The following is an 86,317-nucleotide window of genomic DNA, read 5'->3' on the forward strand; positions in this document are numbered from 1 at the left end:
TCACCGGTGACGCGGACGCCGTCGTCCAGGTCTTCGCCTCGGACATGCGCCACTTCGAGCGGGTCCTGGAGCGGATCGCGGGCGAGCCCTTCGTGGAGCGCACCAAGTCCGTCCTGGTGCTGTCGCCGCTCCTGCGGCGCTTCTCCTCGGGGTCGCCCGCTTAACCCCGCGTACGCGACCCCGCGGGGACGCCGGCGGTCGGGCCGGTGCGGGCCGTGGTTCCCGCACCGGCCTTCGCCCGCCCACCCCCGCGGGGCGGTCCGCTCGGTCGAGTGGCCCCGTCCACCCCGGTGGGGCGCCTACTCGGTGGGGTAGACGAACTCCCAGGGCACGACCTTGAAGTCGCCCGTCCCCTTCTCGACCTTCTCGAACGGCGCGCCGCTGAGGCACGGCGGCACCTTGTCCTTCTGCGGGTCGGCGGTCATCCAGGTGTAGCCGAGCCGGTCGCCGCCGGGGGTGTCGTGCACCGTGACGCCCACCCGCGCCTTGCGGAACTCCTTCACGTCCGTCTCGACGACGACACCCGACACGACGGCCACCTTCCCGCCCGTGGTCAGGCAGTCGACCTTCACCTTGGCGTAGCCGCCCCAGTCGCCCTTGTAGTGGCTGAAGCGGAACGTGCCGGTGGCCTTCATCGGATCCTGCCGGTCCTTCTCCGCCAGATGCGCGTCGAAGGAGAACGTGATGTCGTCCCCGGCCGGGCGGTACAGCTTCGCGGTGCCGGTCAGCGCCGCCGCCTCCGTGACGGCGGCCGGCGCCGGGGCGGGCCGGTGGCTGTCGTCCGCCGAGGCGGCGGCCACGCCCCCGGCCCCCAGGGTGAGCAGAACGGCGGCGGAGACGGCGACGATCTTCGTACGACGGTTCATGGCTACGCGGTCCTTTCGGCAGGTCGCCCGGGGTCTCCCGGACGACCACCACTCTTCCGCGGGGCCCGCCGCGCGGCGTCGGGCCGCAGGACGGTTCCCCCTCCGCCGCACGGGGGAGGGGGAACGCCACCCCGGGGGGAGCCGTACGCAACGAATCGTCGCCCCACCGGTCGATCGCGCAACGGTTCGACGGTCGGTCCGCAACGCTGCCGTCTTGTCCCGACCGAGCGCGAAACCGTACCGTTTTTGACGTCTTCCCCCTGTACTTCGACCCCCGAGGATCACGCATGCCCGCGCTGCGCACCGCCCTGCTCCAGAGCTCCGGCGAACTCGGTGACGTGGCCGCCAATCTCAAGATCCTCGACGAGGCCGCAGGCCGCGCCGCCGCCGCCGGAGCGGGCCTGCTGCTCGCCCCCGAGCTCTTCCTCACCGGATACGCCATCGGCGCCGACATCGCGCGTCTGGCCGAGCCGGCCGACGGCCCCTCCGCCCGCGCCGTCGCGGCGATCGCCGTGCGCCACGGCCTGGCCGTCGGCTACGGCTACCCGGAGCGGGACACCGAGCAGCACGGGGTCCTCTACAACTCCGCGCAGCTCATCGGCGCCGACGGCGTGCCGCTCGCGCAGTACCGCAAGACCCACCTCTTCGGTGACTTCGAGCTGACCTGGTTCACCCCCGGCGACCGGCCCGTCGTCCAGGCGGAGTTCGCCGGCCTCACCGTCGGCATGATGATCTGTTACGACGTCGAGTTCCCCGAGAACGTGCGGGCGCACGCGCTGGCCGGTACGGACCTCCTCCTCGTACCGACCGCGCTCATGCACCCCGCGGAGGTCGTCCCCCTGTCCGTGGTGCCCGTCCGCGCCTTCGAGAACCAGCTGTACATCGCGTACGCCAACCGGACCGGCCCGGAGAAGGAGTTCGAGTTCGTCGGGCTCTCCACCCTCGCGGGCCCCGACGGCACCGCCCGGGCTCGCGCCGGGCGCGGCGAGGACCTCGTCCTCGGCGACGTCGACCCGGCCTTCCTCGCGGCGTCCCGCGAGGAGAACCCCTACCTCCGCGACCGGCGCCCGGGGCTCTACGGCTCCCTCGTCTGAGCCGCCCCTCCCGCCCCGACCCGCGCAGTCGCCCAGACTCACCCTTTTTCCGTGCAAGGAGTCCGTACCCCATGACGTCCACGGTGCCCACGACCGCCGTCCCCCACAGCGACGGCCAGCCGCCGATCACCATGTTCGGTCCGGACTTCCCGTACGCCTACGACGACTTCCTGGCCCACCCGGCCGGGCTCGGCCAGATACCGGCGACCGAGCACGGCACCGAGGTCGCCGTCATCGGCGGCGGACTCTCCGGCATCATCGCCGCGTACGAGCTGATGAAGATGGGCCTCAAGCCCGTCGTCTACGAGGCCGACCAGATCGGCGGCCGGCTCCGTACCGTCGGCTTCGAGGGCACCGCCACCGAGGGCCTCACCGCCGAGATGGGCGCCATGCGGTTCCCGCCCTCCTCGACCGCGCTCCAGCACTACATCGACCTCGTCGGCCTGGAGACCACGCCGTTCCCCAACCCGCTGGCCGAGACGACCCCCTCGACCGTCGTCGACCTCAAGGGCGAGTCGCACTACGCCACCACCGTCGACGACCTCCCGCAGGTCTACCGCGACGTGATGAACGCGTGGAACGCCTGCCTCGACGAGGGCGCCGACTTCTCCGACATGAACCAGGCCATGCGCGAGCGCGACGTCCCGCGCATCCGCGAGATCTGGTCGAAGCTCGTCGAGAAGCTCGACAACCAGACCTTCTACGGCTTCCTCTGCGAGTCGGAGTCCTTCAAGTCCTTCCGGCACCGCGAGATCTTCGGCCAGGTCGGCTTCGGCACCGGCGGCTGGGACACCGACTTCCCCAACTCCATCCTGGAGATCCTCCGCGTCGTCTACACCGAGGCGGACGACCACCACCGCGGCATCGTGGGCGGCTCGCAGCAGCTGCCGCTGCGCCTGTGGGAGCGCGAGCCGGAGAAGATCGTCCACTGGGCGCAGGGCACCTCGCTCAGCACCCTGCACGACGGCACCCCGAAGCCGGCCGTGACCCGGCTGAACCGGACCGCCGGCAACCGGATCACCGTCACCGACGCCTCCGGAGACATCCGCACCTTCCAGGCGGCGATCTTCACCGCTCAGTCCTGGATGCTGCTCTCCAAGATCGCCTGTGACGACTCGCNNNNGACCACTGGACGGCGATCGAGCGCACCCACTACATGGAGTCCTCGAAGCTCTTCGTGCCGGTGGACCGGCCGTTCTGGCTGGACAAGGACGAGGAGACCGGCCGGGACGTCATGTCGATGACGCTCACCGACCGGATGACCCGCGGCACGTACCTCCTGGACGACGGCCCGGACAAGCCCGCCACCATCTGCCTCTCGTACACCTGGTGCGACGACAGTCTGAAGTGGCTGCCGCTGTCCGCGAACGAGCGGATGGAGGTCATGCTGAAGTCGCTGGGCGAGATCTACCCGAAGGTCGACATCCGGAAGCACATCATCGGCAACCCGGTGACGGTCTCCTGGGAGAACGAGCCCTACTTCATGGGCGCGTTCAAGGCGAACCTGCCCGGTCACTACCGCTACCAGCGGCGCCTGTTCACGCACTTCATGCAGGACCGGCTGCCCCAGGACAAGCGGGGCATCTTCCTCGCCGGCGACGACATCTCGTGGACGGCCGGCTGGGCCGAGGGCGCGGTGCAGACGGCGCTCAACGCGGTGTGGGGCGTGATGCACCACTTCGGCGGTGCCACCGACGGGACGAACCCCGGTCCGGGCGACGTGTACGACGAGATCGCCCCGGTCGAGCTGCCGGAGGACTGAGCCGTACGGCCGGGTCCCTACGGCCGGGGCCGCACGGACCCGGCCGGTGCGGAGCGTGCTCAGGGCATGCTCAGCGGGGTGAGGAGCATCCGCCCCACCAGCCCCACCGAGCGGTCGAGGCGTTCCGTGAACTCCCCGGCCAGCTCGGGCAGGCCGCGCAGCTGCCACAGCGAGCGCGCGGCCAGCCAGGCCCCGTCGCGGGCCCGGTCGAGGCTCCAGCAGCCGAGCAGATGCGTCAACGGGTCCGCGACCTCCAAGAGGTCCGGGCCCGGCATCAGTTCCTCCCGGATGCGCTCCTCCAGCAGGACCAGGACGTCGCCGACCCGGTCGAACTCGTCCTCCAGTTCGGCGGGAGCGCACTCCAGGTCCCGGCACGCGTCGACCACCGCGAGGGCCAGGTCGTGGCCGATGTGGGCGTTGATCCCGGCCAGCGCGAACTGCAGCGGCCGTACGCCGGGATGGCGGCGGTAGCGGAACAGCGGCCGCCAGCAGGCGGGGGAGGGGCGGCCGGTCGCGGCCGCGTCGACCGCGGTCAGGTACCGCTCGGCGAACCGCACGTCGAGGGTGGCGGCGGCCCGGCGGTCGGCGAAGCCGCCCGCCTCGATGGCGTGGCCGATCTCCTCGGTGACGGTCAGATAGACCCGGTTGAAGACGGCGACCCCGTCGGCCGGATGCCAGGCCGAGCGGAAGGCCCGCATCCGGTCCACCACGGGATCGACCGCGAGGAACGGGCCGGGCTGCCGCCCGACCCGCTGTGTCTGTTCGCTCTGCCCGATCTGCTGGGTCTGCGCCATGCGGGCAGGCTCCCAGTCGCCGGGCCCGGGAGGGAACTCCTCCGGCCCGGCTTACCCAGAACGGGCGAATCCCTCAGTTCTTCGACAGCGGCCCGTCGCCGGACGTGCTCTCGCCGGACCCGCCCTCCCCGGACGTGCCCTCGTACGAGCTGGTGCCCGAGTCGAGCAGCGGCTCCTGCTGCTTGAGGTGGGCCGGGGCGAAGGCCCGCAGCACGTGGTAGCCGGTGATGACGACGATCGTGCCGAGCGCGATGCCGCCCAGCTCGAAGGTGTCCGTGAAGGTCAGCTTCACCCCGCCGACGCCGATGATGATGCCCGCGGCGGCCGGGACCAGGTTGAGCGGGTTGCGCAGGTCGACCTTGGCGTTGATCCAGATCTGGGCGCCGAGCAGGCCGATCATGCCGTACAGGATCACGGTGATGCCGCCGAGGACGCCACCGGGGATGGCGGCGACGACCGCGCCGAACTTCGGGCAGAGGCCGAAGAGCAGGGCGAAGCCGGCGGCGGCCCAGTAGGCGGCCGTGGAGTAGACCCGGGTGGCGGCCATGACGCCGATGTTCTCCGAGTACGTGGTGTTCGGCGGGCCGCCCACGGCCGTCGACAGCATCGAGGCGGCGCCGTCGGCGGCGATCGCGGTGCCGAGCTGGTCGTCCAGCGGCTTCCCGGTCATCTCGCCGACCGCCTTGACGTGTCCGGCGTTCTCGGCGATCAGGGCGATGACGACGGGCAGCGCGACCAGGATCGCGGACCACTCGAAGCTCGGGCCGTGGAACGTGGGCAGACCGACCCAGTCGGCCTGGGAGACCCCGGAGAGGTCGAGCCGCCAGTGGTCGGTGACCTGGCCGCTCGCGGACATCGAGTGGATCTTGCCGAAGACCAGGTCGAAGATCCACGAGATGCCGTACCCGAAGATCAGGCCGAGGAAGATCGCGATACGGGACCAGAAGCCGCGCAGGCAGACGACGGCGAGGCCGGTGAACAGCATCGTGAGGAGGGCCGTCCACTGGTCCTGCGGCCAGTATGTCGCCGCGGTGACCGGGGCCAGGTTGAAGCCGATCAGCATGACGACGGCGCCGGTCACGATCGGCGGCATCGCCGCGTGGATGATCCGCGCGCCGAACCTCCTGACCGCGAGGCCGGAGAGGAAGAGCACCCCGCCGACGACGAACACCGCGCCCGTCACGGTGGCGCTGGTGCCGCCGGCGGCCCGGATCGCGGCGGCGACACCGACGAACGAGAGCGAGCAGCCGAGGTACGAGGGGACGGTTCCGCGGGTCGCGAGGAGGAAGATCGCGGTCGCGACACCGGACATCATGATTGCGAGGTTCGGGTCGAGCCCCATGAGCACCGGAGCGACGAACGAGGCCCCGAACATGGCGACCACGTGCTGGGCGCCCAGGCCGACCGTGCGGGGCCAGGAGAGCCGTTCGTCCGGGCGGACGACGGCTCCCGGAGCGGGTGTCTTCCCGTCGCCGTGCAAGGTCCAGCGCACGCCGAGGTTCATGAGGTGGCTCCCGTTCTCCGGTTCAGGCGGCCGCGTCGCGACCGTAAAAGATCAGCCACATGGTATGCGCCGCCGGAGGCCGGGGACGTGCGCCGGGGCCCGGGCCGCGCTGGGCGCCCGGGCCTCCGGCCGCTAGCCGACGTGGCCCGGGGTCTTCTCCGGGGCGGGTGCCGCCGGGGTGGACCGCCGCTCGCCGGACCTGAGGACGCCCGCGCCCACGACGAGCCCCAGGGCGAGCAGGGTGACCAGGCCGAACGAGAAGACCAGCGAGGTCGCGTCGGCGATGCCGCCGATCGCCGAGGGGGCGATCAGCCCCGAGGTGTACGTGATGGTGGCGACGCCCGCGATGGCCTGGCTCGGGTTCGGGCCGCTGCGCCCGGCCGCCGCGAAGGCGAGCGGGACGACGACCGCGACCCCGAGTCCGATGAGGCCGAATCCGGCCATGGCGACGGCGGCGTGCGGGGCGACAACGACCAGGACCCCGCCCAGGGTGGCGACGGCGCCGCCGACCCGTACGGTACGGACCGCGCCGAAGCGGTCGACGACCCGGTCGCCGGCCAGCCGCGCGACGGTCATCGTCAGCGCGAAGGCGGTCGTGGAGGCGGCCGCGAGCCCGGCGGAGCTGCCCAGCTCGTCCCGGAGGTAGACGGCCGACCAGTCGAGGCTCGCGCCCTCCGCGAAGACCGCGCAGAACCCGACCGCGCCGATGATCAGCGCGGACTTCGGCGGCAGCGAGAACCGCGGCGGCGGCTCCTCGTCCGGGGTGCTGTGCACGTCCAGGACGCCCTGGCAGAAGACCAGTCCGAGGGCGGTGAGGACCAGGGCCGCGATCAGGTGGTGGAGCCGGGCGTCGCCGCCGAGGTGGGCGGCGACCGTGCCGGCCGCGGAGCCGATGAGGGCGCCCGCGCTCCACATGCCGTGCAGGCTCGACATGATGGACTTGCCGAGCCTGTTCTCGGTCTCGACCCCGAGCGCGTTCATCGCCACGTCGGACATGCCGGCGGTCGCGCCGTACACGAACAGCGCGGCGCACAGGCCCCAGATGTTCGGGGCGAGCGAGGGCAGCGTCAGGGCGAGGGTCCAGAGGGTGAGCAGGCCGCGCAGCGCCGTGCGGGCGCCGAACCGGTGGGACACGGCCCCGGCCAGCGGCATCGCCACGGAGGCGCCGAGGGCCGGAAAGGCGAGCGCGAGTCCGAGCTGTCCCGCGCTCACGCCCGCGTGCTCCTGGATCCAGGGGATGCGGGTCGCGAAGCTGCCGGTGACGGCGCCGTGGACGCAGAACACGGCGGCGACGGCGAAGCGCGCCCGCCGCAGGCGTTCGGTGCTGGTGACGGTCTCCGCCGCCATGGTCCCTCCCTGGGTGGTGATGTGGAACGGCCGGGTGGTGCGGCCGTAAACTATCAGGAACCCTGCCTGATAAATAGACCGCGGAACGGCATCCGCACCCGGGAGCGTCTGAGAGGATCGCCGCATGGCCGCATCCCCGAGCACCGCACGAGCCATCAACGACCGGTTCGCCCTGCGACTGCTCCAGGACGAAGGCCCGTTGACGGCCACTCAGCTCAAGACCCTCACCGGACTCTCCCGGCCCACCGTCGCCGACCTCGTCGAGCGGCTCCACCGGTCCGGGCTCGTCCATGTCGTCGGGGAGTCCGGAGCCGAACGCCGGGGACCCAACGCCAAGCTGTACGGACTCGTCGCCGACCGCGCGCACCTCGCCGCCCTGGACGTACGGACCCGGTCGGTCTCCGTCACCGTCGCCGACCTGCTCGGCACCACCCTCGCCGAGGCCACCGTGCCCGTCGGCGACGACAGCGACACCGGGCCCGCCGTCGAGAAGGCGGTCGCGCTCCTGGAGCGGACCGTGAGGGAGGCGGGCGCCGACCGGCTGCACAGCGTGGCCGTCGGCGCCCCCGGCCTCATCGACCCGGCCACCGGCGAACTCCGCGACTCCTCGGGACTGCCCGCCTGGCACCGGCGGCTCGTCGGCGTCCTCCAGGAACGGCTGCCCGCGCACGTCCTCGTCGAGAACGAGACCAACCTCGCCGCCGTCGCCGAACTGCGCGAGGGGGCGGCCCGCGACCGCGAGGACTTCGTCCTGCTCTGGCTCGGCCAGGGCGTCGGCGCGGCCGTGGTCCTGGGCGGACGGCTGCGCCGCGGGGCCTCGGGCGGCGCGGGCGAGATCGGCTTCCTGCCCGTGCCCGGCACCTCGGGGCTCCCCTCGGCCACCGGCTGCGACGGCGGCTTCCACGAGCTGGCCTGCGCGGCGGCCGTCGAGTCCCTGGCCGCCGCCCACGGACTCACGGCGGCGGACGCGCTGACCTCGGGGGACGCCGGGGCGGACGGTCCGGCCGCGGGGACGGCGCCGACGCCGGATCAGGCCGCCTTCCTCGACGCGCTGGCCCGCCGTCTCGCCGTCGGCGCGGCCGCCGTCGTCTCGGTCCTCGACCCCGGCTGCGTGGTCCTCGCCGGGGAGACCGGACACCAGGGCGGCGCCGCGCTCGCCGCGCGCGTGGAGACCGAACTCGCCGCCCTCTCCCCGCTCCGTACGGAGGTCCGCGCGACGGCCCTGGGGGACGCGGCGGTCCTGCGCGGCGCCCTGCTCCTGGCCCGGGACACGGCGCAGGACGCACTGTTCGGGGCGCCGACGGCGGGGCTCTAGGGGGGCGGGCCGCCGGGGACGCCGGGGACTGCGCCAGGCTTCGGGCTTCAGGCGCCCGTCGCCGCGTCGCCCGCCCCGCCGAACCGCCGCGCCAGGAACTCGTCGAACGTCACCCGCCCCACCGCGCGGTCCGGCGCCAGGTGCTCGCCGCGCCGCAGCCCCCGGTAGACCCTGCCCGGCAGCGGCACCTCGACCAGTCGGCGCCTGCGGCCGCTCGCCCGCAGATAGGCGCGGGCCAGCTCGTCGAAGGTCCGGACCTCCGGGCCGCCCATGTCCTCCACCCGGCCCGCGGGCCGCCCCGCGGCCAGCTCGGCGAGGCGCGCGGCGGCCTCCGCCACCTCCAGCGGCTGGTCCCGCACCTCCTTGGGCACCAGCATCACGGGCGGTCTGGCCAGGCCCTGGAGCAGTTGGAGGACCAGATCGTGGAACTGGGTGGCGCGCAGCAGCGTCCAGCCGATGCCCGAGCCCTGGATCATGCGCTCCACCGCGTACTTGGTGCGGTAGTAGCCGAGCGGCACCCGGTCGACGCCGACGATCGAGATGTACAGCAGATGGGGCACCCCGGCGCGCCGGGCCGCCTCGATCAGGACGCGGGCCGCGTCCTTGTCGCCGCGGAGGATGTTGCTGCAGTGGACGACCGCGTCGGCCCCGTCGACGGCGCGGTCGAGCAGCGGCCCGCCCTGCCGGAGGTCGACCGCGTAGGGCGGCGAGTGCCTGCTGAGGACCCGCACGTCGTGGCCGTCCGCGCGCAGCCGTTCGCAGACGGGCCGGCCGAGGGTTCCGGTGCCGCCGGTGACCAGGATCGTGCTCATGTCTCCAGACTGGCCGCCCTCGGCGTCGTCCGCACACGCGGAGGCGCCGCGCCCCGGACAGGGGGGCGCGGCGCTGGGGGAGCCCGGCGGCGGCAAGGGCCGTGATGTTCCGCCGCCGGGGGTTCGGAGGGGGTGGGTCAGCAGGCCCCGAGGTCCTTCCAGACGCCCCACTCGCCGGTCGTGCCCGGCGTCTCGTTCTGGGTCCACCACTGGGCCTTGTACTTGCGGCCGTTGTGGGAGACCTCGTTGCCCGCGTTGTAGACCGTGCCGGCCACGTACGCCGGGACCGTGCCGCAGCCGGTGGGCGGCGTCGTCGGAGGCGTGGTCGGGGGAGTCGTGGGCGGGGTCGTCGGAGGCGTGGTGGGCGGGGTCGTCGGCGGGGTGGTCGGCGGGGTCGTGGTGCCGGGCTCGACCACCGTCGTGCCGCGCGCCAGGTCACCGGCGAGGGCGTACGTCGTGCCGTTGATGTTCACCGTCCAGTTGGAGGGGGTGGACACCGGCAGGTAGTAGTTGAACGCCAGGTCGACCGTGGCGCCCGGGGCCAGCGACTGCCAGGCCGGGAGCTTCAGGGAGACGCGGTGGAAGTCGCCCTTCAGGCCGCCCACGTTGCTGCCCGTGTGGTCGCTGCTGATCACCTTGGTGCCGAAGCCCGACTGGTCGGAGGCGTTCGCCGGGGCCGAGGTCCCGTAGTCGAACTGGAACTCCGTGCCGCCCGGGAGGGTGGCCGCCGTGTTGTTGGTGATCTTGATCTTCGGGGTGATCGGGTAGTTCGAGTCGCCGAGCTTGAACTCGGTGAACTGCGCGTCGATCTTCACGGCCTTGGTCGGCAGGGTCGCGTTGGACTTCTTCGCGCCGTACGGGGTGGCCGCCTTGAACTTGTCGTACATCAGCGAGGTGAGGGTGTCGCCGATCTCGTACTGGCCCTTGGTGGCGTTCCAGTCGTAGTCGCCGGCCATCTCCCAGACCATCGTGCCGCCGATGCCCTTGTTGACCACGTAGTCGGCCTTGGCGGCCACCGACTGCTCGTCCTCGGTGGAGAGGAAGACCTTCTTCTGCGCGTTCCACAGCCACGGCGCGACCAGGGTCGAGTCGTACTTGCGGGCGTAGGTGCCGGTCAGCGTGGTGTTCGCCGGGAAGCCGTACTGGGTGACGTAGTCGCCGACGATCCCCTTCTCGAGGTTCTTGGCGTGCCACATCGGGTTGGAGCCGGCGGGCGACTCGACACCGTTGGTGTCCTTGTCGTGCCACAGGTTGTCGATGCCGGTGGCGCCGTCACCGCACTTGGTCAGACCGGCGCCGGCCGGGCAGGTGGTCGCGGAGGCCTTGCCCCACAGGCCGTCGGTGCCGCCCTGGACGTTCTTGTGGCCGCGGGTGTAGTAGGGCAGGCCGATGTTGATCCGGCCGGCCGGCATCGAGCCGCGGAAGTAGTGGTAGGCCCAGTCGGTGTTGAGGTACCCGATGTTGCCGTACTGCGCGGAGCCGTAGACGTTGGCGGCGGCGAGCTCGCCGTCCTTGCCGTCGTCGAAGAGGGAGGCGTTGGGCCCGACGTACTCGTTCCAGGCGCCGTGCAGGTCGTAGGACATGATGTTGACGTAGTCCAGGTACTTCTGCACCTGGAAGGTCTCCATGCCGCGCAGCAGGTAGCCGGAGGAGGGGGCGGCGACGGTCAGCAGGTAGTGCTTGCCGTCGGCGGCGCCGGCCACGTCCAGCTTCTCGCGCAGGGACTTCATGAGGGCCGCGTAGCCCTGCACGAGTCCGGCGCGGCGCGCGTTGGCGGTCTGCCAGTCGAGCGGGTTGCCGGCGTCCTTCATGGTCGTCGGGTACTCGTAGTCGATGTCGACGCCGTTGAAGCCGTACTTGCGGATGAAGTCGACGGACGAGGCGGCGAAGGTGTCGATCCCGGCCTGGTTGACCGAACCGTCGGCGTTGGTCGCCATCGAGTAGAAGCCGCCGGAGTTGACCCGGCTCCCGTTGTCCGCGAAGTAGCCGCCGGTCTCGGCCCAGCCGCCGACCGAGATCAGCGTCTTCACGTTCGGGTGCTGCTTCTTGAACTTGTTGAGCAGGTTGAAGTGGCCCTTGTAGGCGTACGCGGGGTCCATCTCGGCGCCTGCGACACCGGGCCAGGTCATCCCGGTGGCGGCGTTGTTCGGACCGTCCGTGCCGACGGAGAGCTTGTTGTCCGAGCCGATGTGCCCGAAGGCGTAGTTGATGTGGGTGATCTTCTCCCACGGGATGTCCTTGGCCAGGTACGCGGGCTGGCCGTTCTTGCCGTCGCGCCAGCCGGTGAAGTAGCCGATGACCCGGCGCTGGTGGTCCGCGCCCATCTTCTCGCGGCCCTCGGTGTCGTAGACCGAGCAGTACGGGACGTCGACGCCGGGCGTCTTGTAGAGCCCGTCGGGGCGACAGGACTCGTTGTCGGCCGCGTACGAGACGCCGCCGGAGAGCGAGCTGAGCAGCAGTCCGGCGACGGCTGCGCCGGACGAGAGCAGCGAGGCTCTTTTCGCGGTGGGGGACAACACGATCGGTTCCTCCTGGGGAGGTGGGCAAACACAACGAACAAGGGGGTGGGTCGTGTTGGGCCCGTGGGGTGCGCACCCCGCCGGGCCGTTCCTAGGAGGTGACACGGAGATTAAGAGGACTAGACCAGTGCGTCAATAGGTCTGGACCAAAGAAGAGTTCTGTGGGACTCTGTGAGCCAGACCACAGGAATCCGGCCGCATCGCCCCGCGCGGGTCGTGGCACACTGGCCCTGTATCAGCAGCAGCGCACTCCGGGGTCGGTGTAATTCCGAACCGGCGGTATAGTCCGCGACCCGTCCGCAGCCAGCGGCCGGTTGACCAGGTGAGATTCCTGGACCGACGGTGAAAGTCCGGATGGGAGGCAGTGCGCGGCGGGCGAACCCTGTCAGGGGTGTGCCGGCCGTATGTCCGCTGGTCGCCGTATCGGCATCGATCGGCGTACCCGCGGGACAGCGGCCTCGGCGCACCCTGCGCGAGGCGTCGTTCCGCTCTCTGTCGTCATCGACAGGCCCCGGAGTCCGTGCCCGAAGAGGCAGGAGGACCCGGTGGCCCAGCAGGCCGACATCACCGCCATGCGACGCGCCGTCGAGCTCGCCGCACGCGGTCTCGGCGCCACCAGCCCCAACCCGGTCGTCGGGTGCGTCATCACCGACGCCTCAGGAGACGTCGTCGGCGAGGGCTTCCATCAGCGCGCCGGCGGCCCCCACGCCGAGGTCCACGCCCTGCGCGAGGCCGGCGGCCGCGCCCGCGGCGCAACCGCCTACGTCACCCTCGAACCCTGCAACCACACGGGCCGCACCGGCCCCTGCGCCCAGGCCCTGATCGCGGCCGGCGTCAGCCGGGTCGTGTACGCCGTCGGCGACCCGAACCCGCAGGCCACCGGCGGTGCCGACACCCTGCGCGCCGCCGGGGTCGAGGTCGGGCAGGGCCTCCTGGAGGCCGAGGCGGAGGCCGGCAACATCGCCTGGCTCACCTCCGTACGCCACGGCCGCCCCTTCGTGCGCTGGAAGTACGCCGCCACCCTCGACGGCCGGATCGCCGCCGCCGACGGCACCTCCCGCTGGATCTCCTCCGCCGAGTCCCGCGCCGACGTCCACCGGCTGCGCGCCGAGGCCGACGCCGTCGTGGTCGGCTCCGGCACCGCCCGCGCGGACGACCCCCACCTGGCCGTACGCGGCATCGACGGGGCCGTCCAGCCGCTCCGGGTCGTCGTCGACACCGAGGCGACCGCGGTGAAGCCCGGCGCCCGGGTCCTGGACGACGCGGCCCCCACCCTGATCGCCGTCGCGGACGACGCCGCGGTCTCCCTCGACGGCGCCGAGGTCGTCCGCCTCCCCAGGGCCGCGCGCGGCCTGTCCGTACCCGCCCTCCTGGACGCCCTCCACGCGCGCGGCGTCCGCTCCGTCCTCCTCGAAGGCGGCCCCACCCTCGCGGGCGCCTTCGTCGCCGCGGGCGCCGTCGACCAGGTGGTCGGCTATCTCGCCCCCGTCCTCCTCGGCGCCGGCCCGAACGCCCTCGCCGACGCAGGAATCAGCACCATCACCGAAGCGTTGCGGCTCGACGTCACCGAGACCGTGCGCGTCGGACCCGACCTCCGCGTCACCGCCGCCCCGCACCCCACCGCCACCCTCAAGGGAGCCTGACCGTGTTCACCGGAATCGTCGAAGAACTGGGCGAGGTCACCGCCGTCGAGCAGCTGGAGGACGCCTCCCGCTTCCGCCTGCGGGGCCCTCTGGTCACGGAAGGCGCCCAGCACGGCGACTCCATCGCCGTCAACGGTGTCTGTCTCACGGTCGTCGAGTTCGGCGACGGCGAGTTCACCGCCGACGTCATGGCCGAGACCCTCAAGCGGTCCAGCCTCGGCGCCCTGGAGGTCGGCTCCCGCGTCAACCTGGAGCGGCCCATGGCCGTCGGCGGCCGCCTCGGCGGCCACATCGTCCAGGGCCACGTGGACGGCACCGGCACGATCCTGGAGCGCACCCCGTCCGAGCACTGGGAACTCGTCAAGGTCGGCCTGCCCGCCCACCTCTCCCGGTACGTCGTCGAGAAGGGCTCGATCACGGTCGACGGCGTCAGCCTCACCGTCGTCGAGGTCACCGACGACTGGTTCACCATCAGCCTCATCCCCACCACCCTCGACCTGACCACGCTCGGCATCAAGCAGTCCGGCGACCCGGTCAACCTCGAAGTGGACGTCATCGCCAAGTACGTCGAGCGGCTGCTCGGCCCGAACGCCAAGGAGAGCGACAAGTGAGCTGGCTCAACTCCGAGGCGTTCAGCGCCTTCGGTCAGCACATCATGTGGTCCGACATGATCGGCAACACGATCGGACTCATAGCCCTCGCGCTCGGCTGGCGCCGCTCCATCCTCACCTGGCCCGCCCAGCTGCTCTCCGGCGTGATCCTCGTCGGCGCCTACGCCTCCGCCCACCTCTCCGGCGGCGTCGGCAAGCAGCTCCTCGTCATCGGCGTCGCCGCCTGGGGCTGGTGGCAGTGGAACCGCGGCAGGCAGCAGGCCCAGGACGGCTCCATCGCCGTCCGCTTCGCCACCTGGAAGGAGCGCGGACTGCTCCTCGCCGGGGCGGTCGTCGGCACCCTCGCCGTCGGCGGACTCTTCACCCTCTACCCGTCGCTCTCCTGGAGCCCGTGGGCCGACGCGTACATCTTCGTCGGCACCCTCGTCGCGATGATCGCCCAGGCCCGCGGCCTGGTCGAGTTCTGGTTCGCCTGGCTCCTCGTCGACCTCGTCGGCGTGCCGCTCGCCTTCAACAGCGGCCTCGCCTTCTCCGGCCTGGTCTACGTCATCTACTTCGCCCTCGTCGTCTGGGGCATGCGCGACTGGTGGCTCCGGACGCGCACCACCCCCACCGCTCTGGAAGGAGCCCACGCATGACTGCCGCCCTTCCCCTCTGGGACGCCACGGACCTCGGCCTCGACCCCGTCGAGCAGGCCATCCGCGACATCGCCGCCGGCCGGCCCGTGGTCGTCGTCGACGACGAGGACCGCGAGAACGAGGGCGACCTCGTCATCGCCGCCGAGAAGGCCACCCCCGAGGTCATCGCCTTCATGATGAGCGAGTGCCGCGGACTGATCTGCGCCCCCATGGAGGGCGAGGAGCTGGAGCGCCTCGAACTCCCGCAGATGGTCGAGCACAACACCGAGTCGATGCGCACGGCCTTCACCGTCTCCGTCGACGCGGCCCCCGCCCACGGCGTCACCACCGGCATCTCCGCCGCCGACCGCGCCACCACCCTGCGGATGCTCGCGAGCGGCAACCACGAGCCCTCCGACTTCGTGCGGCCCGGCCACATCTTCCCGCTCCGCGCCAAGCCCGGCGGCGTCCTGGCCCGCAACGGCCACACCGAGGCCGCCGTCGACCTCGCCCGCCTCGCCGGACTCCGGCCGGCCGGCGCGATCGTCGAGATCGCCGGCGAGGACGGCGTCATGCTGCGGCTGCCCGAGCTGGTCCCCTTCGCCCGCAAGCACGGCCTCACGATCATCTCCATCGAGGACCTGATCGCCTACCGGCGCTCCGCCGAGCCGACCGTCCGCCGCGAGGCCGAGGTGCAGCTCCCCACCGCGCACGGCGACTTCACCGCGTACGGCTACCGCTCCACCGTGGACGGCGTCGAGCACGTCGCCCTCGTCCACGGCGAGATCGGGGACGGCGAGGACGTCCTGGTCCGGGTCCACTCCGAGTGCCTGACCGGCGACATCTTCCACTCGCTGCGCTGCGACTGCGGCCCCCAGCTGCAGGCCTCCATGGACCGCGTCACCGAGGCCGGCCGCGGCGTCGTCGTCTACCTCCGGGGCCACGAGGGCCGCGGCATCGGCCTGCTCTCCAAGCTCCGCGCGTACGAGCTCCAGGAGCGCGGCCGCGACACCCTCGACGCCAACCTGGAACTCGGGCTGCCCGCCGACGCCCGCGACTACGCGGCCGGCGCGCAGATCCTCGTGGACCTCGGCGTCCGGAGCCTGCGTCTGATGACCAACAACCCCGACAAGATCGACGCCCTGACCCGGCACGGCCTCACGGTCGAGGGCCGCGAGCCCATGCCCGTCACGGCCGGCGAGCACAACCTCCGCTACCTGCGCACCAAGCGGGACCGGATGGGCCACGACCTGCCCTGGCTGGACGGCTCCCCGGCCTCCACCTGCGCCAACCAGTAATCCCGTACGTATCCACCGGCAAGGAGAATCATGAGCGGCAAGGGCGCACCCGTCCTCAGCGTGAAGAACTGCGGCGACCTGCGGGTCGCGGTCATCGCGGCGCAGTGGCACGAGAAGATCATGGACGGTCTCGTCGACGGCGCCCTCCGCGCGCTGAGCGAGCTGGGCATCGACGAGCCGACCCTCCTCCGCGTCCCCGGCAGCTTCGAGCTCCCGGTCGTGGCGAAGGTCCTCGCGGGGCGCGGCTACGATGCCATCGTGGCGCTCGGCGTCGTCATCCGCGGCGGAACGCCGCACTTCGAGTACGTGTGCCAGGGCGTCACCCACGGCCTCACCCAGGTCTCGATCGACACCGGCGTACCCGTCGGATTCGGTGTCCTCACCGTCGACACCGAAGAGCAGGCCCTCGACCGCGCCGGCCTCGAAGGATCCACCGAGGACAAGGGCCACGAGGCCGTCACCGCCGCCGTCGCCACCGCGACCACGCTGCGCACGGTGAGCGAACCCTGGCGCTGATGGCACGACCCTTACCCCGTACTCTTAGGACCATCATGGCGAACGGAACCCCCAAAACCTTCGAAGAGCTCTTCGCCGAGCTCAAGCTCAAGGCCGAGACCGGCGACCCGGCCACCTCCCGCACCGCGGAGCTGGTGGACAAGGGCGTCCATGCCATCGGCAAGAAGGTCGTCGAAGAGGCAGCCGAGGTCTGGATGGCCGCGGAGTACGAGGGCAAGGAAGCCGCCGCCGAGGAGATCTCGCAGCTGCTGTACCACGTCCAGGTGATGATGGTCGCCCGCGGGATCTCGCTCGACGACGTCTACGCCCACCTCTGAGCACACCCCTCCGGGCGCGTACCGCCCGGACTCCCCACCACTCCCAGGCAAAGGAAGCCCACCCCATGCTGCGCATCGCCGTTCCCAACAAGGGTTCCCTCTCCGGACCTGCGTCGGCAATGCTCCATGAGGCCGGCTACCGCCAGCGCAAGGAGTCCAAGGAGCTCGTCGTCATCGACCCCGACAACGAGGTCGAGTTCTTCTACCTGCGCCCGAAGGACATCGCGATCTACGTCGCCTCCGGGAAGCTGGACATCGGCATCACCGGCCGTGACCTGCTCCTGGACTCCGGCGCCAGCGCCGAGGAGATCCTCGCGCTGAACTTCGGCCGCTCCACCTTCCGGTACGCCACCCGCCCGGGCACCGCGAACGGTCCCGAGGACTTCGGCGGCATGACGATCGCCACCTCCTACGAGGGCATCGTCGCTAAGCACCTCGCCGACCAGGGCATCGACGCCTCCGTCGTGCACCTGGACGGCGCCGTCGAGACCGCGATCCAGCTGGGCGTCGCCCAGATCATCGCGGACGTCGTCGAGACCGGCACCAGCCTGCGCAACGCCGGACTCGAGGTCATCGGCGAGCCGATCCTCACCTCCGAGGCCGTCGTGGTCCGCCGCCACGGCGCCACCGACGACAACCCGCAGGTCCAGCAGTTCATGCGCCGCCTCCAGGGCGTCCTCGTCGCCCGCTCGTACGTGATGATGGACTACGACTGCCGCGCCGAGCACCTGGAGCAGGCCGTCGCCCTCACCCCGGGCCTGGAGTCGCCGACCGTCTCCCCGCTGCACAACGAGGGCTGGGTCGCCGTCCGCGCCATGGTCCCCGCCAAGGAGGCGCAGCGGATCATGGACGACCTGTACGAGATCGGTGCCCGCGCCATCCTCACCACCGCCATCCACGCCTGCCGCCTCTGACGGCACGGACCGCCCGCACCGAAGGCACCGAGGAACCACCGATGTCCCACGCAGAGACGCCCGCCCTCCCGGTCACGTTCCGCCCCGGGCGCACCCGGGTCGTCCTGATCACGATGAGCGTCGCGATCTTCGTCGTGATCAGCGTCGTCGCGGCGATGCTGGAGCGGCTCGGCCCGGGGGAGCGCGCCAGCTTCTTCTTCACGGCCGCGCTGCTCTCCGGCTGCCTGCTGCTGCTGAGCCGTCCCAAGGTCGTCGCCGACGACGAGGGCGTCACGGTCGTCAACATCACCCGGACCCGGCGGCTGGCCTGGGCGGAGATCCTCAAGGTCAACCTGCGCCCGGGCGACCCCTGGGTGTTCCTCGACCTGAGCGACGGCACCAGCCTGCCGGCGCTGGGCATCCAGCCCGGGATCGCCAAGGAGTCGGCCATCCGGGACGCCCGCGCCCTGCGGGCCCTGGCCGACAGCCGCGGCACGGGCGCGGAGCAGACGGCCTGACGACCGATGTGCCAGGCGCACGGTCCGACCGCCCGCGGGGCGTGATGTCCCCCATCCGGGGCCGACCCCCTGCCCCTCCGGCCCTTCGCGTGACTACTCTGGAGGCGGTGGTGCCGAGCGGCACCACCGCCTCGCGTGTGCAGGGCCGCGGTTCCGCGGCCTGCGGGGCCACCCTTCGACCCGAGGAGTGACTCCCTCCAGCAATGGACGGATCGTCCGGTAGTACCTGCGCCGCCCCCTCCCAGGAGGCGGCGGCATGATCATCTCCCTTCTGCTGCTTTTCGCGGCCTTTGTCCTGATCCTCGCCAACGGCTTCTTCGTCGCCGCCGAGTTCGGCCTCGTGACCGTCGAGCGCGCCGAGGCCGAGCGGGCCGCGGCCGCCGGCGACCGGCGCGCCCGCACCGTCGTCACCGCCCTGCGCGAGCTGTCCTTCCAGCTCTCCGGCACCCAGCTGGGCATCACCATCACCTCCCTCGTCGTCGGCATGCTCGCCGAGCCCGCGCTCGCCGGACTGCTGCACGGACCGCTCACCGCGACCGGACTCCCCGCCGGGGCCGTCTCCGGCATCGCGGTGGTGATCGGGATGCTGCTCGCCTCCGCCGTCCAGATGGTGGTCGGCGAGCTCGTACCGAAGAACTGGGCGGTCTCCCGGCCGCTCCAGGTGGCCCGCTTCGTCGCCACCCCGCAGCGGTACTTCTCCGCCCTCTTCCGGCCGGTGATCTCCCTGCTCAACCGGGTCGCGAACCGGCTCGTACGGCTCCTGGGCGTCGAGCCCACCGAGGAGCTGGACTCCGTCCGCACCCCCGGCGAACTCGTCTCCCTCGCCCGGCACTCCGCCCTGGCCGGTGCCCTCGAACAGGACACCGCCGACCTCTTCGTACGGACCCTGTCCCTCGGCGGCCTCACCGCCGAGCAGGTCATGACCCCGCGCGTGAAGGTCAGCGCCCTCCAGTGGGACGCCACCGCGGCCGACGTCCTCAACCTCACCCGGGCCACCGGCCTCTCGCGCTTCCCCGTCTACCGCGACCGCATCGACGAGATCGTCGGGATGGTCCACCTCAAGGACGCGCTCGCCGTCTCGCCGCACGCCCGGCTGCGCACCCCCGTCGGCCGGATCGCGGTCCCGCCGCTCCTCGTGCCCGGGACGCTGCCCGCCCAGACCCTTCTGGAGCGGCTGCGCCGCGAGCAGCCGATCGCCGTGGTCGTGGACGAGTACGGCGGCACGGCCGGTGTCGTCACCCTGGAGGACATCGTCGAGGAACTCGTCGGCGAGGTCCGCGACGAGCACGACACGGTGGCCGACGGGCGGCCCGAGCTGGCCGCCGCTCCCGCCGAGGACGGCCGCCCCGCCTGGGAGGCCGACGGCTCCTGCCGGGTCCACACCCTGCGCCGGATAGGCCTCGACGTGCCCGACGGGCCGTACGAGACCGTCGCCGGGCTCGTCGCCGACCTCCTGGGACGCATCCCCGCCGCCGGCGACCGGGCCGAACTGCCCGGCTGGCGGCTGTCGGTGCGCCAGGTCGACCGCTACCGCGCCGAGCGCGTACGGATCGTCCGGACGGACCCGGCGTCGGACCCGGCCCTCGATACGGCGACCGACCCGGCGAGCGCCCTTGCGGCCGACCCGGCACCGGACCGGGCGAGCGCCCCCGCGGCCGACCAGACACCGGACCCGGCGTCCCGTGCGGTCCCCGGCGCGGCGTCCGCCCCGGTCCCCGGCGCGGTGCCCGATCCGGTCCCTGGCCACCTGGACGCACCCGTTCCGGTGGCGGCGGAGGCGGTCCGATGAGCACCCTTCCGCTTCTCTTCGCCGTCCTCCTCGTCCTGGCCAACGGCTTCTTCGTCGGAGCCGAGTTCGCGCTCGTCTCCGTCCGCCGCAGCCAGATCGAGCCGCTCGGCGGCGCCCGTGCCAAGCAGGTCCTGCACGGTCTGGAGAACCTGCCGCAGATGATGGCCGCCGCGCAGTTCGGCATCACCGTCTGCTCGCTGACGCTCGGCGCCGTCGCCGAGCCGACCGTGGCCCGTCTCCTCGAACCCGTCTTCCACACGGTCGGGGTGCCGGAGGGCCTCATCCATCCGCTCGGCTACGTCATCGCCCTCGCCGCGGTCGTCTTCCTCCACCTCGTCATCGGCGAGATGGTCCCGAAGAACCTGGCGATGGCCGCGCCCGAGCGGACCGCGCTCTGGCTCGCCCCCGGCCTGGTCGGCTTCGCCCGGCTCTGCCGGCCCGTGACGGCCGCGCTCGGCGCCTGCGCCCGGCTGGTCCTGCGGGCCTTCAAGGTCGAGCCGAAGGACGAGGTGGAGGCGGTCTTCACCAGCGTCCAGCTCGGCCGTCTCGTCGAGGACGCCGGCCAGGCCGGACTCCTCGACCCGGCCGAGCAGGAGCGCCTGGAGGACGCCCTCGAACTGGGCACCCGCCCGGTGACGGACGTCCTCATCGCCTCCCCCTCCCTGGTCACGGTCCCGCCCGCGGTCACCCCGCGCGAGATCGAGGAGCTGACCGTGCGCACCGGGTACTCGCGCTTCCCGGTCCGCGCCGAGGCGGGCACCGCCTTCATGGGCTTCGTGCACGTGAAGGACGTCCTCGACCTGGACGAACGGGAGCGGGCGGTGCCCCAGCGGCTGTGGCGGCCGATGGCCACGCTCCGCCCCGAACTGCCCCTCGACGACGCGCTCACCGTGATGCGCCGCGCCGCGACCCATCTGGCGCAGGTCGCCGACGGCTCGGGCCGGGTGCTCGGCCTGGTGGCCCTGGAGGACGTCCTGGAGATGCTGGTGGGCGAGGTCCGCGACCCCGCGCACCGGGTCGCCTCCGACCGGGTGCCCACCGGGTAGCGGGGGCGGCGCACCGCGCGGACTCCGCGCGCACGGCGGGGCGGGCCCTCAGGGCCCGCCCCGCCGGTCGTCGTGGCCCTCCGCTCCGGAGTCCTGGCCCTTCGCTCCGGCGGCGGGGCCCGGGTGTCAGTAGCCCGGGGGCTCCTGCTGGGGGCCGCGGTCGATCGGGCCGCGGCCCGACAGGACCTCGCCGTACGCCTGCATCAGGTCCGCCAGCCGGAGGGTCGCCAGGTCCTCTCGGGTCGGGGTGCTGGCGTAGCCGGAGAGCCGCAGGTCGCGGTAGGCGCAGGACTTCTCGTACAGGGTGCGCAGGAAGCGGCCGTTGCCCAGCTCGTCGATCCAGCCCTGGTCGACGACGTGCCCGCTGATCGAGCGCAGCTCCTCGCGGGCCTCGTCGTCCCAGCCGTCGCCGTTGGCCGCCGCGAGGACCTCGCCGATGGCGGTGAGCTCCAGCGGCCGGTACGAGGGGAAGTCCACCCGGGTGGTGAACCGGGAGGAGAGTCCGGGGTTGGTGTTGAGCAGCCGGTCCATGCCCTCCGGGTAGCCGGCCAGGATGACCACGAGGTGGTCGCGGTTGTCCTCGGCTCGCTTGAGGAGCACCTGGAGTGCCTCGTCCCCGTAGGCGTCGCCCTTGCTGTAGCCGGTGTTGGAGAGCGCGTACGCCTCGTCAACGAAGAGCACCCCGCCGACGGCCGAGTCGATCAGCTCATTGGCCTTGACCGCCGTCTGTCCGAGGAACTCGCCGACGAGATCGGCCCGTTGGGCCTCCACGAGATGGTCGCCGCCGAGCAGCCCGAGGGCGTAGAAGACCCGGCCGAGGATCCGTGCGACGGTGGTCTTCCCGGTGCCCGAGGGGCCGGAGAAGACGAAGTGGCGTTTGGGCGGCTGCACCGGGAGGCCCTGACCGGCGCGGAGCCGCGCCATCTCCAGCTGCGCCGACAACGCCTTGACCTGCCGTTTCACCGGTTCCAGGCCGACCATGCCCTCCAGCTCGGCGAGCGCCTCCGCGAGCCGCACGGGATCGGTGGGGCCCGCGGGGAAGCGCGGCGGCACCGGCTGGTTCGGCAGCGGGGCCTTCTGGCGTACGGTCTCCGGCGGCGTCACCGGTGCCACCGGCGGTACGGGGTCGGGCGCCAGCCGCACCCCGTCGCCCAGCGGGCCGGCCGACGGGTCGGGCTCGGTGCCCGGCGCGGTGTCCACGGCGTCCTGGCCGAGACCGCCGCCGGCGGTGCCCAGGGCGACCGTCGCGAGCCCGGCCGGGTCGTCGACGCCGTCGTACCCCTCGAAGCCGTCGTACTCGGCGATCGCCGCGAGCCGGGCGGCCGTGTCCATGAAGGTCGGGTCGATCCGGTGCACGGCCCGGTAGAGGGGCAGGGCGGCGGCGCTGCGCCCGGTCCCCTCGTGCGCCCGGGCCAGCCAGTACCGCAGTTCCTTGCGCTGGGGCTGCTCGCTGCGGCAGCGCATCAGCGAGGCCGACAGCAGCGGCTCGGCCTGCCCGTACATCTCCAGCCGCACCCGGGCCATGCCGCCGAAGAGCCCGGCCTCGATGCCGAGCAGCGGGTCGTCGACGAGGGTCTCGGTGTGCCGGACGAGCTGGTCCCAGTCCTTGACGAGATAGGCCCGGCAGGCGTGCAGGAAGCGGACCTGCGGGTCGGTGTCGACCGGCGGGAGACCGGCGAGGGCCCGGTCCAGCTCCGGCACATGGCGCCCGTCGAGCCAGTGGGAGGCGTGCGCGAGCAGCAGGTCGCGCGGGCTCTCCAGGACCGGCTGCACCCACCAGCCGAGCCAGTACCAGGAGTTGAGGGTGCGCCGGTACCGGGTCCGCTGCTCGCCGAAGCGGTCGCGGTTGCGGTACATGCGCAGCAGCGCGGTCGTGGTGTCGACCCTGAGCGCGTGCAGCCCGAGCCAGGCGTCCGCCATCCCGGGGTCGATCCTTACCGCCGTCCGGAACTCGTCCTCCGCCTGCGGATACGCGCCCATCGTGTAGGCGTCGATTCCGCGCAGCCAGGCGAGCTCGGCCGGGGCCTGCGCGCCCTGCGTGCCGATGTCCATCGGGTCCCCCACAACCGTCTTCGCATGGACGGGATTTGACCGCACCTGGGGGCATCGTACCTGCGCAGGGGGTGCGTACTTAAGGAGAAGCGCATGATCCGCAAGCGGTGACCCTGGGTGAGCGTCAGGGCCCGCGAAGGGCCCTCAAGGGGGCCGTCAGGGGCAGAACGAAGCCCCCGATCACGGGGGAACAATCGGGGGCTTCGCGTCTGCGGCGGCTCCGAAAAGCCGCACATTCAGAACGTAAGACCTGTACGCCCCTTGGGTCAAGCGGAGTTGAGGCACTTGCGAAAGCGGACTTTCGGCCCCTCAGTTCACGGACATGAAGCCGTCACGGTACGTGATGATCTGGTCCGCGCCCGCTGTCACACCCGGCCCGGAGAGCCAGTCGTACCCCTCGTGGCACTCGCGTACCAGGGTGTCGGCGAAGGGCCGGGAGGGGTCCCCGGCGAAGTGGCGAGTCTCCGCCACGGTCCATCCGTCCCAGAACGCGGCCTGGTCCGGGCCGTCCCGGTGGCGGCCCCGCACCCACGACTCCTCGGGGCCGCGCTCCATCCACAGCAGCCACGCGAGGAACGGCCGTACCGCCGCCCGGCCCGCGCCGACCCCCTCGACGAGGACGACCGGGGCCGGCGGGAGCTCGCGCGCCCCGCCGAAGCGGCGGAGGTTCCAGTCGTACGGGCGGTACGAGGCGCTCTCGCCCCGCGCGAGGGGATCGAGCACCTGCTCGCGCAGCCGCCCGGTCCACCCGAAGAGCTGCTCGTGCGTGGCGAGGTCGTCGAGGTGGAGGACGGGGGCGTCGCCCAGGGCGCCGGCGAGGCGGGCGGCGAGCGTGGACTTGCCGGAGCCCGCGTGGCCGTCGACCGCGATCAGCCGGACCGGTCCGCAGGAGGGTGGCAGCCGGAGCAGCGCGTGCGCCGCGCGATCGAGGTCGTCCATGGGCCCAGGGTAGGGGAGCGGGGGACCGCCGCAGGTCAGCGAGGTACCACCATCAGTGGTCGAGACCAATATTGGTGCGGCGACGCGGGGCGAAGTGCTGGCGGAGGCGTGGCGGAAGCCGCGATAGTGGGGCGCGCGCAGCCCGTCCGCGCCCTGCGGGCTCCCGGCGCCCGGAGGCCGGTACGCCCGCGTGCCCGCCCGCCCGCAGGTCCCCCGACGCGCCCGGCTGCCGACCGGCGCCGCGCCGGTCGGCCCGACGCCCGCCCGCCCCAGACACAGCTCCCACTCCCGCTCGCCCGTCCGCCTCGTCCGAAGGTCCGTACACCCACCGTTCTCGACTGGGGGTCACCGTCCATGACCAGCTCCACCCCGCGCAGAACCGTTCTCGCAGCGGCCCTCGCGGCCGCCGGAACAGCGGCCGCGGCCGCTCCCGCCGCGGCTGCCGGCGCCGACCGCGCCGCCGACTGCCCGCCCGGCGCACCCGGCGCGGCCCCTGCCTCCGCCGAGGCCGCGGGCCGGGGCCACGCCCCCGCGCCCGGCCTCGTCGACAACCGCTTCTGGTCCTCGTACACGGACTGGAGGTGCGGCAGCGCGGCCGGTACGAAGGCCGTCGCCGGATCCCGTCCGGGCCTGGTCATCGCCACCCCGGCCGGGGTCGTCGACTACACCGACCCGCACACCGGGCGGACCTCCGCGTGGGAGTACGCGGGCTGGACCTCGCCCGCGCACACCTCGGCCGTGCCCGCCACCGAGGTCATCGCCTCCTGGAACGCCCACACCCCGCCCGGCACCTGGCTCCAGGTCGAGCTGTCCGGCACGTACACCGACGCGACCGCCACCCCCTGGTACGTCATGGGCCGCTGGGCCTCCGGGGACGGCGACATCCGGCGGACCTCGGTCGACGACCAGACCGACGGCCGGAGCACGGTCTGGACCGACACCTTCGCGATCGACGACGCGACGAGCGGGCTGCGGCTGGCCTCGTACCGGCTGCGCCTGACGCTCTACCGCACCCCGGGCAGCGGCCTCACGCCCACGGTCCGGCGGCTCGGCGCGATGGCCTCGGACATCCCGGACCGCTTCGACGTCCCGGCCTCCGCGCCCGGCCTCGCCCGCGAGCTGGCCGTACCGCGCTACTCGCAGAACACCCACGTCGGGCAGTACCCCGAGTACGACAACGGGGGCGAGGCGTGGTGCAGTCCGACCTCCTCCCAGATGATCGTCGAGTACTGGGGGCGCCGGCCCTCGGCCGAGGAGCTGTCCTGGGTGAACCCGGCCTTCGCCGACCCCCAGGTCTGCCACGCGGCCCGCTTCACCTTCGACCACCAGTACGAGGGCTGCGGCAACTGGCCCTTCAACGCCGCCTACGCGGCCACGTACCCGGACATGAACGCCGTGGTCACCCGGCTGCGCTCGCTCACCGAACTGGAGAGCCTGATCCGGGCCGGCATCCCGGCCATAACGTCCCAGTCCTTCCTCAAGGAGGAACTGACCGGGGCGGGCTACGGCACCTCCGGCCACCTCATGACCGTCATCGGCTTCACGGCGGCAGGCGACGTCATCGCGAACGACCCCGCCTCCCCCAGCAACGAGGCCGTCCGCCGGGTCTACCGACGCCGCGAGTGGGAGAACATCTGGCTCCGCACCAAGCGGTACAACGCGAGCGGGAAAGTGGTCTCCGGCACAGGAGGGGTCTGCTACCTCTACTTCCCCGAGCGGCTCTCGGCCGCCCAGCGCAAGGCCCTCGCGGCCCTCGGCGTCGTCTGACGCGGCGGCGCGGCCCCGGGGCACGTGACCGACGTCTCTACCCCGGGGCCGCCCCCGTACCGCAAGGTGGTCGCCATGACCTCCACCTCCGCCGCCGCCACCCGACTCCTCCTCCGCGCCCGCACGGGCGGCCCGAAGGACGACCGGGGCCCCAAGCTCCTCGAACACGTCCTCGGCTGGACCCTTGTCGTCCTGATCGCCGTGTTCGTCACGCGCGCCGGCCTCATGTGACGTCGGGGCACCCGCCGGCCCCACCCGACCCCGCCGCATGCGCCGCCGGCCCCACCCGCCGCCGCCGCGTACGCCGCCGGTCCCACCCGACGCCGCCGGCCATCCCCCGGGCCCCCCGGCGTCCGTGTGATCCCCCGGTCGCCGGGTGATCCCGCTGCCTCGAACGGGCATACTCCCCGCGACCCCGCGCGCGCCCCGCACGCCCGTGCCCGCGCGCGCCCGGCAGGGAGGAGGGCCCGGCCATGGCCGACAGCACCCCGGACGGCGTCGAACGCCGGCTGCCCACCGAAGAGGCCCGCGAGCTGCTCGCCCTGACGCGGGACATCGCCCGGCGGGAGATCGCCCCGCGCGCGGCCGAGGAGGAGGACGCCGGGCACTTCCCCCGCGACCTGTTCACCCTGCTGTCCCGCTCCGGGCTGCTCGGACTGCCCTACGACTCCGAACACGGCGGGGGCGGCCAGCCGTACGAGGTCTACCTCCAGGTCCTGGAGGAGCTGGCCGCGGCCCGGCTCACCGTCGGGCTCGGCGTCAGCGTCCACAGCCTCTCCTGCCACGCGCTCGCCCGCTACGGCACCGACGAGCAGCGCGCCGCCCACCTGCCCGCGATGCTCGGCGGCGGCCTGCTCGGCGCGTACTGCCTCTCCGAACCCTCCGCCGGTTCCGACGCGGCGGCGCTGCGCACCCGGGCCGTCCGGGACGGTGACGGCGGCGACTGGGTGATCGACGGCACCAAGGCGTGGATCACCCACGGCGGGATCGCCGACTTCTGCACGGTCATGGCGAGGACCGGCGAGGAGGGTCCGCGGGGCATCACCGCCTTCCTGGTGCCGGGGGACGCGCCGGGACTGAGCGCGGCCCCGCCCGAGCGCAAGATGGGCATGAAGGGCTCGCCCACGGCGCAGCTCCACTTCGACGGGGTACGGGTCCCCGACGCGCGGCGCCTCGGCGCGGAGGGGCAGGGCTTCGCCATCGCGCTCGACGCCCTGGACTCGGGGCGGCTGGGCATCGCCGCCTGCGCGGTCGGGCTCGGTCAGGCGGCCCTGGACGTGGCCCTGGCCTACGCCGTGGAACGCCGGCAGTTCGGCCGGCCGATCGCCGACTTCCAGGGGATCCGCTTCCTGCTCGCCGACATGGCGACCCGGATCGAGGCGGGCCGTGCGCTGTACCTGGAGGCGGCCCGGCTCCGGGACGAGGGGCGGCCGTTCGGCCGTCTCGCGGCCATGGCCAAGCTGTTCTGCTCGGACGCCGCCATGCGGATCACGACGGACGCGGTGCAGGTGCTCGGCGGGTACGGGTACACGGCGGACTTCCCCGTGGAGCGGTACCTGCGGGAGGCGAAGATGCTCCAGATCGTCGAGGGCACGAACCAGATTCAGCGTGTGGTGATCAGTCGATCGCTGCTGAAGGGGGGAAGGTAGCAGGGCAGCAGCACGCGCCTTCGCGACGGTCTCCGCGCGGGGCTCCGCTTCCCGAGGAGGACTTCTGATGCGCAGGGTGACGTACTCGATGAGCATCTCGCTCGACGGCTACATCGTCGGGCCGGACGGCGGCTTCGACTGGACCGTCCCCGAGGACGAGGCCTTCCGCTTCTGGATCGAGGAGATCCGGGGCGTCGGCGTCCATCTGCTGGGGCGGCGGCTGTACGAGACGATGCTGTACTGGGAGACCGCCGACCAGGACCCGTCGCTCGACGACGAGGGGCGTGAGTGGATCGGGCTCTGGAACCCGCTCCCGAAGGTGGTCTTCTCCCGCACGCTGACCGAGGTGCAGGGCCATGCCCGCCTCGCCTCCGGTGGGCTGGCGGAGGAGATCGAGCGGTTGCGCGCCGAGCCGGGGGAGGGCGACATCGCGATCGGCGGCGCGACGCTCGCCGCCGAGGCGGCCGAGCTGGGGCTGATCGACGAGTACCAGGTCATGGTCTACCCGGTGCTGGTCGGCGGTGGCATTCCGTTCTTCGCCAGGAACGAGCGCCAGGTCGCGCTCGAACTCGCCGAGACCCGCAGGATCGGTCCCCGGGTCGTGTACCTGCGCTACCGCGTGCTGCGCTAGCCGGAAGCCGGGAAGCCGGGAAGCCGGGAAGCCGGGAAGCCGGGAAGCCGGGAAGCCGGGAAGCCGGGCAAGCAGGCGGGCAGGACGGTCCGTGTGCGGGCAGGCCGGAGCCGCACGCCGGGCACACCGGGATTGCTCCCCGGTCGCACCGCGTGTCCGTGTCCGTTCCCGTCAGCTCCTGCGGGTGGTCACCGCCCGTCGCCCGGCCGCATGAGCGTCCCGCTGACCCGTACCGTCCGGTCCGCCCAGACGGGGCCCGAGGCGAGGCGCGCCCACTCCTGGTCGCGGTGGCCGGGGAGGGTCCGTCCCTGGCTCGCCCAGAGGGAGAGCACGGCCTTGTAGATGGGCGGGTCGGCGGGGAGGTGGGTCGGCGCCGGCGCCGGTAGGGGGAGGGGGACGGGCATCGGCGCGGGGACCGGCACCGGCGCGGGAGGATGCGTCACCGCGGCCGTCGGAGCGGATGCCGAGGGCGAGTGAGGAACCGATTCTTCAAGGCGCGGCTCGGCCTGTCGGTGCCGACCGATTCCGCTGGGCGTCGTGTACAGCGTGGTCATGCCCGGACCAACGCCTCCCGGCGGCCTGGGTCACCGCCGAGGGGATTCGAGCGGCAGTTCGTCCGGTACCCGGTGCACGACTCTGGCCCCCCGGCGCATAGCTGACGTACCGTCAGATCTTCTCGCGGAGAACACGCGCTCGCCGACCAGGAGGTCAGCCATGTCCGTGCACCGGCACGTCGACGACCGGCCCGTCGCACTCGACGAATACCCCGTGCACCAGGCCCCGCTCTCGATGAAGCACCACGTCAGCGGCGACCGCAACGCCTACGACCGGTGCATCTTCCACGTCTTCGACCACACCGGCCGCGCCCTGCTCATCGCCGGCCTCGGGGTCTACCCGAACACCGGGGTCGTCGACGCCTACGCCACCCTCCGCGTCGGTGACCGGCTGCACGCCGTCCGGGCCTCCGACGCCCTCGGCGACGACCGGATGAACCTCTCCGTCGGTCCGTTCACCATCACCGTCGACGAGCCCCTCAAGCGCCTCTCGCTGCGTTGCGCGGCCGATCCGGACGACCCGGAGGGCCTCTCGTACGACCTCCGCTGGACCGGCGACTTCCCCGCCGTCTGGGAACCCCACCACACCCAGCGCCACGGCGGCCGCCTCACCCTGGAGGGCCGCCGCTTCGTCCAGGCAGGCCACTGCGCGGGCACGATCAGGGCAGGGGGCGAGGAGTTCGCGGTCACGCCGGGGGAGTGGACCGGTACCCGCGACCGCAGCTGGGGCGTGCGCCCGATCCCCGGAGAGGAGCCGGGCCGAGGCGCCGAGTTCCGCCCCGAGGGCTTCCACTGGCTCTGGATCCCGATGCGCTTCGAGGACCGCTTCCTCATGGTCATCGCCCAGGAGGACGCCGACGGCTACCGCACCCTCAACGAGGCCCTGCTCGTACGGAACGGCCACCGCGACGCCCAACTCGGCTGGCCCCGCACCGAGATCACGTACCGCACCGGCACCCGGCACCCGGAGCGGGCCACCGTCCACCTCACCGACCCGACCGGTAAGCCCCTGGAGATCGGCGTCGACATCCTCGCCTCCTCCCCTCTCGCCGTCGGCGCCGGCTACCCGCCCGCGACCGACTGGCAGCACGGGACGTGGCAGGGTCGCGGCTGGACCGACCGGCGCGTCTACGACCTCGCGGATCCGGCCGCCCACCCGATGGCGGCGTACGGCGTCACCGACCACGCCGCCCGCTTCACCCTCGACGGCCACACCGGCTACGGCATCTTCGAGCACGGTTCGTTCGGCCGCCACGACCCCAGCGGCTTCGCCGACCACACGTCGACGGCGCGCTGACGGACCCTCCCGCCTCCGCGGGCCGAGCGGACCGCGGAGGAGTCTTCGCCCCCGCGCGCTGAGCGGACCGCGTAGGCCCCCCCGCCGAGCTGCCCGCCGAGGAGTCCTCGACCCCCCGCGCCGAGCGGCCCGCCGACGCGCCCGCTCGACGGGGTCCCGCACCGAACCCGAACCCTCCACGTCAACGGCCTTCCGAGGAGCTCCCCTTGACCTCTGCGCCCCGCCCCCGCACCACCACCCGCGACCCCGAGGAGCTCGGTCGCCGGCTCACCGCCTGGCTGGACCGGAAGCTGCCCGGGGCCCGTGCCGCCGGGCTCGCCGTGCCCGGCTCCAACGGCATGTCCAGTGAGACCCTGCTCTTCGACCTGGAGCACCCGGACGCCCCGGTCCGGGGCTGCGCCCTGCGGCTGGCCGCCGACCCCGCGGCGTACACCGTCTTCCCCGTCTACGACATGGCCCGCCAGCACCGGGTCATGTCGCTGGTCGGCGAGCACACCGACATCCCCGTACCGCGCGTGCTGTGGCTCGAAGAGGACCCCGGGCCGCTCGGCGCGCCCTTCTTCGTGATGACCCGGGCCGAAGGCCGGGTCCCACCGGACGTCATGCCCTACACGTACGAGGGGAACTGGCTGCACGCCGCCACCGACGAGGAACGCGCCCTGCTGGAGGCCGAGTCGGTCTCCGTCCTCGCGCGGCTGCACGACCAGTTCCCGGCGAAGGAGGCCGAGTTCCTGCTGCCGGACGGCCCGGGGACGCCGCTGCGTCGGCATGTCGACGCCCAACGCGCCTACTACGCCTGGGTGGTGGAGGGGCTCGCGCCCTCGCCGCTCATCGAGTCGGCCTTCGACTGGCTGGAGGCGCACTGGCCGGCCGACGAGGGCCCGGCCGTCCTCGGCTGGGGCGACGCGCGCATCGGGAACATCGTCTACGACGGATTCGTGCCGGCCGCCGTCCTCGACTGGGAGATGGCGGCCTGCGTCCCGCGCGAGGTCGACCTCGGCTGGGCGGTCTACCTGCACCGCTTCTTCCAGGACCTGACCGTCGGCTTCGGCCAGCCGGGCCTGCCCGGCTTCCTGCGGCGCGACGCGGTCGAGCGGCGCTACGCGGACCTGACCGGGCACACCCCGCGCGACATGGAGTTCCACACCCTCTACGCGGCGCTGCGGCACGCGATCGTGATGCTCAGGATCGCCTACCGGCAGGCCCACTTCGGCGAGGTCGAGGTGCCCGCGGACCCCGACGGCCTGATCCTGCACCACGCCACCCTGGCGGCGATGGTGCGGGGGAGCTACTGGTGAGCGGAGGGGCCCGGAGGCCCCGTCCGGAAGAGACCGCCTAGGCCGCGCGCCGCATCTGCGGAACCCGGATCGGGCGCGAGCCCGGTCCGCCGACGTGCGAGAACGGCTGCGTGCGCCAGTCGAGACCCTGGGGGAGCGTCAGGAGCAGGGCGGTGTCCTGCTCCTGGACCTCCAGGCTGTCGTCGGCCGGGCTGGCCTCGGTCGCCGAGAGGCCCGTACCCGGGCAGACGGTCAGGACGAAGGGGTTCCACGGCGTCGGGCAGAGTGCGTGCTCCGGCAGCGCGTCCTCGTCCGCGAGCAGCGCGATCGGCTGCACGCACTCCGGGCAGATGACCCGGAACATCTCAAAGGTGTCGTACGCGTCGAGCTCTTCGGACGTGTCGACCGAATCAACAGGCTCCTGCATGGAGAATCTCCCCCTCGGGTGGGTCGGCCGGATCTGTGCGGCCTCGACCACAGCAAGCACTTCCCATGCGGTCGTCCGCATAATCGTGTGGCAGTACCCGAGGCCGGACACCAACCTGTGGCGTTCGTCACACGCCCGCCGCAGGTGACCCGTGATGACCCATACCGCCCGATTGCGGTCGACCCCGGCGGTGCCGCCGCCCTCCGGGAGCAATAGGGTCACCGCATGGAGGAGCTGGATCGTCAGATCGTCGAGTTGCTCGTCAAGGACGGGCGCATGAGCTACACCGACCTGGGCAAGGCCACGGGCCTGTCCACCTCGGCGGTGCATCAGCGCGTCCGTCGTCTGGAGCAGCGCGGAGTCATCCGCGGTTACGCCGCCGTCGTGGACCCGGAGGCCGTCGGCCTGCCGCTGACCGCCTTCATCTCGGTCAAACCCTTCGACCCCAGCTCCCCCGACGACACCCCCGACCGGCTCGCGGACATCCCGGAGATCGAGGCGTGCCACAGCGTCGCCGGTGACGAGAACTACATCCTCAAGGTCCGGGTCGCCACCCCGCTGGAACTGGAGCACCTGCTCAGCCGCATCCGCTCCCAGGCCGGCGTCTCCAGCCGCACCACCGTCGTCCTCTCCACCCCGTACGAGGCGCGGCCGCCGCGCATCTGACCGCGCGGGGCGCTCCGGGGGCCTGACTGCGGGGCGCTCCGGGGGACCTGCCGGACAAACCGGGTCCCGGCAGGTCATAGCCTGGTCGCATGAGTGAGTCCATGCCTCCCGCGTCTCCCGCCGAACACCGCACGGTGCTGCTGCGCGGCGGAGAAGTCCACAGCCCCGCCGACCCCTTCGCGACCGCCATGGTGGTGGAGCGCGGGCACGTCGCCTGGGTGGGCTCGGAGGGCGCGGCCGACGCCTTCGCCACCGGCGTGGACGAGGTGGTCGACCTGGAGGGCGCACTCGTCACCCCGGCGTTCGTCGACGCGCATGTCCACACCACCGCCACCGGGTTCGCCCTCACCGGGCTCGACCTGTCCGCCGCCGCCTCGCTCGACGAGGCGGCGCGGCTGATCCGCGCCCACGCCGCCGCCCGGCCCGAGGACCGCATCCTCATCGGCCACGGCTGGGACGCCTCCCGCTGGCCCGAGCGCCGGCCGCTCACCCGCGCCGAACTCGACGGGCTCACCGGCGGCCGGCCGCTCTACCTCACCCGGATCGACGTCCACTCGGCCGTCGTCACCACCGCCCTCCTGGACCTCGTCCCCGGCGTCCGCGACCTGGACGGCTTCCACGACGGGCAGCGGCCCCTCACCGGCGACGCCCACCACGCCGTGCGGGCCGCCGCCTTCGGCGCCGTCTCCGCCCGCCAGCGCACCGAGGCGCAGCGCGCGGCCCGGAGCCGGGCCGCCTCCCTCGGCATCGGCACCCTGCACGAGTGCGGCGGCCCCCGGATCTCCTCCGAGGACGACTTCACCGGCCTCCTGGACCTGGCCCGCGACGAGGCCGGCCCCCGGATCGTCGGCTACTGGGCGGACCTCGACGTCGAGCGGGCCCGCGGCCTCGGCGCGCTGGGCGCGGCCGGCGACCTGTTCGCGGACGGTTCCCTCGGCTCCCACACGGCCTGCCTGCACGAGCCGTACGCCGACCACGCCGACGCCGGCCACACGGGGGCCGCCCACCTGGACGCGGCCACCATCGCCCTCCACGTCGTGGCCTGCACCGAGGTGGGCCTCCAGGCCGGCTTCCACGCCATCGGGGACGCCGCCGTGACCGCCGTCGTCGAGGGCGTCAGGGCGGCCGCCGAGAAGCTCGGCCTGTCGAGGATCAGGGCGGCCCGGCACCGCGTCGAGCACGTCGAGATGCTCACCCCCGAGACCGTCGCCGCCTTCGCCGAGCTCGGCCTCACCGCCTCCGTCCAGCCCGCGTTCGACGCGCTCTGGGGCGGCGAGGAGGGGATGTACGCCGACCGCCTCGGCGCCGAGCGGGCCCGTACCCTCAACCCGTACGCGGCGCTGCTGCGCGCCGGTGTGCCGCTGGCCTTCGGCTCGGACAGCCCGGTGACCCCGCTGGACCCCTGGGGCACCGTCCGCGCCGCCGCGTTCCACCGCACCCCCGAGCACCGGATCTCCGCCCGGGCCGCCTTCACCGCCCACACCCGGGGCGGCTGGCGGGCCGTGGGCAGGGACGACGCCGGCACGCTGGTGCCGGGCGCGCCGGCCGACTACGCGGTCTGGCGCACCGAGGAGCTCGTCGTCCAGGCCCCCGACGACCGGGTGGCGCGCTGGTCCACCGACCCGCGCTCCGGAACGCCCGGTCTGCCCGATCTGTCCCCCGGGGTCGATCTCCCCGTCTGCCTGCAGACGGTCGTGCACGGACAGCCGGTGTTCGTACGGCCGAACGAGTGATGTAGGGATATGTCCCACCCGGGACACCCCTTCCGTACGCTTGTCCCCGACCTGCGGATCTTCCCCTCCGGCCTGGCCTTTTGGGAAGTCTCCGCAGGTCAAGCGGGTGTTGACAGCCGACCGTCGGGGGCGGGTAGGTTCTCCGCGTCCACCACAGGACGTCCGACCGGACAGCATCTCCACGCATTCGCCGACCGCCGCCCGCGCCTCGGCCGCGAGGGAAGGTTTCTCCGGCGGAAGGTGCGACCCGGGTGGGGCCCGGACGTTCAGTAGACAACGGCCTTCGGTCGATCCGCCGCCAGCGGATCCCGGGTCGGACCGAAGGACGACGGGCCCCGCACCGCACGTCACACGCGTGTACGGCCCCGCAGGGCCGCCGCCCCGTCCCGAGATCCGGCCCCGCCGCGCCGCCGCGGAGCCCGCGCCTCCGGCTCCGCCCGCCCCTCGCAGTCGACCCGCCGCGCCGGAGCACTCCGGGGACCTCGCTATGGTGGGGGCCTGCGTATGTATCCGAAGGGGCAGTAGTGAACGACGGTGGCCAGAGGCGTTACGGCCCGCTCGGCAAGGCCTTGGTGATCATTCCGACCTACAACGAGGCGGAGAACATCAAGCCGATCGTCGCGCGGGTGCGGGAAGCCGTACCCGAGGCGCACATCCTCGTCGCCGACGACAACAGCCCTGACGGCACGGGCAAGTTCGCGGACGAGATCGCGTCCGAGGACGACCATGTGCACGTCCTGCACCGCAAGGGCAAGGAGGGGCTCGGCGCCGCCTACCTCGCCGGCTTCCGGTGGGGCATCGAGCACGGGTACGGCGTCCTCGTCGAGATGGACGCCGACGGCTCCCACCAGCCCGAGGAGCTGCCGAGGCTGCTCACCGCCCTCAAGGGCGCCGACCTCGTCCTCGGCTCCCGCTGGGTGCCGGGCGGCCGCATCGTGAACTGGCCGAAGTCCCGCGAGTTCATCTCCCGCGGCGGCAGCCTCTACTCGCGCGTGATGCTCGACGTGCCGATCCGCGACGTCACCGGCGGCTACCGGGCCTTCCGCAAGGAGACCCTGGAGGGCCTGGGCCTGGAGGACGTGGCCTCGGCCGGCTACTGCTTCCAGGTCGACCTGGCCCGCCGCGCCGTCGCCGCCGGCTTCCATGTCGTCGAGGTCCCGATCACCTTCGTGGAGCGCGAGATCGGCGACTCGAAGATGAGCCGGAACATCGTGGTCGAGGCGCTCTGGCGGGTCACCGGCTGGGGCGTGTCGGCGCGGGCGGAGAAGGTCGGCAGGATGCTCGGCCGCAAGACCTCCTGACCCCCTGCCGGGGCGTCCCGCACTGATCCTTTCTTTACGACGTTCCGGCGGGGCGCCAGGCACACTGGGGACCATGACGACCGGCGCAACGCCTCCCCTCGCCCCGAAGCGCTCACGCGCGCGTACCCTCCTTCCGCTCGCCGTCGCCGCCTGGCTGGTCCTCGAGATCTGGCTGCTCACGGTGGTGGCGGACGCGGCGGGCGGACTCACCGTCTTCGCCCTGCTCGTCGGCGGCATCGTGCTCGGTGCCGCCGTCGTCAAGCGGGCCGGCCGCCGTGCCTTCCGCAACCTCAGCTCGACCTTCCAGCAGGCCCAGGCGGCCGCGCAGTCGGGCAGCGCGCCGCCGGCGCCCGAGCGGACCGGCGCGGAGGACCGCAACGGCTTCCTGATGCTCGGCGGTCTGCTCCTGGTGATCCCCGGCCTGATCTCGGACGTCCTCGGCCTGCTCCTGCTCATCCCGCCGGTCCGCTCGCTCCTCGGGCGGTACGCGGACAGGGCCGCCGAGCGCCGGATGGCGGCCGCGCCTCCCGGCAGCCTCCAGGACGCCTTCCAGCAGGCTCGTATCCACCGCCCGGACGGCAAGGTCGTCCAGGGCGAGGTCATCCGCGAGGACGCCGCTCAGAGCCCGCGCCGGGCCGACGAGTCCCACCCGCCGCTGATGCCCTGAGGTTCTTCCGCCCGTGCCCCGCTCCCTCGCCGTGGTGAGGGGGCGGGGCACGGTCATGCCGTGGCCCCGGCGGACCGCCGCGGGACCCCGGCGGGCGGGGGGCGCGGGCCAGCCAGGGGATACGGCCACGGAAACGGGCGTGGACATGCCGCCGGGCCCGGCAGACACGGAAACGCCGCGGGGCCCGGTACACAGTTCGTGTACCGGGCCCCGCGGCGTTGTTCCCGCCGGTGCGTCCGCTAGGCGGACTTGCGGCTGTCGCGCGGATGCACGGCGATGTTCATCGCGCCGGAACGCAGGACGGCCAGCCTCTCGGCGAGGACCTCCTCCAACTCCTCGCGGGTGCGTCGCTCCATGAGCATGTCCCAGTGCGTACGCGCAGGCTTGCCCTTCTTCTCCTCAGGTCCGTCCCCGTCCACCAGGAGAGCCTGGATTCCGCAGACCTTGCATTCCCACTCCGGCGGAATTTCCGCTTCCACAGAGAAGGGCATCTCAAAACGATGGCCCTTCTCGCATGCGTACTCCACGGCCTGGCGCGGGGCCAGATCGATGCCGCGGTCGGTCTCGTAGCTCGTCACCACGAGGCGCGTGCCGCGAAGAGCTCGCTCACTCATGAATCGTGCCTCCCGGGCTTGTCGCCCACAGGACAGGTGTCGCTGTCGTCGTTATCCGGTCAACGTCCGGTCGGCGGTAAAGATTCCCGTGCCGGGTCATGCGTCGCCCGTCGTGCCGCCCCTTGTTGTACCCACCAGTGCCCGTTTTGTCACATCTGACGGCAGATGTGACCCGGTGTTTTCACTAAAGCAGCACGCAGTAACGGTCCGCCTGGCAGGCCAAACGCGTACACTACCGCCCTTTCACTGCCACGTCTAAATACGGTCGGGTATCGGGTTCCCGGCGGCCTCCACCGCGCGCCGCACCGGCACCCGCGCGAGCAGGGCGAAGCCGACCACGAAGAAGATCACCAGGGAGATGATGGCATCCCGGTAGCTCCCGGTCAGCTGATACGCGAGACCGAACACGAGCGGACCCAGCCAGCTGAGGCCCCGATCGCTCATCTCGTACGCCGAGAAGTACTCCGCCTCCTTGCCGCGCGGCACCAGATGCGAGAACAGCGAACGCGACAGGGCCTGGCTTCCGCCCAGTACCAGGCCGATCGCGGCCGCCAGGCAGAAGAAGAACGCGGGCGCGTCGGCCGGCAGGAAGTAGCCGGCCACCAGGATCAGGGTCCAGACCGCGAGCGAGGCCAGAATCGTCCGCTTGGCGCCGTACGTCCGGGCGAGTCGCCCCATGCCGAGCGCGCCCGCCACCGCGAGGATCTGGACCAGCAGGACCGCCGTGATGAGTGTGGTCTGGTCGAGGCCCAGTTCCTCCGAGCCGAACACCGAGGCCTGCGAGATCACCGTCTGCACGCCGTCGTTGTAGACCAGGTAGGCGAGCAGGAAGGAGAGCGTCAGCGGATGCCTGCGCATGTCCTTCAGGGTCGCCCGCAGCTGCCGCCAGCCGCTGCCGACCGTGCCCCCGCCGGCTCCTTCCCGCCCCTCCGGACCGATCGCGCGGTCCCGGAGCCGCCGCAGCGGCACGACGGTGAAGGCGCCCCACCAGACACCGGCCGAGGCCAGGCAGATCCGGACGGCCTCGCCCTCGGTGAGGCCGAAGGAGTCGTGGCCCGAGTAGAGGACCAGGTTCAGGACGAGGACCAGCGCGCCGGACGTGTAGCCGAAGGCCCAGCCGCGCGAGGACACCGCGTCCCGCTCGTCCGGCTCCGCGATCTGCGGCAGATAGGCGTTGTAGAGCACCATCGACACCGAGATCGAGGCGTTCGCCACGATCAGCAGGAACGTGCCCAGCAGATACCGGTCGCCCGCAAGGAAGAACATGCCCGCCGTGGCCGTCGCGCCCGTGTAGGCCGCGGCCGCCAGCAGCGGCTTCTTCCGGCCCGTGCGGTCCGCGATCGCGCCGACCAGCGGCATCAGCAGGACCGCGACCACGATCGAGGCCGACACCCCGTACGCGAAGAGCGAGCCGGCCCGCACGGGTATCCCGAGCGGGTGCACATAGCCCTCCGCGTCGGCCGCCTCCCGCGCCACCGAGGTGAGATAGGGGCCGAGGAACACGGTCAGCACGCTCGTCGAGTACACCGAGCAGGCGAAGTCGTAGAAGTACCAGCCCCGCTGCTCCCGCTTGCGCGCGGCGGGATCGGTGGCGTACTCCTCCGGTTCGGTGGTTCCAGCGGTCAAGGCCGCGCCCCCTCGTTCGTCCCCGTGGCCGGGCCCGGTGATCCGGGTCCGGAGGTACCGGGACGCGCGCTCAGACCCACACGCCCCGCTCGGTCAGCACCGAGCGCAGCGTCTCCAGTTGATCGGTCATGATGCCATCGACCCCGAGGTCGAGGAGAGAGTGCATCCGGGCCGGATCGTTCACGGTCCACACGTGCACCTGGATCCCGCGCGCGTGCGCCTCCCGGACGAAGCGGCGGTCCACCACCGGGACGCCGCCCTGCCGCTCGGGGACCTGGGCGGCGACCGCCCCGGCCCGCACCGCCGCCGGAATGCCGAGCGAGCGCAGCCGCAGCCCGATCACCCCGCGGACGCCGAACGAGGTGGCCAGCTCGGGACCCGCCGTCCGCTGGGCCCGCACGACCCGGGCCTCGGTGAACGAGCCCACGCAGACCCGGTCCCAGGCGCGCTTCTCGCGGATCAGGTCCACCAGGGGGTGGAGGGCGGCCTCGGCCTTGAGGTCCACGTTCCAGCGGGCCTCCGGGAACTCGTCCAGGAGGTCGGCGAAGAGCGGCAGCGGTTCCTTGCCCGCGACGCGGGCCTCCCGCACCGCCGCCCACGGCAGGTCGGCGATCCGGCCCGAGGTGTCCGTGACCCGGTCCAGGGTCGCGTCGTGGAAGGCGACGAGAACCCCGTCCGACGTCGTGTGCACATCGGTCTCGAAGTAGCGGTAGCCCGCGGCGGCGGCCCGGCGGAAGGCGGCCGCGGTGTTCTCCAGGCCGTTCGCCGTGCCGCCGCGGTGGGCGAACGGGAGGGGCGCGGGATGGTCGAGGTAGGGGTGGCGTACGCGAGTCACCGCCGCAGTATGGCCCCTTCCGGTGTCGCGGGGGCGACCGCGGTGCTTCCGGAGTCCTGCTCGGGGACGGCGAACCAGCGAAGGAAGAACTGGGCGAGGGGGCCGATGGCCAGCGCGTACAGCACCGTGCCGACGCCGACCGAGCCGCCGAGCAGGAAGCCGGTGGCGACCACCGCCACCTCGATCGCCGTCCGCACCAGCCGGATCGAGCGGCCGGTGAGCCGGTGCAGACCGGTCATCAGGCCGTCGCGCGGGCCGGGACCGAACCGCGCCGCGATGTACAGGCCGGTCGCCACCCCGTTGAGGACGATGCCGGCCGCGAGGAGCGGGATCCGCCCCGCCAGTCCGTGGACGTCCGGGACGAGCGCCAGGGTGCCGTCCATCGCCAGGCCGATCGCGAACACGTTGGAGACCGTGCCAAGACCCGGCCGCTGCCGGATCGGGATCCACAGCAGCAGCACCACGGCCCCGACGATGATCGACACCACGCCGATGGTGAGGCCCGTCTTCTCGGCGAGGCCCTGGTGGAGCACGCCCCAGGGCTCCAGGCCGAGACCACTGCGCACCAGCAGCGCCGAGCTGACCCCGTACAGCGTCAGCCCCACGTAGAGCTGGACGAGCCGACGGGTGAGGTACCGGCCGTGGAGGCCGGAGGCGATGGACAAGGTTCTTCCCCCCAGGGTGGTGGTAGTGGACTGGCTCATGACACTCTGTGGCGGTGGAACGGATGCCAACCATGGCCAATTCGAGGAAGGTGGACTGATTTCGATGGCCCAGTGGACTTCGGCGGTAGGACCGGCTCAGCTCGCCCGGCAGCTCCAGGCGCAGCAGCCGCGGCCCGCCGGACCCGGGACGCGGAAGCCGCCCGCCTACCGCGCCCTGGCCGACGGGATCCGGCTGCTCGTCCTGGAGGGCCGCGTCCCGGTCGCCGCCCGGCTGCCCGCCGAGCGGGAACTCGCCCTCGCCCTGACCGTCAGCCGTACGACGGTGGCCGCGGCCTACGAGGCGCTCCGCGCCGAGGGCTTCCTCGAGTCGCGGCGGGGCGCCGGCAGCTGGACCGCCGTACCGGCGGGGAACCCGCTGCCCGCGCGGGGCCTCGAACCGCTGCCCCCGGAGGCGCTCGGTTCGATGATCGACCTCGGCTGCGCGGCGCTGCCCGCGCCCGAGCCGTGGCTCACCCGCGGCGTCCAGGGCGCCCTGGAGGAGCTGCCGCCCTACGCCCACACGCACGGCGACTACCCGGCGGGGCTGCCCGCGCTGCGGCAGATGCTCGCCGACCGGTACACCGCGCGCGGCATCCCCACCATGCCCGAGCAGATCATGGTCACGACCGGTGCCATGGGGGCCATCGACGCCATCTGCCACCTGTTCGCGGGCCGCGGCGAGCGGATCGCCGTCGAGTCGCCCTCGTACGCCAACATCCTCCAGCTGATGCGCGAGGCCGGGGCCCGGCTGGTCCCCGTCGCGATGTCCGAGGGGCTCGGCAGCTGGGACCTGGGCCGCTGGCGGCAGGTGCTGCGCGACGCGGCACCCCGCCTCGCCTACGTGGTGGCCGACTTCCACAATCCGACCGGCGCCCTGGCCGACGAGGACCAGCGGCGGCAGCTCGTGGACGCCGCCCGCTCGGCCGGCACCGTCCTCGTCGTCGACGAGACCATGGCCGAGCTCCACCTGGACGACGACCTGGAGATGCCCCGGCCGGTCTGCGCCTTCGACCCGGCCGGTTCCACCGTCCTCACGGTCGGCTCCGCCAGCAAGGCCTTCTGGGCGGGGATGCGCATCGGCTGGGTCCGGGCGGCGCCCGACGTCATCCGGTCCCTGGTGGCCGCGCGCGCGTACGCCGACCTGGGCACGCCCGTCCTCGAACAGCTCGGCGTGAACTGGCTCATGCGCACCGGCGGCTGGGACGAGGCCGTCACCCTCCGCCGCGACCAGGCGCGGGAGAACCGGGACGCGCTGGTCGCCGCGGTCCGCAGGGAGCTCCCGGAGTGGGAGTTCTCGGTGCCGCGCGGCGGGCTCACCCTCTGGGTCCGCACCGGTGGCCTCTCCGGCTCCCGGCTCGCCGAGGCGGGGGAGCGGGTCGGCGTCCGGGTCCCCTCGGGCCCCCGGTTCGGCGTGGACGGGGCCTTCGAGGGCTTCGTCCGGCTGCCCTTCACGGTCGGCGGACCGGTGGCCGACGAGGCCGCGGCCCGGCTGGCCGCCGCTGCCCGGCTGGTGGAGTCGGGCGCGGGCGGCGGGACCGAACCGCCGCGCTCGTTCGTGGCGTAGCCACCCGCGCGCGCAGACGCAGCAAGGGAAGCAGACGCATCACACGAAGAGGCCGGTACGGACCTGGGGGGTCCGTACCGGCCTCTTCCCGTGCGGGTGGTGCTCAGCCCTCGGCGGGGACGGGGGCGTGCAGCGGGGCGGGGCCCGGGTCCGGTTCGGCGCGGGGTGCCGGTGCCGGTTCGGCGCGGGGCGCCGGTTCGGGGCTCTTCACGGTGATCGTCTCGATCGCCATGGTCGTCTCCGCGCGGCGCTCCGGGAGGAGTTCGAGGACAGCCTGCCGGTGCGCGTCGCTGGTCGCGTCGTCGTACGGGTCGGGGGTCGCCGGCACCTGGAGGCGCAGCACCGGTCCGCTGCCCAGGCGCGCGTAGCCGCGGCCGGCGGGGACCTGGGGCGTCGGGGTGGTGTGCGGCTCGGTGCCGAGGACGGCGGCGATCTGGTCGGGGGCGGCGGGGCCGAGCACGATCCGGGCCCTGGTGTGGCTCCGTACCGCCTCGCTCAGGGTGTCCGCGCTGTCGAACTGCTCGGCCACCACCACCGTGACCTGGGCCGCGCGGCCGTGCCGCAGGGGCACCTGGAGCAGTTCCTGCGGGTCGGGGCGGCCGTCGGCGGCCGCGAGGTCGCCGAGGACGCCCGGCCGGTCGAGCAGGATCCAGAGCGGCCGCCGGGTGTCCTCGGGGGCCGGCCGGCCCTCCTGCCGGGCCCGGTTGGCGGCGATCAGCCGTCGTTCCGTCTCGTGCGCCGCCCATTCCAGGCTGGCCAGCGCTCCGGAGAGCCCGCACTCGACGGCGAGGACGCCGTCGCGGCCGGTGAGGCACGCGTACTCGCCGGTGCCACCGCCCTCGACGACCAGCACGTCGCCGTGGGGGAGGGCCTGGAGCGCGATCGAGCGCAGCAGGGAGGTGGTGCCGCTGCCCGGCTGGCCGACGACCAGCAGATGCGGCTCGGTGGAGCGGGGGCCGGTGCGCCAGATCACGGCCGGCGCGTCCTCCGTGCCGTCCGCGGCGACGACGGGCACGGTCCGCTGCACGGCGTCCGCGTCGGTGAAGCCCAGGACGGTCTCGCCCGGCACGGTGACGAAGCGCTGGGCGGCGATGGTGGTGGGCAGGGCGGGCAGCACGCTCATGTCGAGCCGGTTGCCCTCCTCGTCCCAGTCGAAGCGGTACTCACGGCCGCGCCCGGACTTGGCGTGCAGCAGCTGCTCGATGCGCGCGCGTGCGGCGGGCTCGCCGTCGGTGAAGTACGGCGGGTAGGCGATCTTCAGTCGGGTGGGACGCCCGTCCTCGTCGAAGGCGTACTCCGTGAACGCGCCGCTCCAGTCGCCGCCGTGGGCGAAGAGCGGGGCGGGGTCGTCCGCGACGGAGAAGTACGGCACGAGGGCCTCGTACAGGCCCTTGAGCCGGGCGATCTCGGCGTCGTCGGGCCCGGTCTTCACGACCGGGCGCTCGCGTCCTCGCCATGCGGCCGCGGCCATGAGCGTGACGAGCGCGAGGAGCGGCCCGTACGGCATGAGCGCGACGACCAGGACGCAGGCCGCGACCAGGAGCAGCGTCGGTCCACGCCGTTCCTTGGGGGTCGCGGCCCACTTGGCGCGCGCGGACGCGGCCAGCTTCCGCAGACCACGGGAGACCGTGATCAGTGGATGGAGCACGTCGGTGGCACTGTCGGCGGCCGTGCGCGCGATCTCTCGACTTCGAGCGATCTGTGCGCTGCCGCTGCTCAGAATGCGGGGGAGTGGTCGCCGGGCCACGAAGTGCTCCTGGGGTGGTGGAAGGGACGGAAGGGCGTCAGAACTTGATCCCGCCCAGGAGGCCGGCGAGGGACTGCCCGCCCGCCGTGATGCTCGGGGCGATGGCCGTACCCGCGAGGTAGAAGCCGAACAGCGCGCTGACGAGGGCGTGCGAGGCCTTCATCCCGTCCTTCTTGAAGAACAGGAAGCAGATGATGCCGAGCAGGACCACGCCTGAGATGGACAGGATCATTGGTTGTTCTCCTGGTTGAGGGGACAGTCACCATGAGTCCTTCCAAGTTCACAGCAAGTATCTATGTGACTAAAGGTGCATTAGGGTGAAAAACGGGTGATTTCACTTGACCGGCGGACGTCGAACGAGCTGTCGAGTGGCGAAATGCCCGGCGTGCGTTAGAGGAGCGGCCGGCGGCGGACTGCCGTGATCTTTGCCTCGGCCGGGCGCGGTCATGTCACCGAACGGGCAGTACCCTGTCGATTCACTCGTACGGCCGCGCTTGCCGTGCGCGGATCGACAACGCAGGAGAGAGGCGGGCCACCCGATGAGCGAGACTCCGGACCCCGAGGTCATCGAGCTGGCGTCCAAGGTCTTCGACCTCGCCCGCACCGGGGACGCCGACGCGCTGGCCGCCTACGTCGACGCCGGGGTCCCCGCGAACCTCACCAACGACAAGGGCGACTCCCTCGTCATGCTCGCCGCCTACCACGGCCACGCCGCCGCGGTCTCCGCCCTCCTCGCGCGCGGCGCCGACGCCGACCGCGCCAACGACCGCGGGCAGACCCCGCTCGCCGGAGCCGTCTTCAAGGGCGAGGACGCCGTCGTCCGTGCCCTCCTCGACGGCGGCGCAAATCCGGAAGCCGGGACTCCGTCCGCCCTCGACACCGCGCGGATGTTCGGCAAGGCCGAACTGGTCGAGCTCTTCGGATCCCGGTGAACGAGCGCTGAACCCCAGGTGAGAGCGGCGTCGTAAATGTGGTCGCGGTGGCGAAATGGGTGGGTCATCATGACGTCGGGCCCGGCAAAACGGGCCACCGACGAGAGGCTGAGGAAGATGGTCACTGGCAGGCGATGGACGACGAGCGGCCCGACATGTTGCCGCACGGCCTAGGCGTACGGGCGATGTACCGCCCGACCCGGGTCTTCCCGGTATCCCCCGGTCGTGTCGACAGCTTGATGTGAGGCGTCTCCCCATGTTCGATCCAGTCATAGCGCCGAGCGGCACCCTGCTCGGCCTGCTGCAGAGGGGCCGCGGCGACGGCACCCTGCACGCACTCGCCGCGCCACGCGCCGAGGCCCTCGCGGCCCTCAACCACTGCGTTCTCGAAGATCCCCGCCACGACTGGCAGGTCGAGAACCGCTCCCTCTACTACGCCCGTCTCTACCTGGACCTCCACGGAGGTCTCGACGAGATCGAGGCGCACCTCTTCGGCGCCGAGGACGTCCTCGACACCGAGGAGTCCAGGACCGGGCTCGCGCTCGCCGTCCTCGGGCACCTCGCCTCCTACGGACGCCAGGACGCCCTGCTGCTGCTCCGGCGGTACGCGGCGACCGGCACCAACTGGGCCTGGGCCCTCGACGAGCTGGCCCTCCGCGACGACGACGCAGGCCTCCGCGCGCTCGCCGTTCCCGTGCTGGCCCGCTTCCCGGCCGACGCCGAGGGCGACGCCGAGCTGGCCGGCGTCGTGCGCGACGCCTTCGAGCCCCGCCCCTGGCGGCTGTGGGCCGAGGACCAGCGCGACGCCGTCGGCGCCCGGGTCAGGGCCGCCCAGGAACAGGGCTCCTTCGACCGCTGGCAGCGCCAGATGCGCCCCGCCGGGCCCCGTCCCGGCTGGAGCGTGCGCGCCGTCCTCGACTGGGCGCAGGAGGGCTACGAGCGCGGAGCCGTGCTGTACGGCCCCGCCGCCCGCTGCCTCACCGCCGTCGCGGGACCCGAGGACCGGCCCGAACTCCTCGCCGCCGCCAGGCACGGCTCGGTGGGAGCCCGGGGCGCCGCCCTGCACCACCTCGCCGAGTCACGGGACCCCGCCGTCCTCGACCTCGTCGAGGCCGCGGCCGACGGCGACTCCGCCGAGGTCGCCGAGGCCGCGATCGCCGCGTACCGCCGCATGTGCGGCGAGGACGCCGTCGCCCGCGCCCGCGCGTGGGTCCGCCGGACCGACGCCCTCGGCGCGGCCGCCGCCGACGTCCTCGCCTGCCGCGGCACCGCCCAGGACTCCCCCTCCGTCCTCGGCGCGCTCCGCGACACCATCCGCTCCGAAGGCCCCGACGCGCCCGCGCTCGGCGGGCTCGTGGACGGCGCCGGCCGCCTCGGCATCGCCTGCGCGGCCCCCGTGCTGCGCCACGTCTACCGCGAGACGGCCTCGTCCCAGCTCCGCGGGCGCGTGGCCCGCGCCCTCGCCGCCACCGACCCCACCTTCGCGACCGGCTTCGCCGTCGAATGCCTCTGGGACTGCGAGGAGACCACCCGCGAGGTCGCGGCCCAGCACGCCGAGACCGCCGACGTGCGCGTCGCCGAGCGATTGCGCCGCCTCGCGGCCGACCCGGCCGAGGAGGTCGAGGTCCAGACCGCGGTCCGCAACCGCATAGGGCCGGACCTCCAGGTCTGACGCGGCCCGGTCGAGGTCCGGCCCCACCGGACGGACCCGGTCGACCCCCGCCACCCGGCTCCGGGGCGGCGCGGCCCCCGGCGGAGAACCCGCCGCGCGAGGCCCCGCCCCGGAGGACCGGTCGGGAGGACCGGTCGGGATGCCTGGCCGGGAGGCCCGGTCGGGAAGCTCGATCGGGCGCTCCGGCCGGTCCCGGCGCTTCCCGGCGCTTCCTGCGGCCGTTCCCGGCCGGTCCCAGCCCTTCCGGGCGTCCGCGCCCCGTGCCGCGCGTCCCGCGCCCCCCGCGCGAAACGCTCATGGGACGTTCCCTCCCCGTCCAGATCGACGTTGGCGGGGACACGCCGAACGCGACGACAACACCCGTATGCGTGTCGTCATCGTCACCGAATCCTTCCCTCCCGACGTCAACGGTGTGGCGCACTGCGCCCTGCAGACCGCGCGCCACCTCGTCCGGCGGGGCCACACCCCGCTCGTCATCGCCCCCGCCGTCGCCGACCCGGCCGCGGACGCCGACGCCCCCTGCGCCGTCGTCCGGGTGCCCTCCCTCCCCCTTCCCGGCTATCCGCAGGTACGCGTCGCCCTGCCCAGCCGTCGCGTCGCCGCGGCCATCGCCGCCCACCGCGCCGACCTCGTCCACCTCGCCGGACCGTTCGTCCTCGGGGTGCGCGGGATGACGGCCGCCACCCGGCTCGGCATCCCCGCCGTCGCCGTCTACCAGACCGATCTCGCCGGCTACGCCCGCACCTACGTGGGAACCGGCGAGGGCGCGGCCTGGCGCCGCCTCCGCGCCGTCCACGGGGCCGCCGACCGCACCCTCGCCCCGTCCTCCGCCGCCGTCCGCGACCTGGAGTCCCACGGCATCGGCCGCATCCGCCTCTGGGGCCGGGGAGTCGACACCGCCCGCTTCCGCCCCGAGCGGCGCGACGACGCCCTGCGCGCGGAACTCGCCCCGCACGGGGAACTCCTCGTCGGGTACGTCGGCCGCCTCGCCCCCGAGAAGCGCGTGGACCTCCTCGCCGGCGCCGGAAGGGTGCCCGGCGTACGGCTGGTGGTCGTCGGGGACGGGCCCAGCGGCCCGGCGCTGCGCGGCGCCCTCCCGGACGCCCGGTTCCTCGGCCGCCGCACCGGCGACGACCTCGCGCGGATCTTCGCCTCGCTGGACGTGTTCGTCCACACCGGCCCGTTCGAGACCTTCTGCCAGACGGTCCAGGAGGCCATGGCCAGCGGCGTCCCGGTCGTCGCCCCGGCCGCCGGAGGCCCCCTCGACCTGGTCGACCACAAGCGCACCGGACTCCTCGTACCCCCGGGGGAACCGGAAGCGCTGCACGAGGCGGTCGCCTCGCTCGCGGCGTCTCCCGCGCTGCGCGCCGCGTACGGCCGGGCCGGCCGGGCCGGCGTGGAGGGCCGCACCTGGGAGGCCCTCGGCGACGAGCTGATCGGGCACTACCGGGAGGTCCTGCGGGAGCGGACGGTGGTGGCGGCATGAGCGGCGACGGCGGCGGGCTCCGCATCGTGCGGCTGGCCAACTTCGTGACCCCCACGTCGGGCGGCCTCCGCACCGCCCTCGACCGGCTCGGCCGGGGCTACCGCGAGGCCGGGCACGAACCCGTCCTCGTCGTCCCCGGCGAGGCGGCGAGCGACGTCCGCGCCGAGCAGGGCCGGGTCGTCACGATCCCCGGACCGGTCCTGCCCGGCACCGGCGGCTACCGGGTCCTCGCCGACCGGCGCCGGGTCCGCCGCCTCCTCGACGACCTCGCGCCCGACCGGATCGAGGTCTCGGACCGTACGACCCTGCGGTGGACGGGGGAGTGGGCCCGACGCGCCCGCGTGCCCTCGGTGATGGTCTCCCACGAGACCGCCGACGGCGTGCTGCGCACCTGGGGCGTGCCGCCCGCCCTCGCCGCCCGCGCGGCGGACCGGCTGAACCGCCGCACGGCCTGGGCGTTCGCGCGGATCGTCTGCACGACCGAGTGGGCGGAGCGGGAGTTCGTACGGATCGGGGCGCGCAACGTCGTACGGGCCCCGCTCGGCGTCGACCTGGAGCGTTGCCGGCCCGGCCGCCGCAGCGCCGCGCTCCGCGCCCGGCACGCGGACGGGGAGCGGGTGCTGCTCCTGCTCTGCTCGCGCCTCTCGGTCGAGAAGCGGCCCGGAACCGCCCTGGACGCCCTCGCCGAGCTGCGGGACGCGGGCGTCGAGGCGGCGCTCGTGGTCGCGGGCGACGGCCCGCTGAGGGGCGCCCTGGAGCGCCGGGCGCGCGAGCGGGGGCTGCCGGTGCGGTTCCTCGGACACGTCGCCGACCGGGAGGCGCTCGCGGACCTCCAGGCGGCGGCCGACGTGTGTCTGGCCCCCGGGCCGGCCGAGACGTTCGGCCTCTCCGCCCTGGAGGCCCTCGCCTGCGGGACCCCCGTCGTCGTGAGCGCCTCCTCCGCGCTCCCGGAGGTCGTCGGCGCGGCGGGAGCCGCCGCCGTGGACACACCGGGAGCCTTCGCCTCCGCCGTACGGGGTCTTCTCGCGGCACCCGAGGCCACCCGCCGCCGCGCCGCACGCGCGCGTGCGGAGGCCTTCACCTGGGAGCGGTCCGTCACGGCCTTCCTCAGGGCCCACGACGCCCTCCCGGCCGCGGAGGCGCGCCGTCCCGAGCCCGAGGAGGTACGGCGATGACACCGGACCAGGCGTCCGCCCCGGTCGCGGCGCCTGCCTGGGCGGCGGTCCCGGCTCCTGCCCGGGCGCCGGTGGAGGCTCCTGCCCGGGCGGCGGTCGCTGCTCCTGCCCGGGCGCCGGTCGCGGCCGAGGTCCGAGTGGGGACCGAGGAGACCGCCCCGCTCGCCCCGGCCCTCGCATCCGGCCCAGCCTTCGCACCCGCCCCGGCCCTCGCACCCGCCCCCGCGCGCGTACCCCCGCCCCGTCCCCGTACCGGTCCCGTCGGCCCCGCCGACCCCGTCAGGTTCGCCGTGCTCGGGGACTCGCTCAGCGAGGGCGTCGGCGACCGGGTGGGCGGCGCCTGGCGGGGGTGGGCGCCGCTGCTCGCCGACGGGCTCGCGGCCGAGGGGCAGGACACGGCGTTCCTGAACCTCGCCGTCAGCGGGGCCCTCAGCGGCGACGTCGCCGACCGGCAGGCCCCGCGCGCCCTCGCCTTCCGGCCGCACCTCGCCTCCGTCGTCGTCGGGGTCAACGACACCCTGCGCCGCACCTTCGACATCGGGGCGCTCGCCCGCCACCTGGGCCGGGTCTGCGCCGACCTCGACGCCACCGGAGCCGTACTCCTGACCGCCTGCCTGCCCGACCCCGGCCGGATGCTCGGCCTGCCGCCCCCGCTGGCGCGCCCCCTCGCCCGCCGCCAGCGGTCCGTCAACGCCGTCGTGCACGCCCTCTCCGCCCGGTACGGGGCCGTCCACCTCCACCTCGCCGACGACTCATGGACCGAGGACCGCGGGCTGTGGAGCGCCGACCGGCTGCACCCCGGCGAGCGGGGCCACCGGGCCGTCGCCGAGGGCTTCCACCGGCTCCTCGCCGACCGGGGACTCGCCCACGGCGCCCCGCCCGCGCGGGAGCCCGCCCAGCCGGCGCCGAGCCGCGCGGAGGCCGCGCTCTGGCTGGCCACCGCCGGCACCGGCTGGCTCCTCCGGCGCAGCCACGACCTGCTTCCGCAGCTGCTGCTGCTCGCGGGCGCGGAGGTGCTCCACTGGGCCGACGGCACCGGCACCGCACCCCTCGACGCGCGCGCGGACGCCGCCCTCGCCGCCGCCCTCACGGCCACAATGGGGAGATGAACGGGCGCTGGGAGTTCTGGATCGACCGGGGCGGCACCTTCACCGACGTCGTGGGCAGACGGCCCGACGGCCGGCTCGTCACGCGCAAGGTGCTCTCCCACGATCCCGCCCGGCGGGACGACGCCGCCGTCGCCGGAATCCGCCTCCTCCTCGGCCTCGGGCCCGGCGAACCCGTCCCCGCCGACCGGATCGCGGTCGTCAAGATGGGCACCACCGTCGCCACCAACGCCCTCCTGGAGCGGCGCGGCGAGCCGACCGTCCTCCTCGTCACCGAGGGCTTCCGGGACGCGCTCCGCATCGCCTACCAGAACCGGCCCCGGCTCTTCGACCGCCGCATCGTCCTCCCCGAAGCGGTCTACGCGCGCGTGATCGAGGTCCCCGAGCGGATCGACGCCCACGGCCACGTGGTCCGGCCGCTGGCCGAGCCGGCCGTCGCCGAGGCGCTCGCCGCCGCCCACCGCGACGGTCTCCGCTCGGCCGCCGTCGTCCTCCTGCACGGCTACCGCCATCCGGCACACGAGGCCCGTGTCTCGGCGATCGCACACGACACGGGCTTCACCCAGGTCAGTTCCTCGCACGAGGTCAGCCCGCTCATCAAGCTGGTCCCGCGCGGGGACACCACCGTCGTCGACGCCTACCTCTCGCCGGTCCTCCGCAGGTACGTCGACGAGGTCGCCCGCGAACTCGCCGGAATCCGCCTCATGTTCATGCAGTCCAACGGCGGACTGCGCGAGGCGGCGCACTTCCGGGGCAAGGACGCCGTCCTGTCCGGACCCGCCGGCGGTGTCGTCGGCATGGCCCGCACATCGGCACAGGCGGGCCACGACCGCGTCATCGGCTTCGACATGGGCGGCACCTCCACCGATGTGTCGCACTACGCCGGCGCCTTCGAGCGTGAACTCGGTACACAAGTGGCCGGTGTACGGATGCGGGCACCGATGATGAGCATCCACACCGTCGCGGCGGGCGGCGGATCGGTGCTGCACTTCGACGGTCGCCGCTACCGCGTGGGCCCCGACTCGGCCGGCGCGGTCCCCGGCCCCGCCTGCTACCGACGCGGCGGACCGCTCACGGTCACCGACGCCAACGTCATGCTCGGCCGCGTCCAGCCCGCCCACTTCCCCGCCGTGTTCGGCGAGGGCGGCGACCTGCCGCTGGACGCCGAGGTCGTACGGGAGCGGTTCACGGACCTCGCGGAGGAGGTCGGCGGCGGACGCACCGCCGAGGAGGTCGCCGCGGGCTTCCTGGAGATCGCCGTCCTCAACATGGCCAACGCCGTCAAGAAGATCTCCGTCCAGCGCGGCCACGACATCACCCGCTACGCCCTGACCAGCTTCGGCGGCGCGGGCGGCCAGCACGCCTGCGCCGTCGCCGACGCCCTGGGCGTCGACACCGTGCTCGTCCCCCCGCTCGCCGGCGTGCTCTCCGCCTACGGCATCGGACTCGCCGACGCCACCGCCATGCGGGAGCGGTCCGTCGAGGCGGAGCTCGACGCGCCCGGCACCCCCGCGCGCGTGACGGCCCTCTGCGCCGAACTCGCCGACCTCACGCGCGCGGAGCTCCGCGCCGACGGCCTGCCCGACGAGGCGCTCACGACCCACGCGCGCGTCCTCCTGCGGTACGCGGGCACCGACGCGAGCCTCCAGGTCGACCTCGCGTCCCCGGACGAGCTGAAAGCCGCGTTCACAGCGACGCACCACGCGCGGTACGCGTTCACCCTGGACCGGCCGCTCGTCGTCGAGGCGGTCTCCGTGGAGGCCGTCGGACGGGCGGGTCCGCACGGACCCGTCCACACCGGTCCCACCGCCGCTCCCGCCCCCGGCACGGGCGAGCCGCCGACCGAAGGCGCCGGCGAGCCCGTCCCGCACGCCACCGTCAGGATGTTCAGCGCCGGCGCGCCCCACGAGGCCCCCCTCCACCGACGCGCGGACCTGCAGCCCGGCAGCTCCGTCGACGGCCCGGCGATCGTCGCCGAGGACGACGCCACGACCGTCGTCGACAGCGGCTGGCGGGCCACCGCCACCGACACCGGACACCTCCTCCTGCACCGCGTCACACCCCGCCCCGCGCGCGTGGCGGCGGGCACGGACGTGGACCCCGTCCTCCTGGAGGTCTTCAACAACCTCTTCATGGCCATCGCCGTGCAGATGGGCGTCCGCCTGGAGAACACCTCCCAGTCCGTCAACATCAAGGAGCGCCTCGACTTCTCCTGCGCGCTCTTCGACGCCGAGGGCAACCTCATCGCCAACGCGCCCCACATCCCCGTCCACCTGGGCTCCATGGGCGAGTCCATCAAGGAGGTCCTGCGGAGGCGCGCCGACGACCTGCGCCCCGGCGACGTGTACGCGATCAACGACCCGTACCACGGCGGCACCCATCTGCCCGATGTCACGGTCGTGACCCCGGTCTTCGACCCGTCCGGCGCCGAACTCCGCTTCCTCGTCGCCTCACGCGGCCACCACGCCGAGATCGGCGGGATCACCCCCGGCTCCATGCCCGCCTTCAGCCGGACCGTGGACGAGGAGGGCGTCCTGTTCGACAACTGGCTGCTCGTCCGCGACGGACACCTGCGCGAGGCCGAGACGCGGGCCCTGCTCACCAGTGCCCCTCACCCCTCCCGCGACCCGGACACCAACCTCGCCGACCTCCGCGCCCAGATCGCCGCCAACGAGAAGGGCATCGAGGAACTGCACCGGGCCGTCGACGAGTTCGGGCTCGACGTCGTCCAGGCCTACATGAGGCACGTCCGCGCCAACGCCGAGGAGTCCGTGCGCCGCATCGTCGCCCGCCTGGACGACGGCGCATACCGCTACGAGACCGACGGCGGCGCGGTCATCCAGGTCGCCGTCCTCGTCGACCGCGAACGGCGCTCCGCCGTCCTCGACTTCACCGGGACCTCCCCGCAGCTGCCCGGGAACGCCAACGCCCCCACGGCCGTCGTCCTGGCCGCCGTCCTGTACGTCTTCCGCACCCTCGTCGACGAGGACATCCCGCTCAACAGCGGCTGCCTGGAGCCGCTGGAGGTGCGCGTCCCGCCCGGCTCGATGCTCGCCCCGGAACCGCCGGCCGCCACCGTCGCCGGGAACGTCGAGACCTCCCAGGCCGTCACGGGCGCGCTCTACGCGGCCCTCGGCGTCCAGGCCGAGGGCTCCGGCACGATGAACAACGTCACCTTCGGCAACGCGCGCGTGCAGTACTACGAGACGGTCGCCAGCGGCTCCGGCGCGGGCGACGGCTTCGACGGCGCCGACGCCGTCCAGACCCACATGACCAACTCCCGGCTCACCGACCCGGAGATCCTGGAGTGGCGCCACCCGGTCAGGGTCGACGCGTTCGCCGTACGGGAGGACGGCGGCGGGCGCGGCCGCTGGCGGGGCGGACACGGAGTGGAGCGCCGCATCCGCTTCCTGGAGCCGATGACGGTGGCCCTCCTCACCGGACACCGCAGGATCCCGCCGTACGGCATGGCGGGCGGCGAACCGGGCGCCCTCGGCGAGAACCTCGTGGAACGCGCGGACGGCACCGTCGAGCGGCTCGGCGGCGCGGCCACCACCGAGGTCGGCCCCGGCGACGTCCTGGTCCTCCGCACCCCCGGCGGCGGTGGCTACGGCCCGCCGGCCGACCGGGACCCCCTCAACGCACCGGAGTGAACCGCACCGGGGTACCCGGCACCGCCTGCGCCACCCGGCCCAGATCCGCCTCCCGCACCACTCCGACCACGGGATACCCCCCCGTCGTCGGATGGTCGGCGAGGAACACCACGGGCCGCCCGTCCGGCGGCACCTGGACCGCCCCCAGCACCATGCCCTCGCTCGCCAGTTCCCCGTGGCGGGCCCGTTCGAGCGCCGGGCCGTCCAGGCGGAGCCCGATCCGGTTGCCGGCCGACGACACCCGGTACGCGCGCGTGACGAGGGTCCGGAGCGCCGCGGCCGTGAACCAGTCGTCGCGCGGCCCGAGCCGGACCCGCAGAACGAGTTCGCCGGGCGGGCCGGGCCACGGGGGAGCATCGACCGAACCCCGCGCCGCCGCCGCGCCCGTGTCCGGTCCCAGCGGCAGGACCGTCTCCTCGGCCGCCGGCGGCGGCCCCAGGCCGGACAGCAGGTCCGTGGAACGGCTGCCCAGCACCGGCTCCACCTCGAACCCGCCACCGATCGCCACGTACCCGCGCAGCCCGCGCGTGGCCGCGCCGACGTCCAGGACCGCACCGGCGGGCACGCGGACCGCGGTCCCCCAGGCGGCCGGGCGCCCGTCCACCCGTACCGGGCAGGGCGCGCCGCCCACCGCCACGGTGACCGCGCAACGGGGCCGCAGGGCGCAGCCGTCGACGGTGGTCTCCAGGACCGCCGCGTTCTCCGGGTTGCCGACGAGCCGGTTGACGAGGCGGACGGCCGCCGGGTCGAGCGCCCCGGAGCGGGGCACCCCGAGATGCGCGTACCCGACGCGCCCCAGGTCCTGCACGGTGGTCAGCGCCCCGGCCCGGACCACGACGACGGCCCGGTCGGTCATCGTCCGCCCCCCGCCGCGGCGCCCTCCACCGTGAACCGGACCCGTGTGCCCGGGGTCAGCAGGGCCGCCGGCTCCCGGCCGGTGTCCCACAGCACCGCGTCCGTCGCCCCGATCAGCTGCCAGCCGCCGGGGGAGGAGCGCGGGTACACACCCGTGTACGGCCCTGCCAGGGCGACCGAACCCGCCGGGACGGCCGTGCGCGGAGTGGCCCGCCGAGGCACCCCGTACCGCTCGTCGAGTCCCGTCAGATAGCCGAAGCCCGGAGCGAACCCGCAGAACGCGACCCGGAACTCGGCCGCCGTGTGGATCCGGACCGCCGCCTCGACGGACACCCCCCACAGCGCCGCGACCTCGGCGAGATCGGGCCCGTCGTAGCGGACCGGTATCCCGATCGCCCCGCCCACGCGCGCGGGGAGCGGCCCCACCTCCCAGCCGCTCAGCTCGGCCGCGAGCCTTTCCGGGTCCGCCACCCCGTCGAGCAGCACCGTCCGCGCCGCCGGCACGATCTCCCGCACGCCGGGCAGCGCGCCGGCCGCCCGGCGCCGCAGCAGCTCCGCGTGGAACGCCTCCGTCGCCTCGCCGCAGGCCAGCTCCACCAGGAGCGCCCGTTCGCCCACCCGCAACGCGCGCGGGGCGGCGGAACTCACGCGAAGGCCTCGATCCGCACCCCGGAACCCTGGAGGCGCTCGCGGACCCGCCGCGCGAGGTCCACCGCGCCCGGGGTGTCGCCGTGCAGGCACAGCGACCGCGGCCGCACCGCGACGGAACTGCCGCAGTGCGCCGTGACCACGCCGAACCTGGCCATGGCCACCGACCGTTCCACCACGGCGTCCGGGTCGCTGACGACCGCCCCCGCCTGCCCGCGCGGCACCAGCGTGCCGTCCGCCCGGTAGGCCCGGTCGCCGAAGGCCTCGGGGACGACCGGGAGCCCGGCCTCCGCCGCGGCCTCGTGCAGGCACGACCCCGGAAGCCCCAGGACCGGCAGCGTGCGGTCCGCGAGCAGGACGCCCTCGACGACCGCTGCCGCCTGCTCCCCGTCCCTGACCACCCGGTTGTAGAGCGCGCCGTGCGGCTTCACGTACGCCACGCGCGCGCCCGCCGCCCGCGCGAAGACCTCGAGGGCGCCGATCTGGTACGCCACCTCGGCCGCCAGCTCCGCGGCCGGCACGTCCATCGACCGCCGCCCGAAACCCGCCAGGTCCCGGTACGAGACCTGGGCCCCGATCCGTACCCCGCGCGCGGCGGCGAGCTCGCAGACCCGCCGCATGGTGGCCGCGTCCCCGGCATGGAAGCCGCAGGCCACGTTGGCGCTGGTCACGACCGACAGCAGCTGCTCGTCGTCGGTGAGCGTCCAGCGTCCGAAGCCCTCACCGAGATCGGCGTTGAGGTCGATCAGGGCCTCGGCCGGGCTCTGGTCCGGGGGCGTGCGCATCGACACCTCGCAGAAGGGGGGGCGTGCCGGGGCGGCACGGGGGACCGTACGATGCCGTCAACGTAGAGGATCGTTGAACGATCCGACAAGAAGACGGCAGACGAGAGGGAGCGCCGTGACAGCGAGGGAAGCCGGGGACCTGACCGACGACCGCGTACTCCTCGGCCGCACGAGCACGGCGGAGCGGGTCGCGGACATCCTCCGCACCCGGGTCGCCGAGGGCTACTTCCCGCCCGGCACCCGGCTCTCCGAGGAGGGCATCGGCGGCGCGCTCGGTGTGTCCCGCAACACCCTGCGGGAGGCCTTCCGGCTCCTCACCCACGAGCGGCTGCTCGTCCACGAGCTCAACCGCGGGGTCTTCGTCCGGGTCCTGGCCGTCGACGACGTCGACGACATCTACCGCACCCGGAGGCTCGTCGAGTGCGCCGTCGTCCGCGGCCTCGGCCAGCCCCCGTACGCCCTCGGCCCGCTCGCCGCGGCCGTGGTGGCGGGCGAGGCAGCCACCCGCGCGGGCGACTGGCCGGGCGTCTCCACGGCCAACATCCACTTCCACCGGGAACTCGTCGCCCTCGCGGGCAGCGCCCGTACCGACGAGCTGATGCGGGGCGTGCTGGCCGAGCTCCGTCTCGCCTTCCACGTCGTCGACGACCCGCGCGTGCTGCACGAGCCGTATCTGGCGCGGAACCGCGAGATCCTCGACGCCCTGCGCGCGGGCGAGCGGACCACGGCCGAGCGGCTCCTCGTCCGCTACCTCGACGACTCCCGCACCCGGGTCGCCGCCGCGTACGCGAGGGCCGTCGACGCCCCGGCGGGCCCGGCGGACTGACCGCCCCGGGGCTCCGGCCGCGGCCGGTCGCATCTGCGCCGTTTCGACCGTTGTCAGTTCGAGGACCTAATCTGTCCACCGTGACTTCGCCTGCCTCGACGGACCTCGCTCCGCCCCAGCTCAGCGCGGGGCCGCGGCCCGCGCAGGGTCCGGCCGCCGACGAAGGGCTCGCGCGGCGCCTCCGCGCGCTCGCGTGCACCGCCCCGTTGCACGACCTCGACGCGCGCAAGGCGAACCTGGCGGGTGAGTACACGGTCTACGCGATGGCCGAGGTCGCCCTCTCGGCGATCGACCTCATCACGCTGAACATGGACTTCGACACCGGCGCCGACCACGAGCAGATCGTCGCCCGCCTGCTGCCCCGCGTCGCCGCCCAGGCGCCCACCCGCCCCGCCGCCGAGCACGAGCGCGTGGCCCGCTGGGTCCTGGAGAACCTGATCAACGTCGGCAGCGTCGACCGGGGCTTCCGCGCCGTCTACGGCACCTTCGGCACCGACGGCGTGTATGTCCGCAGGGACTACGACTTCAAGCTCATCGAGGAGGTCCCGGGATACGGCGGCGGTGTCTACCTCCGGACCACCGACGAGGCGGTCAACGTCCTCGTCGGCGCCCTCGACACCGACGTCACCAGCGCCCAGATCGCCGCCGAGGTGAAGCTGGAGGTCCTCATCAACCGGGGCCGCCTGGCCGACGCCCAGCTCGCCGCCGAGCAGGCGCGGTACCGGACCGTGCAGTACGCCGAGACCCTCCGCAAGACCCTGGAGGCCACCCGGCGCAACGTGCGCGCGGTGGACTGGCTCCAGACGGTGCCCGACATGATCGCCGAGGCGCTCGACCACGTCGCCGACCGCTACCGCCACGAGAACGCGATCCTCACCAACATCCGCAAGGCCCGCGACGAGGCCGAGGCCACGTCCGACGCGAAGACGGCCGAGCACAAGCGGCGCGCCGCCGAGCTCGTCGACATAGTGAAGGACTGCATCCGGCGCCACACCCAGCTCCAGTCCCGCCTCCTGGACGCCGGGCCCCTCTTCCGCGCCGAGCAGGACCGGCAGGCCTTCGCCGCGCCCACGTCGTACACCGGCCTCGACCTGTACGGGCAGCTCGTGGCGCCGACCCTGCCGCTCCCCGTCGAGCAGGCGGCGCGGGTCACCGACGCGTTCTTCGCGCGCGGCACCGGTCTGCGCACCCCGGCGTCCGTCCGGCTCGGCGACCTCGTCGACCTGCTTCTGACCCCGCCGGTGGAGCGCGAGCACCTCGGCGCCGAGATGCCCGAACCCGACCTCATCGCCACCCCCGACGACTCCCGCTTCAGCGAGGAGCAGCTCGCGAGCGCCCTGCGGCTGCTGGACCTGGAGCACGACGCCCCGCGGCGCCTCTCCGGTCTGCTGGCCGAGGCCCGCGAGCTCGACGCCGACCTGCCGTATCTCGTGGCGCTCCTCGCCGTCCACGCGGCGAGCCCCCCGGTCGGCACGGCCTACCGGCAGGGCGAGGAGCGCCTCCTCTTCGCCGTCGACGACGGCACCCCCCTCGACGACCCGGAGTTCGGCGGCGCCGACCTCATCGTCGGTACGGCGCTGCTCGACGCCGCGGGCATGGCCGCCGGACGCACGGAGGCCTCGTGACCCTCGTCCCGCCCGTCCCCGCGCCTGCGCCTGCCGCCGCCGGCCTTCCCGTCCCTCCGCCGCGACCGCCCGACACGGAACCCGGCGCGGAGCGCGAGCAGACGTCGGCTGCCGCCCCGGAGCCCGGTGCTGCCCTGGAGCCCGCTGCCACTCCGGGGCCCGCTCCCGAGCCGGTCGGCCCCGCGCCCACCGCCACCCCCGGCCCCCGCCTCCGCCACGTCCGGACCGGCCCCCCGGCCGGCGCACCGGGCGAGAGGGACGACCAGCCGCCGCGGGTCCCCGGCACGCCGCCCCGCTTCGGAGTCGTGGCGGTGCCCCGGCCGTCCCGCACGACGTCCGACCGGCGCGGCGGCACGCCGTCCGTGCGTCCCGTACGCCTCACGGACATCACGGCCGATCCCGTCGGCCCGCCCGGTGCCGTCGAGCGCCCCGCCGCCGTCACCCCGGTCCCGTTGCCCGTACCCCGCCCCGCCGTCCACGACGGACAGGACGCGCCCGCAGGACCGGACGTACCTGCCGGACCAGACGCAACCGGAGGCCCCGCAACCCCTGCCGAACCGGGCACGCCCGTCGGCCCCGCAACCCCCGCCGGACCGGACACACCCGTCGGCCCCGCAGTTCCCGCCGTCCCCCCACCGACCGAGAGCCGTACCGAGGAGCCCCAGCCGTGAGCGAAACCCACGCCGAGTACGCCGACGCGTGGGGCGAGCAGGAGCCCCCGCAGCCCCCGGCCGCCTCCCCGGGCGGCGCCGCCGCCGCGCCCGCCGTCACCCCCGCCGACGCATCCGACGCGGCCCGCCTCGTCTCCTTCGGGCTGCAGCCCAAGCTGCTCCCCGCCCGTGACGCCGAGTACGCGGAGCTGCTCCGCCGCTACCGCGAGGACCCCGCATTCGCGCGCCTCGCCGACGCGGTCGCGACCGGTCTCGGGCTCATCGTCCTGGAGGTCTCCCCGCGCGCGGGGATGGCCGTCACCGCCGGCGAGGACTCCGTCTTCGCGGTCCGCATGGGCGACTACGCGCGGCGCGCCTCCACCGACTCGGCCGACCGCTTCCTGCACGGCCTGGCCCATCTCGCCGTCGCCGCCATGGCCTTCCCCCGCCCCGAGGACCTCGCCGACGACGCGTACATCGGCCGGCTCACCGTCAACGGCGTCGACGCGTTCGTACGCCAGGCGTGTCTGCGTCTGGAGCAGCGCGCCGAGGAGCAGGGCGAGAACACCGACCCGGCGTCCGACGCCCCGGGCCTGGAGGCCGCCTGGCGGATCTACGCCCGCCGCAGCGCCACCGGCGCCACCAAGGACGCCCGCCGTCTCGCCGGGTCCACCACCGGCATCGTCGGCAAGGCGGCCGCCTTCCTCACCGACTCCGGCTTCCTCCAGCGCACCGGCGACGAGGGCGGCGGTTCCTACCGCACCACCGCCCGCTACCAGCTCCAGGTCCGCGACATGGCCGGGTCCGCCGCCATGGCCGAGCTCCTCGAACTCGGCGTCGTCCCGGTCAGCGACGGGTCCGCCACCCTCCTGCCGCCGCCCGCGGGCGACGACCTGGAGATCGCGGCCGACGCGGGCCTGCCCTTCCACGCGCCACCGTCGGTGTAGCCGCCCCGCGCGTCCGCCGGCGCGTCCGCCCGCCCCGCGAAACCGTTCTTCCCGAGCACGAGAGCACGAGAGTCCCTCGCCATGTACGAGCTGTCCCGGGTCCGCCTCTACTCCATCGGTCCCGCCGGTGCGCGCTACGCCGACACCGTCCTGGACCTGCGGGGGGTCGGCGCGCCCGTGCCCCATCCCGCCCCCACCCAGGCGGAGTTCTTCGAAGAGGAGCCGGTCGGCCCGCCGCGCCGGCCCGCCCCCGCGGGCGTGCTCTTCCTGGAGAACGGCGGTGGCAAGTCCGTCCTCCTCAAGCTGATCTTCTCGGTCATGCTCCCCGGACACCGCAACACCCTGGGCGGCGCGAGCTCCGGCGTGCTCCGCAAGTTCCTCCTCGCCGACGACTGCGGGCACGTGGCCCTGGAGTGGCAGCACACCCTCACCGGTGAACTGGTCGTGGTCGGCAAGGCCAGCGAGTGGCGCGGCCGGCAGGTCTCCTCCGACCCGCGGAAGTTCGCCGAGGCCTGGTACTCCTTCCGTCCCGGCCCCGGGCTCAGCCTGGACAACCTCCCCGTCGCCGAGGCGACGTCCGTCCGCGCGCCCGTCGAGGGCGCCTCCGGCGCGACCGGCCGCCGCCGCACCATGAAGGGCTTCCGCGACGCGATCACGGAGGCGGGCAAGGCGTACCCGCACCTGGAGGTCTCCTGGGAGGAGATCCACGACCGCTGGAACGAGCACCTCGGCGAGCTCGGGCTCGACCCGGAACTCTTCCGCTACCAGCGCGAGATGAACGCCGACGAGGGCGAGGCGGCCGGTCTCTTCGCGGTCAAGAAGGACTCCGACTTCACCGACCTGCTGCTGCGGGCCGTCACCGACACCCGGGACACCGACGGTCTCGCCGACCTCGTCGGAGGCTTCGGCAACAAGCTGGGCCGCCGCGCGGAGCTCACCGCCGAGCGCGATTTCACGGCCGGTTCCGTCGACCTCCTCAACCGGATCGTCGGGGCCGCCGCGACCCGCTCCACCGCGCGCGACATCCACACGGCCGCCGAGCGCCGCACCCGTACCCTGGCCCGCCGGCTCTCCGCCCGCGCCGCCGTGGAACGCGCGCGGGGCGCCGAACTCGCCCAGCAGGTCACCTCCGCCGGACACGCCGTCGCCGAGGCCGAGACCGCGCGCGGGCGCGCCGCGCTCATCGCCGCCGAACTCGCCTACCGGCACGCCTCCCTGGCGCTGACCGCCGCCGAGAAGGGCGCCGCGTCCCAGCGCCGCGAGCTCACCGACGCCCGCACCGTGCACTCCGCCTGGCAGGCGGCCGAGGTCGTCCTCCGCCACCGCGCCGCCGGCGACCGTTCCGCGCGCGTGGCCGCCGCCATCCGCGAGGCCGAGCGGGACGCCGCACCGGCCCTCGCGGCGCGTGCCGAGGCCGCCGCCGACCTCGTACGGGCCCTCTCCGCCGCCGCGGAGGAGGGCGAGCGCCACGCGGCCGAGGAGGAGGAGCGCTCCACCGCCCTCCAGGAAGCCGGCGAGACCGCCCACCGCGACGCCACGGCCGCCGCGACCGAGGCCCAGCGGGCCCGCAGCGAGGCCGGTCACCTGCGCCAGCGTCTGGCCGAGGTCGAGCAGGAGACGGCCGAGGCCGTCCGGGCCGGCTGGCTCGACGACACCGCGCCCGACGCCGACCCCGCCCGCGCCGCGCTCGCCGCGAGCGACGCCGAGAAGACGACCGTCGCCGCCTGGGACACCGCGCGCGAAGCAGCCCGCACGGCTGCGGACCGCGCGCGTGAGGCCGCCGGGGCGGAAGCCCGCGCCGAACTCGCCGCGGCCCGCGCCGCGGACGCCGCGGAGGCCGCGGGGAACGCCTACGACGCGGAGCGCCGCGCCGCGGAGCTGCTCGCGGGCGAGGAGCGCCTCGCCGAACTCCTGAGCCTCCCGGCCACCGGCTCGCACCTCCCGGGCAGCGGCTCGCCCCTGCCCGGACAGCGCGCCGCCACTCCCGGCGCCGACCCCGAGGAGGCCGCCGGTACGGACACCGGTGGCCGGCCTCAGGGCCCGCTCACCGTCACCGAGTTCGACCGCTACGCCGACGAACTGCGCGGCATGCTCGACCAGGCCGTCACCTCCGCCGAGCGCCAGCTCTTCGAACTGCGCACCGCCGCGGCCGACGACTCCCGCATCCTCGGCGCCCTCGGCGACGGCGGCCTGCTGCCGCCGGGCCCCGACGTCCTCGCCACCGTCGAGTACCTCGGCGAGCACGGCATCCCCGCCCTCCCCGGCTGGCGCTACCTCGCCCAGGCTGTCGACCCCGCCGACCACGCGCGCGTGCTCGCCGCCCGCCCCGAGCTCGTCGACGGCGTCGTCATCACCGACCCCGTCTCGTACGGCCGTGCCCGCGAGGTCCTCGGCACCGCGGCCCTGCTGCCGCGCTCCGCCGTGGCCGTCGGCACGGCCGCCGCCCTCCTCGCCCCCGTACCGGCCCAGAGCACCGGCGACGACACGGGCGTCTTCCTCGTCCCGCCGAACCCGGCCATGCACGACGAGCACGCGGCCGACGAGGAGCGCCACGCCCTGCGGGCCCGCGCCACCGCCCGCGACGAGGAGATCCGCACCCTCGCCGCCCGCCTCGCCGGCGACCGGTCCCTCGCGGCCCGGATCGGCGCGTGGCGCGCCGACTGCCCGCCCGGGATGCTCGCCGAACTCTCGGCCGTCGCCACCACCGCCCGGGAGACCGCCGAGGCCGCGACCGCCACCCTCGACGAGGCCCGCACCGCGCGCGCGGAGGCCGATGAGACCGCCGCCGAGGCCGCCCAGGTACGGGACGAGCGCCAGGAGGCGGCCCAGCGTGCCCGCCGGGTCGCCGACGCCCTGGCGGGCCTCGCCTTCCGGCTGCGCGAGCGGGCCGCCTGGCAGGCCAAGCTCCGCGAACTCGCCGACGACGCCGCAGAGGCCGAGGCCCGCGCCCAGACCTGTCTGGAACGCGCGCGTGCCGCCGACGAGGACCGCCGCGCGACCCAGCGCTCCGCCGACGACGCCCACCGCACCGCCCGCGCCCTGCGCGCCGAGCGCGCCGAGATCGCCGGTGCCCCCGACACCCTCCCCGAGGGCGACGCGCCCGCGCCCCGCGCCGCGCTGCCCACCCTGCGCGAGGCCTACCGGGCGGCGTCCCAGCTGTACGAGAAGGTCGGCGTCGGCGCCGACCTGCGCGCCGAGCAGGCCCGCGCCGAAGGTGACGAGTCCGCCGCCCTCGCCGAGCTCGACCGGCTGACCAACAAGGTCCGCACCCGCGCCGAGCAGCTCCTGGAGTCCACGGACGGCGCCGACGGGCCGTCCCGGCAGGCCGCCGCCGCCCGCGCCGAGTCCCTCGTGCAGATGCTGGAGACCCGCGCGTCGGAGGCCAGCGAGAAGATCGGCCGGCTGCGCGGCGAGGCCGAGCGCCTCGCCCCCGAGGACGGCGAGGAGCACACCGAGCTGCCCGAGGAGCTCGTCCCCGCCGACGCCGAACGCGCCCAGGCCCTGCTCCGTACCGCCGGCGCCGAACTCGCGTCCCGCACCGACGCCCTGGAGGCGGCCCGCGCCGCCCACACCGGACTGCTCCGGGACCACCGGGCCGCCGAGGACGCGGCGGGCGGCTTCGACGAGACCTCCGCCCTGCTGCGGGACCTGCTCCGCGACCACACCGAGGAGGAGCGCGAGGAGGCCGAGGCGTACCCCGGCAGCCTGGAGGAGGCCCGTACGACGGCCGGCGAGGCGCGCCGCTCGCTGCGCTCCTGCACGGCCGAGCTCTCGGCGGCCGACGCCTCCGTGCGCGAGGCGAGCGACATCCTGGTACGGCACGCCAACTCCACCCGCTACGAGCAGGTCCGCACCCCGGCGCGCCAGCAGATCCGCGAACTGCCGGCGGCCGCGCTGCCCGAGCACGCCGCCAAGTGGGCCGAGGCCTTCGCGCCCCGCCTGCGGGTCCTCACCGACGAGTTGGAGCAGCTGGAGCGCAACCGCGACTCGATCGTCGACCGGCTGCGCGGCCTGGTGGAGTCCTCGCTCGCCACGCTCCGCTCGGCGCAGCGGCTCTCCCGGCTCCCCGAGGGCCTCGGCGAGTGGTCGGGCCAGGAGTTCCTGCGGATCCGCTTCGAGGAGCCCGACCAGGCCACCCTCGCGGAGCGGCTCGGCGAGGTCGTCGACGAGGCGACCCGCGCCGCCGTCAGGAAGAACTCCGACCTGCGCCGCGACGGGATGTCCCTGCTGCTCCGCGGAGTCCAGGCGGCCCTCGAACCCAAGGGCGTCTCCGTCGAGATCCTCAAGCCGGACGCTGTGCTGCGCGCCGAGCGGGTGCCCGTCGGGCAGATGGGCGACGTCTTCTCCGGCGGTCAGCTGCTCACCGCGGCCATCGCCCTGTACTGCACGATGGCGGCGCTCCGCTCCAACGACCGCGGCCGCGACAAGCACCGGCACGCGGGCACGCTGTTCCTGGACAACCCGATCGGCCGCGCCAACGCCACGTACCTGCTGGAGCTCCAGCGGGCCGTGTCGGACGCGCTGGGCGTGCAGCTCCTGTACACGACGGGTCTGTTCGACACGACCGCGCTCGCCGAGTTCCCCCTGGTGATCCGGCTGCGCAACGACGCGGACCTGAGGGCGGGCCTCAAGTACATCAGCGTGGAGGAGCACCTCCGCCCGGGTCTGCCGCAGACCGCGGCGGAGGGCGAGACGATCCACGGCGAGATCACGGCGACGCGGATGTTCCGCCGGCACACGGCGGACGACCCGAGCCACCCGGCGACCCTCTAGTCGGGCCGGTCGGGCCGGTCGAGCCAGTCGGGCCGATCGGGCGAGACCCGCAAGGGACGGCCCGGGGCACAAGCGAGCGGCCCGGCCCCCTCCACAGGGGGCCGGGCCGCTCGTTCACGTTCCGCCGGCTCAGGCCGCCTCGGACAGCGACGCCGTGTCCGCCCGGCTCTCCTCGCGCTTCGCACGGAGCGGCGGACGCGCCGTGCTGCTCGGCTCCGACACCACGCCGTTGCGCTGACGCCACACCTGACGGGTGATCCAGATGTCGAGCACGCTCCAGGTGGCCACGACGGTGGAGACCACCGCGCCGACGGTCACAGGGAACGCCAGCCAAGAGCCCGTCACGGAGCTGAAGAACGCCACGACCGCAAGGACGAGCGTCACCGATGTGATCATCACGGCCCGCACGGCGGCGGTACGCACCGGGTCCGGCATCCGCCGTCGCGCCCGGTCGTCCTCCACCCACAACTGCCGCTCCGACCGCGCCTCGTGTTCCATTGTCCCGTCACTCCCCACAACTGACCGTCTCCAGGAACGGTTGCCCGTCTTGAGCGCCTATACACGGACAGAACCCGCCCCGTACTTATTGACGCACGAGTGAGGGAAAAGGTTTCGTCCGACCAGGGATGAACGTGAGCGGGATGGGACCGGAACGAACAATTCCAGCCATCTCCGCAGGCCGGAGAAATGGCGCATCGTCAGGTGTCCTACGCCACATTGACCAAGTCCAACTCACCGAATAGCAGGACATCTCATGATCAAGACTCACTCGGCAGGCTGAAAATAGCCCGGACATGCCTTCGGGATGGCCGTGATGCAGTAGTAGGCTCACGCCGCCGTTTGTTGAATCTCAAGGTTGACGCCGCGTGTTGACGCCGGACGTCACGAACGTGAAGGACCTCCGTGGCCACGGAGGTCGAGCTGGGGGAGGCCATGCGCTTTCGCGGGAAGTCCATCCGCCGGAAGATCGTGGCGTTGCTGCTCGTCCCCCTCGTCTCCCTGACCTGCCTGTGGGGCTTCGCCACGGTCCTCACCGGACGCGAGGCCGACCAGCTCCTCGACGTCGGCTACATCGTCGACAAGGTCGGCTACCCCCTCGAGGACACCGCCCGCGTCATCCAGCTCGAACGGCGCCAGTCGCTCATCTACCTCGCCGACCCCCGGGGCACCGACGCCCTCGGCTCCCTCAACGAGACCCGCCGGGCCACCGACCGCCAGATCGCCCGCATCCGCGCCAACGCCACCGACCCCGGCGTGCGCGAGGAGATGCGGCCCGTCACCGCCCAGCGGCTCACCTCCCTCCTCCAGGCGCTCGAAGGCATCGCCTCGCTGCGCCGCTCGGTGGAGAAACGTGACATCGGCCGGATGCAGGCCCTCGAGTTCTACAACCGGCTCGTCGACCCCTGCTACAGCTTCCTCGTCACCCTCCACGCCCTCGAGAACGTGGAGATGGACAAGCAGGGCCGCGCCCTCGTCGGCATCACCCGCGCGCGTGAACTGCTCTCCCGCGAGGACGCGCTCGTCCTCTCCTCGCTCGTCGCGGACCGGATCACCGCCCGGGAGATCCGCGCGATATCCGACCTCGTCGCCAACCGCGAGCAGTTCTACGAGGTCAACCTCGAACTCCTGCCCACCGCCGAGCGGCAGCGCTTCGAGAAGTACTGGAGCAGCCCCGCCAGCCAGCCGCTGCGCACCGCCGAGAACGCGATCATCGAGCAGGGCCCCACCGACAGCCCGCGCGCCGTCACCCCCGCCTACTGGCAGGACAACGCCAGCCCCGTCCTCGACGACCTGGCCAGGGAGAACACCGCGGCCGGCGACCGCTACCAGGACCGCGTCCAGCCCGCCGCGTACAGCGTCCTCCTCAAGGTCGGCGTCGCCGGAGTCCTCGGCTTCCTCGCCCTGCTCGCCTCGATCGTCATCTCCGTCCGCATCGGCCGCGACCTCGTGCGCGACCTGCGCCGCCTGCAGAAGGAGGCCCAGGAGGTCTCCGGCGTGCGCCTGCCCAGCGTGATGCGGCGACTCGCCGCGGGCGAACACGTCGACGTCGGCACCGAAGTCCCGCACCTGGGATACGGACAGGACGAGGTCGGCCAGGTCGGCCAGGCCCTCAACACCCTCCAGCGCGCCGCCGTCGAGGCCGCCGTGAAGCAGTCCGAACTCCGGCGCGGCGTCTCCGAGGTGTTCGTCAACCTCGCCCGCCGCAACCAGGTCCTGCTCCACCGCCAGCTCACCCTCCTCGACACCATGGAACGGCGCACCGAGGACACCGACGAGCTCGCCGACCTCTTCCGGCTCGACCACCTCACCACCCGCATGCGGCGGCATGCCGAGGGCCTCGTCATCCTCTCCGGCGCCGCGCCCTCCCGCCAGTGGCGCAAGCCCGTCCAGCTCATGGACGTGGTCCGCGCCGCCGTCGCCGAGGTCGAGGACTACGAACGCATCGAGGTCCGCCGGCTCCCGCGCCTCGGCGTGGGCGGCCCCGCCGTCGCGGACCTCACCCACCTCATCGCCGAACTCCTCGAGAACGCCACGGTGTTCTCCCCGCCGCACACCGCCGTCCAGGTGCTCGGCGAGAGGGTCGCCAACGGCTTCACCCTGGAGATCCACGACCGCGGCCTCGGCATGAACCCCGACGCCCTGCTCGACGCCAACCTCCGGCTCGCCGAGACCCCCGAGTTCGAACTCTCGGACACCGACCGCCTCGGCCTCTTCGTCGTCAGCCGGCTCGCCCAGCGCCAGAACGTCCGTGTCTCGCTGCAGACCTCCCCGTACGGCGGGACCACCGCCGTCGTCTTCATCCCGGCCGCGCTCCTCACCGACGCGCCCGAGACCCAGGGCGCCGGCTTCCGCCTGGACCGCAAGACCCTGGAGCGCACCGGCCCGGCCGACGCCGGGACCGCCGACGACGGCGTCCTGCCCAGCCGGCGCCCGGCCCTCGCCCGGGTCCCGGACGTGACCGAGACACCCGGCCCGCTCGACGGCCCCGTCGAGCTGGAGGGGCCGCTCGGCAGCGAGGAGTACGACGTCCTCCTCGACGGCGCGGCGGACCTCCTCGACACCGACAGCGAACGCGGCGGCCTCTTCCTGCCCCGTCCCCGGCGCCGCTCCGGACGCGCGCCCGCCGGCGAGCAGCACCCGCAGGCCGCGGACCGGACGGACGGCCAGGACGAGGAGGAGAAGCCCGTCGACGCGGGCGCCCTCGGCCCCGTACCGCTGCCGCGCCGGCGCACCCCGACCCTGGTCGTGGACCACGGCCGGCGGCTCGACGAGCCCGACCGCGGCCGCGGCGCGGACGAGCCGGAGCGCGGCCGCGGAGCCGACGCCTCCGACCGGTCCCACACGCTCCCCGAACTGGACCAGCCGCTCAACGGCCGTGCGCACCCCGCCCCCGGTCGCGTGACCGAGGGCCCCGGCGACGCGGACCACCACGCCTACGGAACCGGCCGGGACGAGCGGCCGGTGCCCCCGCGCGGCACCGGCCGGCCGGGGGACCAGCCCGTCCCTCCGCGCGGCACCGGCCGGCAGTACGGTCTGCCCATCGCCCCGCGCGGCACCGGCCCGACCCTCGTCCCCGTACCACCGGAGGGCCCGGTGGCGCCGGCGAGCCCCGAGCCGTTCGGCGGGCTGCCCCGCCGAGTCCGCCAGGCCAGCCTCGCTCCCCAGCTGCGCGCGCACGACGCCCCGGCCGAGCGCGGCACGGGCGGACGTGCCGACGCCGGTACGAGCGGCGGCGCCGCGCCCGCGGACGCCGACCACTTCGAGCGGGACGCCGAGGAGGTACGCGCGCGCATGGCCGCCATGCAGCGCGGCTGGCAGCGCGGGCGAGAGCACAACGCCGACCCTGACGACCCGACAGCACCTGGAACGACACCCGAGGGGGACGGTCGATGACCGCACCGAACGCCGCAGCATCCAGCAGCACCGCCGGCCACGGAAACGGCGAGCTGAACTGGCTCCTCGACGAGCTCGTGCAGCGCGTCGCGTCCATCCGTAAGGCCCTGGTGCTCTCCAGCGACGGCCTCCCCACCGGCGCGTCCCAGGACCTCACCCGGGAGGACGGCGAGCACCTGGCCGCCGTCGCCTCCGGCTTCCACAGCCTCGCCAAGGGCGTCGGACGCCACTTCGAGGCGGGCAAGGTCCGCCAGACCGTCGTCGAGCTCGAGGACGCCTTCCTCTTCGTCACGGCCGCCGGCGACGGCAGCTGCCTGGCCGTGCTCGCCGACGCGGACTCCGACGTCGGCCAGGTCGCCTACGAGATGACGCTGATGGTGAAGCGCGTCGGGGTCCACCTCGGCACGGCGCCCCGGACCGGTCTGCCCGCGGGAGGGTGAGAGGGGACGGCATGAGCGACGCAGCCGAGCGGAACCAGCTGAACCAGGCGAACCGGCCCACGGAGCCGGACCAGAGCGCCGCCCCTGCCCACCACCACTGGTTCGACGACGAGGCCGGGCCCGTGGTCCGTCCGTACGCGATGACCCGGGGCCGGACGAGCGCCGCCACCCGCCACCGCCTCGACCTGATCGCGGTGGTCGTGCCCGAACCCGCCGCCGACGACCCCGGCCGTGACCAGACGCTCTCCCCCGAGCACGTGGAGATCGTCGAACGCTGCTCCGAGCAGCCCCAGTCGATCGCCGAGCTCGCCGCAGGACTCGACCTCCCCGTCGGGGTGGTCCGGGTCCTCGTCGGCGACCTCGTCGAGGACGAACTCGTCCATGTGACCCGCCCCGTTCCGCCGGCCGAGCTGCCGGACGTGAGCATTCTCCGCGAGGTGATCAATGGCCTTCGGGCGCTCTAGCCGCAGGACGCCGTACGTCGAGCCGGTGACCCTGAAGATCCTCGTCGCGGGCGGGTTCGGGGTCGGCAAGACGACGCTGGTCGGCGCGGTCAGCGAGATCCGGCCCCTGCGGACCGAGGAGGTCCTCAGCGAGGCGGGGCGGCCCGTCGACGACCTGCACGGCGTCGAGGCCAAGACGACCACCACGGTCGCCATGGACTTCGGCCGCATCACCCTGCGCGAGGACCTCGTCCTGTACCTGTTCGGCACGCCCGGCCAGGACCGCTTCTGGTTCCTCTGGGACGAGCTGGCGCAGGGCGCGCTCGGCGCGGTCGTCCTGGCGGACACCCGCCGTCTGGAGGACAGCTTCGCGGCGATCGACTACTTCGAGCGGCGCGGCATCCCGTTCACGGTGGCCGTCAACTGCTTCGAGGGCGCCCAGCGGTTCCCCGCGGAGAGCGTGCGCGGGGCGCTGGACCTGGACCCGGAGGTCGAGCTCCTGATGTGCGACGCCCGGGACCGCGAGTCCGTGAAGAACGTCCTCGTCGCCGTCGTCGAGCACGCGCTCGTCCTCGCGGACCGGAGCCACGCGACGGCGGCGCCCTGAGCGGGCAGCCGTCCGCGGAAGCCGCCCCGAGGCGTCTCAGCGCACCGCCACCACTGCGGACCCGTGCCCGAACAGCCCCTGGTTCGCGGTGATGCCGACCCGCGCCCCCGGCACCTGCCGGTCGCCCGCCGTACCCCGCAGCTGCCAGGTCAGCTCGCAGACCTGGGCGATCGCCTGGGCGGGCACGGCTTCCCCGAACGAGGCGAGTCCGCCGCTGGTGTTGACCGGCAGGCGCCCGCCGAGCGCCGTCGCCCCGTCCCGCAGCAGCTTGGCGCCCTCGCCGGCCGCGCACAGCCCGATGTCCTCGTACCACTCCAGCTCCAGGGCGGTGGAGAGGTCGTAGACCTCCGCGAGCGACAGGTCCTCGGGCCCGATCCCCGCCTCCTCGTAGGCGGCGTGCGCGATCGAGGCGCGGAAGGTGCGCGCGGCCGGTGCGACGGCCACCGCCGAGTCGGTCGCGATGTCGGGGAGGTCGAGCACCGCCTTGGGGTACGTGGGGGAGACCGTCGACACGGCCCGGACCCGCACCGGGTCGGGGTGCCCGTGGGTGCGCGCGAACTCCATGCTGGACAGCACGAGCGCGGCGCCCCCGTCGGAGGTGGCGCAGATGTCGAGGAGCCGCAGCGGATCGGCGACGACGGCCGAGGCGGCGACCTGCTCGGCGCTCACGCGCGCGCGGTAGCGGGCGAGCGGGTTGAGCGCGCCGGCCGCCGCGTTCTTCACCTTCACCTGGGCGAAGTCCTCGGGCGTGTCCCCGTACAGGGCCATCCTGCGGCGTGCGTAGAGCGCGAAGTACGCGGGGTTGGTGGCCCCGAGCACCCGGAACCGCAGCCAGTCCGGGTCGTCGGGACGCTCGCCGCCGGCCGGGGCGAGGAAGCCCTTGGGCGTCGCGTCCGCGCCGACGACCAGGACCACGTCCGCGAGCCCGGCGAGGATCTGGGCCCGTGCGGTCCCGATCGCCTGGGCGCCCGAGGCGCAGGCCGCGTACACGCTGGTGACCCTCGCCCCCTGCCACCCGAGGGCCTGCGCGAACGTCGCTCCGGCCACGTACCCCGGGTAGCCGCACCGCATGGTGTTCGCGCCGACGACGGAGCCGACGTCCGACCAGTCCAGGCCGGCGTCGGCGATGGCGGCGCGGGCGGCAGCCGTGCCGTAACTGACGAAGCTCCGCCCCCACTTGCCCCAGGGGTGCATGCCCGCCCCGATGACGGCGATGTCGTTCACGACCGCTCCTCCCGTGCGACGGGACGCCAGTGCCAGGTGGTCCAGATGTGCTCGTCGTCCTCGTCGAGGACGCCGGGCACCACCTCGACCTCCGTCCCGATGGCCAGATCCGCCGTCGTCACCCCCGGCGCGGCCTGCCCGAGGACCACCATCGCCTCAGCCGCCAGCTCGACGGCGACGAGGGTGTACGGCTCCCAGGGCGCGTCCGGATCGGAGACGTACGGGGCGGGCGGACGGTAGCGCCCGTCGGTGTACGACCAGACCCGGCCGCGCGGGGAGAGCGGGAACTCGGCGAGCTCCCCGCCCCCGGGGCAGACCGGGTTGCGGCAGCCGTCGTCCGCCCGGGGGAAGAAGACCGACGTGCAGGCCGTGCAACGGGTTCCGAGCAGCCGGAACTCCGCCTCCGGCACGGTGTCGTCGGTGAACCACCCGGCCACCACCGGTGTGCGTGTCCGTGCCATCGAGGCCTCCCGTGCCTGCCGTGCCCGCCGTCGGACACCATGAGCTGACGAACCGTCAGAAGTGTGGCACGGGAGCCCCGGGGGCGAAAGGCTCAGTGGCCGGCCACCGACCTCCGCGCCACCGGGAAGTCGAAGAACGTGCTCGGGAACGGCTCCGGCTTGAACGTGAAGTGCCACCACTCCTCCGGCAGGTTCACGAAGCCCTGCTCGGCGAGCGCGCTCTTCAGCAGCTGCCGATGGGCCCGCTGCGCGCCCTGGATCCGGGGGTCGTCGGTGTGCGAGAGCGTGTCGAAGCAGTCGTACCCGGTCCCCATGTTCACGGAGTTGTCCGGGAACCGCTCCGCGCGCGGCGCGAAGCACTCTGTCAGCCTCTCGCCCGGCACGTACGCGCGCGTGGGGACGGCCGGCAGCCGCACGATCGTCAGATCCACCGTCGAGCCCCGGCTGTGCCCGGACTTCTCCGCGATGTAACCGTCGGCGAACAACCTCGACTTGTCGACGAGCGGATAGAACTCCGCCTTCATCCGCTCGTCCGCCAGGTCCTTCGCCCAGCGCACGAAGTGGTCGACGGCCCGCTGCGGCCGGTAGCAGTCGTACACCTTCAGCGTGTAGCCGCGGGCCAGGAGCCGCACCTGCGCGCGGTGCAGGGCCTCGGCGGCCGGCCGGGTCAGGATGCACAGCGGCTGCCGGTAGCCGTCCACCGGCTCGCCCACGAAGTTGTGCTCCGTCGAGTAGCGCATCTCCTGAACGATCGTCCGGTCCACCGAGGCGAGGGCCACGAACTCCCGTGGCGCCTTCGGCTCAGGAGCCGCGGACGCCGGGGGAGCGGGGGCGGCGACGGCGCCCGTGACGGCGAGCAGTCCGGCCGCGGCCGCGACGGCGAGGGTACGGAAGGCAGAGGCAAGTCCTGTCATGGGCACACCGTCTACCAGTTCCGGCAGCGCCGGGAAAGGGTGATCGCATACGGTCGGCCCGTGAAGGACTCCCACTGCACGTTCTGCGGCGCCGCCCACCCGGCCGACGCCGGCTGGCCCCGCACCTGCCCGGCCTGCGGCGGCACCGCCTACCGCAACCCGCTGCCCGTCGCCGTCGCCCTGCTCCCCGTCACGGACGGAACGGACACGGGCCTCGTCGTCATCACCCGCACGATCGAACCCGCGCGCGGCGAGGTCGCCCTGCCCGGCGGCTTCATCGACCACGGCGAGGACTGGCGCGCCGCCGTGGCCCGCGAACTGCGGGAGGAGACGGGGATCGCCGCCTCCGCAGAGGAGGTCCGCCTCGCCGACGTGCTGAGCTCCCCTGCGGGCCACCTCCTCGTCTTCGGCCTCCTCCCGCCCCGCCCGGCGAGCGCGCTCCCGCCGTCGGTCCCGACGGACGAGACGAGCGGCCACCACGTGCTCCGCGCCCCGGAGCGACTCGCCTTCCCGCTCCACACGGAGGCGGTACGGAAGTGGTTCGCGGGGGAGTACGGCTGAGCCGGGGCGCGGGGCCCCGCCCCCGCGGGGCGCCTGCGCCGGATCACACCCCCCGCACCCGCACCGGCAGCCCCGCCTCCTCCACCCCGTCGTCCGTCACCCGCTCCACGACCACCCGGCCGTCCACCAGCCGCGACTGGTACCGCTCGATCTCGGCCGTCTCCCAGCCGTCCCCCGTGTCCCGCACCACGAGCCCGCCGCCCGTCCGCCCGGCGGCGGGCGCCCACACCTCGAGGGCCAGGCCGCCGTCGTCGCCCCGCACCGCGAGCACCGCCCCCGCCCGCGCCAGGACCGGCACCCGGGAGAGCGGAGCGTCGAGCAGCACCTGCCCGGGGCCCTCGTACGCCTGCCCCGTCGCCGTGTCGTACCAGCGTCCGCGCGGCAGCCGCACCGCCCGCCGGTCGGCGCCCCCGGTCAGGACCGGCGCCACGAGCAGCGCGTCGCCGAGCAGGAACGCGTCCTCGCAGTCGCGCAGCACCCGGTCCTCGGGCGTCCCCCACCACAGCGGCCGTACGTACGGCGCGCCCGTCATCCGGGCGAGCCGCGCCAGGGTCGTGAAGTACGGCCGCAGCCGCTCCCGTTCGGCCAGTGCCTCGCGCGCGTGCTCCAGGACCTCCGGACCGAACTCCCACGGCTCGCGCCGCCCCGCGCCGATCGCCGCGTGGGTGCGGAACAGCGGCAGCCACGCCCCCAGCTGGTACCAGCGCAGGAACAGCTCCGGCGTGGGACTGCCGTCGAAACCGCCCACGTCGGGCCCCGAGTACGGCACCCCGCACAGCCCGAGCCCCAGGACCAGCGCGAGCGAGGCCCGCAGCCCCGGCCACCCGGTCGACACATCACCCGACCAGGTGCCCCCGTACCGCTGCATCCCCGCCCAGCCGGAGCGCGAGAAGAGGAAGGGCCGCTCGTCCGGCCGCAGCCGGCGCAGCCCCTCGTACCCGGCCCGCGCCATCGTGAGTCCGTACACGTTGTGCGCCTCGCGGTGGTCGCCGCCCCGGCCGTCCAGGTGGTGGCGCGCCGAGCGCGGCAGCGTCGAGTCGCCGAAGGGGGAGAAGGACACCGGCTCGTTCATGTCGTGCCACACCCCGGCGAAGCCCTGCCCGAGCCGCTCCTCGTACAGCTCGCCCCACCACTCCCGTACCGCCGGATCGGTGAAGTCCGGATAGGCGCACTCGCCCGGCCAGACCACCCCGCGCACCTCGTCGCCCCGCGCGTCCCGCACGAAGGCCCCCGCCGCCCGCCCGCTGTCGTAGACCGCGTTCCCCGGCTCGGCCTTCACCGCCGGGTCCACGATCGACACGAGCCGCACGCCCTGCTCCCGCAGCTCCTTCGCGAGCCCCGGCAGATCGGGGAACCGCTCCCGGTCGACGGTGAACACGCGATGCCCGTCGTAGTGGTCGATGTCCAGGTGGACGGCGGACAGCGGCAGCCCCCGCTCCCGGTATCCGGCCACGATCCGCCGCACCTCGCGCTCGCTGCCGAACCCCCAGCGCGCGTGCTGCGCTCCGAGCGCCCAGTCCGGCGGCAGCGCCGGAGCACCCGTGAGCGCCGCCCAGCCGTGGAGCACGCGCGCGGGGGTGCCGACCACCACCCAGCAGCGCAGCGGACCGCCGCCCATCCGGACCTCGCTCGTCCCCGGCCGGTCGTGCCCGGACCCCGCGCCCTCCTCGCCCTCGGCGAGGGTGACCCGGCCGTCCCAGGAGTTGTCGTGGAAGGCCAGGTGCGTCCCCGCGTCCGAGACGACGAACTGCACGGGCATGGTGAGGTAGAGCGGATCGTCCCCGGGGCCGAAGCTCCCCTTCGGGTCGGTGTTCCACAGGCGGTACGCGCCGTCCCGCAGCCGCGGCCCCGCCGACCGGCCGCCGAGACCGAAGAACCGCGCGTCCGCCGGCACCTCGCTGCGCTGCACCCAGCGCACCGCCCCGTCGGACGGAGCGGCGCCGGCCACCGGCCGGCCGCCGCGCCCCGGCTCCGCACCCGGGGCGGCGGCCCGCGCCACCGGCTCCCACCAGCGCGGCGGCAGGTCCCGGCGCAGCATCACCCCGCCCGGCGTCCGGATCTCCACCGCCCCGTGCCGGGACACCGCCACCGTCACCCGCTCCGAGACGATCCGCCAGCCGCCGTCCGTGTCCGGCTCCAGGGACGCCCGCGGATCCGGCTCAGGCGCCTCACCCGCCAGGGCGTACGACGGAAGCGGATCGGCCCCGTCCCACCCCCAGAACACGGTGCCGCCCGACGACACGCGGATCCGCAGCGAGGACCGCGCGAACCGGACGGTCCCCCCGCCGGGCGCGGCCTCCGCACCCGAAGCCGGCCCCGGTACCCGGGCCCGCTCCGCACCCCTCGGCGGCAGCCCCCACGCGTCCGTACGACGCTGCCGCCACGCCGCCCGCACCGTCCGCAGCCCCCGCACCGAGCCGAACACCTTCATTGAACGCACCAGTTCACGACCGTCCATGCAGCTCAGACTGCCACCCGCCCGGGGCGGAACAGGCTCCGTTCAACTGGCGTTCACCCGTGGTGGGAGCACATATTCAACTCCCCGACCATGGGCGGGCAGACCTGGTGCGAAAGACGATCACATGGCATCGTCCTGTCAGCCGCGTCACGCGCACACCCCAGCACGTGCGCGGGACACACGCCGACCCCGCGTACAGCCAGGGAGCCGCCCCAATGACATCAGCGCAGACCGAGCCGCTCTGGCAGCCGGACGAGGAACGCATCGCCACGGCCGCCGTGACCCGCTTCCAGACCTGGGCCGCCGAACACCACGGCGCCCCGGCCGCCGGCGGGTACCCGGCGCTCCACCGCTGGTCCGTCGACGAGCTCGAAGCCTTCTGGCAGGCGGTCGTCGAGTGGTTCGACATCCGCTTCTCCACCCCGTACGAGCGCGTCCTCGGCGACCGCTCGATGCCCGGCGCCGACTGGTTCCCCGGAGCCACCCTCAACTACGCCGAGCACGCCCTGCGCGCCGCCGACGAGCGCCCCCATGCCGCGGCCCTGCTCCATGTGGACGAGACACATGAGCCCGTGCCGGTCACCTGGGCCGAGCTCCGCCGCCAGGTCGGCTCCCTCGCCGCCGAACTCCGCGCCCTCGGCGTACGGCCCGGAGACCGGGTCAGCGGCTACCTGCCCAACGTCCCGCAGTCCGTCGTGGCCCTCCTCGCGACCGCCGCGGTGGGCGGCGTGTGGACCTCGTGCGCCCCCGACTTCGGTGCCCGCAGCGTCCTCGACCGCTTCCAGCAGGTCGAACCCGTCGTCCTCTTCACCGTCGACGGCTACCGGTACGGCGGCAAGGAGCACGACCGCCGCGAGACCGTCGCCGAACTGCGCGCCGAGCTCCCGACGCTCCGCGCCGTCGTCCACATCCCGCTGCTCGGCACCCCGGCCCCCGAGGGCACCCTCGCCTGGTCCGACCTCGTCGCCGGCGACACCGAGCCGGTCTACGAGCAGGTCCCGTTCTCGCACCCGCTGTGGGTCCTGTACTCCTCCGGCACCACCGGCCTGCCGAAGGCGATCGTCCAGTCCCAGGGCGGCATCCTCGTCGAGCACGTCAAGCAGCTGGGCCTGCACTGCGACCTGGGCCCCGAGGACGTGTTCTTCTGGTACACCTCCACCGGCTGGATGATGTGGAACTTCCTCGTCTCCGGCCTGCTCACCGGCACGACCGTCGTCCTGTACGACGGCAGCCCCGGCTACCCCGACACCGCCGCCCAGTGGCGCGTCGCCGAGCGCACCCGCGCCACCCTGTACGGCACCTCCGCCGCGTACGTGATGGCCTGCGCGAAGGCCGACGTGCACCCCGGCCGCGACTTCGACCTGTCGGCGGTGAAGTGCGTCGCCACCACCGGCTCGCCGCTGCCGCCCGACGGCTTCCGCTGGCTCCACGACGAGGTCCGCGAGGACCTCTGGATCGCCTCCGTCAGCGGCGGCACCGACGTGTGCTCCTGCTTCGCGGGCGCCGTCCCCACCCTCCCGGTCCACATCGGCGAACTGCAGGCGGCCGGCCTGGGCACCGACCTCCAGGCCTGGGATCCCTCGGGCAAGCCCGTGATCGGCGAGGTCGGCGAGCTGGTCGTCACCAACCCCATGCCGTCCATGCCGATCCACTTCTGGAACGACCCGGACGGCAGCCGCTACCGCGACAGCTACTTCGAGATGTTCCCGGGCGTCTGGCGCCACGGAGACTGGATCACGATCACCGACCACGGCTCGGTCGTGATCCACGGCCGCTCCGACTCCACCCTGAACCGCCAGGGCGTCCGGATGGGGAGCGCCGACATCTACGAGGCCGTCGAACGCCTCCCTGAGATCCGGGAATCCCTCGTGATCGGCCTGGAGGAGCCCGACGGCGGCTACTGGATGCCGCTCTTCGTCCACCTCGTCGAGGGAGCCACCCTGGACGACGCGCTGATCGACCGCATCAAGCGGACGATCCGCAGCGAGCTCTCCCCGCGCCACGTCCCCGACGAGATCATCGAGGTCCCGGGCGTCCCGCACACGCTCACGGGCAAGCGCATCGAGGTCCCGGTCAAGCGCCTCCTCCAGGGAACCCCCCTGGACAAGGCCGTCAACGCCGGTTCGGTCGACGACCTCGGCCTGCTGCACTTCTACGAGACCCTCGCGGCCTCCCGCCGGGGCTGAGCGCGGGAAGGGGCCCGCCGATCCGACCGGATCGGCGGGCCCCTCCGCCTGCGGCCGGCCCTGCGGCTCCGCCCGGCCCGCGCCGCGGGCTCAGCCCTTCGGCAGCACGCCGGGCGCCGGTGCGGACGCCTTGGCGAGCACCGCAGAGACCCCGAGGACCGTCCCGGCCGGTCCCGCCGAGGTGGTCCTGGTGAGGACCGTGCGCTCACCGAGGAACGCCGACGTCGTCCGGTCGAAGATCCACTGCGTCTGCTCGCCGTGCGCGGTACGGGCCACCGCGACGCCCTCACGGCCGGCCGCGTCCTTCGCGGACGGCAGCAGGGTCACTCCGGGGATCCGCGCAGCCGCCCCGTACAGCGCGGCGGTGACCTTCGGCGGTGCCCAGGTCTCGGCGAGCAGGGTCCCGATCGCGGTGAACGCCCGCTGGTCGGCGTCGCCCTCGCCCGCGCGCGTCTGGTCCCGGACCAGGCGCAGCAGCGCGTCCGGATCCGTGGGGAGCGCCGCCACGTACGCGTGGGTCGGGTTCGTGACCGAGGGCGCCGCCGTCGCGAGGGTGGTCCTGCGGGGCGTGGCCCCGGGACCGTCCAGCTCGTACACGGGCAGCTCGGCCCCGAGCTCCGTGTCGGCGGCGCCGGGCTCGCGCAGCAGCCCCGGGCGGCCGCCGTCGACGGGGAGCCACACCTCGCGCTGGTGCGCGGGCGGCAGCGCGGCCGGTCCGCCGGCCGCGTCGCGCCCCGCGTGGGCGACGAGGCTCTTGACGTAGACGTACCCGCCCGGCCGGGCGTCCGGCGCGGGCGCGGCCGCCGCGGCCAGCGCGGCACCGGACAGGACGCGCACGGCATCAGGGGCCGCGGGCCGCCCGGCCGAGACACGGCCCGGAGGGCCGGCCGGCCCCTCCTGGGGCGCGAGCACGACGGCACCGGCCACGACCGCGCAGGCGGCGACGGGCGCGGCGATCCAGCCGAGCCGCAGCCCGCCGCGCGCCCCGCGCTCACGAGGCGGGCGGGCCGCGGCGCCGTCACCGGTGGCGAGGGCGGTCCGCAGGACGGTGTGCCGCAGCTCGCGGTCCCGCTCCGGCGCGAGCTCCGGCACCGGCGGCGGGGGCAGCAGCTCGGCGAGCTCGGCCCGCAGCAGCGCGTCCCCGCGCGCATCGGCCGTGCGGTGGTGCGGCGTACGGGGGGTGAAGGCGTTCATGCCTGGTTCTCCGGGATCGGTCGGGGCACGAGGGCGGGACGGACGGTGGACGGCGCCGCGTCGGCTCGGCCGACGGCATCGGGTGCGGTGGCTCGGCCCCGGGCACCGGGGAGGGCGGTTCGGCCCTCGGCCAGGGGGGAAGAGGCGGGGCGCGCGGCTCCGGAGTCGGCGACGGGCGGACGGGTGCCGCGGGCGGGTACGTCGTGCGGCCCCACAGCTCCGCCGGGAGGCCTCACAGCTCCGCCGGCCGGCCTCACGGCTCTGCCGGGCGACCGCACCGCGGCGGCCGCCGCCCGCTCCTCCCGGCGTGCCGTGCGCAGTTCGGCGTCGGCGAGCTTCCGGAGCCGTTCACGCGCCCGCGACAACCGGGACCGGACCGTCCCGACCGGGACGCCCAACGCCTCCCCGGCGGCCGCGTAGTCGAGCCCGGCCCACACGACGAGCGTGAAGACCTCCCGCTCACGCCGCCGGAGCCTGCCGAGAGCGGCGCGGGCGGCCCGTATCTGCTCCCCGTCGGTCATCCGGGCGAGGACGTCGTCGGCGAAGTCCGGCAGGACGCCCCGGTCGGGCATCCGGGCCAGCGCCGCGTCCCGCCGCCGTGCCTCGCGGGCGGACCCGCGCATGATGTTGGTCGCGATGCCGAGCAGCCAGGGGCGCAGACTGCCGCCCTCGGCGTGCACCTTCCCGCGGCAGCGCCAGGCCTCCAGGAACGCGGCGGAGACGACATCCTCGGCCGCCGCCCGGTCCCCGCACACCCGGAGGGCGTAGTGGTACAGCACGCGCGCGTGCTCGTCGTACGCCTCACCGAGCGCGGAGGGGTCCCCGGCGCGGAAACGATCTCTCATAGGTGATTCCACACAAGGCACTGGGCGGTGGTTCGTCCGGGTTCCCGTGACCCCCGCCACACCGCGCACCGGCCCTGACCAGGACGTGCGTCACCACTGCCCCTGCCCCCGGCCCGCGCGGCCCCCGGCCGGCGTCAACCGCCGTACGTCGCCTGCGCGTCCCCGAGGACCTCCGCGAAGTCCGCCGCCAGGCGCGGCGCCTCCTCGGGGGCGAGCGTCGACGCGGTGATCCGCACGGCCGGCGGGGCGGCGATCCGGAACCGCGCCCCCGCGGCCACCCACCAGCCCCGCGTCCGCAGCCCGTTGACCACAGCCGACTCGTCCCGCACCGGCACCCACACGTTCAGCCCGCTCGCGCCGACCGCCCGGATCCGGTACGCCCCGAGCGCGTCGATCAGGGCCGTCCGCCGCTCCGTGTACGCGGCCTCGCCGTCGGCCACGAGCGCGCGCACCGCGCCGTCGAGGAAGAGGCCGGCCACCGTCTCCTGGAGCAGGTGGCTGACCCAACCCGAGGTCATCAGCATCCGCCCGTCGTGCCGCGCGAGGGTGGCCGCGTCGCACGCGACGCCGGCCCATCGCAGGTCGATCCCGAGGTGCTTCGAGGCGGTACGCACCTGCGCCCACCGGTCGAGCCCGGCGGCGGCGAGGGTGTACGCGGTCGCCCCGCCGATCTCCGCGTTGTGGTCGTCCTCGACGACGAGCACCTCGGGGAAGTCCCGCAGCACCGCCACGAGTTCGTCCCGCCGCGACCGGGTGAAGTACGCCCCCGTCGGACACTGGCCCCTCGGGCTGCACACCACCGCGCGCACGCCGCCCCGCAGCGCCGCCCGCAGCGACTCCGGTACGAGACCCTCGCCGTCCACGGCCACGGGCACCAACCGCATGCCCAACGCGGGGACGAGGTCGAGGAGATGATGGAATCCGGGATCCTCCACGGCCACCGCGTCACCCGGCCGCAGCTCCGTCGAGAGCAGCCGGGCGATGCAGTCGAGTGCGCCGTGCGCGAAGGTCACGTGCCGTGCGGGCACGCCGTCCCGCTCGAACCACTGCCGGGTCACCTCCTCGAGCGCCGCCGTGCGGGGCGCGGCACGGTGGGACCCGTACCCCGGGGTGACCGTCGCCGGTGGCCGCAGCACGGGGAGGAAGCGCGGGTCCGGGTGGCCGCCGGCGAGGTCGACAAGGCCTTCGGGTACGCGCGGCGGACGCCGGGAGGCCACCGACGGCACGTCCGCGACGACCGTCCCGCCCCGGCCCCGCGTGACGATCAGGCCGCGCTGCCGCAGCTCCTTGTAGGCCGTCGCGACCGTCCCCGGACTCACTCCCAGGTCGTCGGCGAGCCGCCGCACGGGCGGCAGGGCGTCACCGGGGGAGAGGGCGCCGTCGGCGACGCCCCGCTCCACGGACGCGGCAATCCCCTTGGCCGTCGTGCCATCGATCGAATATTGTGCTGCCACGTAATCAAGTATGTATCAATACAAAGCAGTTGGCAAGGGGGACCCATTGAGCCGCTCCACCCGCTCCACCCGAACAGCCCTCAAAGACCGCATCCCCGGTGGCCGCGACGGCCGCCGCATGCTCGTCATCGGCTTCATCGACAAGTGCGGCACCGGACTCTGGTCCACGGCCATGGCCCTCTACTTCACGTTCGTCACCGGGCTCGACCTCGGCCAGGTCGGCCTCCTCATCGCCGTCTCCGGCGCCGCCGGCATCGCCGGCGCCCCGCTCGGAGGCCGGCTCGCCGACCGCTTCCCCCTCGTCCGCGTCATCATCGGCACCCAACTGCTCCGCGCCGCGGCCCTCCTCGCCCTCCTCACCACCGACGACTACCTCCTGCTCGTCCTCTTCTCCGCCGCCGGCGCCCTTCCCGACCGCGCCACCAACGTCCTCACCAAGCTCTACGCCGCCCGGGTCGCCGGCCCCGACCGCGTCCGCTACCAGGCCGTCAACCGCACCACCTCCAACATCGGCTGGACCCTCGGCGGCCTCGGCGCCGCGGCCGCCCTCGCCGTCGGCAGTACCACCGCCTTCCACCTCCTCCTCGTCGGAGACGCCCTCTCCTACCTCGTGATGGCGGCGCTCACCCTCCGCTGCGCCGAACCCCCGGCCCCCACCACCTCCCGCGTCGCCGCCGCCTCCACCGACGCCACCCCGGCGGCGAAGCCCTCCAATCCCTGGCGCGACCGCGGCTTCCTCCGCTTCACCGCGGCGGACTCGGTCTTCTTCCTCCACGACTCGATCCTCCAGGTCGCCCTGCCGCTCTGGATCGTCCACGCCACCGAGGCCCCCGTCGGCCTCGCCCCGCTCCTGATGGTGGTCAACAGCGCCCTCGTCGTGATCTTCCAGGTCCCGCTCTCGCGCTTCGGCTCCTCGACCGAAGCCGCCCGCCGCCTGCTCGCGCCCCTCGCGGTCCTCTTCACCGTCGGCACGCTCGCCCTGACCGTCTCCGCCCTCGGCGGCCGGACCCTCGCCGTCGCCGCCCTGATCACCGCGGCCGTCGTCCTCACCTTCGCCGAGATGATCCACACCATCGCGTCCTGGGAGATCTCCGTCGCCCTCGCCCCCGACGACGCACAGGGCGCCTACCTCGGAGTCCACGGCCTCGCCCAGTCCACCCAGCGCTTCGTCGGCCCCCTCCTCATGACCGGCCTCGTCTCCGCCGGCCCCCTGGCCTGGCCCTTCCTCGGTGCCGTGCTCGTCGGCACCAGTGCCGTGCAGAACCGCCTCGTCCGCCGACGCCTCCCCGAGCCGTCACTGTCAGTGGCGAAGGTTACGGTGAGTGAGCACTGATCGGACCGCATTCCAGGGGGAGACATGACACGGACCGGCACCACCCCAGCGAACCTCCGCCGCGCCCTGCGCCGCGAAGTACCCAGCACCGTCGGCCTCCTCGCCGACGAGCACGACTTCACGGCCATGCGGCGGTACCGCACCTTCGTCTTCGACGACCACGCCACCTACCTCCGCCAGGTCGAGGCCCTCCTCAAGACCCTCGCCACCCAGGGCGGCCACACCACCGTCACCCTCTTCGACCCCGAGGAGTACGCGGCCTACTGCGCCGAAACCGCCCTCGACCCCGACCACCCCACCAGCCGCAGCCGCTTCACCGCCCACCTCGCCGCCACCGGCGCCCGGATCACCTACACCGGACAGCCCCTCAGCACCCTCCTCCCCGAGCTGGTCGACACCGCCGTCCGCCACGCCACCTGGGAGTACGCCACGACGGTCCTCGCCACCACGGGCGACTGCGCCACCTGCGGCAAGGACATCGGCAGGGCCGCCTTCGAGCGCGCCTCCCGGCTCCTCGCCCGACTCCTGGAGGCCGCCGGCCCGGGCACCCACCACCTCGTCTGCAGCGTCCCGGCCGCCGACGACCGACTCCTCGCCGTCCTGCACGCCGACGGCACCACCGCACCCACCGCCGTCGAGGAGACCGCGGCCGCCGAGTTCACCGCCGTCCTCGCCGCGGGCATCGTCCTCGGAGCACCCGGTGGACTCGTCCTGCGCACCACCGCACCCGGCGCCCGCGACCGACTGCACGGCTGGCGCCTCACCGGCGGCACCCTCACCCCCCTCACCGAGGCCGAGGTCTTCGCCGCCTACTGCACCGACGCCCGCACCGGCGAACCCCTCTCCCCGGAACCGGGCGTCGACCACCGGGCCGGCTTCTTGCTCACCCCCGACCCCGACGACGACTGGACCACCCACCACTGACCCCGCACACGCCGAAGGGGCTCCCCGCCACCTCGGTGACGGAAAGCCCCTTCGTCGAGCACCCCCGGGAATCACTCCCCGGACAGCACCGCCTGCGCGGCCACCCGCGCCTCGTGCGCCGTGTCCGCGGCACGCGCCGCGGCCGCCGCACGCTCGCACTGCGCCAGCGTGTACTTGGCCAGCGTCGCCCGCACGTACGGAATCGAGGCAGCACCCATGGAGAGGGAGGTGACACCCAGACCCGTCAGCACACACGCGAGCAGCGGGTCGGCAGCGGCCTCGCCACAGACACCACAGCTCTTGCCCTCGGCCTTCGCCGCCTCGGCGGACAGCGCCACCAGGTCGAGCAGCGCCGGCTGCCACGGGTCCTGGAGCCGCGACACCGCGCCGACCTGACGGTCGGCGGCGAAGGTGTACTGCGCCAGGTCGTTGGTGCCCAGCGAAAGGAACTCGACCTCCTGGAGGATCGAGCGCGCCCGCAGCGCGGCCGAGGGAATCTCGACCATCGCACCGAACTTCGCCCGCAGCCCCGCCTCACGGCACGCGTCGGCGAAGGCCTTCGCGTCCGTACGGTCGGCCACCATCGGCGCCATGACCTCGAGGTACACCGGCAGCCCCTCGGCCGCCTTCGCCAGCGCGGTCAGCTGGGTCCGCAGCACCTCCGGGTGGTCCAGGAGCGACCGCAGACCCCGCACACCGAGCGCCGGGTTCGGCTCGTCCGCCGGAGTCAGGAAGTCCAGCGGCTTGTCCGCGCCGGCGTCGAGCACCCGCACGACCACCCGGCCCTCGGGGAACGCCTCCAGCACCTGGCGGTAGGCCTCGACCTGCTTCTCCTCGGACGGAGCCTTCGCGCTGTCGTCCAGGAAGAGGAACTCCGTACGGAACAGACCGACACCCTCGGCACCGGCCTCCACCGCCGCCGGCACGTCCGCCGGACCACCGACGTTGGCGAGCAGCGGCACCTTGTGCCCGTCCGAGGTGGCGCCCGGACCGCTGGACGTCGCCAGCGCGGCCTTGCGCGCGGCGGCGGCCTTGGTCAGCTCCGCCTTCTTCTCCTCGCTCGGGTCCACGAAGATCTCACCGGTCGAACCGTCGACCGCGATCATCGTGCCCTCGGCGAGCTCACCCGCGCCCGGCAGCGCGACGATCGCCGGCACGCCCAGCGCCCGCGCGAGGATCGCGCTGTGGCTGGTCGGCCCGCCCTCCTCGGTCACGAACCCGAGCACCAGCGTGGGGTCCAGCAGCGCCGTGTCGGCGGGCGCCAGGTCCCGCGCGATCAGCACATAGGGCTCGTCACTGTCCGGCACACCCGGCATCGGCACACCGAGGAGGCGCGCCACGATCCGGTTCCGCACGTCGTCGAGGTCGGCGACGCGCCCGGCCATGTACTCACCGGCACCGGCGAGCAGCTCGCGATAGTGCGAGAAGGCGTCGTAGATACCGCGCTCGGCCGTGCTGCCCACGGCGATACGGCGGTCCACATCGGCGATGAGCTCCGGGTCCTGGGCGATCATCGCCTGGGCCTCGAGCACGTGCTGGGCCTCGCCACCGGCCAGGTTCCCGCGTGCGTTGAGGTCGGCGGCGACAGCCTCGACGGCCTGGCGGGCGCGCCCCTGTTCGCGCTCCGCCTCGTCCGCCGGAATCTGCTTGGCCGGCGGTTCGAGGACCGCCGTGCCCATGTGCCGGACCTCGCCGATCGCCACACCGTGGCTGACGCCGACGCCTCGCAGCGTTGTCTCCATCTCACCCGTCTCCGATAGAGCGGCGGCGCGTGCCGCCGCGTTGAATGTCGAACTCGCGGTCGTCACGGGGACGATCCGGCTCAGCTCCAGCCGAAGAGCTGGTCGCCGGCCTTCACGTCGCCGTCCTCGACGACGTGGGAGAGCGAGTCCGCAGTGGCCTCGAGGGCCACGATGGGACAGATGGGGGACTTGCCGGCGGCCTCGACCGCGGCGGGGTCCCAGCGCACGACGGCCTGTCCGCGCTGGACGGTGTCGCCCTTGCTCACGAGGAGCTCGAAGCCCTCGCCGTTGAGCTGGACGGTGTCGATCCCGAGGTGGGTCAGCACGCCGTGGCCCTCACCGTCGACGACGACGAAGGCGTGCGGGTGCATGGAGACGATGACCCCGTCGATGGGGGAGACGGCCTCCGAGGGCTCACGTACGGGATCGATGGCGGTGCCGGGCCCGACCATCGCACCGGAGAAGACCGGGTCGGGAACTGCGGCGAGACCGATGGCGCGTCCGGCAAGCGGCGACGTCACGGTTGTCATGGGAAGCCTCCCAGGGGCGGAGATTGTGTGGCGCCGTCACTACCTGTCCTGGACGGCGTACTGTTCAGAAGCGTAAGTCATAAGAAGTCCCAGTTCCGCACGAGACGTACCAGTTGGGCGGAGCTAGGGACCACCGGAAACGATTTGCCTCAGCTGACGGTGGGATGTACTGTCGTACTCCTGCCTGACCCCAACGCGGCCTTGAGTCGCGGGTCGGCAGCACCTATCAAGCCAGATCCTAACCCCAGTGGTCTACACCTCTGCATGCTCGCAGGGACGTGGTCGGGGGGACCGAGAAAGCCTGGTAATGTTCAACCCCGCCGGGAACGGAAAGCGCGAAAGTGAATTCCTGCCCAGCGAACCCGCTCCAGCGGGTGGCAGAAACGGGAAATTGGATCTGCTAGGCTGGAAACACGAAATACCGAAGGGAAGCCCGGAGGAAAGCCCGAGAGGGTGAGTACAAAGGAAGCGTCCGTTCCTTGAGAACTCAACAGCGTGCCAAAAATCAACGCCAGATTAGTTGATACCCCGTCCATCTTCGGATGGCGAGGTTCCTTTGAAAGTCCTGCCGGCCTTCATGGTCAGCAGGCAACATACACAGCGAGGACGCTGTGGACAGTCGGCCTTATTCCGGTCTGACTGTCCCGCTCAACGCGAGTGTCA

The 86,317-nt window shown here is 73.8% G+C and carries 71 protein-coding genes, 2 pseudogenes and 1 riboswitch; of the genes and pseudogenes, 44 read left to right on the forward strand and 29 right to left on the reverse strand.

Annotated elements, in window-relative coordinates; translation table 11 throughout:
• Positions 1 to 164 (forward strand): Lrp/AsnC ligand binding domain-containing protein (locus tag AMK27_RS38920; protein WP_143204936.1); only part of this gene is annotated, 164 nt, incomplete at its 5' end.
• A gap of 135 nt (positions 165 to 299) precedes the next feature.
• Here AMK27_RS38920 and AMK27_RS38925 read toward each other — a convergent pair.
• Positions 300 to 866 carry a Repetin gene (locus tag AMK27_RS38925; RefSeq protein ID WP_073919039.1) on the reverse strand — a complete coding sequence of 189 codons (567 nt, stop codon included), beginning with the start codon at positions 864 to 866 and terminating at the stop codon, positions 300 to 302.
• Positions 867 to 1,153: 287 nt separating this feature from the next.
• Between AMK27_RS38925 and AMK27_RS38930 the strand changes: the two genes are divergently transcribed.
• The 3 genes and pseudogenes from AMK27_RS38930 to AMK27_RS43940 form a co-directional block, all read left to right on the forward strand.
• Positions 1,154 to 1,960: a carbon-nitrogen hydrolase family protein gene (locus AMK27_RS38930; RefSeq protein WP_073919041.1), complete on the forward strand. Its 807-nt coding sequence runs from the start codon at positions 1,154 to 1,156 to the stop codon at positions 1,958 to 1,960.
• Between the two features lie 131 nt (positions 1,961 to 2,091).
• Positions 2,092 to 3,079 (forward strand): annotated as a pseudogene (locus tag AMK27_RS43935) (flavin monoamine oxidase family protein); the annotation flags it as partial.
• 4 nt (positions 3,080 to 3,083) lie between these two features.
• A pseudogene (locus AMK27_RS43940) lies at positions 3,084 to 3,722 on the forward strand (flavin monoamine oxidase family protein); the annotation flags it as partial.
• Between the two features lie 59 nt (positions 3,723 to 3,781).
• Here AMK27_RS43940 and AMK27_RS38940 read toward each other — a convergent pair.
• The 3 genes from AMK27_RS38940 to AMK27_RS38950 form a co-directional block, all read right to left on the reverse strand.
• A complete protein-coding gene (locus AMK27_RS38940; RefSeq protein ID WP_274535767.1) occupies positions 3,782 to 4,516 on the reverse strand; it encodes a DUF5995 family protein in 735 nt (244 codons plus the stop codon).
• Positions 4,517 to 4,589: 73 nt separating this feature from the next.
• On the reverse strand, positions 4,590 to 6,020 hold the full coding sequence (locus AMK27_RS38945; protein ID WP_073919043.1) for a uracil-xanthine permease family protein: 1,431 nt from the start codon (positions 6,018 to 6,020) through the stop codon (positions 4,590 to 4,592).
• A gap of 132 nt (positions 6,021 to 6,152) precedes the next feature.
• Positions 6,153 to 7,367: an MFS transporter gene (locus AMK27_RS38950; RefSeq protein WP_073919045.1), complete on the reverse strand. Its 1,215-nt coding sequence runs from the start codon at positions 7,365 to 7,367 to the stop codon at positions 6,153 to 6,155.
• Positions 7,368 to 7,491: 124 nt separating this feature from the next.
• On the opposite strand from AMK27_RS38950, the gene AMK27_RS38955 reads away from it, so the two are divergent.
• On the forward strand, positions 7,492 to 8,682 hold the full coding sequence (locus AMK27_RS38955) for an ROK family transcriptional regulator (RefSeq protein ID WP_073919047.1): 1,191 nt from the start codon (positions 7,492 to 7,494) through the stop codon (positions 8,680 to 8,682).
• A 47-nt stretch (positions 8,683 to 8,729) separates the two neighbouring features.
• Here AMK27_RS38955 and AMK27_RS38960 read toward each other — a convergent pair whose 3' ends face one another.
• Both AMK27_RS38960 and AMK27_RS38965 read right to left on the reverse strand, forming a co-directional pair.
• Positions 8,730 to 9,494, reverse strand: coding sequence for an SDR family oxidoreductase (locus AMK27_RS38960; protein WP_073919049.1), 765 nt, complete (start codon positions 9,492 to 9,494; stop codon positions 8,730 to 8,732).
• Between the two features lie 137 nt (positions 9,495 to 9,631).
• Positions 9,632 to 12,013: a chitinase C-terminal domain-containing protein gene (locus AMK27_RS38965; RefSeq protein ID WP_073919051.1), complete on the reverse strand. Its 2,382-nt coding sequence runs from the start codon at positions 12,011 to 12,013 to the stop codon at positions 9,632 to 9,634.
• A 242-nt stretch (positions 12,014 to 12,255) separates the two neighbouring features.
• Positions 12,256 to 12,385: riboswitch (FMN riboswitch) on the forward strand.
• Positions 12,386 to 12,558: 173 nt separating this feature from the next.
• Between AMK27_RS38965 and ribD the strand changes: the two genes are divergently transcribed.
• From ribD to AMK27_RS39015, 10 genes are all read left to right on the forward strand, one after another.
• Positions 12,559 to 13,656, forward strand: coding sequence for a bifunctional diaminohydroxyphosphoribosylaminopyrimidine deaminase/5-amino-6-(5-phosphoribosylamino)uracil reductase RibD (gene ribD, locus AMK27_RS38970; RefSeq protein ID WP_073919052.1), 1,098 nt, complete (start codon positions 12,559 to 12,561; stop codon positions 13,654 to 13,656).
• 2 nt (positions 13,657 to 13,658) lie between these two features.
• Entirely contained in the window at positions 13,659 to 14,267 is a 609-nt protein-coding gene (locus AMK27_RS38975) for a riboflavin synthase (RefSeq protein ID WP_030316363.1), read from the forward strand.
• 44 nt (positions 14,268 to 14,311) lie between these two features.
• A complete protein-coding gene (locus tag AMK27_RS38980) occupies positions 14,312 to 14,905 on the forward strand; it encodes a nicotinamide mononucleotide transporter family protein (protein ID WP_073919132.1) in 594 nt (197 codons plus the stop codon).
• Positions 14,902 to 16,182 (forward strand): bifunctional 3,4-dihydroxy-2-butanone-4-phosphate synthase/GTP cyclohydrolase II, encoded by a 1,281-nt coding sequence (locus tag AMK27_RS38985; RefSeq protein ID WP_073919054.1) that lies wholly within the window; start codon positions 14,902 to 14,904, stop codon positions 16,180 to 16,182. The genes AMK27_RS38980 and AMK27_RS38985 overlap by 4 nt, the downstream gene beginning before the upstream one ends.
• A 30-nt stretch (positions 16,183 to 16,212) precedes the next feature.
• Positions 16,213 to 16,698 carry a 6,7-dimethyl-8-ribityllumazine synthase gene (ribH, locus tag AMK27_RS38990; RefSeq protein ID WP_015032243.1) on the forward strand — a complete coding sequence of 162 codons (486 nt, stop codon included), beginning with the start codon at positions 16,213 to 16,215 and terminating at the stop codon, positions 16,696 to 16,698.
• A gap of 35 nt (positions 16,699 to 16,733) precedes the next feature.
• On the forward strand, positions 16,734 to 17,015 hold the full coding sequence (locus tag AMK27_RS38995) for a phosphoribosyl-ATP diphosphatase (protein ID WP_073818722.1): 282 nt from the start codon (positions 16,734 to 16,736) through the stop codon (positions 17,013 to 17,015).
• Positions 17,016 to 17,080: 65 nt separating this feature from the next.
• Positions 17,081 to 17,929 (forward strand): ATP phosphoribosyltransferase, encoded by an 849-nt coding sequence (gene hisG, locus AMK27_RS39000; RefSeq protein ID WP_073919056.1) that lies wholly within the window; start codon positions 17,081 to 17,083, stop codon positions 17,927 to 17,929.
• Between the two features lie 41 nt (positions 17,930 to 17,970).
• Positions 17,971 to 18,426 (forward strand): PH domain-containing protein, encoded by a 456-nt coding sequence (locus AMK27_RS39005; RefSeq protein WP_073919057.1) that lies wholly within the window; start codon positions 17,971 to 17,973, stop codon positions 18,424 to 18,426.
• A gap of 256 nt (positions 18,427 to 18,682) precedes the next feature.
• Positions 18,683 to 20,215 (forward strand): hemolysin family protein, encoded by a 1,533-nt coding sequence (locus AMK27_RS39010; protein ID WP_241847771.1) that lies wholly within the window; start codon positions 18,683 to 18,685, stop codon positions 20,213 to 20,215.
• Entirely contained in the window at positions 20,212 to 21,261 is a 1,050-nt protein-coding gene (locus AMK27_RS39015; protein ID WP_073919059.1) for a hemolysin family protein, read from the forward strand. Before AMK27_RS39010 ends, AMK27_RS39015 begins: the two co-directional genes overlap by 4 nt.
• Before the next feature lie 126 nt (positions 21,262 to 21,387).
• On the opposite strand, the gene AMK27_RS39020 is transcribed toward AMK27_RS39015, so the two are convergent.
• Positions 21,388 to 23,313, reverse strand: a complete 1,926-nt coding sequence (locus AMK27_RS39020; RefSeq protein ID WP_073919060.1) for an AAA family ATPase — start codon at positions 23,311 to 23,313, stop codon at positions 21,388 to 21,390.
• 309 nt (positions 23,314 to 23,622) lie between these two features.
• Complete coding sequence (locus AMK27_RS39025) at positions 23,623 to 24,252, reverse strand: uridine kinase family protein (RefSeq protein WP_073919062.1); 630 nt, start codon at positions 24,250 to 24,252, stop codon at positions 23,623 to 23,625.
• A 354-nt stretch (positions 24,253 to 24,606) separates the two neighbouring features.
• Between AMK27_RS39025 and AMK27_RS39030 the strand changes: the two genes are divergently transcribed.
• The 4 genes from AMK27_RS39030 (at position 24,607) to AMK27_RS39040 (ending at position 28,299) form a co-directional block, all read left to right on the forward strand.
• Positions 24,607 to 26,019 carry a peptidase C39 family protein gene (locus AMK27_RS39030; RefSeq protein WP_073919063.1) on the forward strand — a complete coding sequence of 471 codons (1,413 nt, stop codon included), beginning with the start codon at positions 24,607 to 24,609 and terminating at the stop codon, positions 26,017 to 26,019.
• A gap of 75 nt (positions 26,020 to 26,094) precedes the next feature.
• Positions 26,095 to 26,250 (forward strand): SCO1431 family membrane protein, encoded by a 156-nt coding sequence (locus AMK27_RS42165; protein ID WP_107425784.1) that lies wholly within the window; start codon positions 26,095 to 26,097, stop codon positions 26,248 to 26,250.
• Positions 26,251 to 26,492: 242 nt separating this feature from the next.
• The gene (locus tag AMK27_RS39035; protein ID WP_073919065.1) at positions 26,493 to 27,668 is read left to right on the forward strand and encodes an acyl-CoA dehydrogenase family protein; all 1,176 of its coding nucleotides are present in this window, start codon (positions 26,493 to 26,495) and stop codon (positions 27,666 to 27,668) included.
• A gap of 67 nt (positions 27,669 to 27,735) precedes the next feature.
• Positions 27,736 to 28,299, forward strand: coding sequence for a dihydrofolate reductase family protein (locus AMK27_RS39040; RefSeq protein ID WP_073919067.1), 564 nt, complete (start codon positions 27,736 to 27,738; stop codon positions 28,297 to 28,299).
• 188 nt (positions 28,300 to 28,487) lie between these two features.
• On the opposite strand, the gene AMK27_RS39045 is transcribed toward AMK27_RS39040, so the two are convergent.
• Positions 28,488 to 28,742, reverse strand: a complete 255-nt coding sequence (locus tag AMK27_RS39045; RefSeq protein ID WP_241847772.1) for a hypothetical protein — start codon at positions 28,740 to 28,742, stop codon at positions 28,488 to 28,490.
• A 271-nt stretch (positions 28,743 to 29,013) separates the two neighbouring features.
• Between AMK27_RS39045 and AMK27_RS39050 the strand changes: the two genes are divergently transcribed.
• Both AMK27_RS39050 and AMK27_RS39055 read left to right on the forward strand, forming a co-directional pair.
• Positions 29,014 to 30,150 carry a DUF7064 domain-containing protein gene (locus tag AMK27_RS39050; RefSeq protein ID WP_073919070.1) on the forward strand — a complete coding sequence of 379 codons (1,137 nt, stop codon included), beginning with the start codon at positions 29,014 to 29,016 and terminating at the stop codon, positions 30,148 to 30,150.
• 206 nt (positions 30,151 to 30,356) lie between these two features.
• The gene (locus AMK27_RS39055) at positions 30,357 to 31,448 is read left to right on the forward strand and encodes a phosphotransferase family protein (protein ID WP_073919071.1); all 1,092 of its coding nucleotides are present in this window, start codon (positions 30,357 to 30,359) and stop codon (positions 31,446 to 31,448) included.
• A 37-nt stretch (positions 31,449 to 31,485) separates the two neighbouring features.
• On the opposite strand, the gene AMK27_RS39060 is transcribed toward AMK27_RS39055, so the two are convergent.
• Positions 31,486 to 31,854 (reverse strand): hypothetical protein, encoded by a 369-nt coding sequence (locus AMK27_RS39060; protein ID WP_073919133.1) that lies wholly within the window; start codon positions 31,852 to 31,854, stop codon positions 31,486 to 31,488.
• Positions 31,855 to 32,079: 225 nt separating this feature from the next.
• Between AMK27_RS39060 and AMK27_RS39065 the strand changes: the two genes are divergently transcribed.
• The 4 genes from AMK27_RS39065 to fxsA all read left to right on the forward strand — a co-directional run bounded on the left by AMK27_RS39065 (position 32,080) and on the right by fxsA (position 36,221).
• Positions 32,080 to 32,520 carry an Lrp/AsnC family transcriptional regulator gene (locus AMK27_RS39065; RefSeq protein WP_073818744.1) on the forward strand — a complete coding sequence of 147 codons (441 nt, stop codon included), beginning with the start codon at positions 32,080 to 32,082 and terminating at the stop codon, positions 32,518 to 32,520.
• Positions 32,521 to 32,609: 89 nt separating this feature from the next.
• Positions 32,610 to 34,253: an amidohydrolase gene (locus AMK27_RS39070; protein WP_073919073.1), complete on the forward strand. Its 1,644-nt coding sequence runs from the start codon at positions 32,610 to 32,612 to the stop codon at positions 34,251 to 34,253.
• A 524-nt stretch (positions 34,254 to 34,777) separates the two neighbouring features.
• Positions 34,778 to 35,554 (forward strand): polyprenol monophosphomannose synthase, encoded by a 777-nt coding sequence (locus tag AMK27_RS39075; RefSeq protein ID WP_073919075.1) that lies wholly within the window; start codon positions 34,778 to 34,780, stop codon positions 35,552 to 35,554.
• 73 nt (positions 35,555 to 35,627) lie between these two features.
• Entirely contained in the window at positions 35,628 to 36,221 is a 594-nt protein-coding gene (gene fxsA, locus AMK27_RS39080; protein ID WP_073919077.1) for an FxsA family membrane protein, read from the forward strand.
• A 239-nt stretch (positions 36,222 to 36,460) separates the two neighbouring features.
• Here the strand turns inward: fxsA and AMK27_RS39085 are convergent, their stop codons facing one another.
• The 4 genes from AMK27_RS39085 to yczE form a co-directional block, all read right to left on the reverse strand.
• Positions 36,461 to 36,835 carry an RNA polymerase-binding protein RbpA gene (locus AMK27_RS39085; protein WP_015032218.1) on the reverse strand — a complete coding sequence of 125 codons (375 nt, stop codon included), beginning with the start codon at positions 36,833 to 36,835 and terminating at the stop codon, positions 36,461 to 36,463.
• 255 nt (positions 36,836 to 37,090) lie between these two features.
• A complete protein-coding gene (locus AMK27_RS39090; protein WP_073919078.1) occupies positions 37,091 to 38,461 on the reverse strand; it encodes an MFS transporter in 1,371 nt (456 codons plus the stop codon).
• Positions 38,462 to 38,531: 70 nt separating this feature from the next.
• On the reverse strand, positions 38,532 to 39,296 hold the full coding sequence (locus tag AMK27_RS39095) for a glycerophosphodiester phosphodiesterase family protein (protein ID WP_073919080.1): 765 nt from the start codon (positions 39,294 to 39,296) through the stop codon (positions 38,532 to 38,534).
• Positions 39,293 to 40,000, reverse strand: coding sequence for a membrane protein YczE (yczE, locus tag AMK27_RS39100; protein WP_073919081.1), 708 nt, complete (start codon positions 39,998 to 40,000; stop codon positions 39,293 to 39,295). The genes AMK27_RS39095 and yczE overlap by 4 nt, the downstream gene beginning before the upstream one ends.
• Positions 40,001 to 40,064: 64 nt before the next feature.
• Here yczE and AMK27_RS39105 point away from each other — a divergent pair, with 64 nt between their 5' ends.
• Entirely contained in the window at positions 40,065 to 41,564 is a 1,500-nt protein-coding gene (locus AMK27_RS39105; RefSeq protein WP_073919083.1) for an SCO1417 family MocR-like transcription factor, read from the forward strand.
• A gap of 103 nt (positions 41,565 to 41,667) precedes the next feature.
• Here the strand turns inward: AMK27_RS39105 and AMK27_RS39110 are convergent, their stop codons facing one another.
• Both AMK27_RS39110 and AMK27_RS39115 read right to left on the reverse strand, forming a co-directional pair.
• Positions 41,668 to 43,311, reverse strand: a complete 1,644-nt coding sequence (locus AMK27_RS39110; protein WP_073919084.1) for an ATP-binding protein — start codon at positions 43,309 to 43,311, stop codon at positions 41,668 to 41,670.
• A 37-nt stretch (positions 43,312 to 43,348) separates the two neighbouring features.
• Positions 43,349 to 43,543 (reverse strand): hypothetical protein, encoded by a 195-nt coding sequence (locus AMK27_RS39115; protein WP_015032212.1) that lies wholly within the window; start codon positions 43,541 to 43,543, stop codon positions 43,349 to 43,351.
• Positions 43,544 to 43,850: 307 nt separating this feature from the next.
• On the opposite strand from AMK27_RS39115, the gene AMK27_RS39120 reads away from it, so the two are divergent.
• The 6 genes from AMK27_RS39120 to AMK27_RS39145 all read left to right on the forward strand — a co-directional run bounded on the left by AMK27_RS39120 (position 43,851) and on the right by AMK27_RS39145 (position 53,335).
• Positions 43,851 to 44,243 (forward strand): ankyrin repeat domain-containing protein, encoded by a 393-nt coding sequence (locus AMK27_RS39120; protein ID WP_073919086.1) that lies wholly within the window; start codon positions 43,851 to 43,853, stop codon positions 44,241 to 44,243.
• 256 nt (positions 44,244 to 44,499) lie between these two features.
• Positions 44,500 to 45,915, forward strand: a complete 1,416-nt coding sequence (locus AMK27_RS39125; RefSeq protein ID WP_073919087.1) for a hypothetical protein — start codon at positions 44,500 to 44,502, stop codon at positions 45,913 to 45,915.
• Positions 45,916 to 46,279: 364 nt separating this feature from the next.
• Positions 46,280 to 47,401, forward strand: coding sequence for a glycosyltransferase family 4 protein (locus AMK27_RS39130; protein ID WP_073919089.1), 1,122 nt, complete (start codon positions 46,280 to 46,282; stop codon positions 47,399 to 47,401).
• Positions 47,398 to 48,576 (forward strand): glycosyltransferase, encoded by a 1,179-nt coding sequence (locus tag AMK27_RS39135; protein ID WP_073919091.1) that lies wholly within the window; start codon positions 47,398 to 47,400, stop codon positions 48,574 to 48,576. Before AMK27_RS39130 ends, AMK27_RS39135 begins: the two co-directional genes overlap by 4 nt.
• 290 nt (positions 48,577 to 48,866) lie before the next feature.
• A complete protein-coding gene (locus AMK27_RS39140; RefSeq protein WP_073919135.1) occupies positions 48,867 to 49,685 on the forward strand; it encodes an SGNH/GDSL hydrolase family protein in 819 nt (272 codons plus the stop codon).
• The gene (locus AMK27_RS39145; RefSeq protein WP_073919092.1) at positions 49,682 to 53,335 is read left to right on the forward strand and encodes a hydantoinase B/oxoprolinase family protein; all 3,654 of its coding nucleotides are present in this window, start codon (positions 49,682 to 49,684) and stop codon (positions 53,333 to 53,335) included. The genes AMK27_RS39140 and AMK27_RS39145 overlap by 4 nt, the downstream gene beginning before the upstream one ends.
• On the opposite strand, the gene AMK27_RS39150 is transcribed toward AMK27_RS39145, so the two are convergent.
• The 3 genes from AMK27_RS39150 to AMK27_RS39160 are packed head-to-tail and all read right to left on the reverse strand — an operon-like array spanning position 53,319 to position 55,623.
• Positions 53,319 to 54,191 (reverse strand): 5-oxoprolinase subunit C family protein, encoded by an 873-nt coding sequence (locus AMK27_RS39150; RefSeq protein WP_073919094.1) that lies wholly within the window; start codon positions 54,189 to 54,191, stop codon positions 53,319 to 53,321. The genes AMK27_RS39145 and AMK27_RS39150 overlap by 17 nt on opposite strands.
• On the reverse strand, positions 54,188 to 54,838 hold the full coding sequence (locus AMK27_RS39155) for a 5-oxoprolinase subunit B family protein (protein ID WP_073919095.1): 651 nt from the start codon (positions 54,836 to 54,838) through the stop codon (positions 54,188 to 54,190). Before AMK27_RS39155 ends, AMK27_RS39150 begins: the two co-directional genes overlap by 4 nt.
• Positions 54,835 to 55,623 (reverse strand): LamB/YcsF family protein, encoded by a 789-nt coding sequence (locus tag AMK27_RS39160; RefSeq protein WP_073919097.1) that lies wholly within the window; start codon positions 55,621 to 55,623, stop codon positions 54,835 to 54,837. The genes AMK27_RS39155 and AMK27_RS39160 overlap by 4 nt, the downstream gene beginning before the upstream one ends.
• Positions 55,624 to 55,738: 115 nt before the next feature.
• On the opposite strand from AMK27_RS39160, the gene AMK27_RS39165 reads away from it, so the two are divergent.
• From AMK27_RS39165 to AMK27_RS39180, 4 genes are all read left to right on the forward strand, one after another.
• Positions 55,739 to 56,449 (forward strand): GntR family transcriptional regulator, encoded by a 711-nt coding sequence (locus tag AMK27_RS39165; protein ID WP_073919098.1) that lies wholly within the window; start codon positions 55,739 to 55,741, stop codon positions 56,447 to 56,449.
• Between the two features lie 80 nt (positions 56,450 to 56,529).
• Positions 56,530 to 58,074 (forward strand): hypothetical protein, encoded by a 1,545-nt coding sequence (locus AMK27_RS39170; protein WP_073919100.1) that lies wholly within the window; start codon positions 56,530 to 56,532, stop codon positions 58,072 to 58,074.
• Between the two features lie 667 nt (positions 58,075 to 58,741).
• On the forward strand, positions 58,742 to 59,671 hold the full coding sequence (locus tag AMK27_RS39175; RefSeq protein ID WP_073919101.1) for a hypothetical protein: 930 nt from the start codon (positions 58,742 to 58,744) through the stop codon (positions 59,669 to 59,671).
• A gap of 81 nt (positions 59,672 to 59,752) precedes the next feature.
• The gene (locus AMK27_RS39180; RefSeq protein WP_073919103.1) at positions 59,753 to 64,444 is read left to right on the forward strand and encodes a hypothetical protein; all 4,692 of its coding nucleotides are present in this window, start codon (positions 59,753 to 59,755) and stop codon (positions 64,442 to 64,444) included.
• A 129-nt stretch (positions 64,445 to 64,573) separates the two neighbouring features.
• On the opposite strand, the gene AMK27_RS39185 is transcribed toward AMK27_RS39180, so the two are convergent.
• Positions 64,574 to 64,942, reverse strand: a complete 369-nt coding sequence (locus tag AMK27_RS39185) for a hypothetical protein (protein ID WP_241847773.1) — start codon at positions 64,940 to 64,942, stop codon at positions 64,574 to 64,576.
• A gap of 435 nt (positions 64,943 to 65,377) precedes the next feature.
• Here AMK27_RS39185 and AMK27_RS39190 point away from each other — a divergent pair, with 435 nt between their 5' ends.
• Genes AMK27_RS39190 through AMK27_RS39205 form a run of 4 tightly spaced genes read left to right on the forward strand, consistent with a single transcriptional unit; the run spans position 65,378 to position 69,828 of the window.
• Positions 65,378 to 68,338 carry a sensor histidine kinase gene (locus AMK27_RS39190; protein WP_073919137.1) on the forward strand — a complete coding sequence of 987 codons (2,961 nt, stop codon included), beginning with the start codon at positions 65,378 to 65,380 and terminating at the stop codon, positions 68,336 to 68,338.
• Complete coding sequence (locus AMK27_RS39195; RefSeq protein ID WP_073919106.1) at positions 68,335 to 68,778, forward strand: roadblock/LC7 domain-containing protein; 444 nt, start codon at positions 68,335 to 68,337, stop codon at positions 68,776 to 68,778. The genes AMK27_RS39190 and AMK27_RS39195 overlap by 4 nt, the downstream gene beginning before the upstream one ends.
• Before the next feature lie 11 nt (positions 68,779 to 68,789).
• A complete protein-coding gene (locus tag AMK27_RS39200) occupies positions 68,790 to 69,242 on the forward strand; it encodes a DUF742 domain-containing protein (RefSeq protein ID WP_073919107.1) in 453 nt (150 codons plus the stop codon).
• On the forward strand, positions 69,223 to 69,828 hold the full coding sequence (locus AMK27_RS39205; RefSeq protein ID WP_073919109.1) for a GTP-binding protein: 606 nt from the start codon (positions 69,223 to 69,225) through the stop codon (positions 69,826 to 69,828). Before AMK27_RS39200 ends, AMK27_RS39205 begins: the two co-directional genes overlap by 20 nt.
• A gap of 36 nt (positions 69,829 to 69,864) precedes the next feature.
• On the opposite strand, the gene AMK27_RS39210 is transcribed toward AMK27_RS39205, so the two are convergent.
• From AMK27_RS39210 to AMK27_RS39220, 3 genes are all read right to left on the reverse strand, one after another.
• Complete coding sequence (locus AMK27_RS39210; RefSeq protein ID WP_073919111.1) at positions 69,865 to 71,052, reverse strand: lipid-transfer protein; 1,188 nt, start codon at positions 71,050 to 71,052, stop codon at positions 69,865 to 69,867.
• Positions 71,049 to 71,513, reverse strand: coding sequence for a Zn-ribbon domain-containing OB-fold protein (locus AMK27_RS39215; RefSeq protein WP_073919112.1), 465 nt, complete (start codon positions 71,511 to 71,513; stop codon positions 71,049 to 71,051). Before AMK27_RS39215 ends, AMK27_RS39210 begins: the two co-directional genes overlap by 4 nt.
• 92 nt (positions 71,514 to 71,605) lie before the next feature.
• Positions 71,606 to 72,427, reverse strand: a complete 822-nt coding sequence (locus AMK27_RS39220; protein ID WP_073919115.1) for a M15 family metallopeptidase — start codon at positions 72,425 to 72,427, stop codon at positions 71,606 to 71,608.
• 39 nt (positions 72,428 to 72,466) lie between these two features.
• On the opposite strand from AMK27_RS39220, the gene AMK27_RS39225 reads away from it, so the two are divergent.
• A complete protein-coding gene (locus AMK27_RS39225; protein WP_073919117.1) occupies positions 72,467 to 72,988 on the forward strand; it encodes an NUDIX domain-containing protein in 522 nt (173 codons plus the stop codon).
• A 43-nt stretch (positions 72,989 to 73,031) separates the two neighbouring features.
• On the opposite strand, the gene AMK27_RS39230 is transcribed toward AMK27_RS39225, so the two are convergent.
• Positions 73,032 to 75,446, reverse strand: a complete 2,415-nt coding sequence (locus AMK27_RS39230) for a glycoside hydrolase family 31 protein (protein WP_073919118.1) — start codon at positions 75,444 to 75,446, stop codon at positions 73,032 to 73,034.
• Between the two features lie 215 nt (positions 75,447 to 75,661).
• Here AMK27_RS39230 and AMK27_RS39235 point away from each other — a divergent pair, with 215 nt between their 5' ends.
• Positions 75,662 to 77,632 (forward strand): acetoacetate--CoA ligase, encoded by a 1,971-nt coding sequence (locus tag AMK27_RS39235; RefSeq protein ID WP_073919120.1) that lies wholly within the window; start codon positions 75,662 to 75,664, stop codon positions 77,630 to 77,632.
• A 90-nt stretch (positions 77,633 to 77,722) separates the two neighbouring features.
• On the opposite strand, the gene AMK27_RS39240 is transcribed toward AMK27_RS39235, so the two are convergent.
• The 3 genes from AMK27_RS39240 to AMK27_RS39250 form a co-directional block, all read right to left on the reverse strand.
• The gene (locus AMK27_RS39240; protein WP_107425785.1) at positions 77,723 to 78,826 is read right to left on the reverse strand and encodes a CU044_5270 family protein; all 1,104 of its coding nucleotides are present in this window, start codon (positions 78,824 to 78,826) and stop codon (positions 77,723 to 77,725) included.
• Positions 78,823 to 79,671: an RNA polymerase sigma factor gene (locus tag AMK27_RS39245; protein ID WP_079188794.1), complete on the reverse strand. Its 849-nt coding sequence runs from the start codon at positions 79,669 to 79,671 to the stop codon at positions 78,823 to 78,825. Before AMK27_RS39245 ends, AMK27_RS39240 begins: the two co-directional genes overlap by 4 nt.
• Positions 79,672 to 79,805: 134 nt before the next feature.
• Entirely contained in the window at positions 79,806 to 81,125 is a 1,320-nt protein-coding gene (locus AMK27_RS39250) for an aminotransferase class I/II-fold pyridoxal phosphate-dependent enzyme (protein WP_073919123.1), read from the reverse strand.
• 46 nt (positions 81,126 to 81,171) lie between these two features.
• Between AMK27_RS39250 and AMK27_RS39255 the strand changes: the two genes are divergently transcribed.
• The gene (locus AMK27_RS39255) at positions 81,172 to 82,458 is read left to right on the forward strand and encodes an MFS transporter (RefSeq protein WP_274535768.1); all 1,287 of its coding nucleotides are present in this window, start codon (positions 81,172 to 81,174) and stop codon (positions 82,456 to 82,458) included.
• 24 nt (positions 82,459 to 82,482) lie between these two features.
• On the forward strand, positions 82,483 to 83,382 hold the full coding sequence (locus tag AMK27_RS39260) for a hypothetical protein (protein WP_073919126.1): 900 nt from the start codon (positions 82,483 to 82,485) through the stop codon (positions 83,380 to 83,382).
• Positions 83,383 to 83,453: 71 nt separating this feature from the next.
• Here AMK27_RS39260 and ptsP read toward each other — a convergent pair whose 3' ends face one another.
• Positions 83,454 to 85,124: a phosphoenolpyruvate--protein phosphotransferase gene (ptsP, locus tag AMK27_RS39265; RefSeq protein WP_073919127.1), complete on the reverse strand. Its 1,671-nt coding sequence runs from the start codon at positions 85,122 to 85,124 to the stop codon at positions 83,454 to 83,456.
• 80 nt (positions 85,125 to 85,204) lie between these two features.
• Positions 85,205 to 85,654 (reverse strand): PTS sugar transporter subunit IIA, encoded by a 450-nt coding sequence (locus tag AMK27_RS39270; RefSeq protein ID WP_055600192.1) that lies wholly within the window; start codon positions 85,652 to 85,654, stop codon positions 85,205 to 85,207.
• Positions 85,655 to 86,317: the final 663 nt, after the last annotated feature.

Source organism: Streptomyces sp. CB02009, assembly GCF_001905825.1.
Lineage (GTDB): Bacteria > Actinomycetota > Actinomycetes > Streptomycetales > Streptomycetaceae > Streptomyces.

Coding starts and splice junctions, on each gene's coding strand:
- AMK27_RS38925 (WP_073919039.1), bottom strand. CDS start 866: ATGAACCGTCGTACGAAGATCGTCGCCGTCTCCGCCGCCGTTCTGCTC.
- AMK27_RS38930 (WP_073919041.1), top strand. CDS start 1,154: ATGCCCGCGCTGCGCACCGCCCTGCTCCAGAGCTCCGGCGAACTCGGT.
- AMK27_RS38940 (WP_274535767.1), bottom strand. CDS start 4,516: ATGGCGCAGACCCAGCAGATCGGGCAGAGCGAACAGACACAGCGGGTC.
- AMK27_RS38945 (WP_073919043.1), bottom strand. CDS start 6,020: ATGAACCTCGGCGTGCGCTGGACCTTGCACGGCGACGGGAAGACACCC.
- AMK27_RS38950 (WP_073919045.1), bottom strand. CDS start 7,367: ATGGCGGCGGAGACCGTCACCAGCACCGAACGCCTGCGGCGGGCGCGC.
- AMK27_RS38955 (WP_073919047.1), top strand. CDS start 7,492: ATGGCCGCATCCCCGAGCACCGCACGAGCCATCAACGACCGGTTCGCC.
- AMK27_RS38960 (WP_073919049.1), bottom strand. CDS start 9,494: ATGAGCACGATCCTGGTCACCGGCGGCACCGGAACCCTCGGCCGGCCC.
- AMK27_RS38980 (WP_073919132.1), top strand. CDS start 14,312: ATGTGGTCCGACATGATCGGCAACACGATCGGACTCATAGCCCTCGCG.
- AMK27_RS38985 (WP_073919054.1), top strand. CDS start 14,902: ATGACTGCCGCCCTTCCCCTCTGGGACGCCACGGACCTCGGCCTCGAC.
- ribH (WP_015032243.1), top strand. CDS start 16,213: ATGAGCGGCAAGGGCGCACCCGTCCTCAGCGTGAAGAACTGCGGCGAC.
- AMK27_RS38995 (WP_073818722.1), top strand. CDS start 16,734: ATGGCGAACGGAACCCCCAAAACCTTCGAAGAGCTCTTCGCCGAGCTC.
- hisG (WP_073919056.1), top strand. CDS start 17,081: ATGCTGCGCATCGCCGTTCCCAACAAGGGTTCCCTCTCCGGACCTGCG.
- AMK27_RS39005 (WP_073919057.1), top strand. CDS start 17,971: ATGTCCCACGCAGAGACGCCCGCCCTCCCGGTCACGTTCCGCCCCGGG.
- AMK27_RS39010 (WP_241847771.1), top strand. CDS start 18,683: ATGATCATCTCCCTTCTGCTGCTTTTCGCGGCCTTTGTCCTGATCCTC.
- AMK27_RS39015 (WP_073919059.1), top strand. CDS start 20,212: ATGAGCACCCTTCCGCTTCTCTTCGCCGTCCTCCTCGTCCTGGCCAAC.
- AMK27_RS39020 (WP_073919060.1), bottom strand. CDS start 23,313: ATGGACATCGGCACGCAGGGCGCGCAGGCCCCGGCCGAGCTCGCCTGG.
- AMK27_RS39025 (WP_073919062.1), bottom strand. CDS start 24,252: ATGGACGACCTCGATCGCGCGGCGCACGCGCTGCTCCGGCTGCCACCC.
- AMK27_RS39030 (WP_073919063.1), top strand. CDS start 24,607: ATGACCAGCTCCACCCCGCGCAGAACCGTTCTCGCAGCGGCCCTCGCG.
- AMK27_RS42165 (WP_107425784.1), top strand. CDS start 26,095: ATGACCTCCACCTCCGCCGCCGCCACCCGACTCCTCCTCCGCGCCCGC.
- AMK27_RS39035 (WP_073919065.1), top strand. CDS start 26,493: ATGGCCGACAGCACCCCGGACGGCGTCGAACGCCGGCTGCCCACCGAA.
- AMK27_RS39040 (WP_073919067.1), top strand. CDS start 27,736: ATGCGCAGGGTGACGTACTCGATGAGCATCTCGCTCGACGGCTACATC.
- AMK27_RS39050 (WP_073919070.1), top strand. CDS start 29,014: ATGTCCGTGCACCGGCACGTCGACGACCGGCCCGTCGCACTCGACGAA.
- AMK27_RS39060 (WP_073919133.1), bottom strand. CDS start 31,854: ATGCAGGAGCCTGTTGATTCGGTCGACACGTCCGAAGAGCTCGACGCG.
- AMK27_RS39065 (WP_073818744.1), top strand. CDS start 32,080: ATGGAGGAGCTGGATCGTCAGATCGTCGAGTTGCTCGTCAAGGACGGG.
- AMK27_RS39070 (WP_073919073.1), top strand. CDS start 32,610: ATGAGTGAGTCCATGCCTCCCGCGTCTCCCGCCGAACACCGCACGGTG.
- fxsA (WP_073919077.1), top strand. CDS start 35,628: ATGACGACCGGCGCAACGCCTCCCCTCGCCCCGAAGCGCTCACGCGCG.
- AMK27_RS39085 (WP_015032218.1), bottom strand. CDS start 36,835: ATGAGTGAGCGAGCTCTTCGCGGCACGCGCCTCGTGGTGACGAGCTAC.
- yczE (WP_073919081.1), bottom strand. CDS start 40,000: ATGAGCCAGTCCACTACCACCACCCTGGGGGGAAGAACCTTGTCCATC.
- AMK27_RS39105 (WP_073919083.1), top strand. CDS start 40,065: ATGGCCCAGTGGACTTCGGCGGTAGGACCGGCTCAGCTCGCCCGGCAG.
- AMK27_RS39115 (WP_015032212.1), bottom strand. CDS start 43,543: ATGATCCTGTCCATCTCAGGCGTGGTCCTGCTCGGCATCATCTGCTTC.
- AMK27_RS39120 (WP_073919086.1), top strand. CDS start 43,851: ATGAGCGAGACTCCGGACCCCGAGGTCATCGAGCTGGCGTCCAAGGTC.
- AMK27_RS39125 (WP_073919087.1), top strand. CDS start 44,500: ATGTTCGATCCAGTCATAGCGCCGAGCGGCACCCTGCTCGGCCTGCTG.
- AMK27_RS39130 (WP_073919089.1), top strand. CDS start 46,280: ATGCGTGTCGTCATCGTCACCGAATCCTTCCCTCCCGACGTCAACGGT.
- AMK27_RS39135 (WP_073919091.1), top strand. CDS start 47,398: ATGAGCGGCGACGGCGGCGGGCTCCGCATCGTGCGGCTGGCCAACTTC.
- AMK27_RS39145 (WP_073919092.1), top strand. CDS start 49,682: ATGAACGGGCGCTGGGAGTTCTGGATCGACCGGGGCGGCACCTTCACC.
- AMK27_RS39150 (WP_073919094.1), bottom strand. CDS start 54,191: ATGACCGACCGGGCCGTCGTCGTGGTCCGGGCCGGGGCGCTGACCACC.
- AMK27_RS39160 (WP_073919097.1), bottom strand. CDS start 55,623: ATGCGCACGCCCCCGGACCAGAGCCCGGCCGAGGCCCTGATCGACCTC.
- AMK27_RS39180 (WP_073919103.1), top strand. CDS start 59,753: ATGTACGAGCTGTCCCGGGTCCGCCTCTACTCCATCGGTCCCGCCGGT.
- AMK27_RS39185 (WP_241847773.1), bottom strand. CDS start 64,942: ATGGAACACGAGGCGCGGTCGGAGCGGCAGTTGTGGGTGGAGGACGAC.
- AMK27_RS39190 (WP_073919137.1), top strand. CDS start 65,378: ATGCGCTTTCGCGGGAAGTCCATCCGCCGGAAGATCGTGGCGTTGCTG.
- AMK27_RS39195 (WP_073919106.1), top strand. CDS start 68,335: ATGACCGCACCGAACGCCGCAGCATCCAGCAGCACCGCCGGCCACGGA.
- AMK27_RS39200 (WP_073919107.1), top strand. CDS start 68,790: ATGAGCGACGCAGCCGAGCGGAACCAGCTGAACCAGGCGAACCGGCCC.
- AMK27_RS39205 (WP_073919109.1), top strand. CDS start 69,223: ATGGCCTTCGGGCGCTCTAGCCGCAGGACGCCGTACGTCGAGCCGGTG.
- AMK27_RS39215 (WP_073919112.1), bottom strand. CDS start 71,513: ATGGCACGGACACGCACACCGGTGGTGGCCGGGTGGTTCACCGACGAC.
- AMK27_RS39220 (WP_073919115.1), bottom strand. CDS start 72,427: ATGACAGGACTTGCCTCTGCCTTCCGTACCCTCGCCGTCGCGGCCGCG.
- AMK27_RS39230 (WP_073919118.1), bottom strand. CDS start 75,446: ATGGACGGTCGTGAACTGGTGCGTTCAATGAAGGTGTTCGGCTCGGTG.
- AMK27_RS39235 (WP_073919120.1), top strand. CDS start 75,662: ATGACATCAGCGCAGACCGAGCCGCTCTGGCAGCCGGACGAGGAACGC.
- AMK27_RS39240 (WP_107425785.1), bottom strand. CDS start 78,826: ATGAACGCCTTCACCCCCCGTACGCCGCACCACCGCACGGCCGATGCG.
- AMK27_RS39245 (WP_079188794.1), bottom strand. CDS start 79,671: ATGAGAGATCGTTTCCGCGCCGGGGACCCCTCCGCGCTCGGTGAGGCG.
- AMK27_RS39260 (WP_073919126.1), top strand. CDS start 82,483: ATGACACGGACCGGCACCACCCCAGCGAACCTCCGCCGCGCCCTGCGC.
- ptsP (WP_073919127.1), bottom strand. CDS start 85,124: ATGGAGACAACGCTGCGAGGCGTCGGCGTCAGCCACGGTGTGGCGATC.
- AMK27_RS39270 (WP_055600192.1), bottom strand. CDS start 85,654: ATGACAACCGTGACGTCGCCGCTTGCCGGACGCGCCATCGGTCTCGCC.